Origin of the sequence: Chitinophaga sp. (genome assembly GCF_035538455.1) — a bacterium.
Classification (GTDB): Bacteria; Bacteroidota; Bacteroidia; order Chitinophagales; family Chitinophagaceae; genus Chitinophaga.
On sequence record NZ_DATLKJ010000155.1, the window covers coordinates 1 to 95298 of the forward strand.

Below are 95298 nucleotides of genomic sequence, written 5' to 3' on the forward strand. Positions count from 1 at the left end.
AAAAGTTGGGCTTGCAGTGGCATCCTGCACTCCGCGGGCTGTACATAACGCTTTGATTAAGGTTGTTTTTCCCGCTCCCATAGGGCCTTCCAGTGTAAATACCTGTTTACCTGCAAAATGTTCCCAGAAATGGCGGGCTATCTCTGGCAGTTGGTCCAGTGAAAATGTCCATTGCATCAACAAATGTATGAATTTTGGTGATTTACCCTACTACGGATTCAGAATGCAGTAGTTTTTCATTACTTGCACAGGGCGCCGAAATGATATCCCGTTGCATTAATATTTATATCTTATAAAACGGCAACCAATAACTTTGTAATAAGGAAAAACAGACGATCATGACTACAATCAGCTGCAAGGTAGAAGGGATGCATTGCACGAACTGTGCGCTGAGCGTATCCCGGTACCTTGAGAAAAAGGGTATGCAGAACGTGAGTGTCAGCTTCGCCACCGAGGAGGTCAGCTTTGTGGCCCCTGCCGGAGCTGACTCAAAAGAAGTGCTGGATGGTATCAACCAGTTGGGATTTCGAGTGGTTACGGGAGATACTGTGCCGGTGAAACCGTCCTTTTTTGGTACGCTTACATTTAAATTCTTTTTCTGCCTCATATTTACTTTACCGTTACTCCTGCACATGTGGGTAAACTGGCCCTGGCTGCACCATCCCTGGGTTCAGTTCTGGCTTGCCCTGCCGGTTTTCTTCGTTGGTTTGTGGCACTTTGGCCGCAGTGGCTTTCGCTCTCTCATGAATGGCGTAGCCAACATGGATGTGCTGGTAACGCTTGGAGCCACGGCAGCCTTCGTTTATAGCCTTGTTGGCACTATAAAATACAACAGCAGCGATTACCTGTTTTATGAAACTACGGCCGCTATTATCACCCTGGTATTCCTGGGGAATCTGTTGGAAGAAAGGTCCGTAAAGCAGACCACCAGCGCCATAGCAGATCTTGCGAAGATGCAGGTTACTATTGCACGGCTTATTAATACAGATCACGGGCATGAGCATATCCATGAAGTGGATAACCGCACGCTTCGTCCCGGCGACTGTGTACTGGTGAATACCGGCGATAAGATCCCGATGGACGGTACTATTTACTGGGGGAACGGCCATATCAATGAATCCATGATCACTGGCGAGAGTGCACCTGTCAGCAAGAAAGAGAAAGATAAAGTAATAGGCGGCACCATACTCGAAGAAGGTTCCATTAAAGTATATATTACTGCTACGGGTAAGGACACCGTACTATCTTATATCATTGAGCTGGTGAAGCAGGCGCAGAATGACAAACCTCCTATGCAACGGCTGGCAGACCGTATCAGTGCTGTATTTGTGCCGCTGGTACTCAGCATTGCCGTTATCACCTTCCTGGGGTGGTATTTTATAGGGCATACGCCACTGGTTACCGCTATGATGCGGAGTATAGCCGTGCTTGTTATAGCCTGTCCCTGTGCTATGGGGCTGGCCACGCCCGCAGCTGTAATGGTGGGATTGGGCCGGGCCGCCCGCAATGGTATTCTCATCAAAGGCGGACACACGCTGGAGATGTTTAAGAACATAAAACAGGTGGTTTTCGACAAAACAGGAACACTCACCACTGGCAAACTGCAACTGGGTGCGTATCACTCTGTCCTGCCGGATGAAACATTTAAACAGGTAGTTTACAGTCTCGAAAAATATTCTTCCCACCCTATAGCCCGCTCAGTTGCCGCTCTATGGAAATCTGCCGGGGAACTGCCTTTGCAGCAGGTGCGCGAGTATAAGGGACTGGGCATGCGTGGCCAGGACAAAGCCGGCAACGAATGGCAGCTCGGTTCTTTTAAAATGGCCGAATCCCTCACGGCAGACGATAGTCACCATCTTTACCTGATCAGGAACGGACAACTGGCGGGATGGATAGATTTTATAGATGAGATCAGGCCTGGAGCTGCGGAAATGATACAATGCCTGAAACAAAGTGGCATTGAACCAATACTACTCAGCGGTGATACTGCCCGCAAATGTCAGGAGCTGGCTGCAAAAATAGGTATCACCACCGTTTACGCAGAACAGACACCGGAACAAAAGCTGCAGAAAATTGATCAGCTGATGCAGACGGCTCCTACAGCTATGGTGGGCGATGGCATCAACGATGCGCCGGCCTTATCCAAAGCGACTATTGGCATCTCCCTCAGCGATGCTACACATGTAGCTATGCAAAGCGCCAATGTGGTGTTGCTGAATAATAATCTCAACACATTGCCCCTGGCGCTTGGCCTTGGAAAACATACTTACCTTACTATCCGTCAGAATCTTTTCTGGGCGTTTATTTACAACGTAGTGGCTATCCCTGTGGCGGCACTCGGCCTTCTCAATCCTATTGTAGGCGCTGGTGTAATGGGGCTTTCAGACGTGGTGTTAGGTATCAATTCAGTAAGGTTACGTTATAAAAACGTGAACCGTTGACGATAATTACCGCTGCCTATAGTAAATTGCAGCTGTACTATTTCCGATGAAGATTTGAGCACACCCGTAGCCATACTACAGCAATACTGGGGATACAGTGAGTTCCGCCCCTTACAGGAAGATATTATCAATGCGATCCTGGCCGGTCAGGATACACTGGCATTGTTGCCTACAGGCGGAGGAAAGTCTATCTGCTTTCAGGTGCCTGCCATGATGAAACCCGGTCTGTGCCTGGTAATCACGCCTCTTATTGCATTGATGAAAGACCAGGTAGCCAATCTGAAACGGAAGGGGATCACTGCCTATAGTATCTACTCGGGTATGCCTTTCCAGGAAGTGGAAAGGGTGCTCGAGGCGGCCCGCCGTGGTGGATGCAAGTTTTTGTATGTATCCCCTGAAAGGTTGCAGAGCAGGCTTTTCCAGACTTATTGTGATGGCCTTCCGGTTAACCTGATTGCCGTGGATGAAGCACATTGTATTTCCCAATGGGGATATGATTTCAGACCGGCTTATCTTCAGATTGCTGATATCCGCAGTTTTTTTCCGGGCACGCCAGTGCTGGCGCTCACCGCTTCGGCCACGCCTAAGGTGCAGGATGATATCTGTGATAAACTGCTGATGAAGTCCCCGTCAGTATTCACCAAGAGCTTTGCCCGCGTTAATCTCTCCTACAGTGTACTCGAAGAAAATACTAAAGTTGATAAGGTAAAACAGATACTTGACCGTGTTCCCGGCTGCGGTATTATCTATTGCCGTAACCGTAAACGAACGAGGGAGATCGCCGCTTTATTGCAACTGCAGGGTATCCCGTCAGGGCATTATCATGCGGGTCTTCCACAGGCGGAACGCGCTGCCAGACAGGAAGCCTGGATCAATGATGAAATACGTGTGATGGTATGTACTAACGCTTTCGGTATGGGAATCGACAAGCCGGATGTGCGTATTGTGATACATTATGACATGCCGGACTCACTCGAAGCATACTACCAGGAGGCTGGGCGCGCCGGCCGTGATGAACAGAAGGCATATGCTGTTCTGTTGTACAATGAGCCCGAACTAACTGAGATGCACACACGTATTGCGCTGCAGTTCCCCTCTCTGGAAGAGATCAGGGAGGTATACCAATGTATTGTCAATTACCTGCAGGTGCCTGTCGGCAGCGCAGAAGGTGTGTATTTCGATTTTGATATTAACGACTTCGCACGGACGTTCCAGCTTAACCTCACGATCACTTATAGCGCTATCCGTCTGTTAGAACAGGAAGGTATCCTGCAACTGAGCGAAAGTGTAACGATGCCTTCCCGAATAGGGTTTACCACCAATAAGGAATCCCTCTACGCTTTTGAAAGTGCCTATCCTGCACTGGAAGAGATCATTAAAACATTGCTTCGTACCTACGAAGGTATCTTTGATCAGGCGGTGCCTGTTTATGAAAGGCAGTTGAGCCGTATCATGCTGATGGAAGAAGATGAGATCAGTGCACAGCTAATCCGTTTGCATCAGTATGGGATATTGCGTTATCAGCAGCGCCGCGATGAGCCTCAGCTCTGCTTCCTGCAGGAGCGTGTTTCCGCACAGGCGTTGCGTATTAATATGGCCAGGGTAGAAGTACGCAGGAAGGTGTATGAAGACAGGCTGAATGCCATGTTTAATTATGTACATAACCGGGAGATATGTCGTACACAGCAGTTGGTGGCCTATTTCGGAGAAACGGATTGTAAGCCTTGCGGTGTATGCGACATTTGTGTGAAAAGAAAGTCTGCCCCGATGGACGCTGCCGCTTTCAAGCGTATATCCGATAACGTTATATCGCTGCTGAAAGAGAAGGCATTGTTATTCCCTGAATTGCACAGCCATATGCCGGAGGTCGGGAAAAGCGATCTGCTGGCGGTGCTGGAGTTTATGAATGATGAAGGGTTGATTAAGAGAGATGAAGAAGGGAGATTAAATATTTAGTTATTTTTTTATTTTGCTATGTAGTTATTTTAAATGCAGCGAAGATTTTTTTTATAGAGAAGAACAGATTACAATCTTCGCTGCATTTAAAATAACTACATAGCAAAATAAAAAAATAATTAAATAGCCACCACTTTCCCAGTTTTACTGCTTTCAAACGCAGCTTCCACTACACGTATTACATTGATGGCATCCTGCGGTACTACGGGGTTAGGTGCGTTGTTTACCAGCGCTTCATAAATGCCCTGGTAGTAATCCATATAGTTGCCGTTGGGGCTGGGCAGGAATTGCTTTACCACCTTGCCATTTATCTCCGTGTGCAGCAGTCCCCATTCATGCGGACCTTCAGCGCCCCAATCGGGGCTGTTGGGAAACAAGCCTCTCTGTAACTGTGCTTCCTGGATATCGGCCTTGGTTTTAATGAAAGAACCGATGCGGCCATGCAACTGGTAAGAAGGCAGGGCTTCGCGGATAAGATAGCTGCATTTCAGGCGCACGCGTAGTTTGTTGTAATAGAGGACCAGTTCAAAGTAATCGTCTACAACGGAATCCCTGCGGATGATGCGTATATCTGCCCATACGGAAGTGGGAGTGCCGAAGAGCGTAAGTGCCTGATCTATGAGGTGGGAGCCAAGGTCGTACAGGGCGCCGGTACCTGGCAGGCCGCCTTCCTTATGTTTTTTATAGCTCAGTTCTTCCTTGAAGCGGTCGTAATGGATCTCTGCTTCCAGTATTTCACCCAGCAGCCCATCATTGATTACCTGCCTCACTATCTTGTAGTCGCTGTCGTAACGGCGGTTGTGATAAACGCTGAGCAACAGGTTTTTTTCTGTTGCCAATGCGGCGAGGGCGATACCTTCCCGGGTGGTAACTGTGAACGGTTTTTCCACAATTACGTTCTTGCCTGCTTCCAGTGCGGCTTTCACATAATCAAAGTGCGTATAGTTGGGAGTGTTCACTACAATCAGGTCCAGGCTTTTATCTGCCAGCATATCTTCCACGCTCGTATATACTTTAACGTTAGGATAGCGCTGTTGGGCGAGATGTTTGCTTCTTTCCACTACTGCCGTGAATTCAAATCCGGGATTCACATGCAGAAAAGGAGCATGGAAAATCTGTCCGGACATACCATAGGAGCATATCCCTGTCTTGATTACTTTGGTCATAGATATCTTTTTGTGTTGATCCGGCTGTAACGGCCGGGTGGATTACCTTTATCGGCTTTAAGATAATAAAAGCCGTATTATTTTCAGAACCAGCTGCCTTTCTTACTCTTGCCACCGAGTCCCAATGCGCCGAGCAGACTGCGTGTGATGATACTGGCAGCCGTACGGCCAGCCTGTTTCATCGCAGAGCTGCCCATCACTTCTTCCAGCAGGCTTTTCTCCTGTTTGCCTCCTTTGGCGGGAGCTGGTTCAGCAGCAGTTTTATCGGCGGCTTCCTGCAGCTTGGCGGTGAGTATTTCGTAGGCGCTCTCGCTGTCTATTGTTTCGCTGTATTTCTTTACCAGCTTAGACCCGTTCACGATCTTATCTATTTCTGCATCTGTGAGTACATCCATCCTGGAGCGTGGCGACACCAGCATAGTGGCTGCCAGCGGTGTAGGCACACCTTTCTCATTCAGGCAGGTAATAAGGGCTTCCCCGATGCCAATCTGGGTGAGGAGTTCATCTGTTTTATAGAAATCAGAGAGCGGGTAGTTTTCGGCTGTCTGTTTGATAGTTTTACGATCATTAGCAGTGAATGCGCGAAGGGCGTGTTGTACTTTCAGGCCCAACTGGCCCAGTACAGAGGCCGGAACATCCATTGGATTCTGGGTACAGAAGAAGATGCCTATACCTTTAGAGCGTATCAGTTTGATGATGGTATCTATCTGTTTCAGCAGTGCATCGCTGGCTTCATTGAAAATGAGATGCGCTTCGTCGATGAACATTACGAGCTTGGGTTTGTCGAGGTCGCCTTCTTCAGGAAGTGTGGCATATAATTCTGCCAGCAGACTAAGCATGAAGGTGGAAAAGAGTTTCGGGCGATCCTGGATATCGTTTACACGCAGGATGGAGACCATGCCTCTGCCATCATCGCTCATGCGCATGAGATCATCTACTTCGAATGATTTTTCGCCAAAGAATAATTCGGCGCCCTGTTGTTCCAGCTCTATTACTTTACGGAGGATGGTACCGGTGGAAGTGGTGGATATTTTGCCGTAGTCCTTTTCCAGCTCTGCTTTTCCTTCATCTGCGGCAAATTGCAGCACTTTCTTGAAGTCTTTCAGGTCGAGCAACGGCAGTTTATTGTCGTCGCAGTATTTGAACAGCATGGCAACGAGGCCGGCCTGCGTATCGTTCAGCTCTAATATCTTTGACAGGAGGATGGGACCGAACTCACTAACGGTAGCGCGTAAACGAACACCTTTTTCCTGGCTGAGCGACAGCAATTCTGAAGGATATGCAGCGGGGCTCCAGGTGCCACCGATCTTCTGATAACGTTCTGCTATTTTGGGGTTATCGGCGCCGGCAGCGGCAATACCGCTAAGGTCACCTTTGATGTCCATGAGGAGCACGGGTACACTGGCGTCGCTGAGCCCTTCGGCAATTACCTGCAGGGTCTTGGTCTTACCGGTTCCGGTGGCGCCGGCGATAAGGCCATGCCGGTTTAATGTTTTCAGGGGTAAAAATACATCTGCGCCGCTTACTACTTCTCCATCCAGCATTGCACAGCCCAGCTTAAAATGCTCTCCTTGAAATGTGTAGCCGTTTTTAATGTAATCCAGAAATGCATCCTTATTGGCCATGGTGTTTTTTTTATGAAGATAATAAAAAACCAGGCCGGTTTCTCGCAAAGGAGCAAAGGGAGCAAAGACACAAAGGATTTTTTAAGTCTTGTAAGATTAGGTTTGAGATCGTATTATTTTTGAACTCAAAATCAGTCTTAATCAAACTTAAAAAATCCTTTGTGTCTTTGCTCCCTTTGCTCCTTTGCGAGAAACCTTCTTACAGTTCTTCTTCCCGCTCCAGCATCAGGATAGCGCCCTGGGGGACTATAAAATAAGTTTCGTCCTGGTAAACAATTTCAGTTGACCCACTCATCAGAAATATGGCAAGATCTCCTTCTTTTGCCTGCAGCGGAATATATTTCACTTTCTCTTCGTCTGGTTTCCAGGCATCGTCTTCATCTACCGGGATGGGGATTGCATATCCGGGGCCGGTTTTGATAACATAGCCTCTCTGGACTTTTTCTTTCTCCTGCACACCGGGAGGCAGGTACAATCCACTCTTGGTACGATCATGCGGCGTTGTTGGCTTGATCAGCACGCGGTCGCCTACTACGATCAGTTTTTTAAGTTTATTATCCGGTGTAATACTTATAGCCATGTGGGTGGTATATCAAATATAGTGCGGGGCCTTTCAGTGTGACATACTGGCAGCAGATTACAGCTCAGTCAGCGCAAAGGTGCTGCCGGCACGGATTCCCTTTTCTGTCTGCTGCAGAGTGCAGCATTCGACCTGTGGATCATGCTCCAGATAAAGTATATATTGTTTTTCCAGTGCTTCCTGTAAAAACTGTCTTTTCTCGCTGAGTGTTGTCAGCGGAAACATATCATATGCCATTACATAGGGCAACGGCAAGTGCCCGACTGATGGCAGGAGATCTGCCATGTATACGATAGTACGGCCTTTGTAGCTGATCTGTGGCAACATCATGGCGTCAGTATGCCCGTTGGCAAAGCGGACGGAAATGTTGCCGGTAAAGGCTACGCCTTCCAGGTGTTCCACAAACTTCAACTGTCCGCTCTCCTGGATGGGGAGGATGTTTTCTTTCAGGAAAGATGCTTTTTCGCGGTCATTTGGCTCAGTGGCCCATTTCCAGTGATCGGCATTGCTCCAGTAGGTAGCATTTTTGAAAGCTGGGGCCAGCCTGTCGCCTTCCCGTACAATGCTGCCGCCGCAATGGTCAAAGTGCAGGTGTGTTAAGAATACATCGGTAATATCATTGCGATGGAAGCCGTGGGCGGCTAATGATTTATCGAGGGTGGCGTCGCCGTGCAGGTAGTAATGATTGAAGAATTTGGCATCCTGTTTATCACCGATGCCGGTGTCTACGAGGATGAGCCGTTTGCCGTCTTCTATCAGCAGGCAACGCATCGCCCAGTTGCACATATTGTTGTCGTCCGCAGGATTCAGTTTGTTCCAGATGGACTTGGGCACCACGCCAAACATAGCGCCGCCATCGAGTTTGAAAAAGCCGGTGTTAATGGTATATAGTTTCATAACTGTAAGTCTTCTATTTCGAAGATACAGCTTCTGTGTTGATTTGTCTTTGCTTCAGCAAAGCCGAGATCACCCATATGAGACCGATCACGAAAAATACAACCAGCGCCAGTACGGAGTTGCGCATGTCTTTGGTCATATCATCGATATAGGCAAAAGAGAACATGCCGATTACAATGGAGAGTTTCTCAGTAACATCGTAGTAGCTGAAAAAGGAGGCAGTGTCTTTTGTTTCAGGCATCAACTTGGCGTATGTAGAACGGCTGAGTGACTGGATACCTCCCATCACCAGGCCGACTGCTGTTGCCAGCAGGTAAAAATGGGTAGCGGTCTGCATCTTGTATCCTGCGAAACAGATACCTACCCAGAGTATAATAACGGCAATCAATACACGAAGATTGCCGAAGCGGCCTGAAAGCCTTGCCATTCCCCAGGCGCCGGCAATTGCTACCAGCTGGATAACTACTACTGTTGCAATGAGGGTACTGGCATCCAGTTTTAATACTTTGCTGCCAAATACAGTAGCTGCCATCATTACAGTCTGTACGCCCATACTGTAGAAGAAGAATCCGCGCAGGAATCTTTTCAGCACAGGCATGGTTCTCACCTGTGCAAATACTTTCCGCAGTTCGGTAAAACCTTCTGTAATGGCATTGCCTGTATGCTTTTCAACGGTTGGGCGTGTAGCCGGCAACGTTCTAAAGGTGATCTGTGCAAAGCCCAGCCACCAGATACCGGTTAGCAGGAAAGTTGTTTGTACGGAGCTGCCATCGTCCATTCCGAAAGGCTTGAGCAATACCAAGGCAAACCCGATCAGCTGCAGCAGCACACTGCCTACATAGCCGAGACTGAAGCCTCTGGCGCTGATCCGGTCACGATCTTCCGGAGCGGCGATTTCAGGCAGGTAGGAATTGTAGAACACCAGTCCACCGCAGTAGCCGATTGTAGCCAGCATGAAGAAAAGTACTCCCAGGCTAAGGGTATCTTTATTAAAGAAGTATAAGCCGCAGCATGAGAGTGAGCCGAGTATGGTAAAGAATCGCAGGAAGTTTTTCTTATTGCCCCGTGTATCGGAAATAGAGGAGAGGATGGGGGAAGCGATGGCAACCAGCAGGTAAGAGGCTGCCATGGTATAATTATAGAGTGCTGAGTTAACGAAATGCATTCCGAGGAAGGAAACATTCTCATTCGTGACAGCCAAAAAGTAAATAGGGAAGAAGGTAGTGGTGATAACGAGGTTGTACACGGAGTTGGCCCAGTCGTACATTGCCCAGCCGTTAAGCACTTTGTTACTGGCAGTTTGCATACAGCGGTCAGCTTTTTAGAATTTAGCTTTAGTTTCAGCGAATATAATGAAACCTTTTTAGCACACTGTTAAATCCTTTAAGACCTGTTTTTCTTGTAATCGCTGATCTGTATCCGGTGTGGGCACATAAAGTATTCCCGCTCATCATTGGAGCTGACGATGATAAGACGATTGCCACCGTAATCATTGATAAGTTGCTGATACAGGGCGGTGCCGGCAGCGTCAAGGTTGGTACAGGGTTCATCGAGCAGCAAAACGGGCACGTCGCTGAAAATAGCGAGGGCCAGCTTGGTACGCTGTTTCATGCCTGATGAGAAGTTACGCAGCTGTTTGTTGGCGGCGTTTTCGAGACCTACCTGCTGCATGGCTGTTGCGGGGGTAATGCCGGGGAGGAAATTTTTGAACTGAAGATGAAATTCGAAGATTTCCGTAAGGGTCATTTCTTCAATCAGCTCCAGGTAAGGAGCTGCGATGGCGCAGTATTGGAAGAACGCGTCAGGAGCCACGGGCTGGTTCTGCGCAGTATATGAAACGGTGCCCTCATTGTGATGAAGGGCACCGCTGATAACTTGTAATAATGTTGATTTACCTGAACCGTTTGGACCCAGTATAGCATAACGCCCTCCTTCACTGAAGGTGAGTGTCACACCACGAAATATCCAATCGTAGTTAAAACGCTTACCTGTCTGATTAAGAGAGATCGTCATTGGAACGGGAAGTGTAGCCTCTCATAATGCCGCGGCCTGATTCACGGATAAAGGACAGTATTTCATCCCTTTCATCTGTGGCATGATATTCCGCTTCAATGATGCTGATGGCTTTGGATAATTTATATCCCTTCACAAAAATCACACGGTAAATATCGAGTATGTGGTTGATTTTTTCCAGGGAAAAGCCTCTGCGTTTCAGTCCTACGGAGTTTACGCCAACGTAGGATAATGGCTCGCGGGCGGCTTTTACGTAAGGCGGTACATCTTTACGTACCAGTGAACCACCGGTAACGAAAGCGTGAGCGCCTATTTTGCAGAACTGTTGTACTGCTACCATTCCGGCCAGCACTACGTGATCGCCGACGAAGATGTGGCCGGCAAGCGTGGTGTTGTTTGAGAATACGCAGTAGTTGCCCACTTCGCAGTCATGGGCGATATGGCTGTAGGCCATGATCAGGCAGTTCTTGCCTACAACGGTTTTCCATTTGTCTTTAGTGCCACGGTTAATGGTCACATATTCACGGATAGTGGTATTGTCTCCGATTTCGACCGTTGTTTCTTCTCCCGCAAATTTCAGATCCTGCGGGATGGCGGAAATTACAGCGCCTGGGAAAATACGGCAGTTCTTGCCTATTCTGGCTCCTTCCATGATGGTAACATTGGAGCCAATCCAGGTGCCGTCACCAATTTCCACGTTCTTGTGTATAACGGTGAACGGATCGATTTTTACATTAGGAGCTACTTTGGCGTCCGGATGTATGTATGTAAGCGGGTGGATCATTGCTGTTGTTTGCCCTCTCTTGTTTTTATTATTTGTGCTATCATATCGGCTTCAGTAACCACTTTATTGCCGATGAATACTGTCCCCCGCATTTCCACCAGGCCTCTTCTGATAGGGCTTAACAGCTCCATTTTGAGGATCATGGTGTCTCCCGGAAATACTTTCTGTTTGAATTTACAGTTGTCGATTTTCAGGAAATAAGTATCGTAATTTTCAGGATCAGGTACTCTGTTCAACGCCAGGATGCCTCCTACCTGGGCCAGTGCTTCAAGCTGTAAAACGCCCGGCATTACAGGGTTTCCGGGGAAGTGTCCCTGGAAGAAGTGTTCGTTGAAAGTTACGTTTTTGATACCAACTACCTGTTCTTCGCCCAGCTCAATGATTTTATCCACTAACAGCATCGGATAACGGTGCGGCAGGGTTCTTTCAATGCGTGGTGTGTCAAATACAGGTGGTTGGTTAGGGTCGTATACAGGTACGCCTTTATTGTGTTTGTTCTTTTTGATATATGCTTTGATCTTGCGGGCAAATTCCACATTGGAAGCGTGACCCGGACGGTTGGCAATGATGTGTGCATTGATTGGGTAACCGATCAATGCAAGATCGCCTACTACATCGAGCAGTTTGTGACGGGCTGGCTCATTCGGAAAGCGCAGCTCTATATTGTTCAGGATACCTTCGCGTTGTACGGAAATAGTGTCACGGTTAAACGCTTTGGCAAGGCGTTTCATGTCGTCTTCGTTCACTGCTCTGTCAACCACCACAATGGCGTTGTTGATATCGCCACCTTTGATGAGGTTATTGCTCAGCAGGTATTCCAGCTCATGCAGGAAGCAGAAGGTACGGGAAGAAGCGATGTCGTTCCTGAATTCTCCGATGCCTTTCATTTTAGCATGCTGGGTGCCCAATACAGGGGAGTTAAAGTCGATAAGACAGGTAATCCGGTAATCTACAGCTGGTAAAGCCACCATTTCCACCTTTTTGGCTTCATCGTAGTAACTGATGTTGGTGTCAATGGAATAATAGATTTTTTTCGCGTCCTGGTCCTGGGTTCCGATTTTTTCAATCGCCTCAATGAAGGGCAGGGAGCTGCCATCCATGATGGGGATTTCAGGGCCATCCAGTTCTATCAGTACGTTATCAACACCGGTGCCTACTAATGCAGCCAGCAGATGCTCTACAGTGCTTACGCGCGCGCCGTCATGTTCCAGGGTGGTGCCGCGTGCGGTGTCTACTACATAGTCTACATCAGCTTTAACTACGGGCTGGTTCGGCAGGTCTACACGTTGAAATTTGATACCAAATCCTGGAGATGCTGGTTTCAGGGTCATGTTTACACTTGCGCCTGTATGCAAACCCACGCCAGAAATGCTGATATCGCCTTTAAGGGTGTGCTGGTTTGGCAACTGTTGATTTTCCATCATATTTGCTGTATAACTGTTTGATCTTCAATGTTCGTTAAACGCCCGCCCGCTCCTGAAGCAGTTGCTTAACCATTTCTTCCAATTCCTTCACACGTTTTTCAAGGTCCGGCAAATTTCTAAAAATTGCCTGACTTTTCAGTGAACTTTTATAATCGTAGGCAGGAGAACCGGTAAGAGAGGTGTTGGGTACTGTAATAGATTTTGACAAGCCGCTCTGTGCGTTAATCTTGGTACCATCAGCAATCTGGATATGACCAACTATACCTACCTGGCCGCCTATCACGCAGTTCTGGCCGATTTTGGTGCTTCCGGAAACGCCTGTTTGTGCTGCGATTACAGTGTTAGAGCCTATGTCCACGTTGTGTGCTATCTGGATCAGGTTGTCCAGTTTCACACCCTGGCGGATCACGGTAGAGCCCATAGTGGCCCTGTCAATGGTAGTATTGGCACCTATTTCCACATCGTCATGAATGACAACATTACCGATCTGCGGTACTTTTTTATAAGAGCCATCCGGCTGAGGAGCAAAGCCAAAACCGTCGCCGCCTATTACGCAGCCGGCATGCAGCATTACCCTGCGGCCTACAATACAGTTATCGTATACTTTTACGCCGGGATACAACACGGCATCATCGTTTACGATAACATTGTCACCCAGGTACACACCCGGATATATCTTCACATTGTTGCCCAGCACAACATTCTCGCCGAGATAGGCAAATGCACCAATAAATACATTTTCACCCAGCTTCACGGATTTCGGAATAAAAGATGGCTGCTGGATACCCGACTTGTTACCGGTGAGGTAGCGGTATTTCTCCAGCAACAGGGCAAAACTGCTGTATGCATCCTTTACCCTGATCAGGGTAGAATGTATAGGCCGCTCTATCACCAGGCTCTCATTCACAATCAGGATTGATGCCCTGGTAGTATATATGAACTCTTCGTATTTAGGATTGGCAATAAAACTGAGCATGCCTTCGCCTGCTTCTTCGATTTTGGCGATGTTGCTCACTTTCACCTCCGGATTCCCTTCCAGCTTACCATCTAACATGGTAGCTAACTGTAATGCGCTAAACTGCATAGTCTAATAATTGTAATGTTTTCCAGGCTACTTCCGGATCGCATGAATAAATTCTTTAACATTTTAATGCTTAATAAAACGTTGTTAGCCTAGATTTTTGGATGACAAATGTAGAATTTTTTTACCGGTATAGCCAGGGTGTGACTAATCAAGGCGTTGTCAATAGAGGAAATGTCTTTTACAGTTCCGTCTTTAAACAGGATATTGATGTTTTCATCATTTACGTTGTAGGCCCTTAATGTGGCTACATCGGAAAAAACAAAATAATCGACATCCTTTTCCGGTATGTCCCATTTTTGTGCCACCTGTTGCCGCAGGCGTATGGTAGTATCCTGATCAAAGGGCTCGTTTCTAAGGACAACCTTGAACAATTCCCTGTTTACCAGCCATTTACATAATAAAGACAAAACTTTATCAGAATGGTTGCCCCATACTTTTATGGCGCCCATAATGTCGTAATCGTCCAGCATACAGAAAAGCCGGAGACAATCGGGTTCATGTTCGAAATTATCTCTGGTAACCGTGTTATACAGGAAATAGGACAAGGCAGGAGAACAAAACAGCTCTTGTCCGTTCTGTGCCAGTTCTTTGGCTCTCACCAGGATCTTTACCAGCATGTTTTCCGCACTCAATACTGTTTTATGCAGATATACCTGCCAGTACATCAGCCGGCGGGCCACAATGAATTTTTCTATGGAATAGATCCCTTTCTCCTCCACCATCAGCTCTCCGTCATGTACTATCAGCATTTTGATAATACGGTCATATCCAATCGTCCCCTCTGCCACGCCAGTAAAAAAACTGTCACGGTTCAGGTAATCCATTCTGTCCACATCCAGCTGGCTGGATACCAGCTGATGGAGAAATTTTTTATGATACCTGTTGTTGAAAATGTCCAGGGTCAGCTGCAGCGCTCCATCCATCTGCCTGTTCAGGTCCTGCATCAGCCACTGCGAGATTTCTTCATGGGAAACCCCTTCGATAATGCCGTTTTCCAGTGCATGGGAGTAGGGTCCGTGCCCGACATCATGTAACAGGATGGCCATTTTGGCGGCTACCTCTTCTTCCTCTGTGATCTCAGTTCCTTTACTGCGTAGCTCCTGTAAGGCCATGCATATCAGGTGATAAGCGCCTAAACTGTGATGAAAGCGCGTATGCATTGCCCCGGGGTACACCAGTTGCGCAAGCGCCATCTGGTGGATACGGCGAAGCCGCTGATAGCATGGATGTGAAATGAGGTTAAAAATCAACGGGTGATCTATGGTAATAAAGCCATACACCGGATCATTAACAATTTTTCGCTTGCGTTCGGTCATTGCATCAACGTTAAAAACCTCTTTTATGTGGGAAACACATCCCAAATTCTGGTGTAAGGTGTGCAAAACTACACCAGGAATTTATTATATGTAATTATTTTACTTATAATGACGTCTTCCCTTCGTAAAACCCCTATTACAGTAAAGTCAGTTGGTAGGTTACAGGTATGGAATTCTTGTGCTTGCGAAGGTAAATAACTTTCACCACCGCCCCGCTTTTTGGGTCCCTCATTTTTACCGGCCCCTGGTTTTTTTAACATATTATTACGGCTAAATGTAAGGCGGGGAATGGTTTTTGCCGAAAAAATGGGGTAATTTTCTGTTTTATTGGAACCTTAAAATAAATTATGAGCCAGATAAATATACTTTGGGTAGATGATGAAATTGATTCATTGAAATCACAGATAATTTTTTTGGAAAGTAAAGGCTACAAGGTATCGGCACTCACCAACGGGTATGATGCCCTGGAATTCCTGAAAGAGCAGGTGGTGGATGTGGTGTTGTTGGACGAATCCATGCCTGGGATTACTGGCCTTGAGACGCTGAGCAAGATCAAGGAAATAGATCAGCAGATCCCGGTGGTGATGATTACCAAGAATGAGGCGGAAAATGTGATGGATGACGCTATTGGATCGCAGATCACCGATTATCTCATCAAGCCCGTCAACCCCAATCAGGTTTTATTATCTCTCAAAAAGATAATCGATAACAAGAGGCTGGTGGCCGAAAAAACCACTATCGCCTACCAGCAGGAATTCAGAACCCTCTTCATGGCCCTCAGTTCCAATCCTGACTACAGCGAATGGATGGAAATCTACAAGAAACTTGTTTACTGGGAGATGGAAATGACGAAGACCAACAGCCCGGAGATGCTGGAGGTTTTCAATACCCAGAAAGCGGAAGCGAATACCGAGTTTTCAAAATTCATCAGCCGTAACTATGGAGACTGGCTGCATCCGAAGGCGAAAGATGCGCCTGTTATGTCGCACACGCTTTTCCGTGATAAGATCGTTCCCGCAATGGACCCCGAGCAGCCCAACGTGTTCCTGCTGATAGACAACCTGCGGCTGGACCAGTACAAGGCTATTGTGCCCATTTTACAGGAATCATACCGGTTAGTTGAAGAAGATACATTTTACAGCATACTGCCCACCAGCACGCAATATAGCCGCAATGCCATATTTGCCGGCATGCTGCCTGTGGATATAGAGCATAAGTTCCCGGAAGAATGGAAGAATGATGATGAGGAAGGAGGGAAGAACCTGCATGAGGAGAGATTCTTTGCGGCCCAGCTGCAGCGCCTGAAAATGGATTTGCGGTTTTCCTACACCAAAGTTACTAACCATGCGGACGCACAGCACATGCTCAACAATATTCACAACCTGCTCGACTATCAGCTGAGCGTGATCGTGTATAACTTTGTGGATATGCTGAGCCATGCCCGTACAGAAATGGAAGTACTGAAAGAGCTGGCTGGTGATGAAACATCCTACCGCTCTATTACTGCAAGCTGGTTTGAACACAGTCCGCTGCACCAGGCACTGAAGCGTATCAGCGATAAAAAAGTAAATCTTATCATTGCTACGGATCATGGCAGTGTACGTGTAAAAACACCGGTGAAAGTGATCGGTGATAAACAGACCACCACCAACCTGCGCTATAAGCACGGGCGTAACCTGAACTACGATCCTAAAGAAGTACTTGCTTTCAGAGACCCGAGGGAAGCCGGTTTGCCCAAGCCCAATGTTAATTCATCGTATATTTTTGCAAGGGGAGATGGCTATCTCTGCTATCCGAACAACTATAACTACTTTGTGAACTATTACCGCAACACCTTTCAGCATGGCGGCATTTCGCTGGAAGAAATGATTGTACCCGTTGCGAGAATGGTATCAAAATAGTTGGCAGGCTTTAGTTGTCAGTTACTGGCTAACAGCTAAAGCCTAACCGCTTTTTTAACTACTTTTGCCCCATGAATATTAAAATCACTCCTGCAAACCTAACCAAGCTGGAAAAGGTTTTTGAAGATGCCAAATATGTACTGCGCTTCGAAAAAGGCTCTTTCGCTTCCGGCTATTGTATCCTGGAACACAAGAAGGTGGTGGTGATCAATAAATTCCTGAATCTGGAAGGACGTATCAATGCTTTGTTGGATATCCTGGGTACCTTGCCACTGGAAGAAGACCTGCTTACTGTGGAATCCCATAAACTTTATAAGCAAATCATTGCCAGCAGGCCTCTGCCTGACGCCCCGGCAGAGGCAGATAATGCGGAAGAGAAAGCAGAATAGGTTAAAAGATAAACGATATTCGGGATGAAAGTTACATTTCTAGGAACAGGCACGTCGCAGGGAGTACCGGTAATAGCTTGTGGTTGCGAGATTTGCACCTCTTCCAATAAAAAAGATAAACGTTTAAGAAGTAGTATTTTTATTCAGTCGCCTGCCGGTAATATAGTGGTGGATACCACACCCGACTTCCGTTACCAGATGTTGCGGGAAAATGTGAAGCACCTGGAAGCTGTACTCATTACGCATTCGCATAAGGATCATATTGCAGGTATGGACGATATCCGTGCGTTCAACTACTTTCAGCAGGGAGCCATCGATATTTACGCCACTGAGTTTTCACAGAATATTATCATGCGGGAGTTTGCTTATGCATTCGCTGATTTCAAATATCCCGGCATTCCTGAGATCAATCTGAAAACCATCGACGATCAGCCTTTCCGTATTAATGGGCTAGCTATCACGCCTATACAGGTCATGCATTTTAAGATGCCGGTGATGGGTTTCCGTATCGGAGATTTCACCTACATCACTGATGCCAATTACATAGCGCCGGAGGAAAAGGATAAGATCCGGGGATCGAAGATCCTGGTGGTAAACGCCCTCCGCCGTGAGAAACATATCTCCCATTTCACACTTGATGAAGCCATTGCGTTGGGTAAAGAGCTGGAAGTACCGCAGGTGTACTTTACGCATATCAGCCACCAGCTGGGCTTACATGACGAAGTGTCGAAAGAGTTGCCCGATGGTATGGCGCTTGCATACGACGGGCTTTCCATAGAAATTTAAGTGTGTTTGCACCTGATTAACGGCTGCCATTTTCCCCGGTATTAAATTCGGACAAAATTGTTAACCCATGTGGAAAGCTGTTATGAAAGCATACCTGTGCTTCTCAAAGCGGGAACGCGCCGGCATCTTCATTCTGATCATCCTGATGCTCACAGTATCCCAGACGTCAGTCATTATTTCCTGCTTCTATCGTACGCCTGTTACTGATACTGCTGCTTTTCGTGTAGCCGTTCAGGTATTTGAGGGGCAGTTTCATGCACCTGAAGCGCCCGTAGCTGCACCGTTATTTTACTTTGATCCCAACAGCCTTCCGGCAGAAGACTGGGAGCAGCTGGGAGTGAGCGCCCGTACCGCAGCTACAATACAGAAGTACCTGCAGAAAGGCGGACATTTCAGGCGACCGGAAGATCTGGAGCGTATTTATGGATTGTCAGCCATTACGTGTGCGCGGTTGATACCTTTTGTAAGGATAAAGGAAGAGGGGCACCGGAGGCAGGATAAGTGGGAGAAGTATGACAATGGCGGATATCGCAGACGGGATACGGTGTACAGGAGGGGAGAGGTATTCAGGCGCGATTCATTTGCATACCGGTACCACCGCAAGGGGCCTGCTCAGGTTATTGACATCAATCTTGCCGATACGTTGCAGTGGCGGTCGCTACCGGGGATTGGCGCCGGTTTTGCGAGACGTATTGTGGCTTTCCGGGATAAGCTGGGAGGCTACCATTCTATAGCGCAGGTGGCAGAATGTTATGGATTACCGGATTCCACATTTCAAAAAATTCAACCTTTTCTGAAGATCGGTGACGGTTCTCTAAAAAAAATAGACCTCAACCTCACAGATGAAAAATCTTTGGCGGCTCACCCATATATACGTGCTAAACTGGCACACCTGATAGTGCAGTATCGTAATGCCCATGCGGGTTTCAGGGAGGTAGGCGAGCTACTTATGCTGCCGTTGGTGGATGAAATTATTTATCGTAAAATTGAACCTTACATTGAAGTTACCTTTTAACCAAACTCTTAATTAAATCCACACGTTTATGAACTTTGAGCCTACGGAGATGCAACAGCAGATTACTCAGATGATCCGGGATTTCGGAAAGACCAACATTCAACCGCACGTGTTGGAATGGGATGAGCAACAGGAGTTTCCTTTACACTTGTTCAAAAAGCTTGGAGAGTTAGGATTGATGGGGGTTTTAGTACCCCAGGAATACGGTGGCAGCGGTCTTGGATACCTGGAGTATGTAACGGTAGTGAGTGAAATCGCACGTTTCTGTGGTGCAATCGGACTGAGTGTTGCTGCACATAACTCTCTCTGCACTGGTCATATCCTGCAATTCGGCAATGAAGAGCAAAAGCAGCGCTACCTGCCCAAACTGGCCACAGCAGAGTGGATTGGGGCATGGGGTCTCACTGAGCCCAACACCGGTTCAGATGCTATGAATATGAAGTGTGTTGCCAAAAAAGATGGCGACGACTGGATCATTAACGGTACCAAATGCTGGATTACTCATGGTAAAAGCTGCGATGTGGCAGTGGTGATAGCACGTACAGGCGATGTGCGTGACAGTCATGGTATGACCGCCTTTGTTGTGGAAAAAGGTACAGCGGGCTTCAGTGGCGGTAAGAAAGAGAATAAACTGGGCATGCGCGCCTCCGAAACTGCTGAGATGATCTTCGATAATTGCCGCGTGCCTGCTTCTAATGTATTGGGTGTGGTGGGCGATGGTTTCATCCAGTCCATGAAAGTACTGGATGGTGGCCGTATTTCCATTGCTGCGTTATCCCTGGGCATTGCAAAGGGCGCCCGTGATGCAGCTGTCAAATATGCTCAGGAAAGGTATCAGTTTGATCAGCCTATCGCCAATTTCCAGGGTATCTCCTTTAAGCTGGCTGATATGGCCACAGAAATAGAAGCTGCCGAACTGCTTACCATGCAGGCTGCTGATATGAAGAACCGTAAGGTGAAGATGACACAGCAGGCTGCTATGGCCAAGTATTACGCATCGGAAGTGGCGGTGAGAACGGCTAACGATGCCGTACAAATTTTCGGCGGTTATGGCTATACAAAGGATTTTCCTGTGGAAAAGTTTTATCGTGATGCAAAATTATGCACCATTGGGGAGGGGACATCCGAGATTCAGAAAATCGTTATAGCAAGAGAAGCCTTGAGATAATTAAAACGATTTTGCAGTTGAAAATGATATAGTTGTAAGGGTGTTATTTTTTTAATGTAAAAAAGGAAAAGAGACAAGCCGTTTATCTTTTTTGACAAAAAAATGAAATATTACCCCTTTAGTGTTATGTTATTTTACAAAAGGAACGTTAAATTTGGGTTAAATCATCACTCTTTACCGTTTATCAACCTAACTCAAAATCAAGAAAGATTTGAAAAATTTCTACTCCAAAAGAAAAGCACCCCGGTTCCCAGGGTGCTTTTCTATACAGAAGACATTCTAACCTCCAACTGACTAGACCTGTAATTCACGTTATGACCCCCTATTTTTATAACTCAGTACTAATACTGATGTCTGTGAAATAACTCGCCACTAATTTTGCCGGGAAATTATTGACTGTATGTTCCCCAGAATCCTTAAATGGGCCGCTATCGTATTGCTAGGCCTGCTCGTTGTTTTATTGCTGGCATTTGGTATTTGCGCCTGGCGATTTATGCATGAAAACACAAAACGTTATTCTGTACAGGTAAGAGAAATTCCGATACCTGCAGATTCGGCTACAATTGCGGCTGGTGCTCATTTGTATGCAATTAAGGGATGTACGGAATGCCATGGGAAAGATCTCAGCGGCCATGTATTTCTGAATGATCCGGCGATTGGACTTGTAGCCGGCGCTAACCTTACTACCGGAAAAGGCGGTATTCCGGCTGATTACAGCAACAAAGACTGGTTGTTGGCCCTTCGTCACGGAGTCAACAGGGAGGGCCGTAGTTTGAAGATAATGCCGTCTTATGAGTATTCGAAGCTATCTGATCACGATATGGCAGCTATCATTGCTTATTGTAAATCACAACCTCCTATGGACAGGCAACTGCCAGCCAACAGCGTGGCCCCGTTGGGGAAGATATTAACGGCAATAGGTAAGCTGCCTATGTTTCCGGCAGCCCTCACCGATCATGAATATCATCAGCCAGCTGAAATGCCTGCTACAGCGTCCACCAGTTATGGTGAATATCTTTCTGTATCATGCACAGGATGTCATAATCCCAGGCTTACAGGCGGTGCTAATCCGGTGCCGGGAGGAAAGCCTGTGGCTAATATCACTTCTTCCGGCCATATAGGGCACTGGACGGAAGATGACTTCATGACTACATTGCGCACGGGTAAAACACCCGAGGGGTATCAGTTGAAGAATGAAGATATGCCCTGGAAGATGACAGCGCAGTATACGGATGAGGAGTTAAAAGCATTGTTTATGTATCTGAAAAGCCTATAAAACAAAACACCCTTCCATACGGAAGGGTGTTTTGCATAAAAAAATATACGTGTTTAGGCGTCTTTTTTATCGTTTTTGAAAAAGTCTGATACTTTTTCTTTAGCGTCTTCTGCCCAATCTTCAGCTTTGTCTTTCATGTTATCCAGAAAGTCGCCGGCTTGTTCCATTATACCTTCTTTTTTAGCGCCTGCTTTATCAGACATGCTTGCAAACCAGTTGTCGACAGTACCTGCGATAAACGGAGGCAGCTTGCCTTTCACATATTCCTTAATTACATCAATAGACTGAGCGGCCTGTTCGGTGGTAAGACCTGCTTTAGCCTGCAATTGCTGAATAAGTTCCTGCATAAATAGTGGTTTTACGGTGAGATAAAAGTTACGCAACTTTCAGTTTAACCAGTGTAGACTGCTCCAGTTTAGCCTGTGCATATTCTTTGGTAAGCGCGAAAGTTTTTTCGTTAGCAGAAGGCAGCTCATACATAGCGTCGCTCAGTACTACTTCACAGATGGAACGGAGGCCGCGTGCACCCAGTTTGTATTCCATTGCTTTGTCAACGATATATTCGAGTGCCTCTTCCTCCACGTGCAGCTCTATGTTTTCAATAGCAAACAGTTTCTTGTATTGTTTGATCAGTGCATTTTTAGGTTCGGTGAGGATGGCTTTCAGCGTATCTCTGTCGAGAGAGTTGAGATAGGTAACCACTGGCAGGCGGCCCAGTAATTCCGGGATAAGGCCGAATGATTTCAGGTCCTGTGAGTTTACATATCGGAGGATCTGTTTCCTGTTCTCTTCTTCTTTTTCTTTGTTTACGGTGAACCCGATGGAGTGTGTTTGTACCCTTCTGCTGATGATACGGTCTACGCCGTCAAACGCGCCGCCGCAGATAAACAGGATGTTGCTGGTGTTCAGCTTGATCAGTTTCTGTTCAGGGTGCTTACGTCCGCCCTGCGGGGGTACCAGTACTTCGGCGCCTTCGAGCAGCTTCAGGAGTCCTTGTTGAACGCCTTCGCCGCTAACGTCGCGGGTGATGGAAGGGTTATCGTTTTTACGGGCGATCTTGTCGATTTCATCGATATAAACGATACCGCGTTCAGCAGCTTCCACATCATAGTTGCACACCTGTAACAGGCGGCTGAGGATACTTTCCACGTCTTCACCTACGTAACCTGCTTCTGTAAATACAGTAGCGTCGACGATTGTGAACGGAACGTTCAGTTGTTTGGCGATGGATTTAGCCAGGAGGGTTTTACCGGTACCGGTTTCACCCACCATGATGATATTGGATTTTTCGATTTCCACTTCATCATCGCCTACCTGCTGGTTCAATCTTTTGTAGTGGTTATAAACAGCTACAGCCAATACTTTCTTGGCGTCGTCCTGACCGATTACATATTCGTCCAGGAATTTTTTCATGTCTACGGGTTTGGCAACCTTAGGCATCACGCTGGGAGCGGGAGTTGCAGCAGTTTTTTTGCCGGGGGCAAAAAGTTCCTGGTCAATGATCTCCTGGGCATTGGCAACGCAGTTTTCACAGATATGTCCTTCAGCGCCCGCAATCAGTATCTGCACATCATCTTTCGAGCGATTGCAAAAGGAGCAGCGAATTTTCGAATCTTTCATTTCGGAATAAAATTATTTTTCGGCGAAACTATAACAGCCTGCTTTGGTAATACAGGCTTACAAATTTACACTAAAAATCCCGGTGGGCGTAAAATAAAACAGTCCCGCGGAAAGCGGGACTGTTAAAGTTTTCTTAACCAGGATGCCCCTGATCCGGATGATATTACGGTTATGTTTTTACTGTAATGTCAGTTAAGCACAGCCATAATGATCATTCATTTATTGAGGAGAGTCCAGTTGTTTTTTTGGATTTTTCTGGAGCACATCATCAATGATGCCGTACTCTTTAGCTTCATCAGCCGTCATCCAGTAGTCGCGGTCAGAGTCTTTTTCCACTTTCTTAACTGGCTGGCCACAGTGACCGGCGATGATTTCGTTCAGTTCTTTTTTGAGCTTCACGAATTCGCGGGCGGTGATTTCGATGTCGGAAGTCTGACCTTCGGCGCCACCATGAGGCTGGTGAATCATTACGCGGGCATGCTTGAGCGCCGTGCGTTTTCCTTTGGTTCCAGCTACGAGCAGTACGGCGCCGAAAGAAGCGGCCATACCGGTACAGATAGTAGCCACCTCAGGAGAGATGATCTGCATGGTATCATAGATGCCCAGACCAGCATAAACACTACCTCCAGGGCTATTGATATACATCTGGATATCGCGTGTCCGGTCTGAAGATTCCAGGAATAACAGCTGCGCGGTAATTACGTTGGCCACGTAGTCGTTAATCGGATCTCCGAGGAAGATAATGCGATCAGCCATTAACCTGGAGAAAACGTCCATCTGGGTCATGTTCATCTGGCGTTCTTCGAGGATGTATGGAGTCAGGCTGTTTAACTGGTGGCTTTTAGCGTAACTATCTACAACCAGGCTGCTGATTCCACGGTGCTTGATGGCATATTTCCTAAATTCGTCGTTATTAATGTTCATGATGGTGATGTTTATGAGGTAAATTAACAAAATCTTCTGCTTTGATTTCCTCTTCTTTTACTTTCACCTTAGTTTCAGCCCAGTCAAATAACTTGGCAGTGATCATTTCGCGGTAAGTTTGGTCCACAAATTTTTCATCCTGTAACAGGCGGTCCAGGTAGCTGTCCAGCCACTCAGCACCATCGGAGGCGGCAGCGCCGTAGTAGCCCAGTACTTTCTGTTTGGCGCTCTCTCTCAGTTCTTCGAAAGGAACTTCCAGGTTATTTTCACGAACCAGTTTATCGCTGATCAGCGTCCAGCGCAATTGATGATCGAAACTTGGGAATTCTTTTTCCGCTTCTTCTGCAGTTTTAGGTTTTTCACCACCGATCTGCAGCCAGCGTTTCAGGAAATCTTTTGGTAAATCAATTGGTGTTTCGTGTACCAGCACTTCGAACAGGTCGTTGTGCAGGTGATTGCGGCTTTCCTGGTTCCAGTATTTACCGATTTCTTCTTTCAGTTTAGCACGGAAAGCTTCTTCGGTAGTGATTTCGTCCGCAGGATATACTTCTTTGAAAAATTCTTCGTTCAGTTCTCTTTTTTCAATCAGGGTCACTTTGGTGATCGCCAGGTTGAAGTATTTGTTGGCTGCTTCTTTATTGGTAGCATCCAGGCCCAGGTCTCTCATTACCCAGTTCAGGCGCTGTTCGTCAAAAGAAGTGGCGAGCTGTAATACAATGTTGTCGCCTATTTTCTTACCCTGCAGCTCAGACTGTACAGCAGGAGTGAAGTATTTTACAAGGAGTGCAGTTTCTTTTTTGATACCGCCTTCTACTATATTGCCTTTAGCATCTGCTTCTTCAAAAGTAACGGTGATAACATTATCTTCAGAAGTAATAGTTTCCGGCTCGGAGGTTTTACCACCTTTCAGCTGTAAACGCTGTATTTCGTCATTCACCATTTCTTCTGTAACAGTTACATTGTATTTGGTGAGGGTGGTTTTGTCATTTTCCAGTGGAGTAACGGCAAAAGTTGGTTTCAGACCGATCTCGAACTCGAAAGCGTATTCCTGAGGATCGTTGAAGTCGAGGTTTTTCGCAGTTTTTTCAAGGGAAATAGGCTGACCGAAGATATCCAGCTTTTCGTTCTGTACATAACCCATCAGTTCTTTTTCCACAGTTTTCAGCACTTCATCGCCGAAAATAGCAGGACCATGCATCTTTCTGATCATGCCTGCCGGAACCATTCCCTTACGGAAGCCTGGTATATTTGCGCTCTTGCTGAATTGCTTTACTGCTTTGTCAAAATTAGGGAGATAATCCTCCTGGCTCACTTTCACAGTGATCTTATCGTTCAATAAACCAATGTTTTCTCTGGTAACGGTTGCCATAATTGAATTGTATAAAATGTTCTTTAAGAAGCAATAATGATTCCTTGTTTATTTTTCTGCCATGAAGTCACAACGGCAAGCAGGAATGTCAGTAAAAAGGTTATTAAAAAATATAGTGAGAGTGTGTCAGGTACGAGGATGTGACAATGAAAGTGAGGAAGAGCATAGCATTATCACATTGCCATATTGACACATTGCCACAATAATCTATATGTCCGGGTGGAGGGACTCGAACCCCCATGCCTTGCGGCACCAGATCCTAAGTCTGGCATGTCTACCAATTTCACCACACCCGGTAAAAATTAAATAAAAGAACTTTTTGTATATCAAAAAGGACTGCAAAGGTATTATTTTCCGGGAATAAACAAAAATGACAATGATTTTTTTGCTTTATATGGTTAATGATGGCTGTGGGCGGGGAGTTGCGTTGATTGGCAGGTCACAGGGACGGTACAATTAAGTAATAAATTTTATTTTATTGAGGTTTAATAGGGAAGTATTTTTTGAAATAGTAATGTTTGACGAAATTTTCGATTTTTGTTTGAATGAACACACATATGGCCAGCACTTTTTTCGACGACCTGAATAAGGAAAACCTCACCGGGGTGGCGTACAAGAATATCAGCCTGAAAAAGGCTGTACTGGCTTATTTTGCCAGCAGTGGCAACACCACCATCGGGGATATGTGTAAGGAATTTAACCTCAGCGCGCCCAAAGTCACCACTCTGCTCAATGACCTTATCCGCGACGGCCTTGTAAAAGAATATGGTAAAGTGGAATCCACGGGCGGCCGCAAACCCAGTCTGTATGGGCTTGTGCCGGATTCGGCTTTCTTTATCGGGGTGGATATAAAACAGCATCATCTCAACCTGGGCTTGTCTGACCTGCATAAAAACCTGGCGCACGTGAAAGAAGGGGTGGCCTATAAACTGGACAACAGCAGAGAGTCGCTGGACGAACTTTGTCTTCATATAAAACAGTTTATCCGTGAGCTGCCGGTGACGAAGGAAAAGATACTGGGCATCGGCATCAACCTCTCTGGCCGCATTAACTATGCTACCGGTTACAGTTACAGTTTTTTTCATTTTGATGATGAGCCGCTGTCCAAAGTACTGGAAGGACGGTTGGGGATAAAGGTTTTCCTGGAAAATGATTCGCGGGCAATGGCTTATGGCGAGTTCAATTCCGACGCTGTACATGGTGAGCGTAATGTGCTCTTCCTCAACCTGGACTATGGTATTGGCATGGGCGTATTGATAGACGGTCAGCTCTATTACGGTAAATCGGGCTACAGTGGCGAAGTAGGACATATTCCCCTGTTCAATAACGAGATCATTTGTCATTGCGGAAAAAAAGGTTGCCTGGAAACGGAAGCCTCCGGCTGGGCGCTCACCCGGATGTTCCGTGAGAAGCTGGCTGCCGGAGCGGCCTCTATGCTTACACGGAGATTCCGTAATCCGGATGATATCAACTTTGAAGACATCATTGACGCGGCAGTGCATGACGATACCCTTGCCATTGAACTGATTGCAGAGATAGGAGACAACCTGGGGCGCGGAATCGCTTTACTGATCAACATTTTCAACCCGGAGCTGGTGATCCTGGGCGGAAGCCTGGCGACCACCGGAGATTATATCAGGCTTCCCATCAAAAGCGCGGTGAATAAGTATTCATTGAGCCTTGTGAGCAATGACACCCGCTTCGTGATGTCAGACCTCGGTGAGAAAGCCGGTATTATCGGGGCCTGCCTGCTGGTAAGAAACAAGGTGTTGATAACTTAGTATTTCAGTAATTTTAACTCGCTCACTGTAATTCATATACTTCATACAAAATTTACGTTATGCCGAACCTCAATGTCTACCTGATCTTTAACGGTAATGCCCGCGAGGCAATGAATTTCTACAAAGATGCTATTGGCGGAGAGCTCCAGGTTATGTCTGTCGGAGATTCGCCCATGAAAGAAAAGATGCCACCTGAAATGCACAGCCAGGTAATGCACGCGCGGCTACAAAACGATGCCCTGGTATTACTGGCTTCTGATAACATGGGAGGGCCTGATGTGACGCCCAGTACCAGCGTTTCGCTGGCGCTGAATGTAAATAATGTGGAGGAAGCTGAGAAAGCCTTTGCTAAATTATCTGAAGGTGGCCAGGTAACAATGCCGCTATCTGAAACCTTCTGGGCAACAAGGTATGGTCAGGTGACCGACAAGTATGGGTTCCAGTGGTTGGTGAATCTTGAGAAAAAGATGTAAATATTTAGGGATTTGGGGATTTAGGAATTTGAAATGCAGCGGACATAAACACCGAAACAACCATTGTTATCTCCGCTGCATTTCAAATTCCTAAATCCCTAAATTCCTAAATATTTACGGTTGCTTTTTCTTTTTGAAGAAAGAGAAGAAACCTCCGCCATTTCCTTTCAACACGGCTTTCTTATCAACCGCCGGCTGAAAAACCGCATCATGCTCCAGTATCCGGTCTATCAGTTTCCTGCATGCGGCCGTATCACCGTGGGCTTCGTAAGCAAGTGCCGTAGTATAATAGAAAGAAGATGCTTCCTTGTCCCAGCTCCAGTTCATGCCTTTGTATATCTGCATGCATTGCTGGCCGTAATCAATGCTCGTTTTATAGTCATGTTCGCCCAGGTAGGCTTCCGACAGGAATGCATAGACACCAACACGGTTATTGGGCGAGTTATCTGAATCATCTCCCTGCCTCATAATGTTCAGCGTCAGCAGCATATCGGCAATGCAGGCTTTGTATCTGTGTAGCTTCAGGGCTGCTTTTCCCCTGAAGTAATAGATCTTCATCTGGGATACCACAGGAAGCTGCGTTATACCACCAATGGATATGCGATTATTGATAGCGCCGATACAGTGTTCATACTGGCCATTGTCAAAGTAGAGATACATCAGGTTGAAATAAGCATCGCTGTCGTCAGGTTTTTCTTCCAGATGCATTTCAAGTGCCCGGATACGCTCAGCCAGGTCATTGGCGCTGCCGGATCTGATGAAGGCACGTCCTGTTTTGATCCGGTCTATATTGTAGGTGATAGTATCACGCTCATAATTATCCAGCTCCTCCATTTCCCGCGCGATCCATGTATCATATTCTCCAAGAATTTTATTGTAAAGCTCCAGCGCCTCTTCATGCCGCTCCAGGGAGGTAAGGTCTTCAATGATACGCTCATGGATAGACACGTAATACATAAGTGGTAGCGTATTGGTAAAAGAAGACAGAATGGCTTTCCGGTCGTTGACGGCCGCCTCTGCGTTGCCAAGGCTATGATAGGCGTCTGCTCTGGATTCCAGTTGTTCCCAGAACGGCGACATATTATAGCCAATGGTATGCACACGCACTGCTTCTTCATAGTCGCTCAGCTCATACAACGTAATGCCGTAGTTGTTACAGCACATAGCATAGTGATGCGGATGGCCTGCATAAGAAGAACCACTGTTTTCATACCAGTAGGAATAATAGAGCTGGAAGGATCTGCGGTAAAGGAATTTCTTTACCTGCAACAGGGCGTTCCGGGCAGCTGCATCCTGTTCCTGCTGGATGATCTCACTGCTGATTACACCGGCCGTGTACCAATCGTACGGAACAATGTGGTCTGTATCTGGCCAGGAGTCGGGCAACGCGCCGGTAGTACGGAAATTGGCGTAATACCAGCGTATGATCGTGGAAGGATACGGCCGGATGTTGATTGCTTTTTCATAATAGGGCAGCGATTCGTGATAACTGCCGATATTAAAGAAGGCGGTAGCTGTATAATGGTAAAAGTAGGATTCCTGAGGATATGCTGCAATGAATCGTTTGCCGAGAGAAATCTGTTCAAGCGTTCCTTCATATTCATCGTCTCCGAAAAAGCGCTGCCAGTAGGTAACAGAGCCCCAGCAAAAAGCCCTGGCCAATCCTGCATGTTGCAAACCGTCATCCAGCAACTGTTTGATACTTTGCAATAAACGGAACAGCTCTTCGCTGCCGTTCTCTTCTCCGGTGAGTATGACCGGGAGCATATGTGCTACGAAATCATGGTCATTCATCAGTATCGCAAAGTTGGCAGTGGCAAGAGAACGGTTGTTGTGTACGGCGTATTTGAAAGCCTCTTTGTAATAGTCCAGTGAGATATGATTTTCGCTTGAATAGTAGTAGAGATCGCCGATGTCGGTATAGCACTGAAACCTGGCTACATTCAGCCTGGGAAGGTTGTTGCGGTAGAGCGATTCGTACAGTTCAAGACAGTGCTCCATTTCAGCCTTCCCTTTTTCAATATCCTGGAGCGTCATATACACCTGGTACCGGTACTGCCGTGCTTTGATAGCCACTTCTGTATCTCCGTGACTGATCAGGTACTCACAGTCGCTCAGAGTGGTGTCTGTGTATTGATACAGGAAGCCTGCATCTGTATGGGCGCGGTATAGCCGCGCCTGTATATGCGTAGGATCAATGATGAGTGCCTGGGTAAAGGCTTCATAGGCAGCAGTGTGTGTTTCAAGAGCCTCCTGGTTGTTTTCCACATTTTTGGCCATTTCCAGTTTGCATAGTCCCAGTAAATGCCAGGCAGGGGCTTCATTGGAATGTGTCTGCAGATATATTTCCAATTGGGTGGCAGCAAGCGTATACGCCTGTTCGTTATACAGCCGTTCCAGTTCGTCGAAATGCATAACCGATCTTTATATGGCTATTTTAAATTGCTATTGTCTATCAGGGGAATAACTGATGCTACGTTCCAGAATACCTGTGAGCAGGCTGCTCAACTCATGTAAACTGTTGGGTTTAGTGATAAAATAAGCGGCTCCGAGCTCCCGGGTTTTCTTCTTATCTGTTTCATGAGAGGAGGTAGAGTAAATGATAACCGGTATATGCCTGAGATCTTCCATCTTTCGCATCTCTGCCAGGAATTGTTTTCCATCCACGCGAGGCATATTCAGATCGAGGAAAATTATATCCGGTGTCAGGGTACTTTCTAATTTGGCTAATGCTTCCTCTCCGTTGGTGGCTTCGTTGTAAATAATATCAGGCACCAGCTCTTTAAGGACCTCGCCAAATATCATCCTGTCGTCCACATCATCATCAATCAAAAGCACAGACCTGTACTTACAGCTTTTAAGCATAATAAATTTTGAATAAAGACAAATTTATGATTTTGTTACTATTTTCATACTACAATCTTGTCTGTCGGGAATCTGGGTTTAGATAATCTATTTTTGTTCGGCCCCCGATATTAGATACTTTTCCGGGAAATTTAAAACTTTTAACAAGCTCTGGCGGATGAAGAAATATTTTACGCAGCTGCCATTATCGAGAAAGCTGCTGTTGATAGCTGTTGTGCCACTTATTTGCCTTATTTATTTCTGCATCCTTGTTTTTGACAAGCAGAATGAGAATATCCGAAGTATCGATTACCTGCAACAGCAGGTGAAGTATTCCGACAATGTAATGGCGGTGGCAGATGCCATACACCTGGAACGGCGCTACAGTATGAATTTTATACTGGGATCGGGTTCTAAGGAGGATATGTTGGTACACCGGGCTAAAACCGATATGGCCATTGAAGGGGTGAAGAATAATCTCCTGACGCCGGGCAGCCGTTTCCTGCAATACTCCATGCTCAACACCCTGCCCGTCAAGCGGAAACGTATTGATCTGCATGAAATAAAAGAACAGGATGTGCTGACGTATTACTCTGATATTATCTTCCGGCTGAATAATATGGCCAGGGTGGATACACCGGATGTCACCACACCTGAAACACTACAGCAGGATCTTTCGTCCGAATATCTGCTGGCTGGAATGTCCACATATCTGGGTATTGTGCGCATGGAGTTGTATTACTTTATGCTGAGAGGAGATAAGACAGATGTAGGTTATGAGGACATGGAGAATCACTACAACATGTATCAGGCACTGCTCAGCGAGTATGAGGACGTATCTACCACATTTCTCAGAAAAAGGTTCAGCAAAATTGAGCACAATACAACATATAGTGCTACCATTAAACTGATCAGCGACGTGTTAAGGGAAAAGCGCATCAATACAACGCTTAAAGCAGATGAATGGTGGAATACTTCGTCGCATGCTGTGGATTTGCTGAAGGAGCTGCAACATCAGACTTCAGCGTCCATCAGCAAAGATGCTAATACTGTGGCCAGGAGAGAGCGTTTGCGAAGGGATGAATATGTAGTGATTTTGATACTGATCATATTGGTGGTAATTGCTATTGTGTGGTTGACTATCAGGTCTATTACGGGCAGTCTCAATATACTCAGGGATGCTGCGGGAAAGATCTCCAAAGGGATGACAGGTATCGATCCGGGAATACAGAGCAAAGATGCCATTGGCAGTCTGGCGGCGTCTTTCGTGGAAGTGGACAGAACCAGCCAGCAGCTGGCTCTTGCGGCAGACAATATTGGCAAGGGGAATTTTCATATCAGTGTAAAACCGCGCAGTGAAGAAGATGTATTGGGGAATGCTATTGTACATATGGCGGCAGACCTGGAAGTGTTTCGTAAGAATGATGAAAGAAAGATATGGGTGCAGACAGGATTGAACCGGGTCAGCGAAATATTGCTGGGAGAGAAGCACCTGTCTTCACTTACCAACGATGCACTCACCACGGTGATGCAATATACCGGTGCCCAGACCGGAGTATTGTATCTCAATGAGACCGATGGATTACATTTTTCTGCGGGGTATGCATTGCCGATAGAGCATCCGGCGCCAGAGAAGATCCCGGCTGGCAAAACGCTCCTTGGACAGGCTGCACAGCAGCAGGAGATCATCCGCCTGGAAGGCACGCCGGATGGATTCCTGCACGTTGGGGGAGGCATTACGTCCGGTAAACCGGGGTACGTGCTCGTGATCCCGCTGATACACGCTGGTATTACTGAAGGTGTGATAGAAATGGGCGCGCTGTTTCCATTGGGAGATAACGTTATCGAATACACGAAGCAGGCGGCGGTGCATATTGCCATCGCTATACAAAGTACGCGCAGCAGGAGCCGGTTGCAGGAACTGCTGGAAGAAACCCAGGCACAGGCAGAAGAACTACAGGTACAGCACAGCGAACTGGAAAGCCTCAATGTGGAACTGGAAGCGCAGACGCAGAAGTTGCAGGTATCTGAAGAAGAGCTGAAAGTGCAGCAGGAAGAGCTGATGCAGTCGAACACTGAACTGGAAGAAAGGGCAAGATTACTGGAAGACAAGAATCAGGTGATACTGGACCGTAATCTTGAAATACGACGCAAGGCAGATGAGCTGGCAGCCAGCACCCGTTATAAATCAGAGTTTCTGGCGAATATGTCGCATGAGCTGCGGACACCACTCAACTCCATCTTGCTGCTGTCCCGCCTGCTGGCAGAGAATGCAGAACAAAATCTCAGTAACGATCAGCAGGAATATGCAAAGGTGATTAATAACTCAGGAAAGGGTTTACTGACACTGATAGACGAAATACTGGATCTCTCGAAAGTGGAATCCGGGAAGATGGAACTGGAATATGAGAAGGTGAGTATTCCTAATATAGTGTCCAATATGCAGGAGTTGTTTGAGCCGGTGGCGAAAGATAAAGGACTATCGCTGTTGCAAGAGATAGAACCTGGCACCCCTGCGGTAATAGAAACTGACCAGAACAGGTTGGAGCAGGTATTGAAGAACATGCTGTCGAATGCCCTGAAATTCACTTCCCGCGGCGCTGTGACGTTGAAAGTACAGCATGGAAATACACCGGGCACTATCCGTTTTGTGGTGAAAGATACGGGGATTGGTATCCCGGAAGACAAGCAGCAGGTGATATTTGAGGCGTTTCAGCAGGCCGATGGCTCCACACGCCGGAAGTATGGAGGCACCGGCCTGGGGCTTTCCATCAGCCGTGAACTTGCCCGATTGCTGGGTGGTAGCATACAGCTGACCAGCCGTGTGAATGAAGGCAGTGAATTCTCTATAACCATACCAGCAACGCGAGGTGAAATAGTACGGGACCCTGCAACAACGCAACCAGAACGTGTACCTGTTGCAACACCGGACGTAAGTTATCTTTCGACTATTATCCCGGCAGAGCTCAATGACGACAGGAATGAGATCCGGAGAGGGGATGAAGCGATTCTCATTGTGGAAGACGATACATATTTTGCTGCCACCCTGCTTAACTTCACACGCCAGCGAGGATACAAGGGGATCGTCAGTGTACGCGGCGACCTTGCAGGCGACCTCGCCCGCAAATACAGGCCGGTAGCGATACTCCTTGATATACAACTGCCGGTAAAAGATGGCTGGCAGGTTATGGAGGAGCTCAAGAGCGACCCCGCTACCAAATCCATACCAGTGCATATTATGTCTTCTCTGGAAGTGAAGAAGGAAAGCCTTATTAAGGGCGCGGTGGACTTTATCAGCAAGCCGGCAACGATAGAGAATATCCAGCTGATTTTTGAGAAGCTGGAGTTTGTATTGCACCGCGCTACCAGGAAAGTGCTGATACTCGAAGAAAATACCCGTCATGCACGTGCACTGGCTTACTTCCTGGAGAGCTATCAGGTGAATGCGGAGATCAGTCATGCAGCAGGGGATACTATTTATCTGCTGCAACAACCGGATGTGGATTGTGTGATCCTGGATATGGATATGTCTGAACAGGAAGCGCCAGAAACCTTGGAAAAGGTGAAGTCCGTGAAAGGATTGGAGAACCTGCCTGTGATCATCTTCACCGGTAAAACACTCACCAGACCTGAAGAACAACGCCTGCGCCAATATGCGGACTCTATTGTGGTGAAAACCGCGCATTCCTATCAACGCATCCTGGATGAAGTGTCGTTGTTCCTGCACCTGGTGTCGGAGCAGGCGGTAGCTGCACAGAACGGCAATGGGAAAATGGCCATGCTCAACGAAGTGCTGAAAGATAAAACAGTGCTGTTGGCAGACGATGACGTGCGGAATATTTATTCGCTTACACGGGCACTGGAAAAACATCAGATGAAGGTGCTGCCCGCAACAGACGGAAACGAAGCGTTGCAACAGTTGAAAGAGAACCCGGTGGATATTGTATTGATGGATATGATGATGCCGGAAATGGATGGCTATGACGCCATCGCAGCTATACGCGCCCAGCCGCAACTGGCGCAGCTTCCTGTTATTGCTGTAACGGCAAGGGCAATGACCGGCGACCGCGAGAAGTGTTTGCTGGCCGGCGCCTCTGATTATATTTCCAAGCCAGTGGACGTTGACCAGTTACTCTCTTTATTACGGGTATGGTTATACGATAAATCAATGAAAATGTAATGAAGCATCACATTGATGAAAAAGAAGTAAATCTGTTGTTGAACGACGTAGCTGGGAAGTATGGCTACGACTTCACGGAATATGCACCTGCATCCATTAGCAGGCGGGTGAATCATCTTTTCCAGGCGGACCGGTTTCCGAGTTTTGCGGAGTTTCGCTATCGTATCGTCTCAGATCCTGAGTATGCTATGCGTTTTGTGGAAGAGATCACGGTGAATGTGACGGAAATGTTCAGAGATCCGCATTTCTACAGTGCGTTGCGTCAGGAAGTGTTGCCGGTACTGGCAACGTATCCACACATACGCATCTGGCATGCAGGCTGCTCTACGGGAGAAGAAGTATATTCATTTGCCATATTGCTGAAGGAGGCTAACCTGCTGCATAAATCAGTGATATACGCAACAGATATTAACACCAGCGTATTGGAGAAGGGGCGGAAGGGCATCTTCCCCATTTCACAGATGCAGCAATATTCACGCAATTATATGGAGGCAGGTGGATTACAGGACTTTTCGTCTTACTATACGGCCAATTATGATTACGTCAAATTCAGGGAAGAACTGGCGGAAAAGATCGTGTTTTCTCCCCATAATCTTGTTACTGACGGCTCTTTTAACGAATTTCAGCTGATCATCTGCCGGAATGTATTGATTTACTTCAACAGATCCCTGCAGGACAAAGTACTGCATCTTTTCTACGATAGTCTGGAACCCCTTGGGTTCCTTGCGCTTGGAAGCAAGGAATCCCTTAACTTCACAAGCGTAGCACAGAAGTTCAGGCAGTTGGGAAACCGGGAAAAAATATGGCGGAAAAATCACCTCTGACTAAATTGAAATAGTAATAATGACAGCTTCCCGTCTGATAGTGATAGGCGGTTCTGCAGGAGGGCTGCAGACTATATTGACCATGCTGCCTGCGCTGGATCCACAGCTCAGGGCCGCTATTATTATTGTATTGCACCGGTATAACCAGCCTCAGTCAATGTTGGAAGATGTTCTTGCTGCGAAAACGAATCTGTCGGTAAAAGAAGCTGAAGAAAAAGAGCCACTGATGCCGGGAGTAATCTATGTTGCCCCGGCAGATTATCATTTACTGATCGAAAGAGATCATACACTGTCACTTGACTATTCGGAGAAGGTGCACTTTTGCCGTCCCAGTATAGACGTCACCTTTTCTTCCGCTGCTGCGGCCTATGGCCCGGATCTTACAGCCCTGCTGCTGTCCGGAGCCAATGATGACGGTGTGGAAGGATTGGTGGACGTGCATGATGCCGGCGGCATTACTATTGTGCAGACTCCGGATACCGCCCTGGTTGATTTTATGCCACGGCAGGCCATTGGTTCGGCGCCCGTAGATCACATACTGGACGCGCGTGAAATGGCTGTTTTTGTAAATACATTCAGTAACGGACCCGGAATATAAACCAACTTTTGGAGGCCGTCCTTTGGAGATGACAGCCTGTATTGATTTGTAGCTGACTATGTTTACCCTGGAAAATTTTATTGTGTATGATTTTAGTTGTAGATGATAAGCAGGAGAATATTCTTTCGATAAGAAAAACACTCGAGCAATATAACTTTGATGTAGATACGGCTACATCTGGTGAAGAAGCACTGAAGAAAATACTGAAGCACAGCTATACCCTGATCATCCTGGACGTACAGATGCCCAGTATGGATGGGTTTGAAGTAGCAGAGGCTATTTCCGGTTACAGCAAGGCAAGCGATATTCCTATCATTTTCCTGTCGGCAGTAAACAAAGACAAGCGTTTTATTGTGAAAGGATACGACTCCGGCGGTATGGACTACCTTACCAAACCGATAGATCCCGATGTGCTGTTGATGAAAGTGAAAACCTTCTCCCGTTTGTATGAGCAATCCAAGCAGCTACAACAGATGCATCACTCGCTGAGTGAGGAGGTGGAAGTCCGTAAGCAGGCCGAAGCCGCTCTCAGCGAAAAGGTGAACGAACTGCGCACCACACTCGAAGCCTTACCACAGATAGCCTTCACACTCACAGTGGATGGCCGTATTGAATATGCCAACCGCTACTGGTTTAAGTATGCGGACGATATTCATTCATTTCCCGAGACATTGCCCATGGATAAAAGCATGGATGCATATCTGCATGAAACGCTGCGGACGGGCCAACCGCTGGAGAAAGAAGTATACCTCAAAGACAACGTAGAGAATAATTACCGCTGTCACCTGTTGCGCGTAATACCTGTAAAGGATAATAACGGTATTGTAAAATGGATTGGTACGTTCACCGACATCGCCTATCAGAAGCAGGCCAACGAAATACTGGAGCAAAAAGTAAAAGAGAGAACAGAAGAGCTGGTAGAGATCAACAAATCTTTGGAAGCGAGTAATCATGATCTGCAACAGTTCGCATCTGTAGCATCACATGATCTGAAAGAGCCATTACGTAAGATTCAGTTATTTGGCGCCATCATCCGGGATAAGTTTCTGAAGGCAGATCCGCAGGCCCTGTCATACATGGAGCGGATTGTCAGCTCATCTGAGCGCATGGCGCGGCTTATCAACGATCTGCTTAACTACTCACGTCTTTCTGTAGGCGGCAGCTTCGCATTGACAGATCTGAATGAAGTAGTCCATGAAATACTCAGTGACCTGGAACTGACGATTTCAGAAAAGGAAGCACAGATTTACGTAGGACCGCTGCTCAGTGTGGACGTAATACCAGGTCAGATCAGGCAGGTATTTCAGAATATTATCAGCAATGCGTTGAAGTTTATCCGAAGGAATGTACCACCGGAAATCAGTATTACGGCAGAGCGGATAGCAGAGAAGTTTGCAGAGAGCGAAGCCCACCCAGATGGTGAATACTGCCGGATCATAGTCCGCGACAATGGCATAGGGTTCAATGAAAAGTATCTCTATAAAATATTCACCATCTTCCAAAGACTGCATGCAGCAGAGCTATATGAGGGAACGGGGATTGGATTAGCCATAGCCAAGAAGGTGATAGACAAACACCAGGGAATCATTACGGCGCGTAGTGTGGAAGGAGAGGGGGCTTCGTTTATAATTATCTTGCCGATGGTACAGCAATAAATACAGTTCATTTTATCAAAGTGCGCTTTTAACAGGGGGTTACCTGGGGGTTGACTGGGGGTTGACTGGGGGTTGACTGGGCTTTGGTATACCGTTGGTATGCCTTTGATGCCAATTGCGCGCTTTTAGTACCTATGAGAATCGAATGAGAAGCCTATGAAAGCATTGTGTTAAATACTTGGCGCCTTTAGACAATATTGGTAAATTTAGGTAAGACGTTGTTGTTTAAACCCTTATCCCATGGCAAAGATAGATTTAGGTGAAGGTGTTAAGCCGCCGTTTATGGGTACTATTCAGCATCTTTGCATCTACGAGATGCATGGGAAATATTATATACGCCTGAAGAGTTCCCTTACGGGTAAAAGGGTAAAGAAAGACCCTGCCTTCCGCAGAACGATGGAGAATGCCGGGTTTCTCGCTGCTGCGTCTAAGATCGCATCCTGTGTATACCGTCAGCTTCCTCCGCAATATAGAAAACATGTTTTGTACCGCCAGCTTACCGGTAAAGCTTTGCTTTTGTTAAGGGAGGGTAAGCATAGTGATGTTATTACCACTGAGCTAAAGAAAATGTGTCCGCAGGAGGCAACTGTAAAAGCCGTACGTAAACCCGTTATTCGTCGCAATCAGGCGCCTGCACTGTGGCGATATGGTAATATAGTACCCCGTTTTTTACACTGTACAAGGCCGGTTGATGTATTGAATCTTCCAACTAAGAAAGGGGCTCACCTACACAAGGTTGATGATACATAGCTTTCTCTTTTACATCAGTACCTATCATATGCCTTTCCATCCATAGAATAGCGCTATGGGATTCTACGATGCAGAGACATCTTGACTTCCGGAGGAGCATAATCACAATGAAAATAAAACTGCGGACGGGTGGTTTTCGTTAATAATTTTAGGTAATTTGGCTGCCGGGGCCTACTGTATAAGTTATATGTTGTTATAGTTTAATGCTTTGTGGCAAGAATGGCCCAGCTGAAGTGGTATACCTACAATGACTACAACCTCCAAACATAACCGTTATGCATATAGCCAAGATTGTGATAGCCATTATAAAAGCAGGCACTGAACAATGCGAGCGGGAAGAAGATAAGAAGAGAATAAGAATCATTAACGCCCTATGCCTGACTACGGCGTCCGCAGCTATATTAATAGGTAGCCTCATTTATGTATTTACCCGCGATTTGAGAATTGAGATTCCCGCAATATGTGAGGGGATGCTTTTTCTATCTGTTATTTTCTTTAATAAGTACAATCGGCATAATACAGCAAGTCTGTTTTTTATTTTGACCCATACTATATCAGCATTATACTTCGGTATTATTTTAGGTCAGCTTATAAATATTACACTGGTTGCTGTTTTTATTTTTGGCCTCTCTTTTCTTATCATCAGGTCGAAGCAATTATTAATCATAGCGATCTGTGCTATTGGATTGACTTTATTGCTGCTTGAAGTTAATTTTTATTATCAGATATTTCAGCCTTTGCAACTATCACGTCAGAATCAATTTATATTAAGGTGGCTGGCCTTATTTGTACTTCTTGGTTTTGATGTATTTGGCGTATTGTTGACCATACATTATATGAGAGAGAACCGTTTTCTTTATACCTCTCTAAAGGATTATTCAGAAAAGCTGGAGAAGTCGGTGAAGGAATTGGAGTTTGCAAATCTTTCAAAACGTGTATATCTCAGAGAAACCAGCCACGAAATACGTACCCCGTTGAATGCGGTGTTTGGCATATCTCAGCTCCTTGAGATGATTATGAATAAGGTATCAGATAATGGAAGTATAAGTCCTGCTGAATTGAGAGAAACTATTTCCCTGGTTGGGAGTTTGAACGCAGCGAGCTATTACACTCGTAATATTGTAAACAATGTGTTGGAACTATCGACAATAGAAGCAGGAAAGCTAAATGGCGTTCAGAAGGTAGTCTTTCATCTGAGACCCTGGATTGAGAGTATTGTACAGATGCATGGATATATCGGGCAGGCAAAGGGGGTAAGAATAGCCCTAAATATTGATGAATCGACGAAGGGAGCATTATTGATCACCGACAAAATAAAACTGACCCAGATTGTTACAAACCTGTTGTCCAATGCAATAAAATTTTCACCGGAAGTAGGCGTGGTAACTATTGAACTATTTACAGGAGGAACAAACCTTTATCTGAAGGTTATTGATAACGGAGAGGGAATCAGTAAAGAAAAGCAACAGTCAATATTTCAGCCATTTGAAAGCGGGAAAAATGGATTTGTAGAAGGAACAGGGTTAGGGTTGTATATCGCGAAGTGCCTTGTAGAGCTGCTTAAAGGAACTATTACAGTGCGATCAGTCCTGGAAAGAGAAACTACCTTTGAAGTTTGTTTTCCGGAGGTTTTTGCAGATCCACTTGTTTATGTAGATGTACAGGGTGATGACAACACACCTCTATGCAGTTTACGAGAGAAGAAGATATTAATGATAGATGATGATAAACTAGCCCGCACCTTGGTAAGTATGTACCTTACGGATGCGGGCAGTTATTTTATTCATGCGGAGAATGGTATTGAGGGAATAGAGAAGGCCCGTGTTGAGAAACCAGATCTGATTATTCTCGACTCACATATGCCCGGTATGTCGGGTAAGGAAACACTGATAAACATTCGTCATGACCAATTACTACATGATATTCCGGTAATTTTAGCATCCGGGGATGCCTATAAGGAAACACGGGACGAGATGTTAAATGCCGGAGCTGATGAGTTTCTAACCAAGCCGCTTAAATTCTCTGAACTTCATAGGGCAATCAGTCAGTTTATGCGTTGATAGAAAGGTTGCCGTCTTTTAACTCGTCTGATGGATGGCCGGCTATCATTGAATCGTATCTTTTCGTGAGTGTTTGTCCCCAATGAAAGTGACCGTGAATCATAAAGGATAGATTTTCGATAAATGCCTTTACTCCGTGCGTATAGTCAGTAAAGTTTGGGAGTGTATCTACCAGACTGCAAAATTGACGAAGGTCTTCATTGTGGAAGTTGATAGCATGTTGATATGCTTCTTCCGTGCTACATTGTTGTTCGTGTTCCATCATAAGTACCAGATTTAAGACGTCGTTTCCTTTCTCCATATGTGCAGAGAAAAAATCATTTTCCCATGAGAGTATTCTGCAAGTGAGCCTTGTAAGTTCTTGTATTACCGGATGAAAAATGACCTGATCCGGTAAGATGCAGCCTGTTATCAGCTCTGCAAGATTCACCAATGTATGAACGTTGACCGCCTTCTCCCTGATAGCAATAAACTGTTCCCATGTCGGGAAGGTCATATTTTTCCTAAAAGGTATCTCTTGTTGTATCCCATCGAAGTAAGTTTCCAGACTTGTATTAAATCGATTCAACCACCTTTCCGAACCAAGTTGTAACAGCTCATTTCTAAGTATGGGGAGATGCAAGTAGAGAGGCTCTTTTGAGTGTGATATAATGCCACGGAGGTATTTCATTGCTTTTCCACGAATTGTTTCCAATTGGCCAACAGATGAAAACTCGAAAGAATCATCAATGGTAAATGCCCATAGAAAGAAGCGACAGATAGCTGTGAGCTGTGCTTCATTGGCGCGAGGGAATAAGCACCCACCGGCATGGCCTACACCGGTTGTGATGTACTTTTTCCTGACTTTTTCCGGAAGAAAGGAGTAGTCGGTTAGCAGCCACTCACCTATTTTTTTTTCCATTGTCTGGGCGTGACGGTTTGTTGCATAAGGAAACGGGTAACGCAGGGCGTTAGGATCAAATGTGTTCATGGTAAATTGGTTTACGTGAAAGAAAAATATTGCGTTGTGAATAGTAATGGCACCTGGTCTATAGGGAATAGCTAAAATGGACAACCTTGAAGGAAAAGAATGACAATTTACGGTATTAAAATTTTTCTGACAGCCTTATGTGAGTATGGTGATATTAAAATGTGAGGTTGATTCTTTAACTGAGCATTACTAATATTAAGGATTTGGAGTGAACTATACCTGCATTGGGAACGCGGAATTGAGGTCTCAATAATAAGAAAACGGGCCACTTATCAGCGACCCGTTTATTTATTGAAGCTTACTGCATTCAGGATGCGTGACCATTGAGGTATTCACACCTTTAAGCTGCTCAATTTGCCGGGCAATTTTCTCCAACTTTATTTTCAATCTCTGACTTTTCTGTTTTAAAACGTGATTCTGGAATTCTAAGGTGCGGCAGGCGCGCATAAGCATTTGTTTTTCGTCCATGACAAAAGTTATTTTTTGGAGTTAAAAAAATGTGGAAGGAAGGGGAGTAACAAACAGACAAGCATAAAAAAGGTGCGGGTTGTTCCTATAGTACCAGAAGGGCTACGACACCCCGACTGCGAAATAAGAACGCCCACACCAATATGGTACAGGCGATTTACCCTATTCTCTCGTAGTCTTGAAAGGTCGTAGTTTTCTGATTAGAGAGTAAAGCAAACACGCTTACAGTTTTTTATGTGCCTATAAAAGTGACCGTCTATGAACTATCTGACAACATAAGAATATTCTGTTTTTATTAAAGTTAATCTATTTGGTTTATAAATTAACATAATTGGAGTATTTATTTTCTAAAATTGTTCATTTGTAATCAAAACGAACAATTTATGTATCTATATATTTGGCTCACTTATACTCCAAATGAAAGTCATACAATACAATAGAATAAAGGCCGTATTGGCCGAAAAAGGAAAATCCAGTAAAGAGCTGGCAGAAACAATGGGGCTGGCAGAGCAAACAATTTCCAGGTGGTGTACCAATAAGCGTCAACCGCCTGTGGAGAAGTTATATGAAATATCTAAAATTCTGAAGATTGATATTAGGGACCTACTTGTTTCGACTCATTGGAAGTGAAGAATGACTTTATTGGCACTTATTTTAATTTTGTGTCATGACCATTTCAATTATGAATAGCTGAGACACTGGAAATTACCCCCTGAGACTTCTTTGATTGTTAGAATATTGCCTACAACAATCAGTTTATGTAACATTTTGTTTTTGGATTGAATTATACCCTTTAGGGTATAACAATACCTTATTTGTTATCTTTATACCCTAAAGGGTATAAAATGAGCAGTCTATCTGAATTAGTTAAACTTAAACGTAAGCAACATAGCCTGACACAACATGATCTTGCACTTAAATCAGGTTTGGGATTAAGGTTGATCAGAGAAATAGAACAGGGAAAAACAACCATGAGGATGGATAAAGTAAATCAGCTGCTCGCGCTATTTGGGATGGAATTAGTTGCTGGACCTAAAAATATGCCGTAATGAGCAAGAAAGGAAAGTTTTTATCCCAGAATACTGATGTAGAGGCGAAATTAAATGCCACCTATAATTTGTTCTTTAAATGTTACAGATACCTGTGTTTCGCAGAAGCTTGAACAGATACTCTATAGCGTTTTCATATAACGACAAAACCCGCGACTAGCGCGGGTTTTAAAATTGGGTGGAGGATAGAGTTACCTACCCCCGTATTGACTTTCAATAAGTTGTAAGTCATAGAGCAACATCGCCTTCAATAATAATAAGTTCGTATTGCTACTGTCTTTTGAAATTAGCACTGCATATGCAATAATAGTGTGTACCATAAGAATGTGTGTGGCAATGGCGATATGCCAAACCAGCAAGAGAACTATGAACCTTTTCGTTGGTTTGGATCAGATGGATGTACATATGTAGTTGTACTGATCTTGGAAATAGTTATATTCTTAAGGTATTCGTTGAATGAAGCATATAAGAGTGAAATTATTTCTTTCGGAGCGTTATCGTTTACAAAAAAGTCTTGGAATTGTTTCTCTGAAATATTCAATTTCCTAGCGAAGTCGTTATCAGAATAGCTGATGTTTTGGCTACCCATTTTTTCTTTCAGGAAAATTATTGTTCCCTTAAAAGATATTTTTTCATTAGTATCCATATGATATTCTGCATTTGCCATAAGTTAACAATTATAACAATTTTAATCAATTTTGGTTTTTAACTATCAGTTCCTCCATAGTAAAAGATTTGCGAGCTTGAGCCCTCTTCTTGTTCTGTAAATGTACCTGTCGCTGTAATAAAAGTATAATTTATGGTATAATACCAAGTCACATAAACTTGAACACCCGGAAGAGGAGCTGCTTTCCCACGAACACCAAACACACTTGCTTTCTGGATGATTTTTCGACCGTAAACGTCTTTATATTCTGTATAGGCTGGCTCTACATTGGCATAGTATCCAAATACATTTACAATAAATCTGGCTTGTTGATCCTCCTCTTTATACGCCCCACAGTCTACTCTAACCGGGACGGCCCAACTGGCTTCAGGTTTAGCACTTCTTCCAGTGAACTGATTGGGAAAGTCCAATGGAGAAGGGATTCTATCCGTAAGTTGTATTTTAGATATTGTTTTTGAAAGCCGTACTGTTTTAGTAGTACTCGTATCTGCTGCGAGCGTTATTACTTGTTTTCGGCCATCTTTGTATTCAATTGTCCTTACCCCTTTAGAGTAGTCAGTAGTAATTGATTTTGGAGCATTAGCCAATTCTTGTGATTCCGGGTTAGCATCAAAAGTTTCCCTTTTACAGGCGGCTAACAGAACTAATACACTGACGAGAAGTAGTAGAGATGTTTTTTTCATTGTCCTTTGGGAGGTTACAAAACTATATTGAAGGTAACATTTTCTCTAAAGTTATCAAACGTCGAATATCGCTAGTTAACATTACTCTATAGAGGAAATAAAAAAACAAAACCCGCGACTAGCGCGGGTTTTAAAATTGGGTGGAGGATAACGGGCTCGAACCGTTCACCTCAAACATGCCATGCTTGCGCTCTACCAGATGAGCTAATCCCCCATGTGTTTCAGGAGTGCAAAAATATATTTTTTCCCGGAAATCCAAACATTTTATACAAAATCTTTAAAAATTCCTTCTACAGTCTCCTTTAAATCCTTTAGCAGTAAGGGTTTTCGAAGTAATTTTACGACCAGTGGGTTGGCATTTGTGCGGGTTATATCGCCATAATCGAGCGACGAAGACACCATTACAATATGGCATTGTGATTTGATCTTGGCCGGGTAACTGTCGAATGCCTGTAGAAATTCGAAGCCATCCATCTCGGGCATTTGTATATCCAGGAGGATGATGGTGGGAGGAATTTTTGGCAGGGAGATGTTGGAAGACAGAAACTCCAGCGCTTTGTTGGCATTTGCAAATGAAAGTACCGTTCTGCTGATTTGTTGAAAGGTGATCAACTTCTCATGCAGTAATAGATCAATCTCATTGTCGTCTATCAATATGACACGAAGATCAGGTATCGAATTCATTTTTGTTAGGGATGGTAATTTCAAATTGAGTGCCTTCACCGTATTTGGACTCAACATTAATGGTTCCGCCTATTTTACTTAAAGCTTCTTTTACGATGTATAGTCCTATACCGCTACCGGGCTTGTTATTGTTTTTGGAACGGAAAAACATCTTGAAAATGTTGTTCAGATGTTCGCTGAGAATACCGATCCCGTTGTCGCGGATCCAGATAGTAGCCTTGTGGGGCTCTACTTTGACAGTCAGGTTTACCATCGGTTCGGCTTCCTCCGGTTTTTGGTACTTAACAGCGTTGGAAATGAGATTGTTTAAAATCACGCTGATTCTGAATGTATCGCCTCTGAAGTCTACGGGTTGTTCCACATGGGTATTGAAGCGGATCTGGGTGTTCTGCGGCTGAAATACAGTGATACTGTCTTCCAGCAGGTTATTGAAGTCGATCTTCTCATATTCCACTTCCAGCCTGGAGTTCCGGTAATATTCAATGATCTTCTGAATAAACCCATCCAGCTTGAGTACACAGGATTCCACCATGGGGATGTATCCGTTCGGGTCTGTTACAGAATTGTCGAGTCGCGACAGGTTAATGATGCCCAGTACAGACATTAATGGAGAACGGAGATCGTGAGAGGTGGAATAAATGAAGCGGTTTAACTCATCGTTGGTTTTCTCCAGCTCGTCAATTTTGTCACGCAGCTGCCGGCGGGTGCGGTAGATTTCGTAAGCGTTGTTGATAGTACGGTGCAGTTCTGTTTCATCCCAGGGCTTTTTGATGTAGGAATAAATATGACCCTTGTTGATAGCGTCTATAATATCTTCTACATCCGTATAACCCGTCAGCAGGATACGTATCGGATCAGGAAGGACGTCCTTTATCTCATGGAAGAACTCAACTCCGGTAGATACGGGCATTTTCTGATCCGCAATGATGATGTGCACCATCACTTCCTTCAGTAATTGCTTGCCTTCCTGCGCAGAATTAGCGGTGTAGATCTCGTAGCTTCTGCGGAAGCTGGCTTTGAATGCATTCAGGTTGTGAATTTCATCATCGATATATAATATTCTAATGCGGTTTTCTTTCATTAGAGGGACTTATGGTTAAGACAGGTGGTTTGTTAAGTTTAAGGGTAAATATATAATAAATTCTGCTCCTTTGTCGGGGGCTGAGTTTACAACGATTTTACCGTTGTGTTTCTCTATGATGCTGAATACGATCGAAAGCCCCAGCCCTGTACCTTCTCCCACATCCTTGGTAGTGAAGAACGGGTCGAAGATTTTCTCTTTCACTTCTTCAGACATCCCTACACCCGTATCTTTTATAGAGATAATTGCAAATTCATTTTCCTGTTTCGTGGTAATGGTAATGGATTCATCTTCCTGTTCTTTCTTTGTTCTGATGGCGTTGAGCGCATTAGAAAGAACGTTCATGAACACCTGGTTTACCTTACCGGCATAGCATTCGATTTTGGGCAATTCAGCATAATGTTTTACAATACGTACATTCGGCGGTATGGCATTGCGAAGCAGTACCAGGGTAGAATCCAGTCCTTCGTGAATGTCGATTGATTTGACATCGCTTTCATCCAGGCGGCTGAAAGTTCTTAATCCCTTTACTATTTCCGCAGTGCGTGCGGCACCATCTTCAATTCCTTTGATCAGCGATGATATTTCTTCATGTATGTAATCGATGTCTATTTCCTGTTTAAAGGATTCGATGTTTGACAGCTCCTTTTGAATATCAGTATGATCTCCTAGTTTTTCATAGCGGTTGAGCAGACTTCTCAGATCTGCTATGTCCATTTTCAGCGGTTTGATATTGGACGTTACAAAGTTAATGGGATTATTGATTTCATGGGCAATCCCTGCCGTTAACTGACCAAGAGACGCCATTTTTTCTTTTTCCACCAGCCGGGTCTGCGCCTCCTTCAGGTTGACGAGTGCGATATTCAGATCACGGTTACTGTTTTGCAGTTCTTCTGTTCTTTCCTGTACCTTGGCTTCGAGTATAACGTTTTGTTCTCTTACCAGTTGCTCATTCTCTTTGGATATAGAGAGGGCAAGCGCCTGGGATGCCTCTTTCTCCGCCTTGAAGGTGTTGATTTTATCAGCCAGGGCAAAAGACAGCAGGATGACTTCAATACCAGACCCTATTACCAGGATGTGACTGGTAAAGATGTTGTAAGGGATAATACCCACATCTTTCAGTACAAAGGTGATAACGGCGACAATAAATATCGTCCACGCCAGTACGAATATTCTGGCTGGCTTGGAATGCTTGAAAGCCTGGATAATGGCAAATAAGAGTATGAAGCTCACACCGGTGATGGCCAGGAAGTCGATCAGGGCATATGCTACCGAGAAGTGACCCATGAGCGACAATACTATCGTGCTCGAATATACGATTATGAAGAGGTTGAATATCCGATTGGCCCACGGCGCCCTTTCCTTTACATGCAGGAAGCTCTGTACAAACAGCAGTACTGCAATACCCGATAATGCCCCTACCCATAATACGCTTTGCTCTGTGATATAAGTGTTCCCGTGCCAGAAGAAGCGGTACCCGAAACCATGCAGGCATATCTGGGTAAGTCCGACGGTGGCGATGTAAATGATATAGTAGAAATAGCTCCAGTCTTTTACGGAGAAGAAGATGAAGGTATTGTACAGGATCATTACCAGGATGATGCCTATGTAGATGGACAGCAGCAGGTCATCATTATACAATTTGTTATAGATCTCCCGTGGCGTACCGATGTAGATAGGGACCAGTATGGCCTCGCGGCTCTGGATACGGAAGAGAAAGGTTTGTGCGGTACCGTTGGGGATGCTGATATTGTAAACAAAGTTCTGGTGATTGACCGGCCTTGATTTCATTGGGCGTAGTTCTCCGCCTGGTATGATATGATATTGACCTGTTGCATCCGGGTAGTACAGGTCTATAAGATCCAGAATGGGGTAGGTGACGTCGAACATCAGGTAATTGGCTCCGGTATTGTTCTTCACGGTGAATCTCAGCCAGATGGCATCGGTTGTAAGACCGAAGTTGGGTATCTGTTTGGGGAGTGGCCGGAAGAGGTGAGAATTTCTGGCGTCGGCGAACTGCATATTGCCGCTGGAGTCAAGGAAGTATTCTACCTGGCTGTATTCTGCCAGCTGTACCGGATGGCTGTGGGAAATGGTGATGGTGTCTGCCCAAACAGGTATCCAGGCGCCGGCTACTAACAGTAACAGGCATACGAATTTAAAGAATGCCGGTTTGATCAGCTGTTGCATACACTAAAACGGATAGTCATTGATGATAGTTAAAAATCTGTTCGATATCTACATAATATCTTCCGGAGTCCATAGGGTGGTCAAGTCCTATTTCCCGGCACACATGGGCTATAGCGGCGCCTCCGAGCATTACAGCGGAGGAGAGCTGTGGCCAGGTGCTGATGGTTTTACCAATTTCCTGGAGTGATGCCTGCATTTTGGAGGACAGTGACTTAATATCCACAATCCGGTCTACCATCTGCATTCTTTCAGGGCCCTGCATGTTCCGTATCACTTCGGGCGTAACTTCATCAGGAATGCGGCCGTGCAGGATAGGTCTGTCCGGGTTCAGGTCAAATCGTTCTACATCTATCATGCCGCGGTCGCTGGTGTCCATTACTACAGGAATGCGTAGCTCCCGGGCTTTGAGCCTGCTCAGTATTTTGATGTCGAGGCTGTCGCATTCTTCTACTAATATATCCAGTTTTCCGCCGTTTATAAGAAAATCATTTATATTATTTTCCGTGATACCACTATCATAACAGATGACGGGGAGAAAAGGATCAATTTCGGCGATTTCCCTGGCCACCATCACTGTTTTTAGTATACCGATTGTATGTACGCTGGTCCGGACGCGGTTCATGTTGCTGAGTTCCAGCCTATCGAAGTCGGCTATACGAAGTTCGCCGCAAAGCCGTTCTATAGCCAGGGCGATGGCTACTGACTGTCCTACGGACAGGCCAATAACGCCTATTTTACGGGTTTGGAGTTGTTCTCTCTCCGCAGTGGTTATTTTTTGTTTATTCCGGCTGGTGCGTAATTCAATGAATTCGGTTTCATCGAGGAGGTGTACCATACGGGAAGACCAGGGGTAGTATACCCAGACGCCGTAGGCTTCGGCCGGCGTATCGCCAAGATGGGCGGCCACCATTTGTTCCAGGGCGTCATCGGTCAGTCTTTCAGTGGGATGTCTTGATTTAATGAGTTCTAACAGCTGGCATGTTAATTCATCGGATATTTTTATCCCGGGATGTTGCTGTAACAACAAAGTGAAGGCGGATAATTGTTCAGGGTCCTGTAATCTGTAGAAGCTTACTGTACGTTCGTCTTTAGATTGGTTGCTGTTCTTTAGCGCATTTGTAATCGTTTGATTCATCTTTCTTCTGTTTAAAGCTTTCGTAAAAGCGGCAGATCGCTGGTGGCTGCTGACATGATCCGCAGGTCGTAGTCGACCTGCATTTCGCCTTTAGGACCTTTTTCTATCATCGTCTGTACAGGGTTATGTCGGAGGCTCATCATCCTTTCCCTGTCTTCGGGATGGGCACTTTTGAGCTCATGTGGATCTTTCAACACAAGAGCGGTGGCAATCAGGTCTTCCTTTGGGTAATAAAAGGTGCCCTGGTTGCCTATATTGGTCATGATCTGGTATCCGGTTCTGATACTGTTTCTGAATGTGGTCTGGGCGCAAAAGCCCAGGAATGTGGTAATGGGAAGCTGGTTTAATACTGCATTTACCACTCTGAAGAGCACAATGCTTCCGATGCCCCAGCCTGCTACTTCGCGGGAATTCCACAATCCGCAGAATTCGCCGGTACCTCCCGCTGCTGCGAGGTCTTTCACAATATCAAAGATCCGCGGGTCCATTGTATTAATGGCTGACTCGATCGGCAAAGGCACACTACCCCCTGCCAATTGAATCCTGCAGCCTCCGTACATTTTAGTATAATCATCATTGCTAACGGTAATAATATACGTATAAGGCTCATACATCCAATCCACATTAGCGGACGTAACTTTGGTTACGCCATAAGCCTCCAGCACTTTACGGTGACCTGCAATGTATTGCAAACACTCCTCTGGATACTCTATCGCCTTAAATACTCTTACCTTAAGCATGTATGGGGATGCTTTAAAAATAAACTTTGAATCACAACAGGGTAGAGAATTATCCCTTCCTGTTTATATAGCACTGATTATGTTAACAATGTTTAAAAGAGAAATAATTTAACCCCATAATCATAACATAATCATCAAACTCTGCATAGTTAAAGTGTTGGCAAAAGTTACAGGGATCACAGCTATATCTCCGCAGTTTGCATCTCCAGGGATAATTCCATTGTTGACAAAAATTAAAGCTAAACATCTTCACATGAAGGTAATGGTAAAATAGTATTATTTCTATAATTATCCATAAACCCGGCTCCCTTTTTTGAATAATTGTATGCAGTGATCCTTCTGTCTTATTGGTTGTCAATAAAATAGACATCTGCAAATAACATACGGATGTAATATCCGTTTAGTACTGGTGTAAAATTTGCTACTTTTTTATCCGTTTACATTTAGATTTGTATCCGTCTCGATTTAAACCATTTCAATCCTTGCAATATGAACAAGAGAGAATTTATTAAGCTTACCGGCCTTGCCGGAGTAGCTGCGTTAAGCGGCCCGATCGGAAACCTGGCCGCAGCCGCTTCGCCCGTGAAAACCAGCCTGGGAGATCCTAAAGCACCATTCGTAGTACCAGCCCTTGCATATGCATATGAAGCCCTCGAGCCTCATATTGATAAGCTGACAATGGAAATCCATCATGACAAACATCATGGTGCATATGTAAAGAACCTGAATGAAGCGGTAAACGGAACGCCGTTCGCCACTCTTTCACTGGAAGAAATTTTACACAAAGTAACAGAAAAAGACAAGGCTATACGAAATAATGGTGGCGGACATTATAACCACTCCCTTTTCTGGACTTTAATGACTCCCAACAAAACTACGCCATCTGAGAAAATAAAAGCAGCAATAAGTAATAATTTCGGTACCTGGGAACAATTTCAGCAGAAATTCAACGATGCTGCCAAGACCCAGTTCGGCTCTGGTTGGGCCTGGCTCATCGTTACTCCCGACAAGAAACTGAGCGTTATCAATACCCCTAACCAGGACAATCCCCTGATGCATAATATTGTAAAGGAAAAGGGCTCGCCTATTCTGGGTATAGATGTGTGGGAACATGCCTACTACCTGAAGTACCAGAATAAACGTCCGGATTATATCAATGCTTTCTGGAATGTTGTTAACTGGGCTGAAGTGGAGAAGCGTTTTAATAATGCATAATTGGTTTCTCGCCAAGGAGCAAAGAGCGCAAAGAATTTTTTAAGTTAGCCAAGAGCTGTTTGACAGCTTGTAAATATTGTTGGGGACTGCTAAAAAGTCTTATTAAGCTTAAAAAAATTTTTGCGCTCTTTGCTCCTTATGCTCCTTGGCGAGAAACCTTTGGGTCAGCCCCGGTTATTTCCGTTTAAAAAATACATATCCATTTTTTTCTCCGATCACTTCCAGGTCCGGATTCTGCCGGTATATCCCGCTATCGGTATTACGGCTGACGAAATAGACAGGTTTGTCCACAGCCCCCTTCAGGAGCCAGCCGGTATTGTAGTAATGCTTATTTCCCGGCGGCTGCATCCTCGAATAATAATACTGGCCGTAACTGTGATACCCCAACGTTTTCACATATACATCCCTGCCTTGCAGAGAAATAAAAAAGTCTATGACTGCGCCCTGGGAATAGCGTTCTATCTTGGGAGTGAAGTGTACAATGGTGAGCTGTATGGTGATGATGGTACCTGTGAACAGGCCAATGAGGCCATTGGTGATCTTTTGCCTGTATAGCATCACGGTGCAGATGATGATCAATAGCGTATAACCAATACCGTAGCATATTTCCGTTGCCGACCAGCTCACCTGTGCCTGCAGGTTGGCGGCGGCAAATTTATCACCAATAAGGGGGATCAGCTTATGGACATAAATACCCGCAACCGGCAGTAGTGTGATGGCAGTTCCCAGTAGGAGTCCTGTGATCAGCAACAGTGTAATGGTCCAGCCTTGCAGGCGCAGCCTTCCTTCTGAGATGCGGTATACCTGGTAGGCTGCAAGGAACGATAACGGGAGGTAACAGCCTGAAGAGTAATGAACAATTTTGGTTTTTACGATGGAGAAAAGAATCAGTATTACCCAGCATAACATCCACATCCATACCCTGAAATCTCTTACTTCTGCTGCCTGGTGTCTATGATAGATGGATTTTCTTTTTCCCTGGAAATAAGTAAACAGGAAGATGCTGGCAGGGAAGCAGCCCAGTAGCAACACTACCCAGTGATAGTAAAAAGGTCCGTCATGTCCAGCATCAGCCGTAGTAAGCAGTCTTACCTGGTAAACTACAAATTCGTTCACGAACCGCCAGCCATGCGCGGTTATTTCATAACCAAACCAAAGAGAGGTGGTAATAATAGCACATAGTGCAATAAGACCGATATGAAGAAAACGGATAGTGATCCTGCCTTTATTCCACAGCCAGTATACCAGTAATGTAAGCAATGCTACCAGTATAGCTACAGGTCCTTTGGTGAGCACAGCAAGGCCAAGGAAGATGCCACTGAAAACGGCCATACGGGATGGCTTCCTGTGCCAGGCAATACGATAGGCAAAATAGACAGAGAGGAAAATAAAGTAATTGAAAGCCGGGTCAATAATACCTGATTTGAAGTAGAAGTGGGGTAGCCAGGAGCCGGCATATATCAGCACCCACCAGAGTCCGAGGCGGTCGTCTGCCAGTTTTTTACCTATGGCAAACAGGCTTACTAATGTGGCGATGCCTATGAGAGCATTGGGAAAGCGGGCTGCAAAATCACTCACACCAAACAACAGCATACTGCCTGCCTGCATCCAGATAAATAACGGGGGCTTTTCCCAGAAGGGCTGGAAACCAATCTGAACCTGGCTGTAGTTATGGCTGACGATCATCTCGCGGGCCGCTTCCGCAAAGTTTATTTCATCCCATTCAAACAGGTGCACGCTGCCCAGAAAAGGGATGAACAACAATGCAGCTGCTATGGCTATCAACAGGTATTTCATGCCTTGGTCCGTTTAAAAAAGAAAAGACTATGATCTGTGCGGTGTCTTTTATGAGAACCCCACAGACCATAGTCCGTGATCCAATTTAAATTTATTTTACTAAAGGCTCGCGTTGGCCTTCAGGATAGCTTCTGTGCATAATTCCGGTGATTCTGTGGAGTCACGGAATTTGAAAAAACCACAAACGATAACAGTACACAAGGTACCTAAGATACTACCTACGTATACATCAGCAAAAAAGTGCTGTGCCAGGTAGATGCGGGAATATGCTGCCAGCAGTGCTAATCCTATAAACAATAAACCAAGCTTTTTATTGCGTATGATAATTGCCAGGAAGCTGAACATGCCGAATGCTACGGTAGAGTGACCGGACGGGAAACTGCAGCTGCTGTGCACGGTTACCCATTTCACGGTATGCACCAATGCGGTTTCATCGCCAAAATAGGCGATGGGCCTGGGTGCATTGAAATAATGTTTTGCTATCTGTACTATAATAGCAGCCAATAAAAATGTTGCCAGTCCGATAAAGAAAAGCCTGAACTTCTGCATAATCAGCATCAATATCAGGATGATCCCGAACATGATGCCATCTCCGAGATAAGTAATCCCAGTGATCAGCACATCTCCGATTGCGGAGTGTTCTCCGTTGATGCCTAAAAACAGTTCTCTTTGACTGTACGTTGCCAATAATACTCCTCCTACTATGATCCATAGCAGAAAGGGCAGAAAGAATAATGAGTTCTTTCTGAACAGTGTAAACAGCGTTTTCAAAGTCTGTACGTTTTAAATTGTAGGTTGTTTTTTAAATCTTCTTAAGAACTTTCTAACGTTCTGAATAATGCGAAAATAAAATTCTTTGTTGAATAACTGAGAATCATTCATCGCTTTGTAGATTAAAAATGCAGCAATCGGCAGCAAGACAATATTGGAGAGCCACATGCCCGACCAGGTGTACATAACGCCGCTTCTTGCCATTTTTTCACCTATCATGAAAAATATATTAAAGATCACAAAGAAGATCACTGCAAATACGAGGGGTGTACCGAGTCCGCCCTTGCGGATGATGGATCCAAGTGGCGCGCCTATCAGGAACATTACTACGCAGGCTGCAGCCAGGGTGAATTTACGCTGCCATTCTACTTTGTGCAGCAGCATAACGGCGTGTTTGTCTTCAAACTCTTTGGTAGGGGTTTCCAATGCGCTTTGTGTTTCGCGCACGTTTTGTTCAGCCCGCTCCAACACGCTACGACGGCTCTTATCCGGGATGATGGCGGCAAAGTTCTTTTCTTTCAGTGGTGGTGCGCTTGTTACCCAGCCGGTATCTTTCCAGCGTGTAAAGGGAAAGCGAACGCTTACATAGGCATTAATTGTTTTGCTGAACTGTTTTTCCACTTTCTTTAGTGAGTCGATCGCAACATCCAGCTGACGGATGTTCAGCATCTGCTGATTGGACGCAAAGAGGTCCATGTTCAGCCTGTTGAAGGCAAAGGAGCTGAGATCAAATGCTTTGCTGTATTTTTTGAAACCCAGCCGTATCATGTCACCGGGCACGGTGTAGCCGCGGTTACCTCTTTCTTCATAGCGCCATCCGTTGTCCAGGATAAAGTACAGGAAACGCTTATTGGCGGTGAGTACCATTTGTCCTTTTTCAGCGAGGATGATTTTTTCTCCGCCACCTGACTGGTAGTCGAAGATCATTACCTGGTGGATGGTCTGGTTGTCTTTATCTTTCTGTGCTACCTTAATCGTATAGCCGGGGATATCGCGGTAGAATACGCCTGCCTTGATATTGAACGCTGGTTTGGAATTGGTAATATCGTAGAGGAGGGACTTGGCCTGCAGGTTGGCTACAGGAATCACGTAGTTGGCAAACAGGAAGGCCAGTACCCCGATAATGGAACATACGAACAGTAGTGGACGGATGAAGCGCAGCAGGGATATGCCGGATGATTTCAGGGCTACCAGCTCAAAGCTCTCGCCCAGGTTGCCGAAGGTCATGATGGAGGAAAGGAGTACTGCGAGGGGCAGCGCGAGGGTTACCAGAGTGGCACTGGTATAGGCGATCAGCTGAATAATTACGCCTGTGTCCAGGCCCTTTCCCACCAGATCGTCGACGTACTTCCAGAGGAACTGCATCACCAGTACGAACAGGGTTACAAAGAAGGTGGCCACAAACGGACCCAGGAACGTTTTTATAATGAGTTTGTCGAGTTTTTTCACTGATAATGCCTGATTATGAATATTTTTCGGTCATGGATGTCCGGTATTCCGGATGTGCTGAAATTTCCAAATATTTGTAAAGTTAGTATGATTTCACAAAGGAGCGGTCAGCAGCGCCTGAAAATACCGTTAAATTATATGGAAAATTTTTATCTGACGGAGGAAGAAGCGGCTATTGTGTACAGCCCGGAATTTATAAGATTGAAGAACAGTGCTATTGAGAAAGTGATGGTGTTGATGGGGCGGTTACAGGAAGCGCTTGCTGCATATGACCGCAGTTTGGATTTCCCGTTTGAACCGGAGTGGTTGCAGCAGGGGCCTAAGATTTCGAAGGGAGAGCAGTATAAACAGCTACCCTGGGTAATGCTGGATTATCCCCGGTATTTCAGCAAAGATGCTGTGTTTGCGTTCAGGAGTATGTTCTGGTGGGGGCATTACTTTAGCTGTACCCTGCACCTGGCGGGAAGTATAAAGGAGCGTTTCGGCGCCATTCTCGCAAATGGCTATACGAAACTTGCCGATGCCGGCTTCCAGGTGTATTTGCCTGAAGACCCGTGGGAGCACGACTTTGAAGAGGGAAATTACCAGCCCATAGCCAGTATGAGTGACGAAGACTGGAAGTTACAAGTAGGACGGCATAGCTTTGTAAAGCTGGCAAAACCTTTTACACTGGAGCATTGGGGAGAAGTGATCAATGAAATAGTGACGGCTTATGCTGCCTTGCTTAACCTGTTGAACAATGAAGGCCGGTTTTAGTTACCGATGCGATGGAAGAGATCTTTCACCTGTGAGTCCCATAATTGGCTCTGATCAGTGATTTCTTTCTTTTCAGCAAAATCTTTAACTACCAGAATGGTCATGTTTGTTACTTCGGAGATCTGTATACGGAACTCGAAGTATTCTTCTTTTGGAGAGTTTACCCAGTGTAACCTGATAAATTCATCCTCTTCCTGTTCCAGGATCTCTGCTTCTTCAGAAGTGCCGTTCCATGAGAAAGAAAAAACATTATCCCTGAAATCTACTTTGTCGGCAAACCATTCCTGCAGCCCGGCCGGTGTAGATAAGAACTCATACAGGATACCGGGCGAGCATCTAACCGGAAACTCCAGCTCATAAAGCACTTTCTTAGACATCTCTCAAATAATTAGTAAATCAATATCATCCAGTTGCAATTATAGAAAATATTTTATTCTATCAAAATAATTTACGGTTTTTTTTTAATTAATCTTACAAATGACCAACAGATTATTTTATAAGTATATATTATCAATATAAATAATGTTAAAAAAATACATATGGTAAACTACCCATTTAACGGTGACAGTGGCCATTTTCCTAAAAAAATTACAAGCTCGTAACTCTCAATCGATTTTGTTTGGAAATGATTTAAAAACGACAGATTTTTTTTGGTTAGCGTCTAAAAAAAGTTATTTTTGTCAGGCATTCATCAAATCTTAACTTTTTCTTAACCTGTAACTGTTCCGACTCTTATGTCAATGCGCCAACTCAAAATCACTAAATCCATTACCAACAGGGAATCTCAGTCCCTCGAAAAGTATTTGCAGGAGATTGGGAAAGTGGATTTAATTACGCCGGAAGAGGAAGTAAACCTCGCCATCCGGATTAAGCAGGGCGATCAGAGAGCATTGGAAAAGCTCACTAAGGCTAACCTTCGCTTTGTGGTATCCGTTGCCAAACAGTATCAGAACCAGGGTCTGTCGCTCAGTGACCTGATCAACGAGGGCAACCTGGGGTTAATTAAAGCTGCTCAACGTTTTGATGAAACGCGCGGTTTTAAATTTATCTCCTACGCGGTGTGGTGGATCCGCCAGTCTATTTTGCAGGCTTTGGCTGAACAGTCCAGGATTGTTCGCCTTCCTCTTAACAAAGTGGGGTTGAGCAATAAGATCAGCAAGGCGTATTCACAGCTGGAACAGGAGTTTGAAAGAGAGCCATCTCCCGATGAACTGGCCACTATTCTGGAAATCAATACAGATGAGGTGGAGGCTACACTGGGTGTTGCGGCCCGTCACGTTTCGATGGATGCGCCTTTTATCGATGGAGAAGATAACTCTCTGCTGGATGTGCTTGAGAATCCGAACGCAGTCAGTGCTGATGAGGAGTTGGATCATCATGATTCTCTCCGCCGCGAAATTGAGCGCTCCCTCTCTACGCTGACAGACCGCCAGAAAGATGTGATCATGCTGTATTTCGGTATTGCCGTGGAACATCCTATGTCGCTGGAGGATATCGGGGAGAAATTTGGTCTCACCCGTGAACGTGTGCGCCAGATCAAAGATAAGGCGATCACCAAGCTGAGAACTACTTCCCGCAGCAAGCTGCTGAGAAACTACCTCGGTTAGGCTGTTGATGGGATTGATTTGTGTGATTGTCCTGATGGGGAGAATAAAAGATTGTATTGATTAAACTTAGTTGTAATAAAGTCGAAAGACCCACCCGGTTGCATTACTGGGTGGGTCTTTAATTTTTATTTCCTTCCTGGTTACCTAGCCGGTATTCTCCTGCAAGATCCCGATCACATAAATCGCAAAAATCAAATAAATCATAGTACTTTTGCAGTCCGTTTTAAATTACCGACAATGTTTGAATCATTATCAGAGAGGCTTGATTCCGCGTTTAAGCAGCTTAAAGGTGAAGGCCGTATCTCCGAAATAAATATTGCGACCACAGTAAAGGAGATCCGCCGGGCGCTGGTGGATGCCGATGTGAACTATAAAATAGCAAAGGAATTTACTGATAAGGTAAAGGACAAAGCTCTGGGAGAAAAGGTATTAACTTCCATTTCTCCTGGTCAGTTGATGGTGAAGATCGTGAAAGACGAGCTGGCTGAGCTGATGGGAGGTACTGAATCAGAGATCGATATTAAAACCAATCCATCTGTAATCCTGATTGCGGGGTTACAGGGTTCTGGTAAAACGACGTTTTCCGGTAAGCTGGCTAATTTCCTCAAGTCTAAGAGAAGTAAGAAGCCCTTGCTGGTAGCGGCTGATATTTACCGTCCTGCGGCTATTGATCAGCTGAAGGTGTTGGGTGAGCAGATAGGCGTGGAGGTGTACAGCGAGCCTGAAAATAAAAATGCCGTGCAAATCGCAGAAAATGCGATCAAACATGCTAAATCAAACGGCAACAACGTTATCATCATAGATACTGCGGGCCGTCTGGCTGTGGATGAGGTGATGATGACTGAGGTGGCCAATGTGAAAGCGGCTGTAAAGCCACAGGAGATTTTGTTTGTGGTGGATTCCATGACAGGTCAGGATGCGGTGAACACTGCCAAGGCCTTTAACGAGCGTCTCGATTTCAGTGGTGTGGTGTTAACCAAGCTGGATGGTGATACCCGTGGTGGTGCTGCTCTGACTATCAGGTACACGGTGGAAAAGCCCATCAAGTTTGTGAGTATGGGCGAGAAGATGGATACACTTGATGTATTCTATCCTGAGCGTATGGCACAGCGTATTCTGGGTATGGGTGATATCACTACCCTGGTAGAGCGTGCGCAGGCGCAGTTCAATGAGGAGCAGGCGAAAAAGCTGGAAAAGAAGATCCGTCAGAACCAGTTTGATTTTGATGACTTCAAGGAGCAGCTGCAGCAGATCAAGAAAATGGGTAACCTGAAAGATCTGATGGGTATGATTCCTGGAGTGGGTAAGGCGGTGAAGGATCTGGATATCAGCGACGATGCTTTCAAGGGCATTGAAGCTATGATTAATTCCATGACACCTGAAGAGCGGGGTAACCCTGATCTGATTGATGGCAGCCGCCGTAAACGCATTGCGAAGGGTTGTGGAAAGGAGATCCAGGATGTGAATCAGTTCATGAAGCAGTTTGAGCAGATGAGACAGATGATGAAAATGATGAATAAGTTTGGTGGTGGCGGTAAGGGGTTGAAAGGATTAGTACGATAAATATCCGATAAATTTATTTTGCAAATATCAATTTAGGGATTACATTTGCATCCCTAATTAACTAAACAATATTTCCTAACTCGCAAAAAATAACTCGACTTATTTATGCCAGTAAAAATCAGACTGCAGAGACATGGCGCAAAGAAGAGGCCTTTCTATTTTATCGTAGTAGCCGACGCTCGCGCTCCAAGGGATGGTAAATTCATCCAGAAAATCGGTACTTACAATCCATTAACAGTTCCGGCTTCCATCAACATCGATACTGAAAAAGCATTGCGTTGGTTGCAGAAAGGTGCACAGCCTACCGATACTGTTAGAAGGATCTTGTCTTTCAAAGGTGTATTGTATCTGAAACACCTGTTAAGAGGTGTTACATTGAATCTGTTCGACGAGCCTACAGCTTATCAGAAGTTTGCACAATGGCAGGCTGAACATGAGCAAAAGGTATCTGCTCGCCGTGACGGTCACAGGAAAGCTAAAATAGCTGCTCCTATCGTTAGAAAGGTAGAAGATACTCCTGCTGCTCCTGCTAACGAAGCCGGAGAAGGTACAGAAGCATAAAACGGCAACGTTTTAACAATACCTGAAAAAGGAAATATTTGCGGTTGCGAATATTTCCTTTTTTAATTATCAGCTATTCACATTCAAAAATGGCCAATTATTTCAGTATAGGAAAGCTAGCCTCCTCGCATGGTTTGCAGGGAGAGCTGCTGGTGAAGCACAGTTTGGGAAAGCGGTCGGCGCTGAAGGGCGTTACTGCCATCTTCCTGGAGGAGCGGAAAAACAGTTTTATTCCCTATTTCCTGCAGCAGGTGACCGTTAAAGATGCGGAACATGTGTATATCCGCCTGGAGGGCATTGAGTCGAAGGAAGCTGCTCAGCGTTTACTTCCTGCGCAGGTATACCTGACAGAAGAAGATTTCAAGGAGCAGACGGCATCATCGGCTCCGCTGGCGCTACTGGGTTATACCGTGGAAGATGAGCATCATGGTGTACTGGGTGTTGTGGAGGAGGTGATTGAGATGCCAATGCAGGTGTTGGTGAAGGTGCAGATCAAGGGAAAAGAGGCGTTGTTACCGATTAATGAGCAATCGCTCGTGAAGATGGACAAGAAAAAACAGGTGGTACACCTGAATCTGCCGGAAGGACTGGTAGAGTTGTACACAGAAGGGTAGCAGAGGCTGCTCCTGAACTACTAAATACTTTTTTGATCATGCGTATAGATATCATTACCGTATTGCCGGAATTGCTGGAAAGTCCGCTTTCACATTCCATTATGAAGCGGGCGCAGGCTAAAGGCTTGTTGGAGGTGCATGTGCATCCTTTGCGGCAATACTCTAACCTGAAGCATAGCCAGGTAGACGATTACCAGTTTGGCGGTGGAGCAGGTATGGTGATGATGCTGGAGCCTGTTGTGAATGCTATTGAATCGTTGCAGGCCCAGGTGAAGTATGATGAGATCATATACCTGACGCCTGATGGTGAAACGCTGAACCAGCGGATGGCCAATCAATTGTCAATGAAGGGCAACCTGCTGATGCTTTGTGGTCATTACAAGGGAATTGACCAGCGGATCAGGGATCATTTCATTACGAAGGAGATCTCTATTGGTGATTATGTACTGTCTGGCGGGGAACTGGGAGCGGCTGTGCTCGTGGATGCGATCGGGCGGTTGTTGCCTGGGGTGCTGAATGACGAGACCAGCGCATTATTTGATTCTTTCCAGGACAATTTGCTGGCGCCGCCGGTATATACCCGGCCGGTTGAATTCAGGGGCTGGAAGGTGCCAGATGTGCTGCTTAGCGGTGATCACAAAAAGATCGAGGACTGGCGTCATCAGCAGGCTTTGGACAGGACTAAAGAGAGAAGGCCTGACTTATTGTAAATTAGTTATTTAGAAATTAAAGAAATGGCAATACCAGATATTTTCGAGATTTAATGCTATTTAATTTGGTAAATGCCGTTTCTTGTTTTACTTTTGCACTCCCATAAATATTTGAAAGATGAACGCAATTTCGTTTGTTCACGAACAACTGACAGCTAAAAAACAGTACCCGAAGTTTAAAGCAGGCGACAACGTCACTGTCAACTATAAAATCGTGGAAGGTAATAAAGAAAGGATTCAGTCCTTTAAAGGTGATGTGGTGAAAATCCAGGGTACAGGGTTTACTGCATCTTTCACAGTTAGAAAAATTTCTGACGGTATTGGTGTGGAAAGGTTATTCCCACTTTATTCTCCTAACATCGATGGTATCGTGTTGAACAAGGTAGGTAAAGTGAGAAGAGCAAGACTGTACTACCTGCGTGAGCGTGCTGGTAAAGCAGCCCGTATTAAGGAAAAAAGGGTTTAGTATAAATACAGGGAAATTAGTAATAAGCGGGGCCTTACCGGTTCCGCTTTTTTCGTGTCGTTAAAATGGCATTAAAACTACAACCTGGGAGGGAGGATGCGGTGAAAAAGCGGATTTTATAAGTTATCTTTGTCCACTTATTGTTGATAACGTTTAACAAATATTGTGAAGATGACCGCTTTTTTTGCAAAATCATCATTATTAATTCTCCAGGATATTGGCATGTCTGAATTACTGTTAATTGCCGTAGTGGTATTATTGCTGTTTGGAGGTAAGAAGATCCCTGAGTTGATGCGTGGACTGGGTAAAGGTATTCGTGAGTTCAATGACGCAAAGAATAACGTGCGTCAGGAGATTGAAGAAGGACTTCGCGACAAACCTGTACAGCCATCTACAACAGACACGCAGGCATCTGGTACTACCGATGCACACCATAACGCATAACCTGGTGAAGCTTCTGTGATGGAAGCATTACCTATTTTTGTCTGATAAATTTTTAACTGGTTTGGCTTTGACTGAATTCAGCAGTATAATTACTTTTCAAAAAGCATTATACGCGGGCAGTACAAGCTGTACGGAGCGAGTAAGTTATTACCTGAACCGTATAGCTGAGCTGAAACATTTGAATGCCTACCTGGAAGTATTTGAAGAAGAAGCGCTGGAAAAGGCGCGGGAGCTTGATGAGCGTATCAGGAGCGGACAGCATGTAGGTGCTCTCGCCGGTGTGGTAGTAGGTATTAAAGATGTAATCTGCTATAAGGGACATAAAGTGAATGCCGCTTCCCGTATGCTGGAAGGGTTCACATCTTTGTTTTCTGCCACTGCAGTTGAAAGACTGCTGGCGGAGGATGCTATTATCATTGGTAATCTCAATTGTGATGAATTTGCGATGGGGTCAACCAATGAGAATTCTGCATTTGGGCCTACCCTGAATGCCCTGGATACTACCCGTGTTCCCGGCGGTTCATCAGGTGGGTCGGCTGTAGCTGTACAGGCGGATTTATGCCAGGTCAGCCTGGGTAGTGATACGGGAGGTTCTGTGCGTCAGCCGGCGGATTTCTGTGGTATTATAGGCCTTAAACCTACTTATGGTCGTATTTCGCGGTATGGGCTTATTGCCTATGCTTCTTCATTCGATCAGATAGGTATTTTTGGCAGGGATATTGCGGATGTGGCTGCTGTTTTGCAGGTGATTGCAGGGCCAGATGAATTTGATAGCACTGCTTCCCAAAAGGAGGTAGCAGACTATCAAAGTGATCTTAAGCACAATAAATCCTTTAAATTTGCGTATTTAAGGGATGCTTTGTACCATGACGGGCTGGATACTGAGATGAAGGAGGGGTACATTGATTTCTTTGAAAATTTGTTGTCAGCCGGCCATTCGGTTACAGGCCGTAGTTTTGAGTATCTGGATTACATTGTACCGGCTTATTATGTGCTGACAACGGCTGAAGCATCTTCCAATCTTTCCCGCTATGATGGGGTAAAATTTGGTCACAGAACGGGGGCGAAAGACCTTGATCTGACAGATTTTTACAAAAAAAGCAGGTCAGAAGGATTTGGTAAAGAAGTAAAACGTCGTATCTTACTGGGGACATTTGTGCTCAGTTCCGGGTACTATGACGCATATTATACTAAGGCACAACAGGTTAGAAGACTAGTCACAGACAAACTTAACGAGATACTAGACGAATACGACGCCATCCTTATGCCAACGGTGCCGTCTACAGCATTTAAAATCGGGGAGAAAACAGATGACCCCATAGCCATGTACCTGGCTGATATTTATACGGTACTGGCGAATCTGGCAGGGGTTCCGGCTATTTCCGTGCCCTTGAATAAGCATTCGAATGGGATGCCTTATGGAATACAGATCATAGCAAAGAAGTTTGACGAAGCGGCCTTGTTGAATATTGCCCATCAGGTGATGGCAATGGAACGGGCCACGATTGTTTAAAATAAATTGTATGAGAAAAGTCTTTTTACTATTGCTGTTGCCGGCATTAAGTTTAGGGAGTGTGAATGTGATGGGTAGCAACGGCGTACCTAAAGAGATGGTGTTTCCCGCAGGAGCGCCTGACACAACTGTACTAAAGCTGAATCATAAGGTGCGCCTGCCTAAAGATTCTGTACAGCCTACACCTACGACTGTAGCCGTGAAGAAAGCAGCGCAAAGCCTGCCTAACACTATCCGCAACGCCAAAGTGTACGAGCAGATTAACAATAACCTCGTTGCAGGTTATGTAAGCAATTATGCGACCCGTTACAGTCAGCATCTCCAGATCATGATCGAAAGAGGTCAGCCTTATTTCGCCATGGTAGAAAAGGTATTCCGTGAGCACGGTATCCCTGAGGAAATGAAATACCTGGCCGTGATCGAATCCAGCTTTAATACCAATGCCCGCTCGAGAGTGGGCGCTGTAGGTGCGTGGCAGTTTATGGCCGGTACCGCACGTATTTTCGGTCTCAGCGTTGGCCGCAAAGTGGACGAAAGGAAAGACTTCTATAAATCTACACTTGCAGCAGCACAATACCTGAATCAGCTCTACGATCAGTTCGGTGACTGGCTTCTGGTGGTAGCTGCATACAACTGTGGTCCGGGCGGCGTGCAACGCGCTATGAAAGCCAGTGGCCGCGAAGATTTCTGGGGCATGCAGTATTTCCTGCCTGCTGAATCCAGGAACCATGTATATAAATTCATCGCTACTGGTTATATCCTCGACAGGTTCAATAACTTCTTCGGTGTAAGCAACGACGAGGTAGTGGCTACTTCCGGCAATGAAAACACCGGCGCGGGCAACTTCAGTACCAACGCCACTTTCAGCGCTGCACCTGTTGCGAGAGGCCCGCTCACAGAAGATGAGATCTACAATTCTGTGGAGATCAACGTTACCGGCAAATACAGACTGGAAGCTATTGCGAAAGTGCTGGATATGCAAGTAATGCAGCTGGACCGCTATAATCCTGGTTTTGCGAAGGCAATGAGCAGTCCTGAGAATAATTATGATCTGCGTGTTCCCAAGGATAAGATGAAGCAGTTCCTGGCGCAGAAGGATGAAATTCTGAAAGAGTCTGTGCAAATGACCCTGGATGATAAAGTAACCGGTGTGGATAAATCCAAATTCCCACCTCCGGCGAAAGTACCTGCTGAGAAAGCTACTACCGCAAAAAAAGCTCACAGTTCTGCAAAAAAACATCATGCTTCAAGAAAGCACAGCACAGGAAAGAAACATACTGCTGCTAAGACCAAGAAGAAATCATCAAAAAGAAAATAACTTCTTCGATATAAAGTAAAAAACCGGATCTGCATTATACAGATCCGGTTTTTTATTTTATACTGATTGTAATTCATTTATGCTGTCAGCATACCTTTTTTATGTTCGCTCCAGGCAAGTATATCGAGCAACGGTCCTGTCATAAAGGTGGTGGTAAGTGCCATGAGCACCAGCATCGCGAATATTTCGGGAGACAATACACCCAGGTCATAACCGATATTCAATACTACCAGCTCCATTAATCCGCGGGTATTCATCAGTGCACCGATAGATAATGATTGTCGCCATGTTTGTCCCATTAAGCGGGCAGTAACTGCACTGCCACCAAATTTCCCGGACACAGCTACCAACATGATCATACCGAATACAATCCATAAATGGCCCTGGTTCAGGAGGCCGATATGTGTTCTCAGACCGGTAAAGGCAAAGAAGATCGGCAATAATAACAGCACGCTTACATCTTCGAGTTTGTCAGTGAGCAGTTGTTTAATATCTGCTTTGGCAGGCATTATCACACCAACGAGGAAGGCCCCGAATAAGGCGTGGATTCCTATTACTTCGGCTACCCATGCAGCCATGAGTAAGAGGAGGAACACCAATGAAATGGCTGCTTTCTGTTTGTTTCTGGCGAGATAGCGATTGATCATTCTGTTCAGCCAGGGACGTACAGCCAGCAGCATTATCGCTACGAAAACAATAGCAAGGATAATGGTGATCAGTGCACTTAGTACACCGCCTGCATTTACAATGGCCACTACAACGGCGAGTATGCACCAGGCTGTAATATCATCTGCAGCTGCGCAGGTAATGGCCATTGTACCCAGTGGCGTTCCTGTCAGTTTTCTTTCCTGTACAATGCGCGCCAATACCGGAAAGGCGGTAACACTCATTGCGATGCCCATAAAGAGGGCGAAAGACAAGAAGCTGATACCAGCGGGGGCGAAGCTGGTGAAGAGAAAGTAAGCCAGCCATACGCCCAGGAAGAAAGGAATAATGATACTGGCATGACTGATCATTACCGCATCGTGCGCTTTGTTCCGGATTTTGCTAAGATCCAGTTCCATACCCACAATGAACATAAAGAAGGCAAGACCTATCTGGCTGAGGAATTGCAGGTTCTTCAGTGAGTCTGCGGGAAAGAGAAAGGCGGAGAATGAGGGCGCTACCCATCCTAACAGGGAAGGCCCCAGCAATACGCCGGCAATGATCTCTCCCACAACAGCTGGCTGCCTTACTTTATTGGCCAGTATTCCTGCTCCTCTGGCAGCAAGCGTGATTACAACAATCTGCAGCAACAAAAGGCTCAGCGGATGCCGCAGGTTCTCAAGGTATTGCCACCATGATTCTGCGGAAAGCTGGGAGATAGAGTGTTTTTGGGGAGAGGAGGGAATTACTCCCGTGTTGAGGGGTAAGGATTGTCCTTTGTGGAGGATCAACCATATCAGCGCTGCAAATACACCGATGATAGCGGGATACCACAGAAAGCGTTTGGCCATGATAGTGGGTTTTATAGTGATTGTGATGATGGTGGCGAAGGAGATCGGAATGATTGATTCTATCCTTTACCATCATCATCACAATGTTCTCATGGAATTACTGGTTTATTGCTGCGATACCTGGCAGTTCTTTTCCTTCAAAGAATTCCAGCATAGCTCCGCCACCGGTGGAAACGTAGCTAACTTTGCCGGCCAGTCCGAACTGGTTAACAGCCGCAACGGAGTCACCGCCGCCAACGAGGGAGAAAGCGCCTTTTTCGGTTGCAATAACGATCGCATCAGCTACGCCTTTGGTGCCTGTCTGGAATGGTTTCATTTCAAACACGCCCATTGGTCCGTTCCAGAGGATAGTTCTGGAATTGAGGATTGTCTGGCTGAAAAGTTTTACGGATTCAGGTCCTATATCGAGGCCCATCCAGCCGGCAGGGATGTTATCGTTTGAAACGATCTGTGTAGCAGCATCTTCAGCGAATTTATCGGCGGCATTGGAATCAACCGGCAGTATCAGCTGCACGCCTTTGTCTTTAGCTTTTATGAGCAGCTCGTTAGCCAGATCCAGCTTATCATTTTCGCAGAGAGAGTTACCGATTTCTTTGCCCTGCGCTTTCAGGAAAGTGTAGGCCATACCACCACCAATGATGATGTTGTTGGCGCGGTCCATCAGTGTTTCAATGATGAGGATCTTGTCGCTCACTTTGGCGCCACCAAGGATAGCGGTGAAGGGCGCTTCTGCGTTGTTCAGTACTTTCCCGGCATTGTTTACTTCCGCTTCCATCAGGAGGCCAAACATACGGTTCTCCAGAGCGAAGAACTGTGCGATTACAGCAGTAGAAGCATGCGCGCGGTGAGCGGTACCAAATGCATCGTTCACGTATACGTTACCCAGTTTGGCGAGTTGTTCTGCAAATGCGGCATCGCCTTTTTCTTCCTGTTTGTGGAAGCGGAGGTTCTCGAGGAGCAGTACTTCACCCATCTGCAGATCTGCGGCGGCTTTTTCAGCAACGGGGCCAATGCAGTCTGTTGCAAACTTAACGGTGGTACCATCCAGCAGGGAGATCAGGTGATACACGAGGTGCTTTAAAGAGTATTTATCGGTAGGTCCGTCTTTCGGGCGGCCAAGGTGCGACATCAGGATTACTGCGCCACCATCTTTCAGAATTTTTTTAATGGTGGGCACGGCAGCGCGCATGCGTGTATCGTCTGTGATTTCGAACTTATCGTTCAGGGGAACGTTGAAATCCACGCGGATCAATACTTTGCGGCCGTTGAAGTTATAGTCAGAAAATTTACTCATGTCGGGAAATTTAGAAGAGGAAAGGTTTTAACAATAAAAAAACCGCGGAGCAACAGCACAAAGCAAAATCTTAACCAAAGTTCGTCTGGCATATTGCTGCTATGGTGTAGTTCCGCGGAGAGTATAAACTCCCGGACGGAGCCGGGAGTTTAGTATAATTATTTGCTGATCAGTTCTGCGAAGTACTTAACTGTACGAACCAGCTGAGATACGTAGCTCATTTCGTTATCGTACCAGGAAACGGTTTTCACCATTTGCAGATCACCGGCAGAAACTACTTTTGTCTGTGTAGCGTCGAACAGTGAGCCGAAGTGCATACCGATAACATCGGAGCTTACAATTTCATCTTCAGTGTAGCCGAAAGACTCGTTGGAAGCGGCTTTCATTGCTGCATTGATTTCCTCAACGGTTACTTTTTTATTGAGTACGGTGTTCAGTTCAGTCAGTGAACCAGTGATGGTTGGTACACGCTGAGCGCCACCGTCCAGTTTACCTTTCAGTTCAGGGAGTACCAGGCCGATTGCTTTAGCGGCGCCGGTGCTGTTAGGAACGATGTTGGCAGCAGCAGCACGAGCGCGACGCAGATCACCTTTTGCATGAGGTGCATCCAGTGTGTTCTGGTCGTTAGTGTAAGCGTGTACAGTTGTCATCAGACCTGCAGCGATGCCGAATTTATCGTTGAGCACCTGAGCCATTGGAGCCAGGCAGTTGGTCGTGCAGGAAGCGCAGGAGATGATCGTTTCGCTGCCATCCAATATTTCATGGTTAACGTTGAAAACGATAGTTTTGAGATCGCCTGTAGCGGGAGCGGAGATTACTACTCTTTTGGCGCCTGCTTTAATGTGAGCTTCAGCTTTATCTTTGTCAGCAAAGAAGCCGGTGCTCTCGATTACCACATCAATACCGTGTTCTTTCCAGGGAATCTGAGACGGATCTTTCTGTGCATATATCTTCACATCTTCACCGTTCACGTTGATTGCGTTTTCAGAATGTTTAACATCTGCATCAAACCTACCCTGCGCTGAATCATATTTCAGCAAATGCGCCAGCACTTTCGGACTGGTGAGGTCATTGATAGCTACCACATCAATGCCGGGCATTTTGTAAATCTGGCGGTATACCAAACGGCCAATACGACCGAAACCATTAATACCAATTTTGAGAGTAGTTCCCATTTTACATCGTGATTTGAGTATGAAAAAATCGAAGGCGAATTTACAATCAATACCTAGTAAAGTCAATATAAATTTAGGTTATCGAAATTTTTTTTGGAAATATCGAAAAAGAACATACTTTTGCAATCCCAAAACGATATATGCCGCGTTGGTCAAGGGGTTAAGACGCCTCCCTTTCACGGAGGAATCACGGGTTCGATTCCCGTACGTGGTACGAAGAAAAGCCTGATAATCACTATCAGGCTTTTTTATTTGGTACCCCGGCTGGAGGCCCTTATTTGCTCCGTTTTCCACTAATGTGGAAGTTTATCCCTAAACCTGCCATATACCCAAGTGCCTGCGAGAGCACTGAGCAACACAACCATCACCACCGTAGCGCCCATCCCTACCTGGGCGAACAACGGACCCGGGCATGCTCCGGTAAGGCCCCAGCCCAGGCCGAATATCAATCCGCCGTAGATCTGCCCCTTGTTGAATTTTTTGGGTCTGAAAGTAATTGGTTCACCATATATGGTTTTTATGTTAAACTTCCTGATCAGCCTAAACATATCAACTTAATATAAACTTTTAAGTATAAAAACGATGCAGAAATCACCTAGTACTGGAATGTAAATATGCATTTAGCTATCTTTTTCTTGGAGAAGTAAAAGAAAAAAATTAATATTTCGGGCTTTCTAGGTATTGACGTTTAATTCCAATTTCAAATACTAGTTTTGAGTTTAGTAAAATTTCATCACCGTCTTTGAAATGGTTTAATGCCTTATAAAACTCAATAATATAAAATGAACCATTGTCTGTGGGGAAAACATACGTTTCACTATATTCAGTCCTGAACCCTGGAGCATAAGGATAAGGCATATACTCGAGTGTATTAGAATTATTTGGTAGGGGCGTTAGAGTTTGTAGAATTGGCTCTAACTTTTTTTAATTGGTCAATGACACCAGAATGAATAATGCGACCTTCAATGTCTTTCATTCGTCTTTCTCTATCATCAAAGGCTGTTCTTACCTTTGTATTAAAGGACTTATCAACAACTGAAACTTTTTTATTTATAATCTTTTTCATACCCTTTAAAGGTGGCGATTTTTAGTTAATTGACAATAGGCCTGATTGACAGATTTAAGGTCCTTAAAATAATGAATTGCGATTAGCTCCGGTATATATTTTAGTTAATTTCATGTTTATAAATGAGTAGATGAGTGATTTTTACCTTTTTTGACAAGGTATATAGCTTGATAGTAGTAATTATCTACTCCTTTTTTTGCTAATGAAGAAGTTAATCCCCTAAAAGTTTGCCAAATATCCAAGGTGAAAGCAATGACACTGAATAACACAACAATCACCACCGTAACCCCATCCCTATTGAGGGTGAACAATGGACTTCCCCTTCAAATACATCAGATTTAGTTCGAATGTCAAGTTTAAGAACTTTTCCCCGCGAGCGTCACTGCAACATCATAGACTTCCTTAGGAACGACCATTATTCACAGATAAGAAACATTTTTTTTCATAGTACCTATTCCCTATATGGCGATCATTAGACCCTTCATGGTGCCGGAATTATGGTGATAAATGGTGTTGCGTACTATGATTTTCATGTAATTGATTTTTTCAGTGATTTTCGAGAAAACGCAGATTAGTCATTTTATTAAAACATAGAAACTATTAATAGATTATTTTTTATAAGTATTTATATTCTTATTCAGAATAATTGCTTATTACAAGTATCCGATTCTGTTCATTTTATTCATTAGCTCCCCCTTGTTCATTTTATTCATTAGTGAGCCGGTAAAGCAGTTCAGCCGGTTATTATCCTACATTTAAGTTGATGTGACCAAGCAACGACCGAAATATCCTTATGCGATTCCTACTGTGTAACCCAACATATCCCTTCATAAAAAAGCGCCGCTTACCAAGCGGGCCTCACGGGAGTTGCACACAGATATTGTTCTTCTTTTTTGTATTGTTTTTTCCTTTTTATATCCAGGCGCAGACAGGATGCCCTCAGCCACAAATCCGTGTGTATGCTACACAACAACGGTGGGATGGGTTTCTGGGCAGTGTTGCAGATGAAAAGAACGCTGCTGACGCCAACCCCGCAACTGCTTCGACGTTTAATTTACTGGGGTTGCTTGGCCTGGGAAGTGTCAGGCAGTACCTCAGCTTCAGTGCTCCAGTGCCTGCCGGCACCACCATGTTTGTAAAGCTGACTTACCCTTCCAGCCTGTTTGGTGTTGGCAACACGGTGAAGGTGCAGCCTTTTGTGCGTAAGAATGGTACGGAAACCGCAACAGGGCCTGCCATTACAGTGGGTAACCTGATATCGCTGCTGAACGGGGCCGGAGATCTGGAAGTCAGCGTGGTTGCCAGAGATGCTTCTAATAATCCGGTAGCCTGTGATGGCGTATGGATAGATTTCAACAGCACGCTTGGTCTTGCGTTGAAAATGCAGGTCTATGACGCTTATTATTTAAAGGACGCTACTCCTCCCACCGGATGTAATGTGCCCGTTGATGTATTTTCAGGTGTGAGGGCTGGCGCTTTGGCACTGGCTAACGCGTTGGGTTGGGTAACAGATCCGTGGAAAGCTATAGACAATGACTCTGATACCAGTACTTATGCACAACTTAACACAGGTGCCCAGATATTGAGTGAAGTGTTTGAGACCATTCTTTTCAATACAGCATCGCGGCCCGGCGATTCACTGTACATCGTGATGCAGAACTCTGTGGGTGGATTGCTGAATCTCGGGTTGCTCTCCGGATTCCAGGTGCAGCCATATCTGGGGACAGTAGCGGCTGGTCCTCCTATTACCACTCAGTCGTCAGTGCTCAACCTGCGTTTACTCAGCGGGCCTGGTAACAAATACGTGTTGGTTGTACGCATTCCTGCTTCATTTGACCGCGTTGATTTCCAGATGGGCGGACTTGTGGATGCCCTTTCATCACTACGCATTTATGATGTAAGTGTGAAAGGCCCGCGTCCCAAGCCGGTACTCACGATCAACGGGCTTACCGGCACCGGCCCCATCTGCATCAATGACGCCGGGAAATTAAAACTCTCGCTGACACCTGATCCTTGTACTGTATACAAGTGGTACGATGCAGATAAGACAACACTGCTGGCTACCGGATCTTCTTTCAGTCCTGTGATCACAAAAGAAGGGACATATACCTGGTATGTAGAAGCTGTGCGCAACAGCTGCAACGGGGATGTCAGGAATCGTGTGCCCGTTACCGTTATTGTGCTGCCCAAACCCGGAATACCCCTACTCACTATTCAACTAAACCCTTGATATATGAAAATAACCACTTCTGCTATGTACCAAAATGCTGTAAATGCGCCTGAAAGAAAGGTGCTCCTGCCTATTATTATTAAATGGATACTGGCGTTGCTATGTATATGCTTCACCATGTATGTAAACGCCCAGACCACGCCGGTGAAGACACCCGCAGATCTTTCCAATGCAAATGACCCAACGAAAGGAACGTCTACCAATGATGGCTCTGCACTGTTCTGTGCAAAAGCTGCCAGCTTCACGCTTTCAGCCAGCAAAACCGATCCCGCCAATGCTGCTATTGCCTATAAAAAATGGGAATGGAAGGAAGTGGATCCGAGTGGTAGTCCTGCGGCCCTTGATGCAACAGCCGCCGCCGCCGCTGAAAAGCTGACTGTGACCAATGCCGTGCCCGGGTGGCACACCTACGTGGTGACAGCTTCTGCAGGAGATGCGGCGTGTCCGGCTGACCCTGTATACTTCACTGTATTTGTATTGCCTGACTTAAAGGCGAAGGCCAGCATTGACGCTACTGTGCCAAGTCTTACCTATTGCGCTGCCAATGGTGCGCCTACAGATCCGGCGAAGGCCATCATTATGAAAGGCGCTGTGGAATTTGACGGGACACTGAGAAGCATAGCAGGTCTGCCCACACTTGCTGTATCGGACTTTGAGTTTAAATATACCTGGTACAGAATAGATCAGAGCAACAACCGCAGTAGTGTATACACTGGCACCACCGCGAATTATACTGATACTGATCCTGCGAACACCAGTGCTACTACAGAACAGAAATATTCATATGAACTGGAAGTAGTGTATTCCGTAGTGCCCAAGAAAGGCGCCTGTGATGCTGTGAAGGCCGGCGTTACTTACAACAGCAGCCCGGCTGTTATCACTGTTACACCTAAACCTGGAAAACCAACTATTACCATTCAGTAAAACAGTTGCATCAGGTAATATGCTGAAGAGAATATTCATATTCATGATATGCCTGTGCTTGCGGAAGGCGGTTGTCGTTGCGCAGGTCAGGTATATCATGCAGGGGCAGCAGGTGAAACTTGTTGCCAGCCCGGCCAATGCCCCGCGGTATCAGTGGTACCGCGACGGACAGCCATTGCCAGGTGCTGCTGTATATGAATATCTCACCGGTGTGCCGGGAATATACAAGGTGGAGGTATATAACCAGGAAGGGTGTGTATCTGAATTGTCTGATCCTGTGACCCTGGCTTTAATAGCTGGTGATGCGGAAGCGGATATGCAGATCCGCAAAACGGCTGACAATAAACCAATGCTGGTCAACAATACGCTGAACTATTACCTGACCGTTACTAACAATGGTCCTTCTATCGCCACCGGGGTTACCATTACGGATAAGCTGCCGTCTAAAATGAAGATGGAACAGCTGGGCATCCCTTCTTCCGGCAATACTTATTATAACGTTAACGATCATACGATTTTGTGGAAGATTGACGAGTTGCAGGCGCGTATGACCGCGACGCTCACCATCAGCGTGAAAGCATCTGAAACAGGCCCGGTGATAAATACCGCGCAGGTATCTGCCAATGAGAAAGATAATAATCTTCAGAACAACCAGCGCTCACACCGGCTGGAAGTATTGTCGCTGCACATTCCCAACGCCTTCACACCAAATGGCGATGGAACGAATGATGTATTTGTGATTACCGGTCTTGAGCGTTACGGGCAGAATGAGCTGACAATATTGAACCGCTGGGGCAATCATGTATTTGAGCAAAAGAGCTATTCGCAGAACTGGGACGGCAAAGGACTTAATGACGGCACTTACTTTTACCTGCTGCGCGTAATGGATAGAAATGGCCAGTGGCTTGAATTTAAAGGATATATCACTTTACTGCGTCCATAATGATGTGTCATGAACAAGCAAATTTTTATACTACTGGGTTGCCTGTTTTGTCTGTTACAGAATGTACAGGCGCAACAGGATGCACAGTTTTCACAGTATATTTTCAACGGTATCTATATCAATCCCGCGTATGCCGGTTACCGGCAGGAGTGGAATGCGCATGCCTTTTACAGGAACCAATGGGTAGGTGTGCCTGGCGCACCCCAGACGATGTCGCTGGCCGTGGATGGCAGCCTGAATGATGACAGGGTAGGGGTTGCCCTGCAGGTTTCCCACGATAGAATAGGTGCTCAGAGCCAGTTTGCAGCATATGGTAATTATGCTTACCGGATTCCGCTGGGAGGAGAAACGGGGCGGCTTGCTTTTGGGATAGGCGTTGGCGTTATACAGCTGGGGTTGAATACCGATCGTCTTGATTTCACCAATCCCAATGAGCCTAATCTCAGTGGGGCGCAGCAGCACGCGCTACTGTTTGATATGCGGGCGGGCGTTTATTATTCTACAGAAAATTATTTTATAGGCTTTTCTGTCGATAATATTACGGCCCAGTACCAGGCGAAGAATAAGCCATTGACCCACTTTATACCTGTACCGAGGCCACATTATTATCTTACCGGCGGCGCTATGTTGCGTTTGAGCGAAGATGTATATCTCAAGCCCACCTTTTTATTAAAGGATGATATGGGCGGGCCTACCAATATTGACCTGAATGCATTTGTGCTGTTGAAAGAGCTGTTGTGGATTGGAGCCGGTTACCGTACTGCCGTTTCTCTTTATAACAAACCTGATCTTCAGCCGGGATTGCGTAAATCCAGTGCCTTGATTGGTATGGCTGAGTTTTTTGTATTGCCTGAGCTGCGGGTAGGGTATGCCTATGATTATGCACTCAATGGCTACCGTTCCTATAACAACGGTACGCATGAAATTTCTGTGGGCTATTACTTCGGGAGGCCGAACGATAAGAAGCGGGTATCCCTGAGGCAGGTGCGGTGTGCTTATTTTTAACTGCCTGTTTTGTAGGGGGAAATCCTTACTTTTAGTATCAGCAGTTTTCGTGTATACAATGAAACATAAAAAGGCCGTCGGCATTATTCTTCATCTTCATCCTTTGCAGCGCGTGCTGGTGAGCCTGGGGCTTACTTTGGCCGTATTCCTTTGTTTGCTGGCCTCCGGTGTTACTTTCAGTCTGCTGGTATACTATATGTTGCTATGGGATGTATTTGCCCTTTCCTATATTGTTACGGGATGGATGGTGTTTTTTAAACGGACCGTGACAGAGATCAGGGAATGGGCGAGAATAGATGATGGTAGCAGGATTTATGTATCAGCTATTGTTTTATTATCGTCTTTTGTCAGCCTGGTGATGGTGTTGCAATTGTTGTTATCTAATGAGCGTATCACCAACATGTATCTGACGGTAGCTATTGCGGGCATATTGTTATCCTGGGCGATGGTGCATACCACTTTCTGCTTTCACTACGCCAACCTGTATTATGATGATGATAAAATAGACAACACCCGTCATGCTGCCGGGCTGGAATTCCCGAAGGAAAAGTGGCCGGATTACCTGGATTTCGCTTATTTTTCATTTGTGATAGGGATGACCTTTCAGGTGTCTGATGTGCAGATTGATTCGCGCCTGATCCGGCGTACCGCCCTTGTTCATGGGCTGATATCGTTCGTACTCAACACCTTTGTAGTGGCGTTAACTATTAATCTGATAGCGTCGTTGAGGAAATAAAGTTTTCAGGTTAAATATTTTTTTAAATACTTTCTGAAAAAATTTTGTGATGTAAATCATTTTGTTATCTTTGCAATCCCAATCGAAAATGCCGCGTTGGTCAAGGGGTTAAGACGCCTCCCTTTCACGGAGGAATCACGGGTTCGATTCCCGTACGTGGTACAAGAAGAAACAAAAAAGCTCATGAATATTCATGGGCTTTTTTATTTTTGATATCCCTCACAATGCTGTTACAGGCAGGTACCGATTATCCACATATATTAGCAGCACTAAGGCAGATTTAGTATTTTTATCCAGTATCGGAATTTATAGACCGCAATGACCCAAAAATATGTCAGGGCAAATAGCGCAATGGGAGGTGTAGCCAGGTATATCGCCTGCCTTCTTTGTGTATTGCTGTGTATTACCACCACAGCGCAGCAACAGGGCAACGTTTCTCTGAACTTCCGGCACCTGGATATTAGCAACGGTCTGGCCAGCAATCACGTATCTGCTATTATGCAGGATCGCCACGGTTTTATCTGGATCGCCAGCACGGCCCTTCAGCGGTACGATGGTACTAACTTCATTACCGTTGCCAGCTTCGAACGTGTGCCAGGCTCTATCTATTACGACAACATCTGCCTGTGTGAAGACAAGCGTGGACGTATCTGGATGGGCTCCCCGGAAAATATTCGTGTATACGATCCCGTTACCTCGCGCCTCCGTAGTCTGAAAACGGACAGGAACCGCTACCTCGCTGACGGGGTACAGTGCAGCAACATCATCGAAGATCATAAAGGTGTTATCTGGGCTACTACACGTAGTGGCCTGATGTACTATGATGAAAAAGACTCCACCTTCAAGCGCGCGGATATTATACCGGAAACGGATCGTATCCAGATGAAAGACGCTATCATGGAAGATGAAGAGGGCTCACTCTGGATAAGTGGCGCAGCGCATCTTTACATCCTCGACAGTTCCCGCAGGGAATTATATACGCCCAAATATAATCCACAACAGCTGCCTGTTTTTGATATCGATAACAGCTTTAAAAGGATCTATACTGATCCGCAGCACCGTATATGGCTGGCAGGACGTGAAGGGAAACTGTATTGCTACGACCCGCGCAAACGCACGGCTCCTGAGGTGTATCATTTCACTGCGATGCAGGCGCGGCAAGGGAAAATACATAACGAAGAATGGGACGCCGTCTTTGATGTGATAGCCGATCACGACAAAAATTTATGGGTAGCCACTGAGAAGGGTGGGGTTTTCCGGTTCAACGACAGCCTGCATAGCTTTGATATTAATATTACCGGTGATAATGTAGATGTACGTGGTTTTCACTACGACTATGAGGCCAACTGCTTTCTCAGCGACCGCGAAGGCCATCTCTGGATAGGCACAGACCGTGGTGTGAATATCCTCAGCCTTCATAGCAGGAATTTTCAGCTACTGGATCGCAGAGCCGATTTCCCGGGTACCCCGCAGCGGTTACCGGACGGTGAAGTGACAGGCATCTTCCAGGCAGCTAACGGCGACGTATATGTGGGATACTGGGGCAAAGGCTTCAGCCGTTTGTCCCCGAAGCTGGAACTGTATCATAACTATGTGCACACTCCCGGCAATACTATAACCGGCATCCCTGAAGAGCGGGGACTGGTATGGAGTTTCGCGGAGCTTAGAGACGGAACGATTCTGGTTGGTCAGGAAAACGGATATTTATCATTGCTCAATCCATCTACCGGAAAATTTATCAAACATCTTTCATCGCCTTTCTTCTATCAGCAAACACTATTACACGTACTTCCCCAGCATGATACTACCGTATGGATAGGGCTATACAAAAGAGGACTGGCGCGTTGGAATCCGAAGAATGATTCTATCACTTACTATAGTCAACTGCTGGATTCTGTAAAACGTCCCGTATCAGTGATGCAGGTAGTGCCGGAAAATGATTCGCTGCTGTGGCTGGCAACCGCCAGTGCAGGGCTTATCAGCTTCAATGTAAAAACCAGTAAGATAGCATCCATCCATACTTTAAAATGGGGTGTACACAATTATGTCAATGTAACCACTCTGCTGCAATACAGTGACAGCCTGCTGCTGGCTGGTACTGAACACGGATTGTGGATGTTCAATACCGGAAGCCGTACGTATCGTCCTTTGATGGTCAATAATCAGTTGTTTGACGAATGGGTGCTGCATATTCGGAAGGATAAAACCGGTAAGGTATGGTTCACTTCACAGACAGGGTTTTACCGGCTTTCTTTGCCGGGAGAAACATTAGAGACTTTTATCGAGGGGGATGATATTATCAATAACAACAGGAAGGTGCGTCGCCGCATTGTGCAGTTAAAAGATGGCAGAATGTTGGTAGGCGGCTCCGATTACTTTGTAACCTTTGATCCTTCAAGTCTGCGGGTAGCGCCGCCTCCACCGGATGTTACCATCGTGAGCATGAAGGCGATGGACAGCACTATCCTCATTGGCGATGCATTGCGCAATAACAGTCCGGTTGAGCTGACCTACCGCCAGAACTTTATCAGTATTGAATTCAGAAGCCTGCAGTATCATCAGCAAAAACTCCGGTACTACTATCAGCTAAGCGGCGTGGATGAAAACTGGGTAAGCGCGGATAATATACTGGTGGCTAAATACACAGGTCTGGAACCAGGACTGTATACCTTCCGGGTGAGAGCGGTGAATGCAGCCGGTACATTCTCTGAACATATCAGTTCGTTACGGATCTTTATCAGGCCTGCATTCTGGCAGACGCCCTGGTTCAAAATACTAGTGCTGCTGATTGTTGCAGCATTTGTATACCTATATATCAAACTGCGCATAGCAGGTGTAAAAAGAGAAGCGAAGAAACGCGCGGCTATACAACAGCAGATGGCGCAGCTGGAAATGAAGGCACTGCGTGCACAGATGAACCCGCATTTCATTTTCAATGCGCTCAATTCCATCCAGACATTCATGATGAAAAGCGAAACAGAGCAGGCCTTGTCTTATCTGAGCCGTTTCGCCAGGTTGATACGTAATGTACTGGACAATTCCCAGCTCAATCACATCCCCATCTCCAAGGAAGTAAATATGCTCACCAATTATATGGAGCTGGAAAAACTGCGCTTTACAGATCAGTTTGAATACTTTATCCATATTGATCCTGAGCTGGATGCTGACCTGGTGGAAATACCCACCATGATCATGCAACCGTTCATTGAGAATGCCATCTGGCATGGATTGCTGCACCTCAAAACAAAAGGGCGCCTGATCATTTCTTTCCGAAAGGAGAATGACCGTGTATTATGTACTATTGAAGATAATGGCATGGGCCGCGAGTATTCTCTTGCACTGAAAAATGCCAACCGGCCGGAATATGATTCCAAAGGGCTACAGATTACACGCGACAGGTTACAGCTGTATAATAACAGGTATAAAGTAGATGCGGGATTTAATATTGAAGATTTGATCAACGAGGTGGGAGAACCGGTAGGAACGAGGATTAATCTCTGGTTTCCGTTGGTGGAGGAGTAAAGACGTCGGGGTTTAACTTTTAGCCGTTAGAAGCTAACGGCTAAAAGCTAAGCGCTAAGTGTTATTTCAAACCTATTTCATAATGTCTTTCCGGGATTTCAATATCCAGAAATCCTTTCTTAAGCAGCCAGTTTTTGAAGATGGTCTGTACTTCGTATTCACCGTGTACCAGGAATAATTTCTTGATTTCTTTCGGCTCCTGGCAGGCAAGCCACTGGCTGAGATCTTCGTAATCGCCATGTGCACTCATAGAGCGGATAACGCCTACTTCGGCTTTCACTTCGAAGCGGGTACCATAGATAGATACTTCTTTGGCGCCGCGCATGAGGCGTCCGCCGAGAGATTGGGGCTCGCAATAGCCTACTATCAGGATGGTATTCTGCGGTTCGTCGATATTATTGGCGATGTGGTGTTTTACACGGCCGGCTTCCGCCATGCCTGATGCGGATATAATTACACAAGGTTCTTTGCGGTAGTTCAGTCCTTTAGATTCATCCACTGATTTTACGTAGCGGAGTCCGGGGAAATCAAATGGGTCGTCGTCTCTTTTCAGCAGATCGGAAACTTCTTTGTTGAACACTTCCGGATGGGCTTTGGTAACGGCGGTGGCTTCGGTGGAGAGCGGGCTGTCTACAAAGATGTCCACTTTGGGAAGTGTGCCGTTCAGTTGTGCTTTATTGAGTGCATAGAGCAGTTCTTGTGTGCGGCCTACGCTGAAAGCAGGAATAATGAGTTTTCCTCTTTTCTCCACACATGTTTCCCGGATGTAGCGTAGCAGCTCATCATCGGCGGGAGCAGCGTCGGCATGCAGTGTGCTGCCGTAGGTGGATTCTATCAGCACATAATCTGCCTGGGAGAAAGTAGCAGGTGATTTGAGGATGGCATCATTATACCGTCCTATGTCGCCGCTGAAGGAGATCTGTTCTGTTTTTCCGTTCTCGGTGATGCGCAGGTGTACAGACGCCGCGCCTACAATATGTCCTGCGTCGGTGAACATCAACTGGATATCCGGATCAATATTATTCCAGGTATTATAATTCATGGGTTTCAGGAAGCGGATAGCTTTTTTGGCATCATCGATGGTATACAGTGGCTGGATGTAAGGCTTTCCTTCCTGTGCTCTTTTTTTGTTGGAGAACTTCACATCATCTTCCTGTATTTCGGCAGAGTCGAGCAGCAGTATCTCTGTCATATCGCGTGTGGCGGGGGTACAGAAGATGTCGCCGCCATAGCCCATTTTAATCAGGCGGGGTATCAGTCCGGAGTGATCGATGTGTGCGTGCGACAGCACCATGTAAGTGATCTCCTGTGGATCGAATCCGAAATCACGGTTCATCTCATCTGTTTCGGGGCCCATACCCTGGAACATTCCGCAGTCCAATAATACCTTTTTCCCGTTTTTTAATGTAATGAGGTGCTTGGAACCCGTAACAGTACGGGCAGCGCCGTGAAATGCTATTTTCATATGTCTGTTTTTGGGTGAATGATCACCATTTTTACGATTTGCCTTTAAATGACCAGGTGAAGGCGAAAGAGGCAATTAATGTGCCTTCTTTATCACGGCCTTCGCTGCGGACCACTATCGTTACCGGCTCCTCCTGGTTCACGGCCTTTTCTATGGCGGATTTGAGCGCCGGAAGGTCTGAGCAGGTGAAGAAGGTACGGCCAGTGGCCTTTTTCACAAAGGTGCCTTCCATGTTAGTAACGAGCATGGATACACGCTTTGATGCGCTGCGTAAGTACATCATGGATGGCAGGCCGGTACTTAACTCGGCCGCCATGGACAGACAGGCGAAATAGGTAGAACGGAAAGGATTCTGGGATAGCCACTTGTAGGGTACCGATGTTACGCAACTTTCATCATCGAGTGATCGCAGTCTTACTCCTGCAAGCCACGCTGCCGGTAATTTCCAGACCATGAAGGCCCCAAACTTAAACGGTTGCCGCGCAAACTTCATAAAAGATTTCACCGTATCCATATTAATAGTGGTTATCCCGTTATTCATGACAATTTATTCGTTAACATAATGGGAGGGTAACAATGCAGTGGGAGACCATTGTTTCAGGAACTCCGCTACCTTTTTCTGATCGTAGGAATCAGCTGATTCCAGCAGACCGGTGTTCTGTGTGTGCAAGCGGTTGCCTTTTGCATCCAGTACCACCAGCACGGGGAAGCCGAAGCGCTGTGGGTATCCCAGCTCTTTCAGAATGGGAAGATTTTTATTCTCTTTACTGTAGTTGAGATGATACACCACATAGTTCTTGTTCACCGCTTCTTTCAGTGCGGGATCATCTTCCACGAATTTATAAAAGCGTTTACACCATATACACCAGTTGCCGCCTATTTGCAGCAACACATGCTTTTTCTCGGCGGCGGCTTTCTGCCGGGCAGCAGCCAGATCTGCTTTTGCGTTGGCAGTGGGCGAATAAATGTGTTCCAGGTCATGCGTCTGCGCACATGCAGACGGGATAACAAACCCAATACTCAACAATAACATCCATACATACTTCTTCATAAAGAGTCTTTTAATTCACTGTTTCTAATTTACGCTATATTTTGCACATAGGACATGATAGCCGCTTGTGCATTTTTGCTGTCTTCCCATTGCAGGGCTATAATATCTTTCAGCTCCTGTTGTAGCGACGGGTCATATACTTTGGTACATACCTCTATACGCCGGTGCAGGTTTCGGTTCATCCAATCTGCGGAGCCCATATATACCTCTTCTTCGCCATTGTTATGGAAAATGAACACCCGGGGGTGTTCCAGGTAGCGGTCTACAATCCTTATTACTTGTATGTTGCGGGCTTCCGGTGCGTCTGGTACGAGGCAGGAAATACTTCTTACTATCATTCTGACTTCTACGCCAGCCTCGCTGGCTTCATATAGTTTGGCGATCATGCTTTTCTCCTGCAGGTTATTCAGCTTGATGGTGATCCGGGCCGGTAATCCGGCCCGGACGTTCGCAATCTCGCGATCTATCAATGCAGAGAAGCGGGTGATCATATTAAACTGCGCCACCAGCAGGTGCTCAAACTGCAGGAACCTGTACCCGATGGGTTGTTCGCGGCTTTGCAGGTAGAGGAACAACAGTTCCATCTCGCGGGTGATGCCTATATGGGAGGTGAACAGCACGTGGTCGGTATAGAATCTTGCAGTGCTTTCATTGAAATTACCGGTGGCCACAAGACCGGAATAATCCCAATGGTAGCCATACTTTCTCTTTACCAGCGCCGTTTTAGCGTGCACTTTCATGCCGGGAATGCTGTAGATGATCTTTACACCGGCTTCTTTCATCCGCTTGGACCAGCGGATGTTATTGGCTTCGTCGAAGCGGGCTTTCAGTTCCACGAAAACAGTTACCTGCTTGCCGTTACGGGCAGCGCTGATCAATGCCTGTGCTATCTGTGAACCGGAGGCGATGCGGTATAACGTTACATATATTTCCTGTACGGCCGTGTCAGTAGCGGCTTCGTTGAAGAAGCGCAGCACAGGATCATATTTGTGATAGGGGAGGTGCAGCAGCAGATCCCTTTGCTGGATAAGGTCCAGCAATTTATCAGTTTTGCCGGCCAGTACATTTTGTACAGGTAATGCTTTCGGATATACGGCGCCCGGCAGTTCTGCAGGCATTGGCAGGTCAGCCAGATCTTTCAGGTTGTGGTAACGTCCTCCTGGTACCAGCTCATCGTTTGTTACATCAAACTGCTTTGCCAGGAAGTGTAGTAATGGCAGGGGAATGCGGGCGTCGTACAAAAACCTGGTAGGCACGCCGAGCTCACGCTTACGGATCAACGTCTCTACCTCTTCCAGCACGTCGCCTTTGATTTCATCCATGTCCATTTCGGCATTACGTGTGAGTTTTACACTGTAGCTGCCAAGGATGGTATAACCTGGGAACAGATAATCCAGGTGTGCGCGGATGGCATCATCGAGAAATGCTATGGTAAACGTATTATCATCTGAAGGAAGTCTGATAAAGCGTTTCAGTGTAGCCGGGATATTGATGATCACATAATCCCGTTTCCCGTTGTCAGACTCTGGCGCCAGTGCCACAGCAAGATAGAGGGCATTGTTTTCCGGGAAGAAAGGTTGTCGTCCCAGCCATACAGGTTGGAGGTAAGCCAGGATGGTGGTCAGGAAATACTCCCTGGTAGCATCTTTCAGTTGCTGACCGGGTTCCTGGTTATAGATGAGTTGTATATTGTTTTTTTGAAGATCGGGTATGATGCTGCCGGTAACTATCTTTCCGTATTCTTCCTGTTGCCGGTTAATTTCCTGCTGTACCAGGCGAAGGGTGTCGCTGGTAAGTGCTTCATCATTGCCGGCACCGGGATCTTTCTCCAGCACGCGGTTGATAGCCAGTATGGCGGGCATGCGCACCTTGAAGAATTCATCGAGATTGGAAGAGAATATAGACAGAAACTTGATTCTTTCGTATAGGGGTACCTGTTGGTCTGCGGCCATCAGGAGCACCCTGTAGTTAAATGACAACCAGCTGAGATCGCGGTTATATAAAGGAACATTCATGAACTGTTAAACTTTTACCGGGAAGAAAATGGCAGCTATAAGAAATGCCAGCACAGAGGCTGTCAGGCCAAACATAAAGATGTTATAGGATATGCGCAGCAGTTTATACTTCTGGCCAAGTACTACACCCAGGTGATAAACGTCTTTGGTCATACTGCCATAGAGGAAGTCTGCATCATCCATCATCTGCCTCATTCCCCATTCATATTCGTCCAGTTTCATTTTGTGGAAGTTGCCGAAAAACAGCAGGTTCGCGTCTTTGCGGGCAATATCTTCGCGGGTGAACTTACCGCTGGTTACATTGGGCCGGGTGGCCAGCACCGAGAAAATAACTGTACATACGGATGTAGTCAGGAACAGCACAGATGGAATGATCATATTGGGATAGTCTTCCAGCCGGCGTATCAACACACTTAGTATAACTGAGATGATGATAGAGTTCACTGAGATCATGATATGTGCTTTGCTGTCGGCCATAGAACTAAGCCTGATATGGTTGGTAGACGTAATCCGGAACATAGTTTCCACGCCACGATCCGGCTTCTTCAATTTCTTTTCCTTATCTTTTTTAATCTTCTCCACGGCTGTAGGCATGGCTACCGGACCTTCACTAACGGTGATGTCTGTATTTTCTTTTTCCGACTTCTTCTCCAGTTTCTTTTTCAGTTTCTCCAGATTTTCTTCCTTCTGTTGTTTCTGTGAGGTTTGGGCGTAGTCTGTCCAGTAATGATGTGAGGTCAGGAATCTTATGTCAGATGCGAGCCTGTCTGTGCTGGTGATCTCTTTATGATAGGTCAGTTCCATTTCCTGTTGTAACAGCTTGGAGCGATCTGTGTATGATTTACTGCCCAGGTGGAACAGATCTGCATCACAAACAATTTGTTCAACGAGTGTTTTCGGCGTCTGGGGCATCTTGGTGGCGAGGATAGCGCCTTTCACCATCTCCTGCACTTTTTCAGATACCTGTTGTTGTTGTAAGAAGCCCACCGCAGCTGCTGCGCCATTTTCTTCATGCATTTTGCCATCGCCCAGCAAGTAACCCATATCATGGAACCAGGCTGCAACATATACAGCTAGCAATTCGTCGTCTTCGAGCCGGTAATGTGCTGCAATCTGCGCAGCAGCCTGCACTACCTGCTCTGTATGTTCAACATTATGATACACCAGGTTAGGGTGTGGATGCTGCTGATATTCGTTTATCACATAGTCACGTGCGGCATCAATTATAGTGCTGTTTTGCATAATGATACTGTTATTCGTATTTCCTTGTTGAAAGTTACTGCATTTTTAAGTTAAATTTATGCCATAAAGTCGCTGTATGAAGCTTCTCCCCCTCTTGATTCCAATTTTATGCTGCCTGTCATGTAATTATTATAGCGACAGGGAACAAAAAGTCTATTCTTCACCGGCAGGCTATGATCTGAAAGAACCTGTGCGTTATCGCGTCCGGGAGTCGATGCAGGAGATTTCCGGCATTGAGTTGTTTCCTGATGAGCATAATATCATTGCTATTAACGACGAAGAAGGAAAGATATTTCAGATAGATGTATCGACCACCAGCGCTTATCCTTCCCGGAAGTTTGCCAAGGACGGCGATTATGAAGACGTATGCCGGACAGACAGTGGATGGTTTGTACTGAAGAGTAACGGTTCTCTCTATGAGATTCATTATCCTTTTACAGACAGTATTTCCAGTACGCATTATAAGTTGCCGAAGGAAGGCAAACGCGAGTTTGAGACTACCTATTACGACAAGGGGCGGAATAGTATCGTGATGATCTGTAAGAATTGTGCAGATGATAAAGAGTTGGGAATAACCAGTGCCTATAGCTTTAGCCTGGCTACCCGCACCTTCGATTCTGCGGCCACCTATCATTTCGATGCGCGTGAAATAGCCCGCCTTGCCGGCTCTGATATGCGCTTTTTCAAACCTTCTGCGGCTGCTATTCACCCGATAGAAAAGAGGCTGTACATCGTCGCTTCTGTCAACGGCCTGCTCGTAATAGCCGATCTGAACGGCCATGTGCAGGAAGCATACAATCTTAAACACCGATTATTTCTTCAACCGGAAGGACTGGCTTTTGCACCCAACGGCGATATGTATATTTCCAATGAGGGCGGCTACGACGGCGTAGCCAATATTCTTAAATTTACCTACAAACCCAGATGATCAGGAGAGCCTTTTTATTTTTAGCCATATGCTTGTGCGGGTATAGCATTGCCGCGCAGACGCCTGCTGTTGTAAAACGTATTATACTCATCGGCGATGCCGGCGAACTGCACAGCAACGGCCGCAACCCCGTTGTAGATGCGGTACGCAAAGCCTACGACCTTCAGGACAGCAGGAACACCGTTCTATTCCTGGGTGATAACGTATACCCGGTGGGGTTACCTGATTCAGCGGCAGCCAGCTATCCTACCGCAAAAGAGATCCTCGATTATCAGGTGAATCTCGTACGCGGTACCAACAGCAAAGCCTTCATTATCCCCGGCAATCACGACTGGCACAAGAGTAAGCCAGACGGCTGGGAGGTAATCCGCAACCAGCAACGGTATGTTGATTCCCTACACCTGGACAATGTGGATTTCCTTCCCAAAGACGGATGCCCCGGCCCTGTGGAAGTGAAGCTATCAGACAGCATCACATTGATAGTCATGGACAGCGAATGGTGGGTATTCCCCTATCAGAAACCAGGACTCGAATCTTCCTGTGATTGCAAAGACAAAGACGAGATCCTGACTAAGCTCTCCGAAATCATTGGCCTCAACCGCAATAAACTCATCATATTTGCTACGCACCACCCTTTCCGCAGCTACGGCATACATGGCGGTTATTACACAATCAAACAACACATATTCCCGCTCACTGACCTGAGACCCTGGCTGTATGTGCCTTTGCCGGTGATCGGTTCTATCTATCCTATCGCGCGTGGCGTGTTTGGCACTCCCGAAGACCTGCCCAATCCTAAATACCAGGACATGGTGAGAAGTGTGGAAAAAGCAATGGAACCACATGGCCCGATTGTATTCGTGTCTGGCCATGATCATACCTTACAGCTGATCAAAGACAAACAGAATGCTTACCTCGTAAGTGGCAGCGGCGCCAAGAATAATCGTGTGAAGAAAGGCCGGAAGTCCCTGTATGCCACCAGTGCCAATGGTTTTAGCGTAATAGAAACATTGGCTGATGGTACGGTGCGTGCACAATATTTTCTCGCAGATAATGTTTCAACACCTGCTTACAGCAATACCCTGCTTCATATGCAGGACGTAGCAAAAGGCGGACTTGTTTATACAACACCGGCATCGTTACCTCCTTATATAACGATGTCTGCTGATTCACAATACAACAAAGCAAACGGGGTTCACCGCTTCCTGCTTGGCGATAATTACCGTAAGGTATGGGCTACGCCGCTGCGTTTCCCGGTGCTGAATCTTACTACCGAAAAAGGCGGACTGAAAGTTCTGCAGCGTGGTGGTGGTAAGCAAACGCATTCCCTGCGTCTGGCAGACAGCTCCGGCACTGAGTATACCATGCGTTCCCTGAAGAAGTTTCCGCTGGCGGCCATTCCTGAGCAGCTGCGTGAAACCATTGCCCGCGATGTGGTACAGGACCAGATCTCTGCATCGAATCCTTATGCACCGCTGGCTGTGAAGGTATTAGCTGAAGCTGAGGGAGTGCCGCATACGCATCCGACTTTTGTATACCTTCCTGCGGATACCGCGCTGGGAGCCTTTGCCAGCGCATACGCCAATGATGTGTATCTGTTTGAAGAGCGTGAACCGGTAACCGGCGATAAAGACAAAACCTACAATACACAAAAAGTACTCGCCAAAATTCAGGGGGACAACGATATTCATGTAGACCAGAAATCTGTGCTGCGCGCACGATTATTGGATATGTACATCATGGACTTCGATCGTCATGATGACCAATGGCGCTGGTATAAAGAGAAACATAAAGGACAGGAGTATTACTACCCGATTCCCCGCGACCGCGATCAGGCTTTCTTTGTGAATGAGGGTGTGTTGCCGCGCATGATGTCGCGCCACTGGATACTTCCGGGTATTCAAGGTTTCCGCGACAAAATTCCTGATATTACCGGTTTCAATTTCGCCGCCCGTTATTTCGACCGTTCATTTATGAATGAGCTGGATGAGAAAGACTGGAAGAAGCAGACGGAGAAGTTTTTGAGAAAGATGACCGACAGCGTGATAGATGCTGCTGTGAATGCTTTCCCCGATACGGTAAAATCAATGGTTGGTCCGATGATGCGTCATCGATTAGATGTGCGCAGAAATGTACTGGAAGTGAATGCCATGAAGTACTACCGCTTCCTTGCAAAGGGTGTAGACGTTCCGGGTACAGAGAAGAATGAACTGTTTACTGTGGAAAAGCAGTCTGGTGGCGCTGTTGAACTCAATGTTTTTAAGATCAGCAAGAAAGGAGAGATAGAACAGAACATTTACTCCCGTGTATTTGATCCTAAAGTGACGAAGGAGATAAATGTGTACGGACTCGGGGGTAAAGACCGTTTTGAAATAAAGGGAGATCATGGCACACCTATACGCATCCGTCTGATCGGTGGTAAGGATAAGGACATTTACATCGACAGCAGCACTGTAAAAGCAGGCAAGCGGATACGCATCTATGATCAGAAAAGTACAAAGGACTCTTTTGCACTGAGCCGCAATGAACAGCTGCGTTTATCCAACAATCCGGAGAACATCAGTTATAACCGTAACGCCTTTCAGTACAATAAAACAATGCCTATGATCGCCGCTGCCTTCAACCGCGACGATGGCCTCTTACTGGGGCTGGGCATAACGGCCACCAGGCACGCTTTCCGCCGTGAGCCTTTCTCTGCGAAACACACATTTACCGCTGCACATGCACTGGCTACCAGGGCGTGGAACTTCCGTTATGAAGGCGAACTTACTGATGTAGTTGGAAAATCAGACCTGTTACTACTGGCGAGAGCCAAAGCACCTAACAACACCATCAACTTCTTTGGCCTGGGTAATGAAACGGTGTTTGATAAGAGTGGTGGAAAAACTATTTCCTACTATCGTGCGCGCTTTAACCTTTATACCGCAGAAGCCTTGCTGAAAACAAGTTTCGGTAATCACTTCTACGTCGCCTACGGACCTACTATCAATCACTACGCATTTAATAAAGATGAGAATGACAATCGTTTCATCACCAATTTCCCGGTGAATAAGCTGGATTCCGCCAGTATCGTCACCAATAAATACTATGCAGGCGCAAAAATTACCGCAGCAATTGATACACGTAATAATAAGATCATTCCTACACGAGGTATCCTGTGGGCTACTACTTTAACAGGCAATAAAGGGCTGAGTGGCGGTAGCCGCAACTATATGCAGTTACAGTCAGATCTCAGTCTGTACCTGAGTTTCCGCGATCCGGCCAATTTTGTCATTGTAAGCCGTTTCGGGGGCAGCAAGATATGGGGTGATTATGAATACTTCCAGGCGGTGACTATCGGTGGCACGCAGAATCTGCGTGGGTTCCGTAATTTCCGCTTCGCCGGTTCGGCAGGAGCGTATAATAATACTGAAGTGCGCGTAAAATTGTTTGATCTGAAAACGTATGTGCTGCCTGCGGCTGTGGGCTTGCTGGCCTTCAATGATGTGGGCCGCGTGTGGGTAGATAATGAAGATTCAGGCGTATGGCACGATGGATATGGCGGAGGTATTTTTGTAGCGCCGGTCAATGCGCTGATTATTACCGCCGTGGTAGGCCATTCCCGGGAAGAAACCATTCCCTACGTAACGTTGGGCTTTAAATTTTAATGGCTTCTCCCCGGGGTGGGATTAGTTTTCAAGGTTTACTTTTACACGGAGCGCCTTGAGACCACTCACACCCTGTAACTCTTCCAGGTCAAGCATTTCTACCTCGGGGAGAAGTACGTTCTTGCTTTGCAGGAAGGAAATATATTTTCTGAACTCTTCCATTTCACGCGCATACGAATACACCATTGCTATAGTGCCAGGCTGGGTAAGCCTTTCGCCGGTATCTTTCACGTGCACTTTATCAATACGTTTCTTAATGATCTCATAGCGGATGTTGTAAGCACCTTCCACATCAAACCTGCGTTCGTCGTTACGGAAGCTGATGGTGATAGGTGTGCTGTGCATGAGTAGCATCTGCGTGGTTTGCAGTGGCACTTTCAGTTGCGGCGACAGTTTATGTGTGAGCTTTGCAATATGCGCCATTGATGAAAGCTGCCACAAACGCAGGTTGCGGAGGTAGAGCTGATCGAATTTCTTTTCGTTGGAAATAGACTGACCTATGTAAATCGTATACTCGATACCGTCGGTACGGTATTTCTCAAAATAACAGGGGAAAGATTGTTGTATATATACTTTCTCCTTTTCCAGATATTGACTGATGGCTGTATTCAATGTAGACAGACTGGCTTCATATTCTCTCCGGTGATGGAACACATGTCCCTCTGATTTGTCGATCTTCGAGACGTAGTTCTCCAGCACAGGTTTCAGCGATTCGCTGCCTTCACACAGGTGTTGCAGTATAGGCTGTATCTCCTGGTCCATGAATTCATTTATCTTCAGGTCTTCACCAGCCTGAAGGTTGTCGCTGAGGTTATGCAGGAAGTCCTGTGTTTTAAACTGCAGTTCTTCCAGCAGCGGAAGGTGAATCTCTTGCTGGATAGCCTCAATGGTATCACGGATCAGTTCCAGTTGTTCCTGAAGGTCTTCGCGGATAGCGTTGCCCTGTTGCACTGAGGAGTTGCGTATATCAACAGCGCCGTACAGCGGGTAAACCTCTTCGAAACTGATATTTTCAATATCCTTTCGTTCTTCCTCCGGCGTTAGTAAGTATTGCCATGCGGCATCATTGAACTTCCATTGAACAGAAGTTTGCAGCGCTGTGAACTGGTCTTTGATCACTTCATTCAGGCGGCTTTCCAGGATATCCATGCTTCTGTTCAGCATCAGCACCACCAGGGGGTACGTGCTTTCCAGCTTCCACAGGGGCTCCGGCGATAATGCATTCACGGTAGATGAGGCCAGTTCCAGGACGCCCAGTATTTCCTTTTTGTGCATGATAGGAAAGAGCACAAAGCTCCTGATATTCTTCAGGGGCAGGAATTTGAGGAACGGATAAGGCGCTACCGTTGTTTCATTGACATCCGGCAGGATAAGTGGCGACGGGTTATCGGCCATATATTCCAGCATTTGCTGGAACAGGTGTTGCAATTGCTTCTGGTTGCCTATTCCCAGTATCGGATCGGCGTTGGTGAACTGATCTTCCAGTACATTTTTGCCATTCACTTTGGGGAAAGGCACTACATGTGCGGTAATGTCTTTCTTTCCGATTACGGTTGGGATCATTTTCTCCAGCTCTCTGTAGCTGTCGGCCTCGTTAGAGGCGCCCATGTTCATGACCAGTGCTTTGATATTGTTGAGTATCTCAGACTGCGTAACGTCTTCCACCGTCCAGATCACAAAGCCTTCCAGGGAGAACAAATCAGGTGGGATGATCTTCTGCAGCGCTTCCGGAGAAAGCTTATAGGCGCAGCACTGGCTGTAGTCCAGCTCAGGGAGCTCGCCTTTTACTTTTACGTCTACGAAGCGGGGATCAATGTTCACTTTCACATAGCGGCGTGTGCCTTCAGGTGTATCTATCGGATGAATAATATCATTCAGATAGTTGATCGGATAATTATACACTCTGTCCAGGATCAGTTTGTAGAGCCAGGCGAGTTTATCCTTTTTGATCTTTGCCGCTGAAACGCCTTGCGGTACGGCAGCGAGCTGCTGCCCGTTGTCTGCGAACAGTTTTTTGAAGAGATCCGAATAATAGAATATAGCGAATTTGAAAGGCACCCCGATACCGTAGATGTCCTTGGAAGGATCTGCGGTAATAGGGAATATAGCGGCGATGAGGAGGTCCAGGTATTCCTTGTATGCAGAGAGATCTGCATCAAAAGGAATAGGCTCCAGCGCTTCCTGGTGGCTTTCAAATTTTCTTATAACGAGCTTATAAAATGTCGAACGCGGATCATCGTCATTCGCGGCTTTTTCCTTCAGAAAGCGAAGGAAGGGCACAAATGATATATTTGATTCTATCAACCTTTCATCGTCAAGAACGGTGTGGTGTGCAGTTAATACTTTCATACTCAAGCTGTCCTTTTGTTGCCAGCAAAAAATCTTTATATCACAATTACAGTAAATCAGTGCAGGAAACAGGTAGGGGGTACTATTGGAGACGTAAAGGTAAGACGGATATTTTAGATTCGGTGTTAAGCTCTCCGGTTATTTACCGCTGCATTACAGCGCATTACGGCAAATAACCGGAGAATTATGTTTCTTTTTCTGAAGTGGTTGACTTACAGTTCTATCTGGTTTTTCAATAAATCTTCGAGCGTATCCCTTTTGCGGATCAGCTGCGTTTTACCGTCTTTTACAAGTACCTCCGCCGGTTTCAGGCGGGAATTAAAATTGGATGACATTTCAAAGCCGTAGGCGCCAGCGTTATAGAACACCAGGAAATCGCCTTCGCGTACCTCGTTGATCTTCCTGTCCCAGCCGAAGGTATCAGTTTCGCAGATGTTACCTACCACGGTATAAATGCGCTCGGTACCTTTAGGGTTGGAGATGTTGCGGATCAGGTGGAATGCATCGTAGAACATAGGCCTGATCAGGTGATTGAAGCCAGAGTTCACTCCTACAAATACATTGGCTGTGGTCTGTTTGATCACGTTGGCTTTTACAACAAAGTAACCGCACTGGCTTACCAGGAATTTTCCTGGCTCAAACCAGAGCTGAAGCGGACGGGAGTAGGTCTGGGAGAACCTGTTGAAAGCGTCGCTCAGTTTTTTACCCAGCAGCTCGATGTCAGTCTCCGGATCGCCTTGCTGGTAGGCCACTTTGAAGCCGCTGCCCAGGTCGATGGATTCCAGGTCCGGGAAGTGCTCCGTCATTTCAAACATGATTTCAACGCCGCGCAGGAACACATCTACATCCTTGATCTCGGAACCCGTGTGCATGTGCAGGCCGGTTACCTTCAGTTTGGTAGATTTCACAATCCTTTCGATATGACGCATCTGGTGGATGGATATACCGAATTTGCTGTCGATATGGCCGGTAGAGATCTTGAAGTTACCCCCTGCCATGATGTGCGGGTTGAGACGGATGGAGATCGGGTAGCTGTCGCCGAACTTGTTGCCAAACTGCTCCAGGATGGAGAGGTTGTCAATATTGATGATCACGCCCAGGTCTTTGGCTGCAATGATTTCCTGCAGATCCACGCAATTGGGCGTAAAGATGATATTCTTAGGTTCAAAGCCGGCTTTGAGGCCCAGCTGTACTTCCTGAATGGACACGGTGTCCAGGCCACAGCCAAGAGAGTTGATGTACTTCAGGATGTTGATGTTGGTCAATGCCTTACAGGCGTAGAAGAAGCGGGTGTTAGCCTTCTGAAACGCCTTCTGGAGCTTTTCATATTGAGTTTTGATCTTTTCGGCATGGTAGATATATACCGGTGTGCCAAATTCTTCTGCGACTTTCACAAGGAAATCGGCAGCAAGTACGTCGCTTTGTTTAGGCATTGATTTACTCCTTGATTTAAGAATGAGTTGGCAAAATTACTACGCAAAAGTGAAAAAGTATAGAAAAGTGCAAAATAAGGAGAGGGAGGGGGGGAAATGTGACAGGATTGATTTGGGGTAGCCTAGAAGGTTAATGCAGGCTATTGACTCAAGCCTGCATTAACTCAATAAAATCACAGTACTTGCCTGTTCTTATAGTTCTCTTTGGCAGGTATAACCGGTTGAAGAATCACCTATTTCACAGTAGTTGCTACAGCATTGTACATTATCATTACATGCTGCGCGGAGTGGGAGGCAACTAAGAATCGCCTGGGAATTACCTCCTAAAATGTCTTTTTGTTGAGTCCGGGTTAATGCGCCAACAGCATTCAGCTTTACAGCTTTTAATTTGAGTGTTTTCATCTTTAGTGGTTTAAATGTTATACAATAATTCCCCTACGTGCGTGGGATTCGCGTGAGTTAACGAGGATCTTATTTTGTTTTCTGTTACTGGCGGGGGTATCCGCATCTGAACGCCGGGAATTCACAATTCATAGAACAACAGTCATAGTCATGCATACAGGGTTCTCCGACAATACGGCAATCGGTGTCTTTGGCGTTTCCTCCCTGTATTTCTTTCAGCTGTTTTCTGGTAAGCGCGGGAAGCGAGCAGAGCTCTTTCGTTGAAGATAGTTTTTTCATAATATGTGGAATTTAAGTGAAAACCGGGTCTATCCTAATATAACCAATAATGGTAGTCGTTACCTGAATAATATTGGCTTGATAATAATATATCTGTTGCCGTTAGCTGGCAGTTATTCGTAAAATGGCGGGATAAAAGGAAAATTTTCACTTTTTATGCCATTGATTGATAACGGCTTCCGGGATATACGGGGAGTTAATGGCCATACAGAAACTTTCCGTGTCTGTTGTTCTTATGTGAAATACCTACCCTTTGGGGGAATTCAGCGACAAGTTATCCTGTTGTTTTGATCTTGCAGCAAGTGCGCTTTTAATACCTATGAGAGACGAATGAAAGACGAAGGAGAGGTGGACTTGATGACTGGCTGGCACACCCGGCTGTGGCCGGCAAGACAAACCAGTTTTACGAGTTATTCACCCGCTTTTCAAAGAGTGCCAATAAGTTCAAAAGAAATGTATGTATTGAATGTGGCTGGAGCGAAACCACGTTCTACAAGAAAATGAGGGCGGATGCTTCGAAGCCTGGGGGTATCAGTATTGCAGAAGCGGAGAAAATAAGAGACCTGGCCTGGGAAGTACAGCAGGGACTGAAGGATGCGTTATAAAAAACACCTCTTTGTGGAAGAGGTGTTCAGATAAGTTTAGGTTTACCCCATATTGTTTACTGTTACTCGCTTTCCTCATCTCCCCCCAGGAAATTATCAATATTCCTTCTGTCTTTCTTGGTGGGGCGTCCGATTTTACTC

82 protein-coding genes and 4 tRNA genes are annotated in these 95298 nt (G+C 45.8%); 40 read left to right on the top strand and 46 right to left on the bottom strand.

Annotation, left to right across the window (positions count from 1 at the left end):
- Positions 1-177, bottom strand: a 177-nt coding sequence (locus tag VM802_RS32385) for a tRNA (adenosine(37)-N6)-threonylcarbamoyltransferase complex ATPase subunit type 1 TsaE (RefSeq protein WP_414647105.1), incomplete at its 3' end; no start/stop codon positions are given.
- Between the two features lie 161 nt (positions 178-338).
- Here VM802_RS32385 and VM802_RS18925 point away from each other — a divergent pair.
- Both VM802_RS18925 and VM802_RS18930 read left to right on the top strand, forming a co-directional pair.
- Positions 339-2441: a heavy metal translocating P-type ATPase gene (locus VM802_RS18925; protein WP_325533413.1), complete on the top strand. Its 2103-nt coding sequence runs from the start codon at positions 339-341 to the stop codon at positions 2439-2441.
- 54 nt (positions 2442-2495) lie between these two features.
- On the top strand, positions 2496-4397 hold the full coding sequence (locus VM802_RS18930; RefSeq protein ID WP_325533415.1) for a RecQ family ATP-dependent DNA helicase: 1902 nt from the start codon (positions 2496-2498) through the stop codon (positions 4395-4397).
- A gap of 119 nt (positions 4398-4516) precedes the next feature.
- On the opposite strand, the gene VM802_RS18935 is transcribed toward VM802_RS18930, so the two are convergent.
- The 10 genes from VM802_RS18935 to VM802_RS18980 form a co-directional block, all read right to left on the bottom strand.
- Entirely contained in the window at positions 4517-5563 is a 1047-nt protein-coding gene (locus VM802_RS18935) for a Gfo/Idh/MocA family oxidoreductase (protein WP_325533417.1), read from the bottom strand.
- A gap of 83 nt (positions 5564-5646) precedes the next feature.
- Positions 5647-7188, bottom strand: a complete 1542-nt coding sequence (locus tag VM802_RS18940; RefSeq protein ID WP_325533419.1) for a helicase HerA-like domain-containing protein — start codon at positions 7186-7188, stop codon at positions 5647-5649.
- Positions 7189-7387: 199 nt separating this feature from the next.
- Positions 7388-7768, bottom strand: a complete 381-nt coding sequence (locus VM802_RS18945; RefSeq protein ID WP_325533421.1) for a co-chaperone GroES — start codon at positions 7766-7768, stop codon at positions 7388-7390.
- A 57-nt stretch (positions 7769-7825) separates the two neighbouring features.
- A complete protein-coding gene (locus VM802_RS18950; protein WP_325533423.1) occupies positions 7826-8665 on the bottom strand; it encodes an MBL fold metallo-hydrolase in 840 nt (279 codons plus the stop codon).
- A gap of 13 nt (positions 8666-8678) precedes the next feature.
- Positions 8679-9971: an MFS transporter gene (locus VM802_RS18955; RefSeq protein WP_325533425.1), complete on the bottom strand. Its 1293-nt coding sequence runs from the start codon at positions 9969-9971 to the stop codon at positions 8679-8681.
- A 77-nt stretch (positions 9972-10048) separates the two neighbouring features.
- The gene (locus VM802_RS18960) at positions 10049-10678 is read right to left on the bottom strand and encodes an ABC transporter ATP-binding protein (RefSeq protein ID WP_325533427.1); all 630 of its coding nucleotides are present in this window, start codon (positions 10676-10678) and stop codon (positions 10049-10051) included.
- On the bottom strand, positions 10662-11462 hold the full coding sequence (gene lpxA, locus VM802_RS18965; protein ID WP_325533429.1) for an acyl-ACP--UDP-N-acetylglucosamine O-acyltransferase: 801 nt from the start codon (positions 11460-11462) through the stop codon (positions 10662-10664). The genes VM802_RS18960 and lpxA overlap by 17 nt, the downstream gene beginning before the upstream one ends.
- Positions 11459-12886, bottom strand: a complete 1428-nt coding sequence (locus VM802_RS18970) for a bifunctional UDP-3-O-[3-hydroxymyristoyl] N-acetylglucosamine deacetylase/3-hydroxyacyl-ACP dehydratase (protein WP_325533431.1) — start codon at positions 12884-12886, stop codon at positions 11459-11461. The genes lpxA and VM802_RS18970 overlap by 4 nt, the downstream gene beginning before the upstream one ends.
- A 34-nt stretch (positions 12887-12920) precedes the next feature.
- Positions 12921-13970, bottom strand: coding sequence for a UDP-3-O-(3-hydroxymyristoyl)glucosamine N-acyltransferase (gene lpxD / locus VM802_RS18975; protein WP_325533433.1), 1050 nt, complete (start codon positions 13968-13970; stop codon positions 12921-12923).
- An 89-nt stretch (positions 13971-14059) separates the two neighbouring features.
- Positions 14060-15286: an HD domain-containing protein gene (locus VM802_RS18980; RefSeq protein WP_325533435.1), complete on the bottom strand. Its 1227-nt coding sequence runs from the start codon at positions 15284-15286 to the stop codon at positions 14060-14062.
- A 347-nt stretch (positions 15287-15633) separates the two neighbouring features.
- On the opposite strand from VM802_RS18980, the gene porX reads away from it, so the two are divergent.
- The 6 genes from porX (at position 15634) to VM802_RS19010 (ending at position 21821) form a co-directional block, all read left to right on the top strand.
- A complete protein-coding gene (gene porX / locus VM802_RS18985) occupies positions 15634-17187 on the top strand; it encodes a T9SS response regulator signal transducer PorX (protein ID WP_325533437.1) in 1554 nt (517 codons plus the stop codon).
- A gap of 71 nt (positions 17188-17258) precedes the next feature.
- Positions 17259-17576, top strand: a complete 318-nt coding sequence (locus tag VM802_RS18990) for a hypothetical protein (RefSeq protein ID WP_325533439.1) — start codon at positions 17259-17261, stop codon at positions 17574-17576.
- Between the two features lie 24 nt (positions 17577-17600).
- A complete protein-coding gene (locus VM802_RS18995) occupies positions 17601-18362 on the top strand; it encodes an MBL fold metallo-hydrolase (protein WP_325533441.1) in 762 nt (253 codons plus the stop codon).
- Positions 18363-18429: 67 nt separating this feature from the next.
- On the top strand, positions 18430-19377 hold the full coding sequence (locus tag VM802_RS19000) for a helix-hairpin-helix domain-containing protein (protein WP_325533443.1): 948 nt from the start codon (positions 18430-18432) through the stop codon (positions 19375-19377).
- A 28-nt stretch (positions 19378-19405) separates the two neighbouring features.
- Positions 19406-20545, top strand: a complete 1140-nt coding sequence (locus tag VM802_RS19005; RefSeq protein ID WP_325533445.1) for an acyl-CoA dehydrogenase family protein — start codon at positions 19406-19408, stop codon at positions 20543-20545.
- A 400-nt stretch (positions 20546-20945) separates the two neighbouring features.
- Positions 20946-21821 (top strand): c-type cytochrome, encoded by an 876-nt coding sequence (locus VM802_RS19010; RefSeq protein WP_325533447.1) that lies wholly within the window; start codon positions 20946-20948, stop codon positions 21819-21821.
- Between the two features lie 53 nt (positions 21822-21874).
- Here the strand turns inward: VM802_RS19010 and VM802_RS19015 are convergent, their stop codons facing one another.
- The 5 genes from VM802_RS19015 to VM802_RS19035 all read right to left on the bottom strand — a co-directional run bounded on the left by VM802_RS19015 (position 21875) and on the right by VM802_RS19035 (position 26030).
- Positions 21875-22168 carry a hypothetical protein gene (locus tag VM802_RS19015; RefSeq protein ID WP_325533449.1) on the bottom strand — a complete coding sequence of 98 codons (294 nt, stop codon included), beginning with the start codon at positions 22166-22168 and terminating at the stop codon, positions 21875-21877.
- Between the two features lie 28 nt (positions 22169-22196).
- The gene (gene clpX / locus VM802_RS19020; protein ID WP_325533451.1) at positions 22197-23441 is read right to left on the bottom strand and encodes an ATP-dependent Clp protease ATP-binding subunit ClpX; all 1245 of its coding nucleotides are present in this window, start codon (positions 23439-23441) and stop codon (positions 22197-22199) included.
- 219 nt (positions 23442-23660) lie between these two features.
- Positions 23661-24365 carry an ATP-dependent Clp endopeptidase proteolytic subunit ClpP gene (gene clpP, locus VM802_RS19025; protein WP_325533453.1) on the bottom strand — a complete coding sequence of 235 codons (705 nt, stop codon included), beginning with the start codon at positions 24363-24365 and terminating at the stop codon, positions 23661-23663.
- Positions 24355-25734 carry a trigger factor gene (gene tig / locus VM802_RS19030; protein ID WP_325533455.1) on the bottom strand — a complete coding sequence of 460 codons (1380 nt, stop codon included), beginning with the start codon at positions 25732-25734 and terminating at the stop codon, positions 24355-24357. Before tig ends, clpP begins: the two co-directional genes overlap by 11 nt.
- A 214-nt stretch (positions 25735-25948) precedes the next feature.
- Positions 25949-26030, bottom strand: a tRNA-Leu gene (locus VM802_RS19035).
- A 261-nt stretch (positions 26031-26291) separates the two neighbouring features.
- Here VM802_RS19035 and VM802_RS19040 point away from each other — a divergent pair.
- Positions 26292-27515, top strand: a complete 1224-nt coding sequence (locus tag VM802_RS19040) for an ROK family transcriptional regulator (RefSeq protein WP_325533457.1) — start codon at positions 26292-26294, stop codon at positions 27513-27515.
- A gap of 59 nt (positions 27516-27574) precedes the next feature.
- On the top strand, positions 27575-27988 hold the full coding sequence (locus tag VM802_RS19045; RefSeq protein ID WP_325533459.1) for a VOC family protein: 414 nt from the start codon (positions 27575-27577) through the stop codon (positions 27986-27988).
- A 114-nt stretch (positions 27989-28102) separates the two neighbouring features.
- Here the strand turns inward: VM802_RS19045 and VM802_RS19050 are convergent, their stop codons facing one another.
- Both VM802_RS19050 and VM802_RS19055 read right to left on the bottom strand, forming a co-directional pair.
- Positions 28103-30403, bottom strand: coding sequence for a tetratricopeptide repeat protein (locus VM802_RS19050; RefSeq protein WP_325533461.1), 2301 nt, complete (start codon positions 30401-30403; stop codon positions 28103-28105).
- 30 nt (positions 30404-30433) lie between these two features.
- Positions 30434-30853, bottom strand: coding sequence for a response regulator (locus tag VM802_RS19055; RefSeq protein WP_325533463.1), 420 nt, complete (start codon positions 30851-30853; stop codon positions 30434-30436).
- Between the two features lie 157 nt (positions 30854-31010).
- On the opposite strand from VM802_RS19055, the gene VM802_RS19060 reads away from it, so the two are divergent.
- The 6 genes from VM802_RS19060 (at position 31011) to VM802_RS19085 (ending at position 40899) form a co-directional block, all read left to right on the top strand.
- Positions 31011-35012 carry a response regulator gene (locus tag VM802_RS19060; protein ID WP_325533465.1) on the top strand — a complete coding sequence of 1334 codons (4002 nt, stop codon included), beginning with the start codon at positions 31011-31013 and terminating at the stop codon, positions 35010-35012.
- A complete protein-coding gene (locus VM802_RS19065; RefSeq protein ID WP_325533467.1) occupies positions 35012-35836 on the top strand; it encodes a CheR family methyltransferase in 825 nt (274 codons plus the stop codon). The genes VM802_RS19060 and VM802_RS19065 overlap by 1 nt, the downstream gene beginning before the upstream one ends.
- A 19-nt stretch (positions 35837-35855) precedes the next feature.
- Complete coding sequence (locus tag VM802_RS19070) at positions 35856-36434, top strand: chemotaxis protein CheB (protein ID WP_325533469.1); 579 nt, start codon at positions 35856-35858, stop codon at positions 36432-36434.
- Between the two features lie 86 nt (positions 36435-36520).
- On the top strand, positions 36521-38089 hold the full coding sequence (locus tag VM802_RS19075; protein WP_325533471.1) for a response regulator: 1569 nt from the start codon (positions 36521-36523) through the stop codon (positions 38087-38089).
- 240 nt (positions 38090-38329) lie between these two features.
- Positions 38330-38839 (top strand): hypothetical protein, encoded by a 510-nt coding sequence (locus tag VM802_RS19080; RefSeq protein WP_325533473.1) that lies wholly within the window; start codon positions 38330-38332, stop codon positions 38837-38839.
- A gap of 275 nt (positions 38840-39114) precedes the next feature.
- The gene (locus VM802_RS19085; RefSeq protein WP_325533475.1) at positions 39115-40899 is read left to right on the top strand and encodes an ATP-binding response regulator; all 1785 of its coding nucleotides are present in this window, start codon (positions 39115-39117) and stop codon (positions 40897-40899) included.
- Here the strand turns inward: VM802_RS19085 and VM802_RS19090 are convergent.
- Both VM802_RS19090 and VM802_RS19095 read right to left on the bottom strand, forming a co-directional pair.
- Complete coding sequence (locus tag VM802_RS19090) at positions 40889-41869, bottom strand: terpene synthase family protein (protein WP_325533477.1); 981 nt, start codon at positions 41867-41869, stop codon at positions 40889-40891. The two genes, VM802_RS19085 and VM802_RS19090, sit on opposite strands and share 11 nt — an antisense overlap.
- Positions 41870-42157: 288 nt before the next feature.
- Complete coding sequence (locus VM802_RS19095) at positions 42158-42337, bottom strand: hypothetical protein (RefSeq protein WP_325533479.1); 180 nt, start codon at positions 42335-42337, stop codon at positions 42158-42160.
- Positions 42338-42754: 417 nt separating this feature from the next.
- Here VM802_RS19095 and VM802_RS19100 point away from each other — a divergent pair, with 417 nt between their 5' ends.
- Entirely contained in the window at positions 42755-42967 is a 213-nt protein-coding gene (locus tag VM802_RS19100) for a helix-turn-helix transcriptional regulator (protein WP_325533480.1), read from the top strand.
- Between the two features lie 215 nt (positions 42968-43182).
- On the top strand, positions 43183-43386 hold the full coding sequence (locus VM802_RS19105; RefSeq protein ID WP_325533482.1) for a type II toxin-antitoxin system Y4mF family antitoxin: 204 nt from the start codon (positions 43183-43185) through the stop codon (positions 43384-43386).
- Between the two features lie 364 nt (positions 43387-43750).
- On the opposite strand, the gene VM802_RS19110 is transcribed toward VM802_RS19105, so the two are convergent.
- The 8 genes from VM802_RS19110 to VM802_RS19145 all read right to left on the bottom strand — a co-directional run bounded on the left by VM802_RS19110 (position 43751) and on the right by VM802_RS19145 (position 50566).
- Positions 43751-44053: a hypothetical protein gene (locus VM802_RS19110; RefSeq protein WP_325533484.1), complete on the bottom strand. Its 303-nt coding sequence runs from the start codon at positions 44051-44053 to the stop codon at positions 43751-43753.
- A 38-nt stretch (positions 44054-44091) separates the two neighbouring features.
- Entirely contained in the window at positions 44092-44736 is a 645-nt protein-coding gene (locus VM802_RS19115; protein WP_325533486.1) for a hypothetical protein, read from the bottom strand.
- Between the two features lie 141 nt (positions 44737-44877).
- Positions 44878-44950 (bottom strand) — tRNA-Ala (locus VM802_RS19120).
- Between the two features lie 50 nt (positions 44951-45000).
- Entirely contained in the window at positions 45001-45420 is a 420-nt protein-coding gene (locus VM802_RS19125; RefSeq protein ID WP_325533487.1) for a response regulator, read from the bottom strand.
- Positions 45404-46501, bottom strand: a complete 1098-nt coding sequence (locus VM802_RS19130) for a hybrid sensor histidine kinase/response regulator (RefSeq protein ID WP_325533489.1) — start codon at positions 46499-46501, stop codon at positions 45404-45406. The genes VM802_RS19125 and VM802_RS19130 overlap by 17 nt, the downstream gene beginning before the upstream one ends.
- A 15-nt stretch (positions 46502-46516) precedes the next feature.
- A complete protein-coding gene (locus VM802_RS19135; protein ID WP_325533491.1) occupies positions 46517-48691 on the bottom strand; it encodes a sensor histidine kinase in 2175 nt (724 codons plus the stop codon).
- A gap of 16 nt (positions 48692-48707) precedes the next feature.
- Positions 48708-49826 carry a ThiF family adenylyltransferase gene (locus tag VM802_RS19140; RefSeq protein ID WP_325533493.1) on the bottom strand — a complete coding sequence of 373 codons (1119 nt, stop codon included), beginning with the start codon at positions 49824-49826 and terminating at the stop codon, positions 48708-48710.
- 11 nt (positions 49827-49837) lie between these two features.
- Complete coding sequence (locus tag VM802_RS19145; RefSeq protein WP_325533495.1) at positions 49838-50566, bottom strand: hypothetical protein; 729 nt, start codon at positions 50564-50566, stop codon at positions 49838-49840.
- A gap of 489 nt (positions 50567-51055) precedes the next feature.
- Between VM802_RS19145 and VM802_RS19150 the strand changes: the two genes are divergently transcribed.
- Positions 51056-51781 carry a superoxide dismutase gene (locus VM802_RS19150; RefSeq protein WP_325533497.1) on the top strand — a complete coding sequence of 242 codons (726 nt, stop codon included), beginning with the start codon at positions 51056-51058 and terminating at the stop codon, positions 51779-51781.
- A 174-nt stretch (positions 51782-51955) separates the two neighbouring features.
- Here the strand turns inward: VM802_RS19150 and VM802_RS19155 are convergent, their stop codons facing one another.
- From VM802_RS19155 to VM802_RS19165, 3 genes are all read right to left on the bottom strand, one after another.
- Complete coding sequence (locus tag VM802_RS19155; protein WP_325533499.1) at positions 51956-53578, bottom strand: ArnT family glycosyltransferase; 1623 nt, start codon at positions 53576-53578, stop codon at positions 51956-51958.
- Positions 53579-53677: 99 nt separating this feature from the next.
- Positions 53678-54349, bottom strand: coding sequence for a phosphatase PAP2 family protein (locus VM802_RS19160; RefSeq protein ID WP_325533501.1), 672 nt, complete (start codon positions 54347-54349; stop codon positions 53678-53680).
- Positions 54350-54361: 12 nt separating this feature from the next.
- A complete protein-coding gene (locus VM802_RS19165; protein WP_325533503.1) occupies positions 54362-55798 on the bottom strand; it encodes an LptF/LptG family permease in 1437 nt (478 codons plus the stop codon).
- 138 nt (positions 55799-55936) lie between these two features.
- Here VM802_RS19165 and VM802_RS19170 point away from each other — a divergent pair, with 138 nt between their 5' ends.
- On the top strand, positions 55937-56554 hold the full coding sequence (locus tag VM802_RS19170; RefSeq protein WP_325533505.1) for a hypothetical protein: 618 nt from the start codon (positions 55937-55939) through the stop codon (positions 56552-56554).
- On the opposite strand, the gene VM802_RS19175 is transcribed toward VM802_RS19170, so the two are convergent.
- Complete coding sequence (locus tag VM802_RS19175) at positions 56551-56931, bottom strand: START-like domain-containing protein (RefSeq protein WP_325533507.1); 381 nt, start codon at positions 56929-56931, stop codon at positions 56551-56553. The two genes, VM802_RS19170 and VM802_RS19175, sit on opposite strands and share 4 nt — an antisense overlap.
- A gap of 363 nt (positions 56932-57294) precedes the next feature.
- On the opposite strand from VM802_RS19175, the gene VM802_RS19180 reads away from it, so the two are divergent.
- The 9 genes from VM802_RS19180 (at position 57295) to VM802_RS19220 (ending at position 65350) form a co-directional block, all read left to right on the top strand.
- A complete protein-coding gene (locus tag VM802_RS19180) occupies positions 57295-58161 on the top strand; it encodes a sigma-70 family RNA polymerase sigma factor (RefSeq protein WP_078670220.1) in 867 nt (288 codons plus the stop codon).
- Positions 58162-58398: 237 nt separating this feature from the next.
- The gene (gene ffh / locus VM802_RS19185; RefSeq protein ID WP_325533511.1) at positions 58399-59724 is read left to right on the top strand and encodes a signal recognition particle protein; all 1326 of its coding nucleotides are present in this window, start codon (positions 58399-58401) and stop codon (positions 59722-59724) included.
- 105 nt (positions 59725-59829) lie between these two features.
- Positions 59830-60285, top strand: a complete 456-nt coding sequence (gene rpsP / locus VM802_RS32510) for a 30S ribosomal protein S16 (protein WP_325533513.1) — start codon at positions 59830-59832, stop codon at positions 60283-60285.
- Positions 60286-60374: 89 nt separating this feature from the next.
- Positions 60375-60899 carry a ribosome maturation factor RimM gene (gene rimM, locus VM802_RS19195; protein WP_325533515.1) on the top strand — a complete coding sequence of 175 codons (525 nt, stop codon included), beginning with the start codon at positions 60375-60377 and terminating at the stop codon, positions 60897-60899.
- A 38-nt stretch (positions 60900-60937) separates the two neighbouring features.
- A complete protein-coding gene (gene trmD, locus VM802_RS19200; protein WP_325533517.1) occupies positions 60938-61609 on the top strand; it encodes a tRNA (guanosine(37)-N1)-methyltransferase TrmD in 672 nt (223 codons plus the stop codon).
- A 118-nt stretch (positions 61610-61727) separates the two neighbouring features.
- Complete coding sequence (gene rplS / locus VM802_RS19205; RefSeq protein WP_325533519.1) at positions 61728-62075, top strand: 50S ribosomal protein L19; 348 nt, start codon at positions 61728-61730, stop codon at positions 62073-62075.
- A 222-nt stretch (positions 62076-62297) separates the two neighbouring features.
- Complete coding sequence (locus VM802_RS19210; RefSeq protein WP_325533521.1) at positions 62298-62519, top strand: Sec-independent protein translocase subunit TatA/TatB; 222 nt, start codon at positions 62298-62300, stop codon at positions 62517-62519.
- Between the two features lie 67 nt (positions 62520-62586).
- Positions 62587-64032 (top strand): Asp-tRNA(Asn)/Glu-tRNA(Gln) amidotransferase subunit GatA, encoded by a 1446-nt coding sequence (gatA, locus tag VM802_RS19215; protein WP_325533523.1) that lies wholly within the window; start codon positions 62587-62589, stop codon positions 64030-64032.
- A 10-nt stretch (positions 64033-64042) separates the two neighbouring features.
- On the top strand, positions 64043-65350 hold the full coding sequence (locus VM802_RS19220; protein ID WP_325533525.1) for a lytic transglycosylase domain-containing protein: 1308 nt from the start codon (positions 64043-64045) through the stop codon (positions 65348-65350).
- Positions 65351-65427: 77 nt separating this feature from the next.
- On the opposite strand, the gene VM802_RS19225 is transcribed toward VM802_RS19220, so the two are convergent.
- The 3 genes from VM802_RS19225 to gap all read right to left on the bottom strand — a co-directional run bounded on the left by VM802_RS19225 (position 65428) and on the right by gap (position 69315).
- Entirely contained in the window at positions 65428-66846 is a 1419-nt protein-coding gene (locus tag VM802_RS19225; protein WP_325533527.1) for a cation:proton antiporter domain-containing protein, read from the bottom strand.
- Between the two features lie 97 nt (positions 66847-66943).
- Positions 66944-68140, bottom strand: coding sequence for a phosphoglycerate kinase (locus tag VM802_RS19230; protein WP_325533529.1), 1197 nt, complete (start codon positions 68138-68140; stop codon positions 66944-66946).
- A 158-nt stretch (positions 68141-68298) separates the two neighbouring features.
- Positions 68299-69315: a type I glyceraldehyde-3-phosphate dehydrogenase gene (gene gap / locus VM802_RS19235; protein WP_325533531.1), complete on the bottom strand. Its 1017-nt coding sequence runs from the start codon at positions 69313-69315 to the stop codon at positions 68299-68301.
- A gap of 142 nt (positions 69316-69457) precedes the next feature.
- Here gap and VM802_RS19240 point away from each other — a divergent pair.
- Positions 69458-69529: transfer RNA gene (locus tag VM802_RS19240), tRNA-Glu, on the top strand.
- A 79-nt stretch (positions 69530-69608) separates the two neighbouring features.
- On the opposite strand, the gene VM802_RS19245 is transcribed toward VM802_RS19240, so the two are convergent.
- Positions 69609-69863 (bottom strand): DUF6691 family protein, encoded by a 255-nt coding sequence (locus tag VM802_RS19245; RefSeq protein ID WP_325533533.1) that lies wholly within the window; start codon positions 69861-69863, stop codon positions 69609-69611.
- A gap of 329 nt (positions 69864-70192) precedes the next feature.
- On the bottom strand, positions 70193-70381 hold the full coding sequence (locus VM802_RS19250; protein ID WP_325533535.1) for a hypothetical protein: 189 nt from the start codon (positions 70379-70381) through the stop codon (positions 70193-70195).
- A 793-nt stretch (positions 70382-71174) separates the two neighbouring features.
- On the opposite strand from VM802_RS19250, the gene VM802_RS19255 reads away from it, so the two are divergent.
- The 7 genes from VM802_RS19255 (at position 71175) to VM802_RS19285 (ending at position 79741) form a co-directional block, all read left to right on the top strand.
- Positions 71175-72611 carry an immunoglobulin domain-containing protein gene (locus VM802_RS19255; RefSeq protein WP_325533537.1) on the top strand — a complete coding sequence of 479 codons (1437 nt, stop codon included), beginning with the start codon at positions 71175-71177 and terminating at the stop codon, positions 72609-72611.
- A 3-nt stretch (positions 72612-72614) separates the two neighbouring features.
- Complete coding sequence (locus VM802_RS19260; RefSeq protein WP_325533539.1) at positions 72615-73535, top strand: hypothetical protein; 921 nt, start codon at positions 72615-72617, stop codon at positions 73533-73535.
- 19 nt (positions 73536-73554) lie between these two features.
- On the top strand, positions 73555-74478 hold the full coding sequence (locus tag VM802_RS19265) for a T9SS type B sorting domain-containing protein (protein WP_325533541.1): 924 nt from the start codon (positions 73555-73557) through the stop codon (positions 74476-74478).
- A 9-nt stretch (positions 74479-74487) separates the two neighbouring features.
- On the top strand, positions 74488-75483 hold the full coding sequence (locus tag VM802_RS19270; RefSeq protein WP_325533543.1) for a PorP/SprF family type IX secretion system membrane protein: 996 nt from the start codon (positions 74488-74490) through the stop codon (positions 75481-75483).
- 58 nt (positions 75484-75541) lie between these two features.
- The gene (locus VM802_RS19275) at positions 75542-76219 is read left to right on the top strand and encodes a DUF1345 domain-containing protein (protein ID WP_325533545.1); all 678 of its coding nucleotides are present in this window, start codon (positions 75542-75544) and stop codon (positions 76217-76219) included.
- 90 nt (positions 76220-76309) lie between these two features.
- Positions 76310-76381 (top strand) — tRNA-Glu (locus tag VM802_RS19280).
- Positions 76382-76537: 156 nt separating this feature from the next.
- Positions 76538-79741, top strand: a complete 3204-nt coding sequence (locus tag VM802_RS19285) for a ligand-binding sensor domain-containing protein (protein ID WP_325533547.1) — start codon at positions 76538-76540, stop codon at positions 79739-79741.
- A 61-nt stretch (positions 79742-79802) separates the two neighbouring features.
- Here the strand turns inward: VM802_RS19285 and VM802_RS19290 are convergent, their stop codons facing one another.
- The 5 genes from VM802_RS19290 to VM802_RS19310 are packed head-to-tail and all read right to left on the bottom strand — an operon-like array spanning position 79803 to position 85514.
- The gene (locus tag VM802_RS19290) at positions 79803-81206 is read right to left on the bottom strand and encodes an MBL fold metallo-hydrolase RNA specificity domain-containing protein (protein ID WP_325533549.1); all 1404 of its coding nucleotides are present in this window, start codon (positions 81204-81206) and stop codon (positions 79803-79805) included.
- Positions 81207-81237: 31 nt separating this feature from the next.
- Positions 81238-81747 carry a DUF4442 domain-containing protein gene (locus tag VM802_RS19295; protein ID WP_325533550.1) on the bottom strand — a complete coding sequence of 170 codons (510 nt, stop codon included), beginning with the start codon at positions 81745-81747 and terminating at the stop codon, positions 81238-81240.
- A 6-nt stretch (positions 81748-81753) separates the two neighbouring features.
- Entirely contained in the window at positions 81754-82257 is a 504-nt protein-coding gene (locus VM802_RS19300; protein ID WP_325533552.1) for a thioredoxin family protein, read from the bottom strand.
- Between the two features lie 29 nt (positions 82258-82286).
- Positions 82287-84272: a polyphosphate kinase 1 gene (gene ppk1 / locus VM802_RS19305; RefSeq protein ID WP_325533554.1), complete on the bottom strand. Its 1986-nt coding sequence runs from the start codon at positions 84270-84272 to the stop codon at positions 82287-82289.
- Positions 84273-84278: 6 nt separating this feature from the next.
- A complete protein-coding gene (locus VM802_RS19310) occupies positions 84279-85514 on the bottom strand; it encodes a Pycsar system effector family protein (protein WP_325533556.1) in 1236 nt (411 codons plus the stop codon).
- A 76-nt stretch (positions 85515-85590) separates the two neighbouring features.
- Between VM802_RS19310 and VM802_RS19315 the strand changes: the two genes are divergently transcribed.
- Positions 85591-86442: a YjiK family protein gene (locus VM802_RS19315; protein ID WP_325533558.1), complete on the top strand. Its 852-nt coding sequence runs from the start codon at positions 85591-85593 to the stop codon at positions 86440-86442.
- Positions 86439-90089: a BamA/TamA family outer membrane protein gene (locus tag VM802_RS19320; RefSeq protein WP_325533559.1), complete on the top strand. Its 3651-nt coding sequence runs from the start codon at positions 86439-86441 to the stop codon at positions 90087-90089. The genes VM802_RS19315 and VM802_RS19320 overlap by 4 nt, the downstream gene beginning before the upstream one ends.
- Positions 90090-90110: 21 nt before the next feature.
- On the opposite strand, the gene VM802_RS19325 is transcribed toward VM802_RS19320, so the two are convergent.
- From VM802_RS19325 to VM802_RS19335, 3 genes are all read right to left on the bottom strand, one after another.
- Positions 90111-92438, bottom strand: coding sequence for a hypothetical protein (locus VM802_RS19325; protein ID WP_325533561.1), 2328 nt, complete (start codon positions 92436-92438; stop codon positions 90111-90113).
- A 212-nt stretch (positions 92439-92650) separates the two neighbouring features.
- On the bottom strand, positions 92651-93871 hold the full coding sequence (lysA, locus tag VM802_RS19330; RefSeq protein ID WP_325533563.1) for a diaminopimelate decarboxylase: 1221 nt from the start codon (positions 93869-93871) through the stop codon (positions 92651-92653).
- 486 nt (positions 93872-94357) lie between these two features.
- Positions 94358-94552 carry a hypothetical protein gene (locus VM802_RS19335; protein ID WP_325533565.1) on the bottom strand — a complete coding sequence of 65 codons (195 nt, stop codon included), beginning with the start codon at positions 94550-94552 and terminating at the stop codon, positions 94358-94360.
- A 380-nt stretch (positions 94553-94932) separates the two neighbouring features.
- Between VM802_RS19335 and VM802_RS19340 the strand changes: the two genes are divergently transcribed.
- Positions 94933-95157, top strand: a complete 225-nt coding sequence (locus VM802_RS19340) for a hypothetical protein (RefSeq protein ID WP_325533567.1) — start codon at positions 94933-94935, stop codon at positions 95155-95157.
- A gap of 62 nt (positions 95158-95219) precedes the next feature.
- Here VM802_RS19340 and VM802_RS32515 read toward each other — a convergent pair whose 3' ends face one another.
- A complete protein-coding gene (locus VM802_RS32515; RefSeq protein WP_524537097.1) occupies positions 95220-95291 on the bottom strand; it encodes a hypothetical protein in 72 nt (23 codons plus the stop codon).
- Positions 95292-95298 lie beyond the last annotated feature (7 nt).

Coding starts and splice junctions, on each gene's coding strand:
- VM802_RS18925 (WP_325533413.1), top strand. CDS start 339: ATGACTACAATCAGCTGCAAGGTAGAAGGGATGCATTGCACGAACTGT.
- VM802_RS18935 (WP_325533417.1), bottom strand. CDS start 5,563: ATGACCAAAGTAATCAAGACAGGGATATGCTCCTATGGTATGTCCGGA.
- VM802_RS18940 (WP_325533419.1), bottom strand. CDS start 7,188: ATGGCCAATAAGGATGCATTTCTGGATTACATTAAAAACGGCTACACA.
- VM802_RS18945 (WP_325533421.1), bottom strand. CDS start 7,768: ATGGCTATAAGTATTACACCGGATAATAAACTTAAAAAACTGATCGTA.
- VM802_RS18950 (WP_325533423.1), bottom strand. CDS start 8,665: ATGAAACTATATACCATTAACACCGGCTTTTTCAAACTCGATGGCGGC.
- VM802_RS18955 (WP_325533425.1), bottom strand. CDS start 9,971: ATGCAAACTGCCAGTAACAAAGTGCTTAACGGCTGGGCAATGTACGAC.
- VM802_RS18960 (WP_325533427.1), bottom strand. CDS start 10,678: ATGACGATCTCTCTTAATCAGACAGGTAAGCGTTTTAACTACGATTGG.
- lpxA (WP_325533429.1), bottom strand. CDS start 11,462: ATGATCCACCCGCTTACATACATACATCCGGACGCCAAAGTAGCTCCT.
- VM802_RS18970 (WP_325533431.1), bottom strand. CDS start 12,886: ATGATGGAAAATCAACAGTTGCCAAACCAGCACACCCTTAAAGGCGAT.
- lpxD (WP_325533433.1), bottom strand. CDS start 13,970: ATGCAGTTTAGCGCATTACAGTTAGCTACCATGTTAGATGGTAAGCTG.
- VM802_RS18980 (WP_325533435.1), bottom strand. CDS start 15,286: ATGACCGAACGCAAGCGAAAAATTGTTAATGATCCGGTGTATGGCTTT.
- porX (WP_325533437.1), top strand. CDS start 15,634: ATGAGCCAGATAAATATACTTTGGGTAGATGATGAAATTGATTCATTG.
- VM802_RS18990 (WP_325533439.1), top strand. CDS start 17,259: ATGAATATTAAAATCACTCCTGCAAACCTAACCAAGCTGGAAAAGGTT.
- VM802_RS18995 (WP_325533441.1), top strand. CDS start 17,601: ATGAAAGTTACATTTCTAGGAACAGGCACGTCGCAGGGAGTACCGGTA.
- VM802_RS19000 (WP_325533443.1), top strand. CDS start 18,430: ATGTGGAAAGCTGTTATGAAAGCATACCTGTGCTTCTCAAAGCGGGAA.
- VM802_RS19005 (WP_325533445.1), top strand. CDS start 19,406: ATGAACTTTGAGCCTACGGAGATGCAACAGCAGATTACTCAGATGATC.
- VM802_RS19010 (WP_325533447.1), top strand. CDS start 20,946: ATGTTCCCCAGAATCCTTAAATGGGCCGCTATCGTATTGCTAGGCCTG.
- VM802_RS19015 (WP_325533449.1), bottom strand. CDS start 22,168: ATGCAGGAACTTATTCAGCAATTGCAGGCTAAAGCAGGTCTTACCACC.
- clpX (WP_325533451.1), bottom strand. CDS start 23,441: ATGAAAGATTCGAAAATTCGCTGCTCCTTTTGCAATCGCTCGAAAGAT.
- clpP (WP_325533453.1), bottom strand. CDS start 24,365: ATGAACATTAATAACGACGAATTTAGGAAATATGCCATCAAGCACCGT.
- tig (WP_325533455.1), bottom strand. CDS start 25,734: ATGGCAACCGTTACCAGAGAAAACATTGGTTTATTGAACGATAAGATC.
- VM802_RS19040 (WP_325533457.1), top strand. CDS start 26,292: ATGGCCAGCACTTTTTTCGACGACCTGAATAAGGAAAACCTCACCGGG.
- VM802_RS19045 (WP_325533459.1), top strand. CDS start 27,575: ATGCCGAACCTCAATGTCTACCTGATCTTTAACGGTAATGCCCGCGAG.
- VM802_RS19050 (WP_325533461.1), bottom strand. CDS start 30,403: ATGCATTTCGACGAACTGGAACGGCTGTATAACGAACAGGCGTATACG.
- VM802_RS19055 (WP_325533463.1), bottom strand. CDS start 30,853: ATGCTTAAAAGCTGTAAGTACAGGTCTGTGCTTTTGATTGATGATGAT.
- VM802_RS19060 (WP_325533465.1), top strand. CDS start 31,011: ATGAAGAAATATTTTACGCAGCTGCCATTATCGAGAAAGCTGCTGTTG.
- VM802_RS19065 (WP_325533467.1), top strand. CDS start 35,012: ATGAAGCATCACATTGATGAAAAAGAAGTAAATCTGTTGTTGAACGAC.
- VM802_RS19070 (WP_325533469.1), top strand. CDS start 35,856: ATGACAGCTTCCCGTCTGATAGTGATAGGCGGTTCTGCAGGAGGGCTG.
- VM802_RS19075 (WP_325533471.1), top strand. CDS start 36,521: ATGATTTTAGTTGTAGATGATAAGCAGGAGAATATTCTTTCGATAAGA.
- VM802_RS19080 (WP_325533473.1), top strand. CDS start 38,330: ATGGCAAAGATAGATTTAGGTGAAGGTGTTAAGCCGCCGTTTATGGGT.
- VM802_RS19085 (WP_325533475.1), top strand. CDS start 39,115: ATGCATATAGCCAAGATTGTGATAGCCATTATAAAAGCAGGCACTGAA.
- VM802_RS19090 (WP_325533477.1), bottom strand. CDS start 41,869: ATGAACACATTTGATCCTAACGCCCTGCGTTACCCGTTTCCTTATGCA.
- VM802_RS19095 (WP_325533479.1), bottom strand. CDS start 42,337: ATGGACGAAAAACAAATGCTTATGCGCGCCTGCCGCACCTTAGAATTC.
- VM802_RS19100 (WP_325533480.1), top strand. CDS start 42,755: ATGAAAGTCATACAATACAATAGAATAAAGGCCGTATTGGCCGAAAAA.
- VM802_RS19105 (WP_325533482.1), top strand. CDS start 43,183: ATGAGCAGTCTATCTGAATTAGTTAAACTTAAACGTAAGCAACATAGC.
- VM802_RS19110 (WP_325533484.1), bottom strand. CDS start 44,053: ATGGCAAATGCAGAATATCATATGGATACTAATGAAAAAATATCTTTT.
- VM802_RS19115 (WP_325533486.1), bottom strand. CDS start 44,736: ATGAAAAAAACATCTCTACTACTTCTCGTCAGTGTATTAGTTCTGTTA.
- VM802_RS19125 (WP_325533487.1), bottom strand. CDS start 45,420: ATGAATTCGATACCTGATCTTCGTGTCATATTGATAGACGACAATGAG.
- VM802_RS19130 (WP_325533489.1), bottom strand. CDS start 46,501: ATGAAAGAAAACCGCATTAGAATATTATATATCGATGATGAAATTCAC.
- VM802_RS19135 (WP_325533491.1), bottom strand. CDS start 48,691: ATGCAACAGCTGATCAAACCGGCATTCTTTAAATTCGTATGCCTGTTA.
- VM802_RS19140 (WP_325533493.1), bottom strand. CDS start 49,826: ATGAATCAAACGATTACAAATGCGCTAAAGAACAGCAACCAATCTAAA.
- VM802_RS19145 (WP_325533495.1), bottom strand. CDS start 50,566: ATGCTTAAGGTAAGAGTATTTAAGGCGATAGAGTATCCAGAGGAGTGT.
- VM802_RS19150 (WP_325533497.1), top strand. CDS start 51,056: ATGAACAAGAGAGAATTTATTAAGCTTACCGGCCTTGCCGGAGTAGCT.
- VM802_RS19155 (WP_325533499.1), bottom strand. CDS start 53,578: ATGAAATACCTGTTGATAGCCATAGCAGCTGCATTGTTGTTCATCCCT.
- VM802_RS19170 (WP_325533505.1), top strand. CDS start 55,937: ATGGAAAATTTTTATCTGACGGAGGAAGAAGCGGCTATTGTGTACAGC.
- VM802_RS19175 (WP_325533507.1), bottom strand. CDS start 56,931: ATGTCTAAGAAAGTGCTTTATGAGCTGGAGTTTCCGGTTAGATGCTCG.
- VM802_RS19180 (WP_078670220.1), top strand. CDS start 57,295: ATGCGCCAACTCAAAATCACTAAATCCATTACCAACAGGGAATCTCAG.
- ffh (WP_325533511.1), top strand. CDS start 58,399: ATGTTTGAATCATTATCAGAGAGGCTTGATTCCGCGTTTAAGCAGCTT.
- rpsP (WP_325533513.1), top strand. CDS start 59,830: ATGCCAGTAAAAATCAGACTGCAGAGACATGGCGCAAAGAAGAGGCCT.
- rimM (WP_325533515.1), top strand. CDS start 60,375: ATGGCCAATTATTTCAGTATAGGAAAGCTAGCCTCCTCGCATGGTTTG.
- trmD (WP_325533517.1), top strand. CDS start 60,938: ATGCGTATAGATATCATTACCGTATTGCCGGAATTGCTGGAAAGTCCG.
- rplS (WP_325533519.1), top strand. CDS start 61,728: ATGAACGCAATTTCGTTTGTTCACGAACAACTGACAGCTAAAAAACAG.
- VM802_RS19210 (WP_325533521.1), top strand. CDS start 62,298: ATGTCTGAATTACTGTTAATTGCCGTAGTGGTATTATTGCTGTTTGGA.
- VM802_RS19220 (WP_325533525.1), top strand. CDS start 64,043: ATGAGAAAAGTCTTTTTACTATTGCTGTTGCCGGCATTAAGTTTAGGG.
- VM802_RS19225 (WP_325533527.1), bottom strand. CDS start 66,846: ATGGCCAAACGCTTTCTGTGGTATCCCGCTATCATCGGTGTATTTGCA.
- VM802_RS19230 (WP_325533529.1), bottom strand. CDS start 68,140: ATGAGTAAATTTTCTGACTATAACTTCAACGGCCGCAAAGTATTGATC.
- gap (WP_325533531.1), bottom strand. CDS start 69,315: ATGGGAACTACTCTCAAAATTGGTATTAATGGTTTCGGTCGTATTGGC.
- VM802_RS19245 (WP_325533533.1), bottom strand. CDS start 69,863: ATGTTTAGGCTGATCAGGAAGTTTAACATAAAAACCATATATGGTGAA.
- VM802_RS19250 (WP_325533535.1), bottom strand. CDS start 70,381: ATGAAAAAGATTATAAATAAAAAAGTTTCAGTTGTTGATAAGTCCTTT.
- VM802_RS19255 (WP_325533537.1), top strand. CDS start 71,175: ATGCGATTCCTACTGTGTAACCCAACATATCCCTTCATAAAAAAGCGC.
- VM802_RS19260 (WP_325533539.1), top strand. CDS start 72,615: ATGAAAATAACCACTTCTGCTATGTACCAAAATGCTGTAAATGCGCCT.
- VM802_RS19265 (WP_325533541.1), top strand. CDS start 73,555: ATGCTGAAGAGAATATTCATATTCATGATATGCCTGTGCTTGCGGAAG.
- VM802_RS19270 (WP_325533543.1), top strand. CDS start 74,488: ATGAACAAGCAAATTTTTATACTACTGGGTTGCCTGTTTTGTCTGTTA.
- VM802_RS19275 (WP_325533545.1), top strand. CDS start 75,542: ATGAAACATAAAAAGGCCGTCGGCATTATTCTTCATCTTCATCCTTTG.
- VM802_RS19285 (WP_325533547.1), top strand. CDS start 76,538: ATGACCCAAAAATATGTCAGGGCAAATAGCGCAATGGGAGGTGTAGCC.
- VM802_RS19290 (WP_325533549.1), bottom strand. CDS start 81,206: ATGAAAATAGCATTTCACGGCGCTGCCCGTACTGTTACGGGTTCCAAG.
- VM802_RS19295 (WP_325533550.1), bottom strand. CDS start 81,747: ATGAATAACGGGATAACCACTATTAATATGGATACGGTGAAATCTTTT.
- VM802_RS19300 (WP_325533552.1), bottom strand. CDS start 82,257: ATGAAGAAGTATGTATGGATGTTATTGTTGAGTATTGGGTTTGTTATC.
- ppk1 (WP_325533554.1), bottom strand. CDS start 84,272: ATGAATGTTCCTTTATATAACCGCGATCTCAGCTGGTTGTCATTTAAC.
- VM802_RS19310 (WP_325533556.1), bottom strand. CDS start 85,514: ATGCAAAACAGCACTATAATTGATGCCGCACGTGACTATGTGATAAAC.
- VM802_RS19315 (WP_325533558.1), top strand. CDS start 85,591: ATGAAGCTTCTCCCCCTCTTGATTCCAATTTTATGCTGCCTGTCATGT.
- VM802_RS19320 (WP_325533559.1), top strand. CDS start 86,439: ATGATCAGGAGAGCCTTTTTATTTTTAGCCATATGCTTGTGCGGGTAT.
- VM802_RS19325 (WP_325533561.1), bottom strand. CDS start 92,438: ATGAAAGTATTAACTGCACACCACACCGTTCTTGACGATGAAAGGTTG.
- lysA (WP_325533563.1), bottom strand. CDS start 93,871: ATGCCTAAACAAAGCGACGTACTTGCTGCCGATTTCCTTGTGAAAGTC.
- VM802_RS19335 (WP_325533565.1), bottom strand. CDS start 94,552: ATGAAAAAACTATCTTCAACGAAAGAGCTCTGCTCGCTTCCCGCGCTT.